At 64.6% G+C, this 111386-nt stretch carries 113 protein-coding genes, 3 tRNA genes and 1 pseudogene (1 of these 117 running past the window's edge); 66 read left to right on the top strand and 51 right to left on the bottom strand.

What is annotated here, in order from left to right; translation table 11 throughout:
* Positions 1 to 584, bottom strand: the beginning of a protein-coding gene (locus AC5FRW_RS03595; RefSeq protein WP_493567058.1) for a histidine kinase N-terminal 7TM domain-containing protein. 1111 nt of this gene lie to the left of the window's left edge; the window shows 584 of its 1695 coding nt (coding positions 1–584); its start codon is at positions 582 to 584; the stop codon falls past the left edge of the window.
* A 71-nt stretch (positions 585 to 655) separates the two neighbouring features.
* Positions 656 to 1003, bottom strand: coding sequence for a hypothetical protein (locus tag AC5FRW_RS03590; protein ID WP_493567057.1), 348 nt, complete (start codon positions 1001 to 1003; stop codon positions 656 to 658).
* 93 nt (positions 1004 to 1096) lie between these two features.
* Between AC5FRW_RS03590 and AC5FRW_RS03585 the strand changes: the two genes are divergently transcribed.
* Together AC5FRW_RS03585 and AC5FRW_RS03580 are read left to right on the top strand one after the other, a co-directional pair.
* On the top strand, positions 1097 to 1630 hold the full coding sequence (locus AC5FRW_RS03585; protein WP_493567056.1) for an NUDIX hydrolase: 534 nt from the start codon (positions 1097 to 1099) through the stop codon (positions 1628 to 1630).
* 48 nt (positions 1631 to 1678) lie between these two features.
* A complete protein-coding gene (locus AC5FRW_RS03580; protein ID WP_493567055.1) occupies positions 1679 to 2785 on the top strand; it encodes a tRNA (guanine(26)-N(2))-dimethyltransferase in 1107 nt (368 codons plus the stop codon).
* Here AC5FRW_RS03580 and AC5FRW_RS03575 read toward each other — a convergent pair.
* Positions 2733 to 3197 (bottom strand): hypothetical protein, encoded by a 465-nt coding sequence (locus AC5FRW_RS03575; RefSeq protein WP_493567054.1) that lies wholly within the window; start codon positions 3195 to 3197, stop codon positions 2733 to 2735. The genes AC5FRW_RS03580 and AC5FRW_RS03575 overlap by 53 nt on opposite strands.
* Positions 3198 to 3265: 68 nt before the next feature.
* The gene (locus tag AC5FRW_RS03570) at positions 3266 to 3661 is read right to left on the bottom strand and encodes a hypothetical protein (protein ID WP_493567053.1); all 396 of its coding nucleotides are present in this window, start codon (positions 3659 to 3661) and stop codon (positions 3266 to 3268) included.
* Positions 3662 to 3732: 71 nt separating this feature from the next.
* Between AC5FRW_RS03570 and AC5FRW_RS03565 the strand changes: the two genes are divergently transcribed.
* Positions 3733 to 5070 (top strand): YihY/virulence factor BrkB family protein, encoded by a 1338-nt coding sequence (locus AC5FRW_RS03565; protein ID WP_493567052.1) that lies wholly within the window; start codon positions 3733 to 3735, stop codon positions 5068 to 5070.
* A gap of 284 nt (positions 5071 to 5354) precedes the next feature.
* On the opposite strand, the gene glnA is transcribed toward AC5FRW_RS03565, so the two are convergent.
* A complete protein-coding gene (glnA, locus tag AC5FRW_RS03560) occupies positions 5355 to 6704 on the bottom strand; it encodes a type I glutamate--ammonia ligase (RefSeq protein ID WP_493567051.1) in 1350 nt (449 codons plus the stop codon).
* A gap of 126 nt (positions 6705 to 6830) precedes the next feature.
* On the opposite strand from glnA, the gene lrp reads away from it, so the two are divergent.
* The 3 genes from lrp (at position 6831) to AC5FRW_RS03545 (ending at position 9574) form a co-directional block, all read left to right on the top strand.
* Positions 6831 to 7289: an HTH-type transcriptional regulator Lrp gene (gene lrp, locus AC5FRW_RS03555; RefSeq protein ID WP_493567050.1), complete on the top strand. Its 459-nt coding sequence runs from the start codon at positions 6831 to 6833 to the stop codon at positions 7287 to 7289.
* A gap of 187 nt (positions 7290 to 7476) precedes the next feature.
* Entirely contained in the window at positions 7477 to 9033 is a 1557-nt protein-coding gene (locus tag AC5FRW_RS03550; RefSeq protein WP_493567049.1) for an MATE family efflux transporter, read from the top strand.
* Positions 9034 to 9253: 220 nt separating this feature from the next.
* On the top strand, positions 9254 to 9574 hold the full coding sequence (locus AC5FRW_RS03545) for a cupin domain-containing protein (protein WP_493567048.1): 321 nt from the start codon (positions 9254 to 9256) through the stop codon (positions 9572 to 9574).
* 35 nt (positions 9575 to 9609) lie between these two features.
* Here the strand turns inward: AC5FRW_RS03545 and AC5FRW_RS03540 are convergent, their stop codons facing one another.
* The 5 genes from AC5FRW_RS03540 to AC5FRW_RS03520 all read right to left on the bottom strand — a co-directional run bounded on the left by AC5FRW_RS03540 (position 9610) and on the right by AC5FRW_RS03520 (position 15136).
* Positions 9610 to 10125 (bottom strand): hypothetical protein, encoded by a 516-nt coding sequence (locus tag AC5FRW_RS03540; RefSeq protein WP_493567047.1) that lies wholly within the window; start codon positions 10123 to 10125, stop codon positions 9610 to 9612.
* Positions 10118 to 10750, bottom strand: coding sequence for a SatD family protein (locus tag AC5FRW_RS03535; RefSeq protein ID WP_493567046.1), 633 nt, complete (start codon positions 10748 to 10750; stop codon positions 10118 to 10120). The genes AC5FRW_RS03540 and AC5FRW_RS03535 overlap by 8 nt, the downstream gene beginning before the upstream one ends.
* A 552-nt stretch (positions 10751 to 11302) precedes the next feature.
* Entirely contained in the window at positions 11303 to 12982 is a 1680-nt protein-coding gene (gene thsA / locus AC5FRW_RS03530; RefSeq protein WP_493567377.1) for a thermosome subunit alpha, read from the bottom strand.
* Positions 12983 to 13159: 177 nt separating this feature from the next.
* Positions 13160 to 13708, bottom strand: coding sequence for a KH domain-containing protein (locus AC5FRW_RS03525; protein ID WP_493567045.1), 549 nt, complete (start codon positions 13706 to 13708; stop codon positions 13160 to 13162).
* Positions 13709 to 14368: 660 nt separating this feature from the next.
* On the bottom strand, positions 14369 to 15136 hold the full coding sequence (locus tag AC5FRW_RS03520) for an IclR family transcriptional regulator (protein ID WP_493567044.1): 768 nt from the start codon (positions 15134 to 15136) through the stop codon (positions 14369 to 14371).
* Positions 15137 to 15390: 254 nt separating this feature from the next.
* On the opposite strand from AC5FRW_RS03520, the gene AC5FRW_RS03515 reads away from it, so the two are divergent.
* The 6 genes from AC5FRW_RS03515 to AC5FRW_RS03490 all read left to right on the top strand — a co-directional run bounded on the left by AC5FRW_RS03515 (position 15391) and on the right by AC5FRW_RS03490 (position 23033).
* A complete protein-coding gene (locus AC5FRW_RS03515) occupies positions 15391 to 17286 on the top strand; it encodes a cache domain-containing protein (protein ID WP_493567043.1) in 1896 nt (631 codons plus the stop codon).
* A 135-nt stretch (positions 17287 to 17421) separates the two neighbouring features.
* Entirely contained in the window at positions 17422 to 18573 is a 1152-nt protein-coding gene (locus AC5FRW_RS03510) for an ABC transporter ATP-binding protein (protein WP_493567042.1), read from the top strand.
* 168 nt (positions 18574 to 18741) lie between these two features.
* A complete protein-coding gene (locus AC5FRW_RS03505; protein WP_493567376.1) occupies positions 18742 to 20112 on the top strand; it encodes an ABC transporter substrate-binding protein in 1371 nt (456 codons plus the stop codon).
* A 49-nt stretch (positions 20113 to 20161) separates the two neighbouring features.
* Positions 20162 to 21109 (top strand): carbohydrate ABC transporter permease, encoded by a 948-nt coding sequence (locus AC5FRW_RS03500; RefSeq protein WP_493567041.1) that lies wholly within the window; start codon positions 20162 to 20164, stop codon positions 21107 to 21109.
* Positions 21110 to 21111: 2 nt separating this feature from the next.
* On the top strand, positions 21112 to 22092 hold the full coding sequence (locus AC5FRW_RS03495) for a carbohydrate ABC transporter permease (RefSeq protein WP_493567040.1): 981 nt from the start codon (positions 21112 to 21114) through the stop codon (positions 22090 to 22092).
* Between the two features lie 530 nt (positions 22093 to 22622).
* Complete coding sequence (locus tag AC5FRW_RS03490; RefSeq protein ID WP_493567039.1) at positions 22623 to 23033, top strand: hypothetical protein; 411 nt, start codon at positions 22623 to 22625, stop codon at positions 23031 to 23033.
* A 22-nt stretch (positions 23034 to 23055) separates the two neighbouring features.
* Here the strand turns inward: AC5FRW_RS03490 and AC5FRW_RS03485 are convergent, their stop codons facing one another.
* From AC5FRW_RS03485 to eif1A, 3 genes are all read right to left on the bottom strand, one after another.
* Complete coding sequence (locus AC5FRW_RS03485; protein WP_493567038.1) at positions 23056 to 24600, bottom strand: carbohydrate-binding protein; 1545 nt, start codon at positions 24598 to 24600, stop codon at positions 23056 to 23058.
* Positions 24601 to 24957: 357 nt separating this feature from the next.
* The gene (gene rio1 / locus AC5FRW_RS03480) at positions 24958 to 25887 is read right to left on the bottom strand and encodes a serine/threonine-protein kinase Rio1 (RefSeq protein WP_493567037.1); all 930 of its coding nucleotides are present in this window, start codon (positions 25885 to 25887) and stop codon (positions 24958 to 24960) included.
* Between the two features lie 42 nt (positions 25888 to 25929).
* Positions 25930 to 26217, bottom strand: a complete 288-nt coding sequence (gene eif1A / locus AC5FRW_RS03475; protein ID WP_493567036.1) for a translation initiation factor eIF-1A — start codon at positions 26215 to 26217, stop codon at positions 25930 to 25932.
* A gap of 128 nt (positions 26218 to 26345) precedes the next feature.
* Between eif1A and AC5FRW_RS03470 the strand changes: the two genes are divergently transcribed.
* Together AC5FRW_RS03470 and AC5FRW_RS03465 are read left to right on the top strand one after the other, a co-directional pair.
* Positions 26346 to 26756, top strand: coding sequence for an SCP2 sterol-binding domain-containing protein (locus tag AC5FRW_RS03470; protein ID WP_493567035.1), 411 nt, complete (start codon positions 26346 to 26348; stop codon positions 26754 to 26756).
* A gap of 59 nt (positions 26757 to 26815) precedes the next feature.
* Positions 26816 to 27013: a DUF7470 family protein gene (locus AC5FRW_RS03465; RefSeq protein WP_493567034.1), complete on the top strand. Its 198-nt coding sequence runs from the start codon at positions 26816 to 26818 to the stop codon at positions 27011 to 27013.
* A gap of 2 nt (positions 27014 to 27015) precedes the next feature.
* Here AC5FRW_RS03465 and AC5FRW_RS03460 read toward each other — a convergent pair whose 3' ends face one another.
* Both AC5FRW_RS03460 and AC5FRW_RS03455 read right to left on the bottom strand, forming a co-directional pair.
* Complete coding sequence (locus AC5FRW_RS03460; RefSeq protein ID WP_493567033.1) at positions 27016 to 28992, bottom strand: DUF460 domain-containing protein; 1977 nt, start codon at positions 28990 to 28992, stop codon at positions 27016 to 27018.
* A gap of 59 nt (positions 28993 to 29051) precedes the next feature.
* Positions 29052 to 29513, bottom strand: coding sequence for a reverse transcriptase-like protein (locus AC5FRW_RS03455; protein ID WP_493567032.1), 462 nt, complete (start codon positions 29511 to 29513; stop codon positions 29052 to 29054).
* 272 nt (positions 29514 to 29785) lie between these two features.
* On the opposite strand from AC5FRW_RS03455, the gene AC5FRW_RS03450 reads away from it, so the two are divergent.
* The 4 genes from AC5FRW_RS03450 (at position 29786) to AC5FRW_RS03435 (ending at position 32291) form a co-directional block, all read left to right on the top strand.
* Positions 29786 to 29856 (top strand) — tRNA-Gly (locus tag AC5FRW_RS03450).
* A 182-nt stretch (positions 29857 to 30038) separates the two neighbouring features.
* Positions 30039 to 30263 carry a hypothetical protein gene (locus tag AC5FRW_RS03445; protein WP_493567031.1) on the top strand — a complete coding sequence of 75 codons (225 nt, stop codon included), beginning with the start codon at positions 30039 to 30041 and terminating at the stop codon, positions 30261 to 30263.
* A gap of 59 nt (positions 30264 to 30322) precedes the next feature.
* On the top strand, positions 30323 to 30871 hold the full coding sequence (locus tag AC5FRW_RS03440; RefSeq protein WP_493567030.1) for a DUF1684 domain-containing protein: 549 nt from the start codon (positions 30323 to 30325) through the stop codon (positions 30869 to 30871).
* A gap of 64 nt (positions 30872 to 30935) precedes the next feature.
* Positions 30936 to 32291, top strand: a complete 1356-nt coding sequence (locus tag AC5FRW_RS03435; RefSeq protein WP_493567029.1) for an adenylosuccinate synthase — start codon at positions 30936 to 30938, stop codon at positions 32289 to 32291.
* A gap of 23 nt (positions 32292 to 32314) precedes the next feature.
* On the opposite strand, the gene cgi121 is transcribed toward AC5FRW_RS03435, so the two are convergent.
* Positions 32315 to 32815, bottom strand: coding sequence for a KEOPS complex subunit Cgi121 (gene cgi121 / locus AC5FRW_RS03430; protein WP_493567028.1), 501 nt, complete (start codon positions 32813 to 32815; stop codon positions 32315 to 32317).
* A complete protein-coding gene (locus AC5FRW_RS03425; protein WP_493567027.1) occupies positions 32815 to 35316 on the bottom strand; it encodes an ATP-dependent DNA helicase in 2502 nt (833 codons plus the stop codon). The genes cgi121 and AC5FRW_RS03425 overlap by 1 nt, the downstream gene beginning before the upstream one ends.
* A 99-nt stretch (positions 35317 to 35415) precedes the next feature.
* On the opposite strand from AC5FRW_RS03425, the gene AC5FRW_RS03420 reads away from it, so the two are divergent.
* The 7 genes from AC5FRW_RS03420 to AC5FRW_RS03390 all read left to right on the top strand — a co-directional run bounded on the left by AC5FRW_RS03420 (position 35416) and on the right by AC5FRW_RS03390 (position 42146).
* A complete protein-coding gene (locus tag AC5FRW_RS03420) occupies positions 35416 to 36669 on the top strand; it encodes a response regulator (protein WP_493567026.1) in 1254 nt (417 codons plus the stop codon).
* A gap of 51 nt (positions 36670 to 36720) precedes the next feature.
* Positions 36721 to 36966: a ferredoxin gene (locus AC5FRW_RS03415; protein ID WP_493567025.1), complete on the top strand. Its 246-nt coding sequence runs from the start codon at positions 36721 to 36723 to the stop codon at positions 36964 to 36966.
* 204 nt (positions 36967 to 37170) lie between these two features.
* Positions 37171 to 38565: an FAD-dependent oxidoreductase gene (locus AC5FRW_RS03410; protein WP_493567024.1), complete on the top strand. Its 1395-nt coding sequence runs from the start codon at positions 37171 to 37173 to the stop codon at positions 38563 to 38565.
* A gap of 101 nt (positions 38566 to 38666) precedes the next feature.
* Positions 38667 to 40163 carry an MATE family efflux transporter gene (locus AC5FRW_RS03405; protein WP_493567023.1) on the top strand — a complete coding sequence of 499 codons (1497 nt, stop codon included), beginning with the start codon at positions 38667 to 38669 and terminating at the stop codon, positions 40161 to 40163.
* A 242-nt stretch (positions 40164 to 40405) separates the two neighbouring features.
* Entirely contained in the window at positions 40406 to 40495 is a 90-nt protein-coding gene (locus AC5FRW_RS03400; RefSeq protein WP_493567022.1) for a hypothetical protein, read from the top strand.
* Positions 40496 to 41281, top strand: coding sequence for a DUF7089 family protein (locus AC5FRW_RS03395; protein WP_493567021.1), 786 nt, complete (start codon positions 40496 to 40498; stop codon positions 41279 to 41281).
* A 70-nt stretch (positions 41282 to 41351) separates the two neighbouring features.
* The gene (locus tag AC5FRW_RS03390; RefSeq protein ID WP_493567020.1) at positions 41352 to 42146 is read left to right on the top strand and encodes an NAD-dependent epimerase/dehydratase family protein; all 795 of its coding nucleotides are present in this window, start codon (positions 41352 to 41354) and stop codon (positions 42144 to 42146) included.
* Between the two features lie 78 nt (positions 42147 to 42224).
* Here the strand turns inward: AC5FRW_RS03390 and AC5FRW_RS03385 are convergent, their stop codons facing one another.
* The 4 genes from AC5FRW_RS03385 to AC5FRW_RS03370 all read right to left on the bottom strand — a co-directional run bounded on the left by AC5FRW_RS03385 (position 42225) and on the right by AC5FRW_RS03370 (position 48877).
* A complete protein-coding gene (locus AC5FRW_RS03385; RefSeq protein ID WP_493567019.1) occupies positions 42225 to 42935 on the bottom strand; it encodes an HD domain-containing protein in 711 nt (236 codons plus the stop codon).
* 119 nt (positions 42936 to 43054) lie between these two features.
* Positions 43055 to 45241: a bacterio-opsin activator domain-containing protein gene (locus AC5FRW_RS03380; RefSeq protein ID WP_493567018.1), complete on the bottom strand. Its 2187-nt coding sequence runs from the start codon at positions 45239 to 45241 to the stop codon at positions 43055 to 43057.
* A 131-nt stretch (positions 45242 to 45372) separates the two neighbouring features.
* Positions 45373 to 48057 carry a leucine--tRNA ligase gene (gene leuS, locus AC5FRW_RS03375; RefSeq protein ID WP_493567017.1) on the bottom strand — a complete coding sequence of 895 codons (2685 nt, stop codon included), beginning with the start codon at positions 48055 to 48057 and terminating at the stop codon, positions 45373 to 45375.
* A gap of 355 nt (positions 48058 to 48412) precedes the next feature.
* Entirely contained in the window at positions 48413 to 48877 is a 465-nt protein-coding gene (locus AC5FRW_RS03370; protein ID WP_493567016.1) for a phosphopantetheine adenylyltransferase, read from the bottom strand.
* Positions 48878 to 48955: 78 nt separating this feature from the next.
* On the opposite strand from AC5FRW_RS03370, the gene AC5FRW_RS03365 reads away from it, so the two are divergent.
* The gene (locus AC5FRW_RS03365) at positions 48956 to 50311 is read left to right on the top strand and encodes an oxidoreductase (protein WP_493567015.1); all 1356 of its coding nucleotides are present in this window, start codon (positions 48956 to 48958) and stop codon (positions 50309 to 50311) included.
* Between the two features lie 54 nt (positions 50312 to 50365).
* Positions 50366 to 51205, top strand: coding sequence for an alpha/beta fold hydrolase (locus AC5FRW_RS03360; protein ID WP_493567014.1), 840 nt, complete (start codon positions 50366 to 50368; stop codon positions 51203 to 51205).
* On the opposite strand, the gene AC5FRW_RS03355 is transcribed toward AC5FRW_RS03360, so the two are convergent.
* Positions 51206 to 51766 (bottom strand): MaoC family dehydratase, encoded by a 561-nt coding sequence (locus AC5FRW_RS03355; protein ID WP_493567375.1) that lies wholly within the window; start codon positions 51764 to 51766, stop codon positions 51206 to 51208.
* A gap of 271 nt (positions 51767 to 52037) precedes the next feature.
* On the opposite strand from AC5FRW_RS03355, the gene AC5FRW_RS03350 reads away from it, so the two are divergent.
* From AC5FRW_RS03350 to AC5FRW_RS03330, 5 genes are all read left to right on the top strand, one after another.
* Positions 52038 to 52340, top strand: a complete 303-nt coding sequence (locus AC5FRW_RS03350) for an AbrB/MazE/SpoVT family DNA-binding domain-containing protein (RefSeq protein ID WP_493567013.1) — start codon at positions 52038 to 52040, stop codon at positions 52338 to 52340.
* Positions 52341 to 52344: 4 nt separating this feature from the next.
* On the top strand, positions 52345 to 52896 hold the full coding sequence (locus AC5FRW_RS03345) for a hypothetical protein (RefSeq protein ID WP_493567012.1): 552 nt from the start codon (positions 52345 to 52347) through the stop codon (positions 52894 to 52896).
* Positions 52897 to 52936: 40 nt separating this feature from the next.
* On the top strand, positions 52937 to 53482 hold the full coding sequence (locus AC5FRW_RS03340) for a poly(R)-hydroxyalkanoic acid synthase subunit PhaE (RefSeq protein ID WP_493567011.1): 546 nt from the start codon (positions 52937 to 52939) through the stop codon (positions 53480 to 53482).
* A 2-nt stretch (positions 53483 to 53484) separates the two neighbouring features.
* A complete protein-coding gene (gene phaC, locus AC5FRW_RS03335; RefSeq protein ID WP_493567010.1) occupies positions 53485 to 54915 on the top strand; it encodes a class III poly(R)-hydroxyalkanoic acid synthase subunit PhaC in 1431 nt (476 codons plus the stop codon).
* A 126-nt stretch (positions 54916 to 55041) separates the two neighbouring features.
* Entirely contained in the window at positions 55042 to 55782 is a 741-nt protein-coding gene (locus tag AC5FRW_RS03330; protein WP_493567009.1) for a beta-ketoacyl-ACP reductase, read from the top strand.
* Here AC5FRW_RS03330 and AC5FRW_RS03325 read toward each other — a convergent pair whose 3' ends face one another.
* From AC5FRW_RS03325 to AC5FRW_RS03305, 5 genes are all read right to left on the bottom strand, one after another.
* The gene (locus AC5FRW_RS03325; RefSeq protein WP_493567008.1) at positions 55783 to 55983 is read right to left on the bottom strand and encodes a hypothetical protein; all 201 of its coding nucleotides are present in this window, start codon (positions 55981 to 55983) and stop codon (positions 55783 to 55785) included.
* 153 nt (positions 55984 to 56136) lie between these two features.
* Positions 56137 to 56394 (bottom strand): hypothetical protein, encoded by a 258-nt coding sequence (locus tag AC5FRW_RS03320; RefSeq protein WP_493567007.1) that lies wholly within the window; start codon positions 56392 to 56394, stop codon positions 56137 to 56139.
* A 353-nt stretch (positions 56395 to 56747) separates the two neighbouring features.
* Entirely contained in the window at positions 56748 to 56942 is a 195-nt protein-coding gene (locus AC5FRW_RS03315) for a hypothetical protein (protein ID WP_493567006.1), read from the bottom strand.
* Between the two features lie 46 nt (positions 56943 to 56988).
* On the bottom strand, positions 56989 to 57456 hold the full coding sequence (locus AC5FRW_RS03310) for a type II toxin-antitoxin system VapC family toxin (RefSeq protein WP_493567005.1): 468 nt from the start codon (positions 57454 to 57456) through the stop codon (positions 56989 to 56991).
* The gene (locus tag AC5FRW_RS03305; RefSeq protein WP_493567004.1) at positions 57449 to 57730 is read right to left on the bottom strand and encodes an AbrB/MazE/SpoVT family DNA-binding domain-containing protein; all 282 of its coding nucleotides are present in this window, start codon (positions 57728 to 57730) and stop codon (positions 57449 to 57451) included. Before AC5FRW_RS03305 ends, AC5FRW_RS03310 begins: the two co-directional genes overlap by 8 nt.
* 80 nt (positions 57731 to 57810) lie before the next feature.
* On the opposite strand from AC5FRW_RS03305, the gene AC5FRW_RS03300 reads away from it, so the two are divergent.
* Positions 57811 to 58263, top strand: a complete 453-nt coding sequence (locus AC5FRW_RS03300) for a TIGR00725 family protein (protein WP_493567003.1) — start codon at positions 57811 to 57813, stop codon at positions 58261 to 58263.
* Between the two features lie 3 nt (positions 58264 to 58266).
* Here the strand turns inward: AC5FRW_RS03300 and AC5FRW_RS03295 are convergent, their stop codons facing one another.
* Both AC5FRW_RS03295 and AC5FRW_RS03290 read right to left on the bottom strand, forming a co-directional pair.
* A complete protein-coding gene (locus tag AC5FRW_RS03295; RefSeq protein ID WP_493567002.1) occupies positions 58267 to 59784 on the bottom strand; it encodes a glutamate-cysteine ligase family protein in 1518 nt (505 codons plus the stop codon).
* Positions 59785 to 59867: 83 nt separating this feature from the next.
* Positions 59868 to 60245 (bottom strand): universal stress protein, encoded by a 378-nt coding sequence (locus tag AC5FRW_RS03290; RefSeq protein WP_493567001.1) that lies wholly within the window; start codon positions 60243 to 60245, stop codon positions 59868 to 59870.
* 88 nt (positions 60246 to 60333) lie between these two features.
* Between AC5FRW_RS03290 and AC5FRW_RS03285 the strand changes: the two genes are divergently transcribed.
* From AC5FRW_RS03285 to AC5FRW_RS03270, 4 genes are all read left to right on the top strand, one after another.
* A complete protein-coding gene (locus tag AC5FRW_RS03285; protein ID WP_493567000.1) occupies positions 60334 to 62352 on the top strand; it encodes a helix-hairpin-helix domain-containing protein in 2019 nt (672 codons plus the stop codon).
* A gap of 45 nt (positions 62353 to 62397) precedes the next feature.
* Positions 62398 to 62820, top strand: a complete 423-nt coding sequence (locus AC5FRW_RS03280; protein WP_493566999.1) for a plastocyanin/azurin family copper-binding protein — start codon at positions 62398 to 62400, stop codon at positions 62818 to 62820.
* 69 nt (positions 62821 to 62889) lie between these two features.
* Positions 62890 to 64017: an ORC1-type DNA replication protein gene (locus AC5FRW_RS03275; RefSeq protein WP_493566998.1), complete on the top strand. Its 1128-nt coding sequence runs from the start codon at positions 62890 to 62892 to the stop codon at positions 64015 to 64017.
* Positions 64018 to 64078: 61 nt separating this feature from the next.
* On the top strand, positions 64079 to 64717 hold the full coding sequence (locus AC5FRW_RS03270; protein ID WP_493566997.1) for a rhomboid family intramembrane serine protease: 639 nt from the start codon (positions 64079 to 64081) through the stop codon (positions 64715 to 64717).
* A gap of 150 nt (positions 64718 to 64867) precedes the next feature.
* Here the strand turns inward: AC5FRW_RS03270 and AC5FRW_RS03265 are convergent, their stop codons facing one another.
* Together AC5FRW_RS03265 and AC5FRW_RS03260 are read right to left on the bottom strand one after the other, a co-directional pair.
* Complete coding sequence (locus AC5FRW_RS03265; protein WP_493566996.1) at positions 64868 to 65614, bottom strand: ribonuclease H-like domain-containing protein; 747 nt, start codon at positions 65612 to 65614, stop codon at positions 64868 to 64870.
* Positions 65615 to 65741: 127 nt separating this feature from the next.
* Complete coding sequence (locus tag AC5FRW_RS03260; RefSeq protein ID WP_493566995.1) at positions 65742 to 66464, bottom strand: MinD/ParA family ATP-binding protein; 723 nt, start codon at positions 66462 to 66464, stop codon at positions 65742 to 65744.
* 138 nt (positions 66465 to 66602) lie between these two features.
* On the opposite strand from AC5FRW_RS03260, the gene larE reads away from it, so the two are divergent.
* Positions 66603 to 67475 (top strand): ATP-dependent sacrificial sulfur transferase LarE, encoded by an 873-nt coding sequence (gene larE / locus AC5FRW_RS03255; RefSeq protein WP_493566994.1) that lies wholly within the window; start codon positions 66603 to 66605, stop codon positions 67473 to 67475.
* 104 nt (positions 67476 to 67579) lie between these two features.
* Positions 67580 to 69076 carry a sensor histidine kinase gene (locus tag AC5FRW_RS03250; RefSeq protein ID WP_493566993.1) on the top strand — a complete coding sequence of 499 codons (1497 nt, stop codon included), beginning with the start codon at positions 67580 to 67582 and terminating at the stop codon, positions 69074 to 69076.
* On the opposite strand, the gene tatC is transcribed toward AC5FRW_RS03250, so the two are convergent.
* Positions 69073 to 71010 (bottom strand): twin-arginine translocase subunit TatC, encoded by a 1938-nt coding sequence (gene tatC, locus AC5FRW_RS03245; protein ID WP_493566992.1) that lies wholly within the window; start codon positions 71008 to 71010, stop codon positions 69073 to 69075. The genes AC5FRW_RS03250 and tatC overlap by 4 nt on opposite strands.
* A 110-nt stretch (positions 71011 to 71120) precedes the next feature.
* Here tatC and AC5FRW_RS03240 point away from each other — a divergent pair, with 110 nt between their 5' ends.
* From AC5FRW_RS03240 to AC5FRW_RS03230, 3 genes are all read left to right on the top strand, one after another.
* Positions 71121 to 73295, top strand: a complete 2175-nt coding sequence (locus tag AC5FRW_RS03240; RefSeq protein ID WP_493566991.1) for a twin-arginine translocase subunit TatC — start codon at positions 71121 to 71123, stop codon at positions 73293 to 73295.
* Positions 73296 to 73361: 66 nt separating this feature from the next.
* The gene (locus AC5FRW_RS03235; protein ID WP_493566990.1) at positions 73362 to 73538 is read left to right on the top strand and encodes a ribbon-helix-helix domain-containing protein; all 177 of its coding nucleotides are present in this window, start codon (positions 73362 to 73364) and stop codon (positions 73536 to 73538) included.
* 72 nt (positions 73539 to 73610) lie between these two features.
* Positions 73611 to 73820 (top strand): DUF7472 family protein, encoded by a 210-nt coding sequence (locus tag AC5FRW_RS03230; RefSeq protein WP_493566989.1) that lies wholly within the window; start codon positions 73611 to 73613, stop codon positions 73818 to 73820.
* Here AC5FRW_RS03230 and priL read toward each other — a convergent pair.
* From priL to AC5FRW_RS03195, 7 genes are all read right to left on the bottom strand, one after another.
* Positions 73817 to 74902 carry a DNA primase regulatory subunit PriL gene (priL, locus tag AC5FRW_RS03225; protein ID WP_493566988.1) on the bottom strand — a complete coding sequence of 362 codons (1086 nt, stop codon included), beginning with the start codon at positions 74900 to 74902 and terminating at the stop codon, positions 73817 to 73819. The two genes, AC5FRW_RS03230 and priL, sit on opposite strands and share 4 nt — an antisense overlap.
* A 77-nt stretch (positions 74903 to 74979) precedes the next feature.
* The gene (locus AC5FRW_RS03220; protein WP_493566987.1) at positions 74980 to 75591 is read right to left on the bottom strand and encodes a cell division protein CdpA domain-containing protein; all 612 of its coding nucleotides are present in this window, start codon (positions 75589 to 75591) and stop codon (positions 74980 to 74982) included.
* Between the two features lie 75 nt (positions 75592 to 75666).
* Positions 75667 to 76410, bottom strand: coding sequence for a DNA polymerase sliding clamp (locus AC5FRW_RS03215; protein ID WP_493567374.1), 744 nt, complete (start codon positions 76408 to 76410; stop codon positions 75667 to 75669).
* A gap of 63 nt (positions 76411 to 76473) precedes the next feature.
* Complete coding sequence (locus AC5FRW_RS03210) at positions 76474 to 77679, bottom strand: MFS transporter (RefSeq protein ID WP_493566986.1); 1206 nt, start codon at positions 77677 to 77679, stop codon at positions 76474 to 76476.
* A gap of 99 nt (positions 77680 to 77778) precedes the next feature.
* Complete coding sequence (locus AC5FRW_RS03205) at positions 77779 to 79014, bottom strand: ABC transporter permease (protein WP_493566985.1); 1236 nt, start codon at positions 79012 to 79014, stop codon at positions 77779 to 77781.
* Positions 79011 to 79733 carry an ABC transporter ATP-binding protein gene (locus AC5FRW_RS03200; protein WP_493566984.1) on the bottom strand — a complete coding sequence of 241 codons (723 nt, stop codon included), beginning with the start codon at positions 79731 to 79733 and terminating at the stop codon, positions 79011 to 79013. The genes AC5FRW_RS03205 and AC5FRW_RS03200 overlap by 4 nt, the downstream gene beginning before the upstream one ends.
* A 170-nt stretch (positions 79734 to 79903) precedes the next feature.
* On the bottom strand, positions 79904 to 80785 hold the full coding sequence (locus tag AC5FRW_RS03195; RefSeq protein WP_493566983.1) for a DUF6920 family protein: 882 nt from the start codon (positions 80783 to 80785) through the stop codon (positions 79904 to 79906).
* Positions 80786 to 80944: 159 nt separating this feature from the next.
* Here AC5FRW_RS03195 and AC5FRW_RS03190 point away from each other — a divergent pair, with 159 nt between their 5' ends.
* The 5 genes from AC5FRW_RS03190 to AC5FRW_RS03170 all read left to right on the top strand — a co-directional run bounded on the left by AC5FRW_RS03190 (position 80945) and on the right by AC5FRW_RS03170 (position 85554).
* A complete protein-coding gene (locus AC5FRW_RS03190; protein ID WP_493566982.1) occupies positions 80945 to 81736 on the top strand; it encodes a 23S rRNA (uridine(2552)-2'-O)-methyltransferase in 792 nt (263 codons plus the stop codon).
* A 96-nt stretch (positions 81737 to 81832) separates the two neighbouring features.
* Positions 81833 to 82453: an SWIM zinc finger family protein gene (locus AC5FRW_RS03185; RefSeq protein WP_493566981.1), complete on the top strand. Its 621-nt coding sequence runs from the start codon at positions 81833 to 81835 to the stop codon at positions 82451 to 82453.
* Positions 82454 to 82532: 79 nt separating this feature from the next.
* On the top strand, positions 82533 to 82976 hold the full coding sequence (locus tag AC5FRW_RS03180) for a TRAM domain-containing protein (RefSeq protein WP_493566980.1): 444 nt from the start codon (positions 82533 to 82535) through the stop codon (positions 82974 to 82976).
* Positions 82977 to 83078: 102 nt separating this feature from the next.
* Positions 83079 to 84740, top strand: a complete 1662-nt coding sequence (locus AC5FRW_RS03175; RefSeq protein WP_493566979.1) for a lipopolysaccharide biosynthesis protein — start codon at positions 83079 to 83081, stop codon at positions 84738 to 84740.
* Between the two features lie 31 nt (positions 84741 to 84771).
* Positions 84772 to 85554 carry an SDR family oxidoreductase gene (locus tag AC5FRW_RS03170; RefSeq protein ID WP_493566978.1) on the top strand — a complete coding sequence of 261 codons (783 nt, stop codon included), beginning with the start codon at positions 84772 to 84774 and terminating at the stop codon, positions 85552 to 85554.
* 15 nt (positions 85555 to 85569) lie between these two features.
* Here the strand turns inward: AC5FRW_RS03170 and AC5FRW_RS03165 are convergent, their stop codons facing one another.
* Both AC5FRW_RS03165 and AC5FRW_RS03160 read right to left on the bottom strand, forming a co-directional pair.
* Positions 85570 to 85803, bottom strand: a complete 234-nt coding sequence (locus tag AC5FRW_RS03165; protein ID WP_493566977.1) for a hypothetical protein — start codon at positions 85801 to 85803, stop codon at positions 85570 to 85572.
* Positions 85804 to 85898: 95 nt separating this feature from the next.
* Positions 85899 to 86912: a mannose-1-phosphate guanylyltransferase gene (locus AC5FRW_RS03160; protein WP_493566976.1), complete on the bottom strand. Its 1014-nt coding sequence runs from the start codon at positions 86910 to 86912 to the stop codon at positions 85899 to 85901.
* A 134-nt stretch (positions 86913 to 87046) separates the two neighbouring features.
* Here AC5FRW_RS03160 and AC5FRW_RS03155 point away from each other — a divergent pair.
* Positions 87047 to 87116: transfer RNA gene (locus AC5FRW_RS03155), tRNA-Gly, on the top strand.
* A gap of 704 nt (positions 87117 to 87820) precedes the next feature.
* On the opposite strand, the gene AC5FRW_RS03150 is transcribed toward AC5FRW_RS03155, so the two are convergent.
* Positions 87821 to 88114 (bottom strand): DUF7091 family protein, encoded by a 294-nt coding sequence (locus tag AC5FRW_RS03150; RefSeq protein ID WP_493566975.1) that lies wholly within the window; start codon positions 88112 to 88114, stop codon positions 87821 to 87823.
* Positions 88115 to 88265: 151 nt separating this feature from the next.
* Between AC5FRW_RS03150 and AC5FRW_RS03145 the strand changes: the two genes are divergently transcribed.
* The 3 genes from AC5FRW_RS03145 to AC5FRW_RS03135 all read left to right on the top strand — a co-directional run bounded on the left by AC5FRW_RS03145 (position 88266) and on the right by AC5FRW_RS03135 (position 90430).
* Positions 88266 to 89198, top strand: coding sequence for a replication factor A (locus tag AC5FRW_RS03145; protein ID WP_493566974.1), 933 nt, complete (start codon positions 88266 to 88268; stop codon positions 89196 to 89198).
* Positions 89199 to 89807 carry an RPA family protein gene (locus AC5FRW_RS03140; RefSeq protein ID WP_493566973.1) on the top strand — a complete coding sequence of 203 codons (609 nt, stop codon included), beginning with the start codon at positions 89199 to 89201 and terminating at the stop codon, positions 89805 to 89807.
* 185 nt (positions 89808 to 89992) lie between these two features.
* Entirely contained in the window at positions 89993 to 90430 is a 438-nt protein-coding gene (locus tag AC5FRW_RS03135; protein WP_493566972.1) for a DUF8146 domain-containing protein, read from the top strand.
* Between the two features lie 29 nt (positions 90431 to 90459).
* Here the strand turns inward: AC5FRW_RS03135 and AC5FRW_RS03130 are convergent, their stop codons facing one another.
* Together AC5FRW_RS03130 and AC5FRW_RS03125 are read right to left on the bottom strand one after the other, a co-directional pair.
* A complete protein-coding gene (locus tag AC5FRW_RS03130) occupies positions 90460 to 90912 on the bottom strand; it encodes a DUF5814 domain-containing protein (protein WP_493566971.1) in 453 nt (150 codons plus the stop codon).
* 766 nt (positions 90913 to 91678) lie between these two features.
* A complete protein-coding gene (locus AC5FRW_RS03125) occupies positions 91679 to 91906 on the bottom strand; it encodes a hypothetical protein (protein WP_493567385.1) in 228 nt (75 codons plus the stop codon).
* Here AC5FRW_RS03125 and AC5FRW_RS03120 point away from each other — a divergent pair.
* A complete protein-coding gene (locus AC5FRW_RS03120) occupies positions 91796 to 92071 on the top strand; it encodes an HNH endonuclease (protein WP_493567373.1) in 276 nt (91 codons plus the stop codon). The genes AC5FRW_RS03125 and AC5FRW_RS03120 overlap by 111 nt on opposite strands.
* On the opposite strand, the gene AC5FRW_RS03115 is transcribed toward AC5FRW_RS03120, so the two are convergent.
* Positions 92020 to 93219 (bottom strand): site-2 protease family protein, encoded by a 1200-nt coding sequence (locus tag AC5FRW_RS03115; protein ID WP_493566970.1) that lies wholly within the window; start codon positions 93217 to 93219, stop codon positions 92020 to 92022. The genes AC5FRW_RS03120 and AC5FRW_RS03115 overlap by 52 nt on opposite strands.
* Before the next feature lie 96 nt (positions 93220 to 93315).
* A complete protein-coding gene (locus AC5FRW_RS03110) occupies positions 93316 to 93915 on the bottom strand; it encodes a DUF5789 family protein (protein WP_493566969.1) in 600 nt (199 codons plus the stop codon).
* A 256-nt stretch (positions 93916 to 94171) separates the two neighbouring features.
* Here AC5FRW_RS03110 and AC5FRW_RS03105 point away from each other — a divergent pair, with 256 nt between their 5' ends.
* From AC5FRW_RS03105 to AC5FRW_RS03080, 6 genes are all read left to right on the top strand, one after another.
* Complete coding sequence (locus tag AC5FRW_RS03105; RefSeq protein ID WP_493566968.1) at positions 94172 to 96214, top strand: DEAD/DEAH box helicase; 2043 nt, start codon at positions 94172 to 94174, stop codon at positions 96212 to 96214.
* A 95-nt stretch (positions 96215 to 96309) separates the two neighbouring features.
* Entirely contained in the window at positions 96310 to 98193 is a 1884-nt protein-coding gene (locus tag AC5FRW_RS03100) for an SLC13 family permease (protein WP_493567372.1), read from the top strand.
* 84 nt (positions 98194 to 98277) lie between these two features.
* A tRNA-Pro gene (locus tag AC5FRW_RS03095) sits at positions 98278 to 98350 on the top strand.
* Between the two features lie 660 nt (positions 98351 to 99010).
* Positions 99011 to 99958, top strand: a complete 948-nt coding sequence (locus AC5FRW_RS03090; protein WP_493566967.1) for a trypsin-like peptidase domain-containing protein — start codon at positions 99011 to 99013, stop codon at positions 99956 to 99958.
* A 140-nt stretch (positions 99959 to 100098) separates the two neighbouring features.
* On the top strand, positions 100099 to 100332 hold the full coding sequence (locus tag AC5FRW_RS03085; protein WP_493566966.1) for an AbrB/MazE/SpoVT family DNA-binding domain-containing protein: 234 nt from the start codon (positions 100099 to 100101) through the stop codon (positions 100330 to 100332).
* On the top strand, positions 100329 to 100754 hold the full coding sequence (locus AC5FRW_RS03080; RefSeq protein ID WP_493566965.1) for a PIN domain-containing protein: 426 nt from the start codon (positions 100329 to 100331) through the stop codon (positions 100752 to 100754). Before AC5FRW_RS03085 ends, AC5FRW_RS03080 begins: the two co-directional genes overlap by 4 nt.
* Positions 100755 to 100783: 29 nt before the next feature.
* Here AC5FRW_RS03080 and AC5FRW_RS03075 read toward each other — a convergent pair whose 3' ends face one another.
* On the bottom strand, positions 100784 to 100963 hold the full coding sequence (locus AC5FRW_RS03075; protein WP_493566964.1) for a hypothetical protein: 180 nt from the start codon (positions 100961 to 100963) through the stop codon (positions 100784 to 100786).
* Between the two features lie 137 nt (positions 100964 to 101100).
* Between AC5FRW_RS03075 and AC5FRW_RS03070 the strand changes: the two genes are divergently transcribed.
* From AC5FRW_RS03070 to AC5FRW_RS03040, 7 genes are read left to right on the top strand one after another with little or no spacing between them, the layout of a single operon-like run.
* Positions 101101 to 104631 (top strand): LAGLIDADG family homing endonuclease, encoded by a 3531-nt coding sequence (locus AC5FRW_RS03070; protein ID WP_493566963.1) that lies wholly within the window; start codon positions 101101 to 101103, stop codon positions 104629 to 104631.
* Positions 104632 to 104904: a DUF7854 family protein gene (locus tag AC5FRW_RS03065; protein ID WP_493566962.1), complete on the top strand. Its 273-nt coding sequence runs from the start codon at positions 104632 to 104634 to the stop codon at positions 104902 to 104904.
* Between the two features lie 58 nt (positions 104905 to 104962).
* Positions 104963 to 105532, top strand: coding sequence for a DUF7504 family protein (locus AC5FRW_RS03060; protein WP_493566961.1), 570 nt, complete (start codon positions 104963 to 104965; stop codon positions 105530 to 105532).
* Positions 105533 to 105563: 31 nt separating this feature from the next.
* Positions 105564 to 105899, top strand: a complete 336-nt coding sequence (locus AC5FRW_RS03055) for a DUF7855 family protein (protein ID WP_493566960.1) — start codon at positions 105564 to 105566, stop codon at positions 105897 to 105899.
* A complete protein-coding gene (locus AC5FRW_RS03050) occupies positions 105896 to 106687 on the top strand; it encodes a DUF7856 family protein (RefSeq protein WP_493566959.1) in 792 nt (263 codons plus the stop codon). Before AC5FRW_RS03055 ends, AC5FRW_RS03050 begins: the two co-directional genes overlap by 4 nt.
* Before the next feature lie 38 nt (positions 106688 to 106725).
* On the top strand, positions 106726 to 107541 hold the full coding sequence (locus AC5FRW_RS03045; RefSeq protein ID WP_493566958.1) for a DUF7857 domain-containing protein: 816 nt from the start codon (positions 106726 to 106728) through the stop codon (positions 107539 to 107541).
* On the top strand, positions 107538 to 108218 hold the full coding sequence (locus tag AC5FRW_RS03040) for a MinD/ParA family ATP-binding protein (RefSeq protein ID WP_493566957.1): 681 nt from the start codon (positions 107538 to 107540) through the stop codon (positions 108216 to 108218). Before AC5FRW_RS03045 ends, AC5FRW_RS03040 begins: the two co-directional genes overlap by 4 nt.
* 115 nt (positions 108219 to 108333) lie before the next feature.
* On the opposite strand, the gene AC5FRW_RS03035 is transcribed toward AC5FRW_RS03040, so the two are convergent.
* Complete coding sequence (locus tag AC5FRW_RS03035) at positions 108334 to 109194, bottom strand: transcription initiation factor IIB (RefSeq protein ID WP_493566956.1); 861 nt, start codon at positions 109192 to 109194, stop codon at positions 108334 to 108336.
* Between the two features lie 193 nt (positions 109195 to 109387).
* Between AC5FRW_RS03035 and AC5FRW_RS03030 the strand changes: the two genes are divergently transcribed.
* On the top strand, positions 109388 to 109897 hold the full coding sequence (locus AC5FRW_RS03030; protein WP_493566955.1) for a DUF7858 family protein: 510 nt from the start codon (positions 109388 to 109390) through the stop codon (positions 109895 to 109897).
* Between the two features lie 120 nt (positions 109898 to 110017).
* On the opposite strand, the gene AC5FRW_RS03025 is transcribed toward AC5FRW_RS03030, so the two are convergent.
* The 3 genes and pseudogenes from AC5FRW_RS03025 to AC5FRW_RS03015 form a co-directional block, all read right to left on the bottom strand.
* Complete coding sequence (locus AC5FRW_RS03025; protein ID WP_493566954.1) at positions 110018 to 110734, bottom strand: AAA family ATPase; 717 nt, start codon at positions 110732 to 110734, stop codon at positions 110018 to 110020.
* A 57-nt stretch (positions 110735 to 110791) separates the two neighbouring features.
* Positions 110792 to 111211 carry an HIT family protein gene (locus AC5FRW_RS03020; protein WP_493566953.1) on the bottom strand — a complete coding sequence of 140 codons (420 nt, stop codon included), beginning with the start codon at positions 111209 to 111211 and terminating at the stop codon, positions 110792 to 110794.
* 56 nt (positions 111212 to 111267) lie between these two features.
* Positions 111268 to 111386: pseudogene (locus AC5FRW_RS03015) on the bottom strand (IS6 family transposase); the annotation flags it as partial.

Here is a 111386-nt window from a genome sequence, read left to right as displayed (position 1 = left end):
CAGACGACGACGGCCGACAGCGGCGGCACCGTACTCACGCCGACGGCGATCGCCTCACCCCGGTACAGCCGGCCGTAGCTGAGGACCGTATCGAACAGGACGAGACTCCCCAGTAGCGCGATCAGGACCGCGCCCGTCGCGACGATGGTCGCCCACAGGCGCAGGTCGTAGGTCGCACCCGCGAGACCGGCGACCTCGACGACGGTGAAATCGGTCCAGACGAGACCGTGGAGCGGGTTCGTCCCCAGCAACACGACGGCCACCGCCGGCAGGGTCACCAGTGCGCGGTACCACGGCGTTCGGACGAGGTGGCCCCGCCCGGTGTAAGACAGTGCGAACGCGAGGAAGTAGACGGCGATCCCGGCCAGCAACGCCCAGCCGAGCACGCCCAGTGCAAGCCTGAGCGTTCGGTCGAACACGAGCAGGGAGGCCGCGTAACTCACGCTCCACAGCGCCTGACAGGCGAGCGAGAGCAGGAACCACGTCGCGCCGGGCTTCTCCCGATAGCGCCACAGTCGCGCGATCAGGTACAGCGTGCCCGCACCCGAGAGCAACGACGCGACGACGATCCAGGTGCCGGCCATAGCCTGTACAAAGCGGATACAGCTACTTACAGATGCTGGTCATTTTGCCCCCACCCGGTGGGCGCTGGTGCCTACAGGAAATCGCGCACGTCCGAGTACCACATGTCGTGGTCGTCGGTGGCATCGATCGCCTCGGCGATGCGGACGGCGATGGCGTGCCAGCACAACTCCTCGGGATCGTCGGTGTCGAGGTTGTAGGTGGCGTCGGGACAGTCACAGCCACCGTCTTCGACGACGTACTCGTCGTCGTGGCCGACGACGACCGTGAAGTCGCGGTAGGTCTTGACCCGCTGCTCGCCGACGGCCTCGATGGCCTGTTGGCCCCGGTCGCCGTGGACGGAGACGATGCGGTCGACGGCGTCTGGCGTCAGCGCCCCCGCGTCGTCGAGCATCGCCATCCACTCCTCGACCGCGCTCATACCTCTCTTTGCGAGACGACCGTCAAAACAGGTTCGGTGACCGAGCGGGCCGAACCGCGGCCGTTTTCGCCCGTGGCTGTCTCGCTGTCGGATATGGACGGAATCACGGAACAATCACGGGCGCGGGTCGCAGACGAACTCGCCCGTCTCGACGCCGAGTACGACGTGGTCCCGGTGGTCGACAAACGGTGGGACTGGTCGCGCGAGCACTACGAGTTTATCGTCGACCGCTTCGAGCGTGGGACCGTCGGCGGCGCGGGCATCTGGCCGGTCGATGACGACGGGGCGGTCCTGCTCGTGCGCAAAGACGGCGAGACGGCGTGGGCCGAGCCAAGCGGCAAGCAAGAACCCGGCGAGTCCCTCGAAGCGACCGCTCGCCGGGAGACCCGCGAAGAGACCGGCATCGCGGCGTCGATCACCGGCGTCGCGCTCGCACAGCGGGTCGCGATCGGGACCGAGGGCGCGCCGCCAGTCCACCGACTGATCGTTGTCTTCCACGGCCGCGCCGAGCACGTCACCCCCGAACCGCAACCGGGTGAGATCGCCGCCGCGCGCTGGTGGGACCACCACCCCGAACCCCTGCTGTACGACGACCTCGCAGACCTCTCGATTCCCGCTGCGGAGTGATACAGCGGCTTCGAACGACTTACCACGACCGCTCCGCTCCAGTCGGGTATGCGCGTCACCGAGGGACAGGTCACCGTCGAGGTGCCAGAGCAGGCCGACGCTGGTCGAGGCGAGAACGTCTTTTTCAACCCCGTACAGGAACTGAACCGCGATCTGACCGTCGCCACGCTGCGAGCCTACCGCGAGCGCGAGCCACGCGCCGAGTCCTATCTCGATGCCACCGCCGCCAGCGGTATCCGTGGCGTCCGGGCCGCCGCCGACGGCTGGGAGACGACGCTGTGTGACGTGGACCCCGACGCCGTCGAGCTTTGCGAGCGCAACCTCGAACGCAACGGGCTGGCCGCCGAGGTCCGCCACGAGGACGCCAACGTTACGATGCACCGCGACCCGTGGGACGTGGTCGACATCGACCCCTTCGGGACGCCGATCCCCTTCGTCGACGCCGCGTTTCAGGGCACCCGCGACCTCGTCTGTGTCACGGCGACCGACACCGCGCCGCTGTGTGGCGCACACTTCGAGAGCGGCGTCCGCTCCTACAGCGCCATCCCGCGCAACACGGAGTACCACGCCGAGATGGGGATGCGCATCCTGCTGGGTGCGATGGTGCGGACCGCCGCCCGCTACGATCTGGCCGCACGCCCGATCCTCAGTCACGCCACCAAGCATTACGCTCGCACCTACCTCGAACTCGAACAGGGCGCGACCGTCGCCAACGCCGCTCTCGACGACATCGGCCACGTCTACCACTGCCAGCAGTGTCTCTATCGCGCACACAGCGAGGGCCTTCACGCTGATTCGCCCGGAAACTGCCCCAACTGCGGCCAGCACCTCCAGACCGCCGGCCCCCTCTGGCTGGGTGCGACCTGTGAGCCGGCCTTCACCGAGACCGTCGCCGACCACCTCACCGAGGACATGGGCACCGCCGAGCAAGCCACCGACCTGCTGGAGACGCTCGCCGCGGAACTCCCGACGCCGACGCACTACGACCAGCACCGCCTGTGCAAGCGCTGGGGCGTCGGTGCGCCCGCGATGGACGACTTCCTGGACGCGCTCGATTCGGCGGGCTACGACGCCTCTCGCACCCACTACGGCGGAACGACGTTCAAGACCGACGCCGACGTGACCGAGATTCGGGCGGCGACGCAGGGCAAGTAGCGTCTTCGTCAGCCGACAAGCGCCAGCACACGTACGTTCGGTAGCCGCTCACGGCGAGCACGACGACGCCACCGAGTAGCGTCACGTACACGCCGCTTCCCGGGGCGAACGACCCGCCGTAAGACGGGAACTCGTGGAGTTCGACTAGGGAACACAGCGAAGCGATCACTCCGGTGCCGGTGGCGACCCAGCGATGCAGTCGCCGCCGTGGTTGCCAGAGCCAGACGACACCAGTTAGGACCGCCAGCGGGAGGACGAGCAGCCCCCAGAGATCGAGCCCCGAATCCATTCCCGGGAGACCGACCGTCAGCACTGCGCCGGTTGTCGCTACTCGGATCCATGGCAGGTACGACCCGAGAGCGAGCAATCCGAGACCGAACGCGAGGAGGATGTCGTCGCGGCGCGGGAGCATCGGCGAAACGTGGACCCGCTGGCAACTAAACTTTCTGACCAGCCGGGGGTTCGCTGGCCGAACGAGGCTCAGGCGACCGCCCCGGCGACCCGCTCGACAAGCGAGAGCACGAAGTGATACACCGGCCGCAGGAAGTAGTTGACCATCCCGACGAACCCGATCAGGCCGCCGACGGTCTGAATCTCGGCGGGCGTCGCACCGAGGACGACGACCGTCGCCAGCGCGGCCAGTGCCGGGCCGATCCAGAGGTCCTGGAGATACAGATCGACGTTGTGACTGAACACCACACCGGGCTGTGGGAGCCGATCTTTGCCGGCGGCAAGCAGTGCTGCGAGGACGACGAGACCCGCGACGAGTCCGAGACCACCACCGACACCGAGGAGGCTGGCGGCGATCAACAGGCCACTGGCGACCAGCGAGAGCGCGGTCGCTTCCATGGCACGCTGATCGAGCGCGCGTTGCATATCTGGCGGAACGTGTCCTCGTGTCATAGGGCTTCCGTGTTATTATTAGCCACGCGCTCGCACGCTCTGACGTGCAACTCGGTCGTGCCGTCGCGATCGGTCGACGGATCGTCGCCACCGCGAGGGACTCGCAGGTGTCCTTTCTCGCCGCCAGTATCGCCTACTACATGTTCGTCTCGCTGTTTCCGCTGGGTCTGTTTGCACTGGTCCTCGCTTCGACCGTCGGCGGAGAGGCGTTCGCGACCCGGATCGCCCAGAGCCTCGAAACGGTCCTCACGCCGGCGGCGTCGGCGGTCCTCATCGAGGCGCTGTTCGAAGCCCGCGGGCGCGCCGGTGTGACCGTTCTGGGACTCGTCATCTTGCTGTGGAGTGGTCTCCGGGTGTTTCGCGGTCTCGACATCGCCTTCTCGTGGATCTACGCCACCGACGAAGTCGAGTCGCTGCTCGCCCAGCTCCGGGACGCGCTGACGGCGCTGGCCGGGATCACGGCCGCCATCGTCGCACTGGCCGTCGTCAACACACTGGTCGTCCTCTCGGGCGTCGAAGTGGCGGGGGTCCTGGGGACGATCGCACTGACCGGGATGCTCGCACTCGCCTTCCTGCCGATCTACTACGTCTTCCCGGATCGGGACCTTCGCCTGCTTGACGTGCTTCCGGGTACGGTCGTCGCTGCCGTCGGCTGGACGCTGCTCGGGACACTCTTCTCGCTGTACACCAGCTTCGCGACGGGCTATCAGCTGTACGGTGCCGTCGGCGCGGTCCTCCTGCTCGTGACGTGGTTCTACTTCGCCAGCGTGATCCTCCTGCTGGGTGCGGTCGTCAACGCGGTCCTCACGACGGACGATCAGGACCGGCAGCTACAACAGGCCGCCGCCCACATCGAACCAACGATGACAGGCGAGGACGGTGAGACGCCGCCACCGGACGACCGCACCGGCGACGGTCCCGATGGCCCGAGCGACGAGACCGCGACGCCGACGAGCAGTTCGACGGGCGCAGGCGCGACGACTGACGGCGAGACGCCACCGCCCGACGACCCCACCGCCAGAGACAACCCGACACAGGAAGAACTCGACGCGCTGCGTGCCGAACTCGACGAGTTCCGCGAGGACGTCGAATCGCGCACCCTCCACCGCGAGGACGTCGAGGACGACCTCCGGCGGTACGTCCGCCGCCGGATGCGCCGGGGCCACGTCCGGGGCTGGGGTCCCTACCTCGTCTTACTGTATGGCACCGTGATGACTCTCGGTGCGTTCTACTACCTGCAGGACCAAGGCCTGTGGGCAGTGCTGGCGATGCTCGTCATCTGGCTGTCGACGCTCGGCCTGTACGTCGTCATGATCGCCGCCGGCCTAGGGCTTGGCGCTGCCGGACTGCCGCGTCGACTGCTGGACCGGCTCCGCAACTGAGCAGACGAACCGCCGCCGTTCTCGCCGGCTAGCGACCCCGAACGCGACCACACTAGCGTCGCCAGCGTGACGACGGGCTTTGCTTTTCTCCGTGTCGTCGGGACTCTCCGGTCGTCGAAGACGGTGTCGCGAAAAATGGGACAGTCGAAGTCAGCACACGGTCAGGACCCGATGGACGGCGTCGTCCATCGAGCACTGAAACCGGCAGGGCCGATTTCAGAACGTCTCGGGACACCCGACTTCGTCGGGCTGGGACCCGCGTGCTCTGAACGCGCGTGGCGCGTTCAGAACGTCTCGAGGTACTGGTCGAGTTCCCACTGGGAGACGTCGACGCGGTAGTCGTCGTACTCCTGGGTCTTGGCCTCGACGAAGTTCTCGTAGACGTGCTCGCCCAGTGCGTCCTGGATGACCTCGTCTGCTTCGAGTGCGTCGATGGCCTCGCCGAGGTTCGACGGCAGCGTGGTGATGCCGTACTCCTCGCGCTTTGCCTCGTCGAACTCGTAGATGTTCTCGCGGACGGGGTCGTCGCATTCGAGATCGTTCTCGATACCGTCCAGCCCGGCGTGGATGAGCGCCGCGAAGGCGAGGTACGGGTTACACGACGGATCGGGGAAGCGAGCCTCGATTCGGCTTGCTGCGGGCGTGCGGGCCGCAGGCTTGCGGATCAGTGCAGAGCGGTTGCGGTCGGACCAGGCGACGTAGACGGGTGCCTCGTAGCCCGGGACCAGACGCTTGTAGGAGTTGACGGTCGGGTTGGCGACGGCGGCGATGGCCTCGGCGTGTTCGAGGATGCCGGCGGTGAAGCTCTTTGCCGTGTCGCTGAGGTTGAACTCGTCGTCTTCGTCGTGGAACGCGTTCTCGCCGTCTGCGAACAGCGAGAAGTGCGTGTGCATCCCCGAGCCGTTGATCCGTGGGATCGGCTTGGGCATGAAGGTCGCGTGCAGGTCGTGTTCCGACGCGATGGCACGAACGACGGCGCGGAAGGTCGCGACGTTGTCCGCAGTCGAGAGGGCGTCGTCGTAGGTGAAGTTGATCTCGTGCTGGCCCTGTGCGACCTCGTGGTGGGAGGCCTCGATGTCGAAGCCCATGTCTTCGAGACCGAAGATGATGTCACGGCGCACGTCCTGTGCGAGGTCCTTCGGTGCGAGGTCGAAGTAGCCACCGGCGTCGTTGGTCTTGGTCGTCGCCCGGCCCTCGTCGTCTTCCTCGAACAGGAAGAACTCCGGTTCGGGTGCGGCGTTGACCGTATAGCCCATCTCCTCGGCGCGTGCGATGGCGCGCTTGAGGACGCCACGCGGGTCGCCCGAGAATGGCTTGCCCGTCGAGGTGTCGATAACGTCACAGATGAGGCGCCCGGCGGCGCTCTCGTCGTCGTTGCGCCACGGGAGCACGGCGAACGTCTCTGGGTCCGGGTCGAGACGCATGTCCGATTCCTGAATCCGGACGAAGCCGTTGATCGAGGAGCCGTCGAAATAGATACCCTCGGTGAAGGCCTTCTCGGCCTGGTCGGCCGGCACGGAGACGTTCTTGATCGTCCCCAGAATGTCGGTAAACTGCAGGCGCAGGAAGTCGACGTTCTTCTCTTCGATTTCCTCCAGTACGTCTTCCGCTTCCGGTGAGAGTTCGCTTGTCATCTTTGGACACCGGGAAGGAACACTGCCATTACTAAAATGCTGCCGTTTTGCGCAAAGCTTTCGGGCCTGCGCCGGGGAATTGCATATTCGTAAAATTCTAATCCCCGGGGGACCTGTACCGATGTAATGACGTATGAAAATCTCGACCGGAAGCTAGTGAATGAACTTCTGGGCGATGGTCGTGCCAGCCTCCGAAGCCTCGCCGAAGACCTCGACGTGTCGGTGACGACGGTGTCGAACCACCTCTCTGCGCTGGAGGACGACGGGATCATTCAGGGCTACACGCCGAAGGTCGACTACGACGAACTGGGCTACGACGTGACGGCGATCATCCAGCTCAAGGTCGAAGGGTCCTCGCTGCCCGAAGTGACCGACACGCTCAGCGATCACAAACAGATGATCTCGGTGTACGAGGTCACGGGCGACTACGACATCATCGCCGTCGGGAAGTTCTCCGACACCGACGGCATGAACAGCCAGATCAAGGAACTGCTGACCGATCCCGAGATCAAGGAGTCGAACACCAGCGTCGTGCTCAACGCCGCCAGCGAACACGAGCAGTTCGACCTCGACCTGCCCGAATAATCAGTTTTCGCCGTTCCGCTGGGTCACCCTATCGGTGAGCCGTGCATCGGTCTCACAGGGTCGATCCGATATCCAAAGCTTCTTGACTGATTAGTCAGTTAATGTAACTGATGATAGTCCCCCACCAGCCGCCGGTCCCTCCCTCGCGTCGACGACGTGGGGCATCTCACAGGGGCGTGTGCTCGACATGAGCCTGTTCGAAAGACTCAAACGCCGTTTCTCGATGGTCTTTCGCGGTCCGGACGAACTGGAACTGACCAGTGGCTCGATCGGGAAGCCGCTCTTTTTCCTCTCCTTGCCGATCATCGTCACGAATCTCTTGCAGGTCGCGTACAACCTCGCCGACACCTTCTGGCTGGGTCAGTACAGCACGGAGGCGCTCGCGGCCATCTCTTTTGCGTTCCCGATGGTGTTTTTCCTCATCTCGCTGGGGATGGGCATCTCCGTCGCCGGGAGTGTGCTGGTCGCCCAGCACACCGGTGCAGACGAACCGAAGAAAGCCCAGTACGCCGCCTCCCAGACGGTGACCTTCGCGATCATGGCGTCGGTCCTCTTCGGGGTGACCGGCTACTTCTTCATCGAGGACTTCCTGCGACTGGTCGGGGCCTCCGGGGACGTGTTGCCGGGTGCGACCGCGTACCTGCAGGTGATGGCACTCGGACTTGCCTTCCTGTTTGGCTTTTTCGTGTTTATCTCGCTGATGCGGGGCGCTGGCGACACTGTCACGCCGATGCTCGTGATGTTCGGGACGGTCGTCCTGAACGTGATCCTCGACCCGTTCCTCATCTTCGGGTGGACGGTCGTCGAGTCGGCCCCGCTGGTCGGGACCATCGCCTTCCCCGAACTGGGCGTGCAAGGCGCGGCCATCGCGACGATCTTCTCTCGCGGGGTGGCGATGGCCGTCGGCCTCACGATCATGCTCTCGGGAACGCGCGGGGTCAAGATCGTCCCCAGTGAGATGATCCCCGATCCGGGCTACGTCGGCAAGCTGCTGCGTATCGGCGTGCCAGCCTCTATCGAGGGGACCGGTCGCTCCATCTCGGTCAATCTCATGCTGATCGTCGTCGGTACCTTCTCGACCCCCGTGGTGGCGGCCTTCGGCGTCGGGACCCGCATCTTCTCGTTGATCTTCATGCCCGCCATCGCGGTCGACCGCGGCGTCGAGACGATGACGGGCCAGAACATCGGCGCGGGCAAGCCGGATCGGGCCAACACGGCCAACCACTTCGCTGCGAAGGCCTCCTTCGGCATCCTCGCGGCGGCGGGCGTCGTCGTGTTCTTCACCGCACCGGCCATCGTCAACGTGTTTAGCCCCGACGAGCAGGTCGTCCGCATCGGTGCGGAGTTCCTGCGCTGGGTCGCCCCGACCTTTGGATTCATCGGCGTCGTTCGCGCGTATTCCGGCGGCTTCCGTGGCTCGGGCAAGACGCTCGTCGCGGCAGCACTGGCAATCTTGATGCTCGGGTTCATCCGCCTGCCCGTGTCGTGGGTCACCTCCCGCGTGATCGACATCTCGACGGTGTCGTTCCCGGTGCCCGGATTCGGCACGATCACGACCGACATCTTCGCCGGCACACTGGTGGCCGACGCCTTCGCCTACTCGCTTGGCTCTCGCGGTATCTGGTTCGGCTTCGCCGTCTCGAACGTGCTGGCGGCGGTGCTCGCCTACGCCTGGTTCGCCAAGGGTACCTGGCGCGACGCCGACCTTACCGAAGAATCGGCTGCCGCGGTTGCGGACGATTGATCTTCCCGGCGCACCTGACGACCGCCCGTCGGTCGTCGACACCAGAGCCGGGAAGGGCGACTGATCTCTCCGTGCATCTGACGACCGCCCGTCGGTCGTCGACACCAGAGACGGGAAGGGCGATTGATTTCCCCGGCGCACCTGACGACCGCCCGTCGGTCGTCTCTCCCCGGACCGCGCCCCTCAACGTCTTTGTCACTGGCGCGAGAACTGTGTCGTGATGACATACACCAAAGCAAACTACGAAGACGTGGAGCCACGCGCAGGCGCAATGTACTTCCTCAGGGACGAACTCGACGCCGAGCAGCTCGGACTGACCGTCGTCGACTGCGAACCCGGCTGGAGCGGGATGGCCCACGACCACGCCGACGACGACCACGAAGAGGTCTACTATCTCGTCGAGGGCGCGGCGACGGTCGTCGTCGACGGTGAGGCCGTCGGGATGGAACCCGGCGATGCACTGCGCATCGCACCCGACGCGACACGCGAAATCGAGAACGGCGACGAAGCGAGTACGTTCGTGCTCGTCGGCGCACCGTAGATCTGGCTGGTTTGGCTACAAAAACTGCTGTCGTATCAGGTGAGTATCCCTGCGGTTCCGATACCTATTACGATAGAATAGGTGAAGTTTACAAGTGTTCCAGCCAGGTAGTAGGTCGTATTTCCACTTGCAGTGTCCTCTCGTCGAACCCACGATTTTGCTGCGAAGATGATACTCAATGCAGTGTATTCTCCAACCAGTACAAGTGTGAGTACCAGAATGTTTTCGATGCGTCCAATCAGCCAACCGGTGTCTTGTTCGATGTCATCATCATCTTCCAGCTTTGCGCCGGTGAAGACTTGTTTGAATTGTACCCATGTCGATTCCGTCCTCTCCTCGTGATTTTCGCCGATCGTAATCCCGGTAAAGTTCGTCAGACAATAGGTCACAACTGCAGTACTCGTACCCATCACGAAGCCATAGACACCGAGTACGAACGCCGGTTGCCACCCGTAAAACAGGCCCAGTCCGACCCCTGACAAACCGGCAACGGATGTTAGACTATCTGCTAACACCCGTTGTCGCGAGAGCGTCTGAACCGCGTCAGTCATATACCTGAGCTAGTGCATCCGAAAGCGTTTGTCGTATCTCTTTACGGCGATCGTAGTTCGCTCGACGAAGTGCATTTGACACGGCTTGCTGTTTGAGGCCTAGTTCCTCGCCAGCCTCGACCTGCGTTCCAAGTCGTTCGTACGCGAGTATCACTTCCATTTGTCGATCTGTGATATTCTCCCTCTCTATAAGTAATAAGTTGAGGGCGCTTGCGACCACCTGATCGATCTCTTGTCCTGTATCTACGCCAACATAGAACCCACTCTGTTCGATACTCTGTAGGAGTGAACTGGCACGATGAAACGCTGGTCCATCCATCAATGCAACCGTCTCGCTCCCTTCACCAACATCAATCTCGCCACTTGCAATCGCGAAGCGAGCGGTTGTCGGATGTATTCGGTCAAGGAAACCCGAGAGAACAGCGGGAACAGCGGCAAGGTTCTTGAGCACACCTCCAAATTCATCGATTCCTTTCATCTGAGTAAATGGGGTTGAAATATGTTTTCGCTCCGATTTGTTGATCGCTTTTAGCGCCCCAGTCAACTCCTTTTCAAACGATCCCCTATCTTCGATCTCTCTAGAATCGATAACATCGACGAGGACAACGTATCGTTTTTCACTCATGACTAAGCAGAGGGTTGACGAAATAGGCTCCGCTGCTCATCTGGAACAGGCCATAGGAGTTGTCTTGGCTGAGTACAACCATATTGAGTTGTTAGACCACCGCATACCATATTATCGTTTCGCCCGGAGCATGTTCGGGCCCTTTCGATGTCCCTCCCCGGGTAGTTGTTCGGCGCGTTCGGATTGCTGTAACACGATCGAACGAAAGATGGAGTTGTATCGTCTCGTAGGTGCTCTTCCGAAATCGTTGACAGCGCAACCGCTATCAGGTGCGAAACGAAAGAAGATCGGTCGGGATGCGGTGCGGGAGCGTTAGGGCTGTGAGAGTAGGTATCGAACGAATGGGGGTGACCGTATCACAGGCCTTGCGGGTCACTACATTCTCCGCTCGGCTTCACGGTCGCCCCTCACTGCGTTCGGGTCGACTCGACTCGTGTGTCGTTCACTCCCGCTCGGCAGTTCGGAGCGCCTCGCTGCGCTCGCCGCTCCTTGGCTCACGGGCCACAGGCCCGTTCGCCTTTCCGAGGTTCTTCGTGTTACTCAGAACCTCGCTTACATCATGCCGCCCATGCCGCCGCCCATGCCGCCCATGCCGCCGCCCATACCGCCGGGCGCGCCGCCGGGGCCGCCTGGGCCTTCGTCGTCGTCGCCAGCGTCACTGCCGCCACCTTTGAGGTCGCCAGCAGCGATCACGTCGTCGATGCGCAGGATCATGACGGCCGCCTCGGTGGCGGACTCGATGGCCTGGGTTTTGACTCGCAGCGGTTCGACGACGCCGTCTTCGTGCATGTCGACGACTTCGCCGGTGTAGGCGTCGAGACCGGACGTGGTCGCGCCGCCGTCGTGCTTGCTGCGCAGATCGACCAGCGAGTCGATCGGATCGAGACCGGCGTTCTCTGCGAGCGTGCGCGGGACGACGTCGATGGCGTCGGCGAAGGCCTCGACGGCCAGCTGTTCGCGGCCCCCGACGGAGTCGGCGTAGTCACGCAGACCGAGAGCGAGCTGTGTCTCGGGTGCACCGCCGCCGGGCAGGACCTGACCGTCCTCCAGCGTGGCGGCGACGACACCGAGGGAGTCCTCGATGGCGCGCTCGACCTCGTCGGCGACGTGTTCGGTGCCGCCGCGGAGGATCATCGTGACGGCCTTTGCGTCCTCGACGTCCTCGACGAAGATGCGCTCGTCACCGGCGACGTCCTTCTGAGCGACGCTGCCGGCGAAGCCGAGATCGTCCTCGGTGATGTCGGCGATGTTGGAGACGATGCGTGCGCCCGTGGATCGCGAGAGCGCCTGAATCGTGGACTTCTTCGCGCGGCGGACGGCGAGGATGCCCTCCTGTGCGAGGTAGTGCTGGGCCATGTCGTCGATACCCTTCTGGGTGATGACGACGTCGGCTCCGGCTTCCTTGAGGTCCTCGACCATTTCCTTGAGCTGCGCCTCTTCCTGATCGAGGAACTGCTGAAGCTGGTCGGGGTCGGTGACGTTGACCTCGGTGTCCAGTTCCGTCTCGGGAACCTCGATCGCGGTGTCGAGCAGCGCGATGTTGGCGTCCTCGACTGCGAAGGGCATGTTGTCGTGGACACGCTCCTTGTCGATGATGACACCCTCGACGAGTTCGGACTCGTCGGTTGCGCCACCGACGACGACTTCCAGCTGGATGTTGTCGGTGTCGACCTCGCCGTCGTCGGCGACGGACTGGACAGCGCGCACGACGAGCTGCGAGAGGACTTCCTTCGAGGACTCGGCGCCCTTACCGGTCATGGCGGTGCCGGCGACCTTTTCGAGCATCTCGGTGTCTTCGGGACCGACCTCGACAGCCTGCTCTTCGAGGATTTCCTTTGCCTTCTCGGCGGCCTGACGGTACCCCTGTGCGAGGATGGAAGCGTGGATGTCCTGGTCGATGAGGTCCTCGGCTTCCGAGAGGAGTTCGCCCGAGATGACGACCGCAGTCGTCGTCCCGTCGCCAACCTCGTCTTCCTGGGTCTGTGCGACTTCGACGATCATGTTGGCTGCGGGGTGCTCGATGTCCATCTCGTCGAGGATGGTGACACCGTCGTTCGTGACGACGACGCTGCCAGCGTCATCGACGAGCATCTTGTCCATGCCCTTGGGGCCGAGTGTCGTCCGTACGGCCTCCGCGACGGCCTGTGCGGCCGTGATGTTCATCGACTGTGCGTCCTTACCGGAGGTTCGCTGGGAGTCCTCTCCCAGCACGATCATCGGCTGACCCTGCATCTGACGCTGACTCATACGTCCGATTGATTGAATGTGATTCTATATAAAGCTATCGGTGGCGGTGGGGGAATCCGCCACACGGGTCCCCATCGAACAGCGTGTTACATGATACCAACCGAGGGTTTAAATACTGATTTTCGCCAAATAGCCGAGCGGTGTCGTGGTCGTCGCGTCGAGCTACCCGTGGAACTGGTGGTAGTTCAGTCCCTTCTGTTTCATCTCGTTGTGCTTGCGTTCGAGGAAGGAGTAGACCGACCCGTGCGGTGCGCCATCGAGCAGCATCTCCGCGGCTTCACGGACGGCGTCGACCTGTTCGGGACCGCCGATGATCCCCAGCGTCGACCCGTAGATGACGACGGAGGCACCGGTGAGTTCCTCCATGAGTTCGCGCGTGCGTCCGCCTTCGCCGATGAGTCGCCCCTTCTGGCGAGTGAAGTCGTTCTGGTTTCGAGAGGCGGCGTCGATGTCGATCATATCGAACATCATCATTTCGTCGTCGAGCAGCGCCAGTGCGTCCTCGGGGTGGAACCCGCGGCCGATGGCTTTCACGATGTCGGGTCCCTTGAGTCCGGTCAGCGGGTCGCCGACGGATTCGATCTTCACCGAGCCAGATTCGGAGTCGATATCGAGTCGCACTTCCGCTCGCTCCTCGATTTCGCGCATAGTCTCACCTCCTTCGCCGATGAGTGCGCCGATGCGGTCCTGCGGAATCTTCACGTGTTGCATAATATACGCTGTGGTACTGTATGCGGACAGTTAAGGCTTCGTCCCTCGACTTGCGGGGCTGTTCACCACCCCGACGACCACACGGTCCGGTTCGAGTCCCGCTGTTCGAAACTGCGACAGACATATAAAATTTATACTATACGTATGAGGCAGATATTTCTCAAAATCAGATAATTCTCCCGTCGTTCATCTTTCAGTCCCAACATCGCACTTTGAAACACTTTAAACGCCACTTTTGGCATAGCCTGCCGATTCTCGACCGAGATTGCTGACCAGCCGGTATCTGAAGCTATTGCTACGATAAATCCGGCTTAGACTGTCTGTAGGGCCAATACGAGGTGATGTCGGATTCAAAATTCGAGAGGTACTTGAAATCTTAGAACTACTTTTAAATCTAAAAAATCTGAAACACTTGGGGTGACGATCGGCGCGACGCCACGACCGGAACGTAGCCGCGGTCGGTCGAGGAAAATAACGAGTGTACTGGTGTTAGATTAGGTGCTGCCGACGGTATACGTGGTCGTGATAGCTTCTCGCTGCCGTTCCCGCGTTCGAGATGACCGTTCTCACCGTCACTGTTCGCTCAGTGCGAACGTTTGTCGCCTGTTCACGACGCTCAGTGCCCCGTCAGCCGGAAACCGTTCGCACTGCGCGAACGGATTACGCCGACCCCTCTCGCTGTACCGCGTTCTCGACCGAGCGGGAGGCGCTGACGACGATTCCCGGAATCTCGTTTTCGAGTCGCTGGCTGTCGAGTTCACTGTCGGTGCCCGACACCGCGATGGCACCGATCGGCGATCCACCGTCGAGGATCGGCGCTGCGACGCCCCGGGTCGACGGGCTGTACTCGCCTCGTTCGAACGCGGCCCGGCGATCACGGACCGCCGTGAGTTCTTCGGACAGTTCGTCGGCGTCGGTCAGTGTCGCCTCCGTCAACGCCGCCCGGTCCGTGCTATCGAGCACTCTCCGGCGTTCGTCGGCGGGGAGATACGCCAGCATCGCCTTGCCCGCGGCGGTCGCGTGCAGCGGGTACGGATCGCCGACGGTCAGTTCCGTTCGTTCCGTGCCCGGCGGGCGTTGCTGGTAGACGCTGACGGCCGTGCCACGCTCGTAGAGGACGAGACTCACGGTGTTGTCGATGGACGCAGCGAGACTGTCGACGGCGGTCCGCCCGGCTTCGATCGGGAACCGCTCGCGTGCGCCCGCGCCCAAGGTCAATAGTTTGAGGCCGACGTAGTATGTCGTCCCCGTCTTGACGAGGTACCCGCCGTCGGTCAACGTCTGGAGGTGCTTGTAGACGCCGCTCTTCGAGCGGTCGAGTCGGCGCGCCAGTTCGCTCACACCCGCCCCGCCGAGTTCGTCGACGGCGTCGATGATCTCGAAGCTCATCGCCGTGGTCGCGACAGCCGGACCGTCTGTGTCTGTCATGTCACTTCCGTCGTCCGCGACCGGTATATACGTTCGCACTGTGCGAACACCGATCGGTCCGTGAGCGGCGTCCGCCCTGTTTGGGTCGACGGACCGCTCAGACTGTTCGTGTGGTGCGAACAGCAGCCCGTATCGACGCGTTCACTGACCGCTCGACGCCTATCTGTTCGCACACCGCGAACGACGTGCCCTGTGGTGCCGTGACGACGTGGGAAACTGTTAGGTGACCCGGGCAGGAATGGGGGAGAAGAACCATGTCAGACTGGGAACGGGCGGACAACTGGGGGCGGTGGCGGTCGGTCGTCCGAGTGGTGGTCCCGGACTTCGTTCGCAAGCGATTCACACTGAAGTTCGCGCTGATCCTCGCGGTGATGGGTATCACCGTCGGGCTGATCGGTGCGACCGCGACCGGGACCGTCTCCTCGCAGGTCGAACAGAACGTCGAGCAGGAGTACAGTGATCTGGCGGCCCAGAAGGCAAACGTCATCGAGCAGTGGGTCCAGCGCAACTCACAGGCGGTCAAACTGGCCTCGAAGAACGAGGTGCTGGCTCGCTCTGGCGGTGCGACGGCGTTCGATATGCGCCAAGAACTGGCGACGACGGAGGGCAATCTCTACGGTGTGCAGGCGATCTATCTGATCAACCGGACCGAGGCGGGCACCACCATCGTCGCCAGCCCGCAGTTTCCCTTCGACACGAACATCTCCAAGACCTCGCGGATGTGGATGACGAACGTCTCTGTCGCCGGGATGGGTGTCTCTGACGTTCGAACCACGGACGTTCACGATGCGGGAGGCACGCCGGTCGTCGCGTTCGTCAGCCCGGTACAGGACGGCGCGGACCGGTTCCTGGTGATCGAGTACGACGTTCGACAGCTCGCGGACACGCTCGGCCAGGGCGAGCAGTCGACGCGCTTCACGCAGGTCGTCAACCACGAGGGGACGATCCAGACGGCCTCACAGGCCGACGAGATCGGCCACCCCTACGGCGACGAGCAGGCCATGGCGCCGGTCCGACTGGCACGCGACCTCGATACGCGAGTCGAGTCGGCTGGCGTCATCGCTCGGGCCGGTCCGAACCCCGGCGTCCTCGACGAACCCTACACCGTCGGGTACGCACCCGTCAGCGTCCAGAACGCCGAACTGAACTGGATCGTGCTGGTCCACGAACCGACCCGGGACGTGTTCGGCTTCGTCAACACCATCTCGACGTGGGGGTTCCTCTCGACGCTGGGCGGGATGGTGCTCATCATCTCGCTTGGCGCGGTGATCGGCTACAGCACGACTCGTGACATCAACCGACTGCGACGGCTGGCCGAGCGGATGCGCGAGGGTGATCTCGACGTGACGGTGTCCTCACCACGTATCGACAGTATCGGTCAGCTCTACGATGGGTTCGACGCGATGCGGGGTTCGCTGAAGTCACAGATCGAGGCGGCCGAGCGTGCTCGCAAGGAGGCGGAGGTCTCCCGTGCCGAGGCCATGGAGATGAACAACTACCTCCAGAACAAGGCCGAGGAGTACTCGCGGATCATGCAGCGGTGTGCCGACGGCGACCTGACCCAGCGCTTCGAGACCGACGGCCAGAACGACGCGATGGACCGGATCGCAACGGAGTTCAACGAGATGATCGCGGAACTGGAGCTGACGACCGGTCAGCTCAAGCGGTTCGCCAAGGATGTCGAGGACGCCGGTGTCGTCCTGCAGTCCAGTTCCGAGAGCGTCCGGGTCTCCAGCGAGCACGTCGCGGACTCGGTGGCGACCATCTCCGGCGACGCGCACGACCAGAAAGAGCGCCTCGAAACCGTGGCGACGGAACTCGACGAGGTCGTCGACCGACTGGTCGCCTACGACGAGCGCCACGACGACATCGACCTCGACGGGCAACTCGACCGCTTCGAGGAGATCGCAAACATGGTCTCTGAGGTGGCCTCGATCAGCCAGAAGACGCTGGCCGAGTCCGAACTGGTCGCCGGTGCTGCCGAAGAACAGGCAGCGGAGATCAACGAAGTCTCCCAGCGCGCCGAGGAACTCACCGAGTTTGCCCGCCCACTCCGTAGCGTCCTCGACGAGTTCGACATCGAGGCCGACGCCGCCCTCTCGGACGCGCAAGGGGAGCTTCGACCCCCGGACGAGACCGACCACGAATAGGGTCGTCGGCTGCCCGACAGCCGTTCTCGGTGTCTCCTCGTCCCCGTTTTGACACCAGTTCTGCACCACTACGATTCGATCTGTGGTGTCCTGGATGGCAAATTATATATGTGGAGACTAACACAGTGAACAATCATGGCAAACGTGTCCTTAGAAGCGGCTACGAAAACGTTCGACGACGACGGTGACAAGATCGTCGCGGTCGACGAACTGGACCTCGACATCGAGGACGGGGAGTTTCTCGTTCTCGTCGGTCCATCGGGGTGTGGCAAGTCGACGACCCTGCGGATGATCGCCGGGCTGGAGACTCCGAGCGGGGGCCGGATCAGACTCGGTGAGGAGGTCATCAACGACAAGACGCCACAAGAGCGAGACATCGCGATGGTGTTCCAGTCGTATGCGCTGTATCCTCACATGACCGTCGCCGAGAACATGGCCTTCGGCTTGGAGGAGTCGACGGACCTCGGTGACGACGACATTCGCCAGCGGGTCGACGAGGCCGCCGAGACACTCGGTATCAGCGAACTGCTGGACCGACAGCCTGCGGACCTCTCCGGGGGGCAACAACAGCGCGTCGCGCTCGGTCGAGCCATCGTCCGGGACCCGAAGGTGTTCCTGCTGGACGAGCCACTCGCCAACCTCGACGCGAAACTGCGCGCCGAGATGCGCACCGAACTCCAGCACCTACAGGAGCAACTCGACACGTCGACGGTGTACGTCACCCACGACCAGACCGAGGCCATGACGATGTCGGATCGCATCGCCGTCCTCGACGGCGGGGAACTCCAGCAGGTCGCGACGCCGATGGAGTGTTACCACGAGCCAGCCAACACGTTCGTCGCGGGCTTTATCGGCGAGCCATCGATGAACTTCTACGACGTGACGCTGTCGGGTGATCGGCTCGTCGGCGAGCACTTCGAGTATCCGCTGAGCGACGACACGCTGGCCGACGTTCGGGGCCACGAGGATCTGACGCTGGGGATCCGTCCCGAGAGCATCGGGATCACCGACGAGGCGACGGAGTCACACCAGTTCCCGGCCGTCGTCGACGTGGTCGAACCGCAGGGCAACGAGAACACGGTCCATCTCCTGTTCGAGGGCCAGAGCGAGGGCGACCAGACGCTGACGGCGACCGTCGACGGGATGCGCGCGCTCAACTGGGGGCAGGAGGTCGCCGTCGAGATTCCCGAGACCGCGATTCACCTCTTCGACGGCCGGACCGGCGAGGCGCTGCACAACCGCGTCATCGAGGACGTCGACCGGATCGAACAGATCGGGACTGCATGAGACCGACGATGACCGCCCATGACCTGCACCCACGCACGTGTGCAAGATCTAAAGATAAAAACGCAAATAATTGGACAATAAGGCAAAAGCTATATATGCAATCGAAAAACATGGAGAATACGTATGTCTGATACTGGCAACCCAACGGACGGCGTCTCGCGGCGAACGATGATCGGCTCGACGGCGACGGGCATGGCTGCCCTGCTGGCTGGCTGTCTCGGCGGCGACGGCGGCTCCGGTTCCGGCGACGGCGGGAGCGACGGTGGCGACGGCGGCTCCGGTTCCGGCGACGGCGGGAGCGACGGTGGCGACGGCGGCGACGGTGACAGTACCGACGATTCGACCGGGACGGCGACGCCCAACGACACTGCACTGGAGGTCCTGCACGCCTGGACCGGCGGTGACGGCGCGGCGGCCGTCGAGGAACTGACCTCGCAGTTCGTCGAGGAGTACCCCGACATGAACACCAACTTCCGCCCCATCGGCGGGACGGGGAACGTCAACCTCAACTCCGTGATCGCACGCCGCCTCTCGAACAACAACCCCCCAAGCTCGTTCCAGGCCTGGCCGGGCGAGAACATCCGACAGTACGAGGGCATCCTGGCCAACATCACGTCGGTGTGGACCGACAACGGCTACGTCGAGAAGATGAACGACACGGCCGCCTCGCTGTGTCAGCAGAACGGCGAGTACCGTTCGGTGCCGCTCGGCTCCCACCGGATGAACAACCTCTTCTACAACGTCTCGGTCCTCGAAGAAGCGGGTGTCGACCCCGAGTCGCTGACCGACATGGACTCGCTGTTCAGCGCGATGGACGCGATTCAGGAGAACACCGACGCCGTCCCCATGACCCACGCGATGAAGGCCCCGTGGACGAACCTCCAGCTCTGGGTCGAGGTCATGCTCAGTCAGGAAGGCGAGGAAGCGTACATGAACTTCATCGACGGTGAGGGTGACGAGGCCGCGGTCAAGCGCTCGCTGGAGACGACCCAGGAGATCCTCGCGAACTACATCAACGACGACGCCTCGACGATCAGCTTCACCGAGGCAAACCAGAAGCTGATCAACGGCGAAGCTGCCTTCATCCATCAGGGCAACTGGGCTTACGGGATGTACCGCGCCGAGGACAGCGGTATCGAGTACGAGGAGGACTGGGACTGGGTGGCCTTCCCCGGCACCGACGACATGTACGTCCTTCACATCGACGCGTTCACGTTCCCGGCCGACGCTCCAGCGCCGGCCAAGCGCGACACGTGGGCCGAGTTCCTCGGCACCCGCGACGCACAGGTCGGCTTCGGTAACAACAAGGGGTCGGTCCCGCTGCGCACGGACGTCGACAGCGAACGCCTGACCGACTTCCTCGCGATGAACTACGAACACCTGACCTCGAAGCCAAAGCAGCCCCCGACGCTGGCCCACGGTCTCGCGGTGTCGCCCGAGGCGCTTGGCGACTGCAAGGCTGCGATCGGTGACAACTTCATGGGGCCGTTCGACGCCGAGGCGACGGCGTCGGCCCTGATGGACGCCGTCTCCGAGTAACGACGCACAGACACTTCCCCCACTCTACCCCCTCACCCTACTCGAAACCATGGCACGCTCACAAGAGACAGTCTCCGCCGGCGGCGAGTTCGACCGGGACTGGGAGAGCCGACTGCGCGTCTTCGCCAAGAGCGACTTCGTGCGCGGCTTTCCCTACTGGTTCGTCCCCTTCACGATCATGGGGATCGCCGTCTACGGCGGTATCGGCTGGAACGTCTTGCTCTCGTTGACCGACTACGAGGGCTTTGGCGAACCGTCCTTCGACTCGCTCGACTTCGAAATGTACAGCCAGGCGCTGGCCGATCCGGCGGTCTATCTGACAGCCAAGAACACGTTCGTGTTGCTGATTGCGTTCACGACCGTGTCGCTGGTGCTTGGCCTGTTCCTGGCAGTGTTGCTCGACCGTGACATCCGGTTTCGGGGGAAGGTCCAGACGATCTATCTCCTGCCGATGGCGCTGTCGTTCGTCGTCACGGCCCAGTTCTGGCTGTGGATGTACAACGTCAACAACGGGCTGGTCAACACCGTCCTCGGGCTGGTCGGTCTCGGCCCGTACAACTGGATCGGCAACCCCGGACTGGTGCTTGGCGCGGTCGTGTTCGCGCTGATCTGGCAGTTCAGCGGCTACTGTATGGTCGTGTTCCTCGCCGGTCTGCAGTCGATCCCCGACGACCAGTTCGAGGCCGCCCGGATGGACGGCGCGAACATCTACAAGGCCTACTGGCGGGTCATCCTGCCACAGCTGAAATCCTCGTCGGTCAGTGCGGCCGTCGTGCTGATGATCTTCGCGCTGAAGACCTTCACCTTCCTGTTCGCGATGTTCGGTCAGTACCGCGTCCCGAAGGGGACGGACATTCTGGCGACGCTGATGGTGCGTGAGGCGTTCAAGTTCCAGCACTGGGCCTATGCCGCCGCCATCGCGACCATCCTGCTGGTGATGTCTCTCGTGGTGATCGCACCGTACCTCTACTACCAGTACAAGCAAGGGAGCCTCTAAGCATGAGTAACAAACAGTCCGCGTTCGACTCCGACAGTATCGCACAGCGCTTGCCCGCCATCGACTACCGGCGGCTATCGCTGTACCTCCTCGTGGTTGGCTTCTTCGCCTTCTTTATCGCGCCCATCTGGACCGGGCTGGTCACGTCGTTCAAGACCAGCGAGGCCGTGACGGCGACGACGCCGTTCGTCCCCGCACTCCCCGGGACGATCGCGGGCATCCTGAACTTCGTGATTCCCTTCGCCGACCCGTTCTCGGCGGGCTTTACGACCGCGAAGTGGGGTCAGGCACTGGGCCACCTCAGCCGTGGTTTCGTCAACAGCATGGTGATGGCGATTCCAGCGACGGTGCTGGACGTGCTGCTTGGTAGTATGGCCGCCTACGGGCTGACGATGATCGACTGGAAGCGTAAGCTGCCGATCCTCGTCCTGTTCCTCGTCGGGATCTTCATCCCGTTGCAGGCGGTGCTGGTCCCGCTGTCGAACTTCTGGACGAACATCCTCCCGCTGGAGGAAGTGCTCGCACCGGTGTGGACGCTGCCGATGTTGCGGGTCGAACACGCCCGTCTCGTGGAGTTGACGATCACCCACGTCGCCTACGGTATCCCGATCTGTATGCTGCTGTTCCGGTCGTACTACAACACGATCTCGACGGAACTCGTCGAGGCCGCGAAGATGGACGGCGCGTCGATCACGAAGATCTACACCCGGATCGTGCTGCCGCTGTCCAAGCCGATGGTCGGCGTCGTGCTGATCTATCAGTTCACCCAGATATGGAACGAGTTCCTGTTCTCCCTGACGCTGATCGGGAGTTCGTCCTCGCCCGTCGCGACGATCACACTCATCCTCTCGGGGATGGGTGCGGACATCTCCGGTGTCGACTTCGGCCTGCGGATGGCCGGGGCGTTCCTCGCCGCGATGCCGACGCTGATCATCTACGTCCTGTTCGCAGAGCAGTTCGCGAAGGGGCTATCGACGGGATAGTCTTCCACTCGTTCCGTACCGCGGCGACGGATCGGCGGACTGCCGTGGGTCGCCTGTCACCCCCGACTGTGGCACCCGCGATGCCCGCCCCATCGTCGCGCCCACCGGACACCTTCTCCTACTCGGTGATCAAATAAGCAAAATAGAACAATACAAAGAAATTTTATGACTTCTAATACACAGGAACGCCCGAAAAATCCGGTAGAAGTGCGAAAATCTGCTTTAGAGCAGTCTAAACTGCCGATGGTCCGGGAACAGCGATCGACGAACCGACCGGGACTCGCCGACCGAAGACCGTCTTCGAAGCAGATCGGCTTGGCGGACGAGACCGGCGATTTCCGGTCTCTATTCGGCCGAAATGAGGTCGTAGACGAACAATCTATACAGAGTATATTTGCCAAAGATTATGGGATAAATGACACATCCGCTGCTGGCTGTCTCGTTCCTGCCGGGGACGTTATGGGCGTCCGGCGTCAGTGTGGTCGTGTGCTCGATTCCGGTGGCGTCGCGTTCGGCTGGGAGGGGAGACAGTGAGCCGTCGGTCGGTCGGTCTCTGGGCCGTCGGACTGGGTCTCCTCACCGGCGCGATCACCGGGTCGCTGATCACGACGACGCACCCCGCCCAGACGACGCAGGTCCTCGCCGGGGCGGTCGCCCTCGCCGTCGTCGGTCTCGCGGTCGTACTCTCGCGTCGGTACGACTACTGGGCGCGATCCCACCCGTTCGTCCGCTTCGTCGTCTACCTCGTCTCGCTGCTGGTGACGACGGTCACGCTCGACACACTCGCGGGCGTTCTCGTCGATGGGACCGGCCTCGTGATGCAAGTCGTCGAGACCGCGGCCATCGTGACCGGGTTCGCCGTCACGCTGTGGGTCGCGTTCTACGGCGGTGCCGATCGTCTGTTCGTGCTGGCCCTCGACGCGCTCGATGTCGAGTGGTGAGCGTCGAAAAACGTGTGCGTGGCTACGAGTCCGAATCCACGTCGTTGTAGATCTCGGAGAACTCGTAGGGTTCCTGTGCGACGCCGCTGCAGGTCGGTGATACGTCACCCTGACAGCCGCCGTTGTCCCGGTCGACCGACCAGAACGAGACGAAGCCCACGTCCTTTTTCTCGACGAAGTCACGTACCTCGCGGGCATCGTCGAGGTTGTGCGGGCCGCCGCTGTTCTGGATGCCGATCATCGACGTGATCCCGACCATGTGCCACAGTTCGGCGTCGGATTTCTCGGGGTAGATCTCTGCCAGATCGCCGTGCAGGCTATTGGCCGAGGAGATGACCGTCTCGCCACTGGAGTCGACCCACCCGTAGTTCATCGTCATGATGTTCACGTGTTCCACGTCGACACCTTTCTCTGCGGCGTCCTCGACGACGAACTGGCCGTGGCCGAGCAGTCCCTTCGTGGACGTTCTGAGGGTGTACGACACCTTCAGGTCCGGATACTCCGACTGGAGGTCGGTCAGCACGCGGTTCCGGCGTTCGACGGCCGCCTCGTCGGTCGACTCGATGTCGAAGTCGAGGTGTTTGACGCCGTAGGTCTCGATGATCTCGACGTACTCGGCTTTCAGTTTCTCCTCGTCGCTGATCCGCTGAGCCAGCGGCGTTCCGACGGCACCACCGAGCGAGATGATAACCTCGCCGTCGCGGTCCTGCAGGGACTGGATTCGCGACTCCATGCCTGCTTCGCCGATGTTCTGATTCGAGTCACCGTCCCACGCTGCTTCACCGTTGGTGTCCGCGAGGATGAACGCGAGCACCATGTCGTCGGTGCCGGCGTTGGCCGCCTGCGTGCTGAAGGAGGCGTTCGGGTTCGTCCCGACGTGGTTGTACGGCGCGAACATCGACTCGCCGTCGACTGGCTCGTCCGGTGTGTCAGTCGGTGTGTCCGTCGGCGTGTCGGTCGGTGTGTCCGTCGGCGTGTCGGTCGGTGTATCAGTCGGCGTATCCGTCGGTGTGTCCGTTGGCGTGTCGGTTGGCGTATCCGTTGGCGTGTCAGTCGGTGTGTCATCGCCGTCGACGACACTCCACGGACCCCATTCACCACTGGCGTCCGGTTCGTCACCTTTGGTCCACCAGTTTGCCTCGTAGACTGTCCCGTCGTAGGTCACACGGTCCCCGCCGGTGTAGGTCGCGTCCGCGTCCCACGCCGGTGGCTGCGTCCCGTCCGGTGTGTCAGTCGGCGTGTCGGTTGGTGTATCTGTGGGCGTGTCCGTGGGCGTATCCGTCGGTGTGTCGGTTGGTGTATCCGTCGGCGTATCGGTCGGTGCATCCCCGTCCGAACAGGCATCGACGGCGCTCCAGTAGGCGCTGGCCGACGACGGTTCGACCGCCCGCGTCGAGAGTTGTGCCTCCCAGAGTGTCCCCTCGTAGGTCACCTGATCGCCCGATTCGTACAGTTGAGACGAATCGTAAGCGTCCGTCGTCGTGCAGTCGGCTGCCGATGCTGTCCCCGCAAACGAAACTGTCGCCACGAGTAAGATGGCGACGAGTGTGAGTGCTGTGCGTTTCATGTATCGTTTTGATCGTTGTTCGGCCGCTCGTTCCCCACCGTCCCCCCTTCGGACGACGTCGACTGTCGTCCGTGGGACGTGTATACACTACCCATTCGAAACGGGATTAATAATCTATCGGTATACGTTAGTTCAGCACAATGGGGTGATAAACTATACCTCCTGTCACATCTCCGCACCGTCGATCGAAGCCGCACGCAGGGCGTGACGAACGCTTTCGGGTACGGTCGCTGTCCGTCGTCGAGCGATCGGAGAGAAGCGGTCGGCGGACGACGCTCATACTACCGGCTGTACATCTGTGAACGATTTCGCCACCCCGGGGTGGCGAAGGGCTTCACGAAGTGACAGCCGGCAGTATCACTCGGTCGCGTCGGCGTCGTCCTCGTCCGCGCGCGTGACGAACGCCAGCAGGTCGTCGGCCGTCACGTCGACGCCCTGTCCCGAGAAAAAGTTCGCAATATTCTCACAGTCCCGTTCGAGGTAGTCCCGTGCGTTGCCGTGATGGACCGTCACCGCCTGTCCGAGGTCGATGACGACCAGTTGGCCCTCGTGGAAGACGATGTTGTACTCCGAGAGATCACCGTGGACGAGACCGGCGTCGTACAGCCGGCGCATGTACTCGCGGACGACCTCGAAGGCGGTCTGGGGGTTCTCGATGTGGACCTCGTTGAGGCGCTTTGCCCGTCCGTCGTCGGTGGCGATATACTCCATGACGAGGACGTTGCGCTGGACAGCGATCGGATTCGGAACGCGGACGCCCGCCTGTTTCGCCCGCTGGAGGTTCGCGAACTCCTTTCGGACCCACGCCGTCACCACCTTCTTCTTGTCCGAACCGATCCCCTCGAAGCGCGGGTCGCCGTCGAGATACCCCCGCATGTCCCTGAAATCGGAGGCGTTGATGCGGTAGACCTTCACTGCGACCTCGGTGTCTTGCGGCTCTCCGTCGCCGCTCGATCGTCCCGAGGCGCTCCGTGCCTCGCTGCCCCCGCCCAGCGCGGTGTAGACGTTGGCTTCTTTACCCGTCGAGATCGGTCCGCCGAAGGCGTCGATGTAGCCGTCCTGAACGAGCTTGTACAGCGCACCGTAGGTAGCGTCGTCGAACACCGACGCCTCCACTTTGAACTGCTCGGTGTTTTTGATGCGCTTGCGAAACTCGCTGAACTCCCGATCTCTGGTCCGCGCAATCTGGTCTGCTTCGGTATCAGAAACGTCGATCGATTCCCACTCGTCGCCGACGCCGTCGGCCTCCTCCGTGTCGACGAGACCGAACTCGCCGTCGCCGCTCATGGCCGTCCTCCCGTCGGTCGGGTCATGTCTGGCTGTCCATCGTTACTCCTGAATGTGACCCTCCTCCTTGAGCTGGTCGGCCTCTTGCTTGTCGTATCGCCAGGTGATGTCTGCCTTCTCGTCTTGCCAGTCCCACGGTTCGACGAGGACGACGTCGTCCTCGCGAATCCAGATCCGTTTCTGCATCTTGCCGGGAATCCGTGCCGTGCGCTCAACCCCGTCCATACAGCGGACCGTGACACGGTTGGCACCGAGCATGTTTGTGACGATTGCGAACACCTCGTCGTCGTCGGGCATACGGAGGTTCTTTCGACCCTCGTTGTCGCTCATACGCGACTCTTTGACGGCGAGCGGTTTAAGGTTTGTATGGTTTCGGCCGTCCGTGACGACCGCACACGGTCGTGTGCCCAGTCGTCGGATAACAACGTACAAGGTTCCGTTGGGCCTACGACCGGGCGATGAGTACGACGCTGCCCGACGGTGCCGACGAGTGGGTCGACCAGTGGCACGCCCACCTGACCGACCGGCCGGCCTTTACAGAGGCGGCCGCCGACTTCACCGCGACGTTTCGCTTCGAGATCACGCCCGACGACGCCTACGACGGCGATCCTATCGCGATCCGTCTCGTGATCGACGACGGTGCCTGTCCGAGCGCGACCCTCGACGACGAGTTCGACTACGACTTCGCGCTCCGTGGTCCCTACGGGGCCTGGAAGGCGATGCTACAGGACGAACTCGACGTTTCCGAGGCCGTCATGGACGGCCCCTTCACCGTCGAGGGGCCGACGTTGACGCTCCTGCAACGGCAGGAAGCCATCGCCGAACTCGTCGAGGCGGCCCGCGACGTGGATACCACCTTCTCACGGTAGTCGCTGGCGGGCGGCGGAGACCGAGAGACTTTACCGCCCTCGCTGGCTCCTGTCGGGATATGCTCGACAAACTCGGCGTTCCGGGTCTCGTCGGCCTGGTCGTCATGCTGGGCGGCATCGCGCTGGTCGCCTGGGTCAACGTCTTGCTCGCCGCGGGTATCGCCTTCGTCATCGCCGGTCTCGGACTGGTCGTCTACGGCATGGTCAAAAATCTCATGTCCGCCTTCGGTCTCGGCGGCATGGGCGGGATGCCCTAACGTCAGCTTTCGGGGCGGTCGGCCCGGTGCTCGCTGATGATCTGGTCGACCATCTCCGCCTTCTGCTCGCGTTTTCGTTCCTCGGCACGGGTCTCCCAGTCGGCGATGGCGTCTTCGACTTCGTGTTCGCGAGCGACGGCCAGTTCGTCGACTTCCTGGACAGTCACCATGTCCGCGGGTGCGACGGGAATCTCGTGGTCGAAGAGGATTTCGTCGGCGACATCCGAGAGGCCGCCGTTGCGCAGCACGATCCGTGGGTTCACGTCGGCGAGTCGCTGGGCCGTCGACCGGCCCGCGCCCGAGGCGTCCCGGAGCAAGATCACGTCGTCCTCGACCAGCCCGAACTGCTCGTCGGCGTTTTCGAGCGCGTCGGTGGTGAACTGCTCGACGACCTTCACCGACACGAGGCCCTGCTGCTTCTCCGAGATGTCGGCGAAGTTCGAGTGATCCAGCTTCCACAGCCCCTTGAGCCGTTCGAGCTTCCCTTCCAGTTCTTCGCGGTCCTCGCGCTCTGCTTCGAGTTCCCGCTCCAGTCGCTCGTTCTCACGCTCTAGGCGGGTCACTTCGCGGTCTTTGCGCACCTCGCGTCGCTCCTCGCTCCGGGCCTGTGACAGCTCTTTTTCCTTTTCCTGTAGCTGCTGGTCTTTCTGCTGGATGGTCTCCTTGAGGTCGTCGACGTGGCCCTCAAGTCGCTCGACGCGGGCACGCAGTCGTTTGATCTCCTTTTCCTCGGCGGTGAGTTCGCGCGGTCTGTGCTGGCCGCCGGTCTCCTCGTCGCCGCCGTCGTCGGTCCGGTCGGCCAGTACGCTCTCGACGGACTCCTCGTCGGCGACGACGCGGGCGGTCACCTCGCCAACGTCCTCCCGGGGCGGGACCTTCGCGGCGATGCGCTCGAACTGGTCCTCGTGGTCGTCGAACGCCGAGAGTGCCGCCGCCATCGCGTCGCGTTCGTGGTCGTTGTCGTAGGCTTCCTCGCGAGTGCGGTGCTGTTTCACGTCGACGGCCAGATCGCGGTCGGGCGTCCAGCCGGCGGCCGAGAACGACCGGCGCAGTTTCTCGACGGTCTCGGGCATCGGCGTCACGTCGGCCGCCACGACGATGGGGCGGCCGTGCTCGACGATCCACTCGGTGACGCCGGCGGCGTCGATGGTCCGCGAGGAGTACACGTCGAGTACCTCACCGTCCAGTCCCACGAGGGCGATTGCGGTCGTCGTCCCGGGGTCGACGCCGACCAGCACGAAGTCCCGGCGTTTCGCCAGTGGTCGGAACTCGATGCCGTCCCGGCGCTCGCGTTCGATCTCGACGCGCACGTCGCCCGCTCGCATCCGCGAGACGGGGATGTCCTGTGGCCGGGCGTCGACGGTGAAAATCGCCTGCGAGAAGCCGCCGTACTTCTCGGTCACGTCTCGCTCGTACTTGAGGCCGGCGTCGTCGAGTGTCGACTCGACCTCGCGGGCCCGTTGCTTGACCGAACCGTGGATGCGCCGCGTGTAGCGATCTTCCGACCAGCCACCGCCACCGCCCGTCGAGCGTCCGCGGGCGACCTTCACTTCGGTGGTGTCGGTGAAGGCAGACACTTCCTGTCCGACGTTGGCCGCGGCGAGGCGCGCCGCCGCTTCCGCTTCCTTCATCGGCTGTTTCCCGTAGGGGACGCCGTGGCGCGCGGCGACCCGCGAGAGCGGTTCGGGCTGTTCGGCTCCCGTCACCTGCACCAGTTTCGTCTCGTCGGGGAGGCTCCCGAGGAAGTGGATCAGCGACCCCTTGTCCTCGGCCAGTTCGTACATGTTGTCCGTCGCGACGATCGACGGCTCTTCGTCGTCGATCCGCCGCCGGAGCTTTCGCAGGCTCACCACGTCACGCTCCACGTCTTCGCCGTCGAACACGACGAGCGCGTACGAAGGTGCGTCGCCACGTACGTCACCGCTCTGGATGTCGACCCCGAAAACCACCGCGTCGAGCGCTCCGGTACGCGTGTTCACGGCTCCGGCTAGGGGGGCTGTGACTATAATCCCCACGGCGGGTGCGACTGGGCTAGGCGTTACCCTTCGTGACCGCTCGCGTGCCCGCGCTGTGCGAGTTCGTGTGCCCGTCGGTTCTCCCCGCGACCGACGACGCGATAGGTCACCCGCGGCACGTCCTCGATAGCGGCCCGGATCGCTCGGACTCGCTTTTCCATGATCCGGTCGCCCGGCGTCGCCGCGACGCTGGGGTCGACCGCGTCGATGACGGCGTCGGCGTCCCCGTGGACGTGCAGCGACGCGACCCGCCCGTCCAGCGCCGCGACGGCCTGCACCGCCTCCAGCAGCGCCCGGTATTCGAGGTGCGCGCTGGAGACGAACGTCCGGACCGGCAGTGACTGCTCGGTCACCGTCCGGGCACCGTCCCCGACGACGAACCCCACCGCCGCCGAGGTCGGCGTCGCGTTGTCCGCGCCGTAGCGCACGCTCGCGTCGAAGTACAACAGCAACGACGGGGGCAGCCGGTCGGTCCAGGGTGTCACAGCCGTTCGTCGGGCCGCAACGACCAAGTCGATGTCGCCCGCCGAAGCGCTACGTTCAAGTGCAATCGCCGAGGAAGATGTGATACACGAAGCGCCGTTGGTGAGCAATTCCGCAGGAATTGCGATCCTCGGGGCGCGAGTGTAACGAGCGCGCCGTTGTTGAGCAGTTCCGACGGAACTGCGATGCGCGGCATGAGCGAACGAAGTGAGTGCGCGCCGTTGGTGAGCAATTCCGCAGGAATTGCGATCCACGGGGCGCGAGTGTAACGAGCGCGCCGTTGGTCCAGTGGTAGGACATAGCCTTCCCAAGGCTAGAGCCCGGGTTCAATTCCCGGACGGCGCATGCGAGGTTCGAACGAAGTGAGAACCTCGGAACAGCGAGCGGCGACGGCGGAAGCCGCGAGCCATTCTGCGACGAACGGGGTGATTGCTCGTGACGAGCGACTGCAGCGGGATTGTGCCCGCCACGTCGCAGTTATGCCGGTCGACGCCCACAGTTATCCACCAGGACCGCTTACCCGAAGTATGAACACACAACAGCTACTTCGGTACGGTGCGTTCACGCTGATCTTCGTCGGACTTCTGGGACTTGCCGCGTCGTTCGAGTCGGGTGCGGCGATGTTTCCACTCGCTGGCGACACTGCGTTTGTCGTCGGTCTCGCATTCTGTGTGGTCGGTGTCGCCGTGCTGGCCGATCTCGGACGCCGTGCGCGCGAGGCGGCGGCACACTCGGACAGCGAGTCGTCGTAGCTGCGGCCTGTGACAACCGACCCGCCGGACTCAAACCGCTCCGTGGCGTACCCTCGTCCATGACCGACACAGCCGAGGACTACGTCGCCGAACTCGAAGCCAATCGTGCCGAGAAAGACCAGTTCTTCGACGAGCACCCACAGTCGCCGATCCCCCCCGAAGACCGCGACGACTTCGACGGCCTGAACTACTTCGATCCCGCGCCCGACTATCGCGTCACAGCGACCGTCTCGACCGTCGATCCGCCGGAGTCAGTCGATCTAGAGACCAGCGACGGGCGGACCGTGCGCTACCTCCGGGTGGCGACCTTCGCCTTCGAGATCGAGGGCGAGTCCTACGAACTGGCTGGCTATCGTCAGCCAGAGGACGACTCGGGTGGCTTCTTCGTCCCGTTCCGGGACAAGACGACGGGCCAGCAGTCCTACAAGGGTGGACGGTACATGGAACTGGAACCCGACGGCGAGGTCGGCGACGGCGACGAGATCGTGCTGGACTTCAATCTCGCGTACAATCCGTTCTGTGCCTTCAGCGAGACGTTTTCTTGCCCGCTCCCGCCCGAGGAGAACTGGCTGGAGACGACGGTCGAGGCGGGCGAGCGCGATTACTGACCGGGCGGCCGACGACTGGTAAACCGGCACCGATTTGTAGCCGCCCGGAAAAGACGTGGCCGGTATGACCGTCACGATTATCGGATCGCAGTTGGGCGACGAAGGGAAGGGCGGCACCGTCGATCTCTACGGCGAAGGTGCCGACGTCGTCGTCCGCTATCAGGGCGGCGACAACGCCGGCCACACCGTCGTCGTTGGCGACGAGACGTACGAACTCTCTTTGCTGCCCTCCGGCGTCGTCCGCGGCAAGACCTGTGTTATCGGCAACGGCTGTGTCGTCAACCCCGAAACGCTGTTCGACGAACTCGACGCGCTGCGCGAACGCGGGCTGGACCCCGACGTGCGCGTCGCCGAGCGCGCTCACGTCATCTTCCCGTATCACCGCCGCCTCGACGGTATCGAGGAGGAAGACAAGGACGAGGAAGTCGGCACGACGGGCCGGGGGATCGGCCCGACCTACGAGGACAAGGCCGGCCGCCGCGGGGTCCGCATCGGTGACCTGCTCGATCCCGACGTGTTGCGCACGCGCCTCGAATACGTCGTCCCCCAGAAGCGCGCCGTCGTCGAGGAGGTCTTCGACAAGGAGTGTGGCGAGGAACTCGACATCGACGAACTCTACGAGACCTACCGGGCCTACGGCGAGCGACTGGCCGACGAGGGGATGACCGTCAACTGCGGGAACTATCTCCAGTCTCGCATCGACGACGGCGACGAGGTCCTCTGTGAGGGGGCACAGGGCACGCTCATCGACATCGACCACGGCAATTACCCCTTCGTCACGTCCTCGAACCCGACCGCGGGCGGGGCCTGTACCGGAACCGGTCTCGGCCCGACCGAGATCGGTGGTGGCGAGGTCGTCGGCATCGTCAAGGGATACAGCACGCGCGTCGGCAGCGGCCCGCTCCCGGCCGAACTGGCCGGCGTCGAGGGCGACACGCCCGGCTACGAGGGCGATGCGGGGGAGCACGAGGAGGAACTGGCGACCTACATCCGCGACGAGGGCGGCGAGTACGGCACCGTCACCGGCCGCCCGCGCCGCGTCGGCTGGCTCGACCTGCCCGTGTTGCGCCACGCCACGCGGGCCAACGGCTTCACCGGCATCGTCGTCGGTCACATCGACGTACTCGCCGGACTGGACGAGGTCAAGATCGGCGTCAGCTACGACCTCGACGGCGAGGAAATCGAGAGCGTCCCGCCGACGACCGAGCAGTGGGGCCGCTGTACGGTGAACTACAAGTCCTTCGATGGCTGGCCCGAGGTCGACTGGGATGCCGTCGCCGACGAGGGGTACGACGCGATTCCCGAGAACGCTCGGAACTACCTCGAATTCGTCGAGGACGAACTCGATACGCCGCTGTACGCCGTCGGTGTCGGCCCCGGCCGCGAGCAGACCATCGTGCTCGAACACCCGCTGGAATAACCTCGCTGTTTCAGTTTTTGACCCTACTTCTCGACGGTCAGCAGCGCCACGCGCTCACGAACGAGATCCGCCAGATCCCCACTCGTCGCTCCCAGTTCCGCCTCGCCGATCTCGAAAAAGTCCCGGACGAGCGCCTCGTCGTACGCACCGAGCGTCTCGGCTGGGTCGAGGAGTGTGTCGACGGCCTCGGCAGCCGCCCTCTCGTCGCCCTCGCCGGTCGAATCGTGGACCACGACCACGACCGGTGATTCGCCCTCACCGACCCCCATCTGGAGTGCGCGGTTGATCTGACGCCGACCGGCCGCGTACAGCAACACCTCGACGGCCCGTTCGCGGGCGATCGCTTCTCCCTGCTCGAAGGCCCGGTCGGCCAGTTCGACGGCCCGCTGTAGGTGAGCGCGGTCGACGACGTAGCGGGCGTCGAACGCCTGCACGACGACGCCGTACTCGTCGCCGATCGCTCCAAGTCGCTCGACGAAATCGTCGATATCACGGACCGTCGCCGTCCCTTCGACGACCTGCATCAGAAGTCCCCCAGACTGGCCTGATCATCGTCTTCTTCGGGGTCACTCCGTCCGCGGTCGTCCTCGTCGCGTTCGTACTCCACCTCGTCGGACGGCTCTACGTCCTCCATCGAGGGGTCGCGGTGACCGGCGTTTTCGAGGACATTTTCGGCGGTCTTCTCCCGGCCGCGCAGCGCCGCCAGGACGACCGACTTGTCCGCGTCACGCAGATCGGCGCGGCTCTCGATGCCGGCGTCGAACAGTCGACGGGCACGCTTTCGCCCGACCCCGCGGACGCCTGCGAGGTCCACGAGCTCCTCGCGGACGCCGTGCTCGACGCGGGTGCGCGCCCTTCGGATGGCGGGTGCGGCGTCGAGACCCAGTTCGCTCGCCAGTGACTCGGCCGCGCCCAGCAGCCACTGCGCGCCCTCGACTTTCCCGCGGATGTCGCCCGGGCCGACGCCGTAGCGCTCGGTGATCGTGTCCTCCTCGACCTCGCTGGCCCAGTCTTCGAGCAGGCGCGCGGTCTTCAGCGCCGCGAGCCAGTCCTCGAAGCGGTCGTCCTCGAACTCGGAGGGCATCCGGCCGAGGAACTCGTCTTCACGCTCGAAGGCGATCTCGCTGTACTCCTCGCTGTCGTCCGAGCGCAGGTACAGTTCGTACATGTCCGGCGTGCGGGAAACGAGGTGGTACAGGCCCATCGCAGTCGGCTCTTTGACTTCGCCGCTCGCGGACTCCTCGCTGGCGAGGTCGCTCGCGGTCGTAAAGCCCGCCGGCTCACCGCTCGCGTCGTCGCCACTCGCCCCGTGTGCGCTCGCTTGCGCGCCGCTGCGAAGCCCGTCGATGATCTCGGCGGCACTCATCGGATCGAGGTAGAGTCGTGAAACGGTGTGGCCAAGCGAAGTCGCCGACAGCTCGTCGTCCTCCCGGGTGAGGAAGTCGTTGCGTTGCAGATAGCTCAGCACGTCGTCGACGACCCCTTCGAGACGCCCGCTCTCGTCGGTCTGGCTCGCGTACAGCGTCCGTTCGAGAAACTCCAGCAGCCCCGACCGCGAGCGGGCAAAGCCACTCGCGACGGTCGCCAGCAGGTGCGTCCGCAGTGCTGGCTCGGCGGCCAGTTTCGACCGGACCGGTTCGGGGTCGGCCCAGACGTAGCGCTCGAACAGTTCGTCGAGTTCGTCGTGGCTGCTCGCGGGGATGATCGCCTCGCCGTAGGGGTCGAGACCGGGGCGGCCAGCACGTCCCATCATCTGGTGGACTTCGAGCACCGACAGGGGTGCCATCCCACCGGCGGTCCCGTCGTAGCGCCGCCAGTCCCGGACGACGACCCGTCGGCTGGGCGTGTTGACCCCGGCAGCCAGCGTCGGCGTCGCGCTGACCACTTTGAGCAGACGGTCGCGGAAGGCTTGCTCGACGAGTTCTCGATGTCCGCTCGCTAATCCGGCATGGTGAAAGGCGGCCCCCTTCGCGACGGCGTCGGCCAGATCGTCGCTGGTCTCGGTGTCGCTCACGTCCCGAATCTCCGCCGCCACGTCGGCCAGTTGCTCGCGTTCCTCGGGCGTGAGCGCGTCGCGCGTGACGTTTGCCAGCCGGCCCGCCGCGGCTTCGGCGTTGCGCCGGGAGTTGACGAACACGAGCGTCGACCCGTCGTCAGAGAGCGTGTCCCGGACGATCGCGGCGGTCTGTTTCTCGTTGTTGCGCACCCGTAGTTCCCGCTGGTCGCCGTCTTCGAGGTGGAGTGCTTGCCCGAAGTGGACGCCCTTCTTCAGTGAGATGGGCCGCCAGTCCGAGTCGACGAGTTCGGCGTCGAGCCATTCTGCCAGCGCCTCGGCGTTCCCGATGGTCGCCGACAGCGCGACGGTCTGCATGTCGGGATTGATCCGCCGAAGCTTCGCGAGGGTGACCTCCAGCGTCGGCCCCCGTTCGGCGTCGTCGACGAGGTGGACCTCGTCGGAGACGACACAGGCGAGATCGTCGAGCCACGGTGCGTCGTTGCGCACGAGCGAGTCGACCTTCTCGCTGGTGGCGACGACGATGTCTTTGTCGGCCAGCCACCCGCCGTCGGACTCGTAGTTGCCCGTCGAGACGCCCACGTCGAGTCCGTACTGCTCGAACTGCTCGAACTCGGCTTGTTTCTCGCTTGCGAGTGCCCGCAGCGGGACGATGTAGAGGGCGGTGCCGCCGAGGCTGCCGTCCGTGTCGCCTGCTCGCGGCTCGTTTCTCGCCGCTCGCTCGTCCTGGGGACTCTCTTCGTTCGTCCCCACGGCTCGCGTATCGCTTCGCTCCTGCTCGCCCGCCTCGGGACCTGCCCGCTGGTCGGGTCCCGCGATCGCAGACAGCATCGCCAACTGTGCGATCAGCGTCTTCCCGCTCGCGGTCGGAATGCTCGCGACGAGGTTCTCGCCGCGCGTGACGCCGGCCTCGACGGCCTCGGCCTGTGGCGGGTACAGTTCCTCGATCCCGTTCGACTGCAGATGCTCGGCCAGCCACGCGGGCACGCCGGGCAGGTCCGCAACGTCCATTACACCCAGATTGGCTCCTACCGGGGTTTAAATTGTCGCCTGCGGTCTCCGTACCACTGTACTGCCAAGAATTAACACGTTCGACGCTCTGCATAGCGTATGGACCGAGGTGGTGGGGCACCGATTGCCGTCCTGCTGGTCGACGACGAACCGGACGTGGCCGAGGTGACGAGTCTGCATCTTCAGCGCCAGAACGACGCCTTCGACGTGACGGTCGAACACGGTGTTCGGGAGGCGCTCGCTGCGCTCGACGACGACATCGACTGTATCGTCAGCGACTACGAGATGCCACGGAGAGACGGTCTGGACTTCTTACGGGACGTGCGTGAATACGACCCTGATCTCCCCTTTATCCTCTTTACTGGCCGGGGGAGCGAGGAAATCGCGAGCGAGGCCATTTCGGCGGGCGTCACCGATTACCTCCAGAAAGGGACCGGCGTCGACCAGTACACGGTGCTCGCGAATCGACTGGAGAACGCCGTCGCGCGCCGCCGGTCGGAAGCGGCGGCCGCCGAGACGCTGGAGCGCTACCAGACGCTCGTCGACAGTTCGCCCAATCCGATCCTCGTCCACTCGGGAACGGACGTACTCTTCGTCAACGATCGGCTGGTCGACCTCGTCGGTGCGACAGAACGGGCGGACATCGCCGACCGGCACCCGCTGTCGTTCGTCCACCCCGAGGACCGCGAGCGCCTCACCGAACGGATCGAGTCCATCCTCGATGGCAACGCCCCGACCGGCTGGACTGAGTGGCGACTCGAACGCCTCGACGGCGAGATCCGCTGGGTGGAGAGCCGCGGTGCGCCGATCGTCTACGACGGCAATCCGGCCTCACAGGTCGTCTTGCGCGACGTGACCGAACGCAACCGCCGTGAGCGCCGCCTCGAACGACTCCACGACGCGACCCGAAAACTCCTGACGGTACAAGACACCAAGGCAATCGCCGACTGCACCGTCGAGATGCTACAGGACGTGCTGGGCGAGGACGCCGTCGGGTTCTGGTACCACGACGGAACGGACCTGCGCATCCTCTCTGCGACCGACGCAGTACGCGAACACGTCCGCTCGCGCGACACCGATCCCAAGCAGATCGCGAGACTGCCGGAGTGGTCGGTCGAGTACACGACCTTCGAGGGGGACCGTCCGCGCGTCGTCACGAACTACGACCAGCGCGACGACGCGATCACGGACGCCTTCGAGACGGCGTATCTCGTCCCGCTGGACGATCACGGCTTGCTCGTGGTCGCGTCGCCGGACGCATACACCGTCGCACCGGCCGAACAGGAGATCGTCGGCATCCTCGCACGGACGGTCGTCGCCGCGCTCGGCCGCATCGACCACGGCACGACGTGATCGACCGTCCAACAGCGACACCACTTTGCCCCGGACCGTCCAACAGCGCGTATGCGAATCGAGTACGACCGGGAGACCTGTATCGGGATGTTCCAGTGCGTCGCCGAGTGGGACGCGTTCGAACGCGACGAGGACGCCGGCAAGGCGGTACTGGCCGACAGCGAGGAGACCGACGACGGCGTCTTCGTCCGCGAGGTCCCCGACGGAGCCGAACTGGACGCGAAGTTCGCCGCTCGTTCCTGTCCCGTCGACGCCATCGTGGTGTACGACGACGACGGCGAACAGCTCGTGCCCTGACACGATGGGTCACCAGCCCGTCGCCGAGTGTGGTCCGTGACCGACTCGTCTCCGACGGGGGTCGGAGAGTTGTCTGGTGATGGAGAGACACTGTCTCTTCCCTACTTAATTCCGGCCGGTCGATCGCGTATAGAGACGTTTAAATAGCACAAAAGTAACGAGTAGGGTGTGAGCGGCTAGCACTGCGGTGGTCAGGTAATACTCATGACAGAACAATACGACCTCGTTATCGTTGGCGGTGGGATCAGTGGCGCGTCGCTTCTCTATACGGTCGCGAACTTCACCGATATCGAGAAGATCGCGCTCATCGAGAAGGAAGAAGAGATCGCGGCGATCAACTCACATCACACGAACAACTCCCAGACCCTGCACTTCGGGGACATCGAGACCAATTACACCCTCGAAAAGGCAGAGCAGGTCAAGGAGGGCGCAGAGATGCTCGCGGGCTATCTCGAAAACGTCGACCCCGACCGCGAGATGCACAGCAAGCGCTCGAAGATGGTCCTCGCCGTCGGGGACGAGGAAGTCCAGAGTCTCGAAGACCGCTACTACGAGGAGGGCTTTGGCGATCTGTTCCCGAAACTCGACGCCATCGACCGCAACGAGATCGCCGAGATCGAACCGAAGGTCGTCGAGGGGCGCGATCCGAGCAAAGACATGCTCGCGCTGCAGACGCCCGACGGCTACGTCGTCGACTACGGCGATGTCTCGAAGTCCTTCGTCGACGACGCCGAGGACATCGACGGCGTCGACGTACTGACCGGCGAAGAGGTCAAACGCCTCGACGACACCGAGGACGGTTACATCATCGAGACGGAGAACCACTGGATCGAGTCCGACGCGGCCGTCGTCGCCGCTGGCTCGCACAGCCTCCAGATCGCAAAGGAGATGGGCTACGGTGAGGGTATGTCGCTGCTGCCCGTCGCTGGCAGCTTCTTCCTCGCCGACGACTTCCTCAACGGCAAGGTGTACACCCTTCAGATGAAGAAACTGCCCTTCGCGGCGGTCCACGGCGATGCCGACGTGCACGACGACTCGATCACGCGCTTCGGACCGACGGCGAAGCTCGTGCCGGCGCTGGAACGGGGCGAGATCTCGACGATCTCCGACTTCTTCGACGTGTTCGGCCTGAACGTCGATTCGTTCCTCAGCTACGCCAACATCCTCGCCGACCGCATCCTCCTGCCGTACGTCCTCAAGAACCTCGTCTACGACATTCCCGCGGTCGGCAAGCGCGCGTTCCTCCCCCACGTCCAGAAGGTCGTCCCGACCGCAGAACTGGACGACATCGACCGCGCCAAGGGGTACGGTGGCGTCCGACCCCAGATCGTCGACACCGACAACAAGACCCTCGATATGGGCGAGGCCAAGATCACCGACGAGGACATCATCTTCAACATCACGCCCTCGCCGGGTGCCTCGACCAGCCTCAAGAACGCCATGCGCGACACCGAGCACATCGTCGAGGCCATCGACGACGCTGAGTTCGACAAGGACGGCTTCCGCTCGGCGACCATCGAGAACTTCCCGCGCCTCGACGAGACCGACGCGGCCGAGAGCGACGAAGCGGTCAAAGCGCCCGCACAGGACGACGACTGACGACGCCATTTTCGAGACTAGTGCGACACCGGTATCTCGTGGCGCTGCTTGTCCATCACCAACGAAAGCCTGAGGGCGATCCGAGACACAGAGCCGAGTAGATGGTCCGTCGCCTCCTCGAACAGCTTCGTGCCGTGCTCGCGGGCCTGTTCGGTCACGTGATCGATGGCTTTCCCGCGCTACTGGCTCGCTTCGGACTGGTCGACCGCGAGAAGTCGACGGCGGCGCTGGATCTGGCCGCGCCGGTGATGGTCACGGGTGGTCTCCGTATCCTGTTGCGGATCGCCGACTTCGCGATGGTCGGGCTTGCACTCGGTGACGCCGCCATCGCCGGGCTGGAACTTGGCTTTCAGTACTTTTTCGTCGGCTTTGGACTCTCGCTTGCGGTCACGTCGGGGACGATCAGCGTCGTCTCCCGCCTGCAAGGGGCCGACAAGCCCGACCGGGCGAATCTGGCGGTCAAGCAGTCGCTGTGGCTCGCCCTCCTGATTTCACTGCCCCTGTCTCTCATCTCGTGGTTCTACGCCGAACCGATGGTCGGCCTGCTCACGAACGACGCCGACGCGATCCGCTTCGGTGGGACCTACCTCGCGATCGTGATGCTGTCGCTGGCCCCGCGGTTCTGGAGCATGGTCGCCGCGCGGGCGCTCGCGGGCAGTGCGGACACGCGGACGCCGATGTACGTCCGTCTGCTGACCCTCCCCACGAACATCGTCTTGAACGCCGTGTTGATCTTCGGACTCGGTCCCGCACCGCGGTTGGGCATCGCCGGGGCCGCAATCGGCACCGCCGTCGCCAACACGCTCGCGGCCGCGGTCTTCTTCGCCCTGCTCGTCTCGGGGCGCTACGTCGTTACCCTCGATCTGCGTGGGAGACAGTTCGACCTCTCGCTGATGGCCGAGATCGTCCGCGTCGCCCTCCCGCTGTCGGGAATGCGTCTGCTCCAGACGTTCGCGCGCTTCCCGTTCCTGTTCGTGCTGGGCGTGATCGGGACGCCGACGGTCGCCGCCTTCGCCATCGGTCGACGCGTCATGCTGCTCGCGCTGATGCCCGCGTGGGGCTACTCGACGGCGGCGAGCACGCTCGTCGGCCAGCACGTCGGCGCGGGCGACGACGATGACGCGAGTGCTTACGGCTGGCAGACCCTGCGGATCGCGCTGGCGACACAGCTTCTCATCGCCGCCGTGCTCGTGGCCGTCGCCCGCCCGATCGCCTCGCTGTTCGGAACGGCCTACCCCGAACTCACCGTCACCTTCATCCGTGTGTTCGCGCTGGCGGTCGCCGGCTTCAGCGTCTCGCGGACGATGCGGGGCAGTCTCCGGGGTGCGGGCGATACTCGCTGGCCCCTCTATGGCACCTTCCTGGGCTCGTATCTCTATCGCATCCCGGTCGCGCTCCTTGCGCTCCCGGTCGGTTTCGCCGTGACGATCCCCCTCGTCGGCGTCACCGTCGCCCCCGGCATGGGGTGGGGCCTGCCCGCCATCTTCGCCGCCATCGTCGGCGACTACTACGTCAAAGCGGCTGTCAACACCGGCCGCTTCTGGACAGGCAAGTGGCGGGCCGTCGCCCGAGCGTCTGGGGTCGGTGCCGGCGACTGACAGCGCCACTGCCCGTCGAACCACGCCCTGGCGGACTGAAAGGGCGAGGTCCGGTGGCGCTCTGTGTAGTCGCTCCGTGGCAGGGCTCCCGCGACGTAGGAGCGGGATGCCGCGGAGCGACCGCCAGCGGGCCGAGGGCTTTCGAGGCGTTGACTCCCACACTCACAGTCGCCGAACCATTCGCTTCGGAGTCTCCAGGTGCAAACTCAAAACTTAATGGCCGACGGCACAGAGCCACGCCCATGAGTACACCAACGAAGATCGTCCTGGGGACCATCACCGTCTCGGCACTGCTGTCGCTCGCACTGATCGCACAGCTCGCACTGGCGTAGATGTTCAGCGAGCGTCCGCTGTCGGGGGAACTGGACGACGTTCGCGACGAGCATGCACCCGGCGCGCTCGTCCTCGATTGCGAGCGGGACTTCGAGACGCTCGATCCGGCCGTCGCCGAGGACCTGCTCTTGCTGACCGACGGGGTCGACCCGGCCACGTATCCCAGCGAGTGGGTGCCTGCCGACGCGCCCGAGGCACTCCACGCACTCGCGTCGAGTGACTTCACCGTCGGAATGCCCGGCGACGGCGGCGTCGCGTGGACGCGCCAGACCGACCCGGCCGTGGTCTTCGTCAAGCCCCGGCTGGCTGGCTCGCCCGACGCCTTCGTCGACTTCCTCGTCGCCGAGGCGCTCGTCGAGGTCGGACTCGACGTGCCCGAACAGTTCCTCGACTTCTTCGGCGAGCAGTACCCCGAGTTCGCCGCGACGGTGGGCGACCACCTCGATTCCGCCGGGATCTATCAGCTTGCCGCGGCACTCTGTACCGCCTTCGTCGGCCTGCAGACCCGCGACGTGTTTGCAGCATGGGAGAGTGAGTCGCCTGCCCTCTTCGACGCGTGGGTCGACGCGGGCGAGCGACTCGAACCCCGCCTGAGCGACCTGTCCGAGGAGGTCGCGATGGGACGGACCGACTTCCCCGCCGCGGCGGAACTGGCCTGTGCGGCGATCAAACACGGTGTCGAGGTGCCCGCCCCCTTCGGCGCACTGGACACGAGCGCCTACCGCGACACCGGCCCGGCGTACGCGATCACGTGGGCCGAGAAGACACTCGGCGCGCTCTCGTGAGCGAGGCGCGCGACACTCGCCGAGCGGCGTTTTCCGCGGATTCAAATAACGGCCCACGCAATCACGGGCTATGAACGCACTCGTCACCGGCCACGCCGGCTACATCGGCGGCGTGCTGGCCGACCAGCTCGTCGCCGCCGGCCACGAGGTCGTGGGTTTCGACAACGCTGCCGACGACGCCGACGACATCCGCGACGTGGACCGCCTCCAGACCGTCTTCGCCGACCACGACTTCGACGTGGTCTATCACCTCGCGGCCGACGCGGACGTGTGGAGCGACGACTGGCAGCCCCTCGTCGAGAACAACGTTCAGGGGACCGTCAACGTCGCCAGCGTTGCCCGCGAGCACGACGTGCCCGTCGTCTTTTCCTCCAGCATCGCCGCCGCCGATCAGGTCAACCGCTACGGCCACTCGAAGCACCTCGCCGAGGGCGCGGTCAGCGAGTTCGACGGCGTCACCACGGTGCGCTTCCCGAACGTGATCGGCGGCCCGGCCCCCCGCGGACAGGCCCAGTCGATGATCGAACAGGGCCTCGACGGCGAGATCGAGGTGTGGGGCGACGGCAATATCGTCCGCCCCTACGTCGACGTGGGCGATCTCGCGGCCTTCCTCCGCGATCTCGGCGGGGGATCGTTCGACGTGGCGACCCCGGCGGCGGTGTCGTCCTACAGCTACACCAACGAGACCGTCGGCGAGCACATCCAGACCATCGTCGCCGAGGAGACCGGCGACGAACCGGCACTCTCGGTGATCGACCGCACGCCGCCGTCGCCGATGAAACTGGTCGCCGAGGACCTCGCCGTGCGCGACCCGACCCCGCTGCGTGAGTCGCTGCGCTCCCAGATTCGCGCCGCGATGGCGTAGACCCGGCTGACCCGTTCCCAGTGGCCTCCCTCGGTCTATGCCTCGGCGAATCGACTGTCCGGTCGTCGAGTCCGGTTCCTACATCTCCCCGTGCCATTCTGCGATAAAGCGCTCGAAGAACGTCTCGAGAAACGCGTGTCGTTCCGCAGCTAATCGCTGTGCTGGCTCCGTATGGAGTTCGTTCTGCAATCGGAGGAGCTTCTCCTCGAAATGATATATCTGCGAGTATTCCTCCCCGTCGGGGTCCCAGAGCGGTGTTCCGTGGACACCGCCGAACGCGAACGTCCGAGCGACGCCGACGGCACCCATCGCATCGAGATTGTCGGCATCACGCAGTATCTTTGCCTCGATGGTCTCTGGTTCGGGGTCCTCTCCCCGAAACGCGAGATCATCGTGCACTGCAACGCAGTGTTGCACTGCAGCAATTTGCTCGTCGCTCAGACCCGTCTCCGCGAGCAGCGACGCGACGACTGACAGCGTTTCGTCCGGGTCACAGCCGGTCCCGTCACCAACGACCCGATGCAGATCGTGGACGAGTGCCCCACAGCCAACGACCTCGTCGTCGGCGTCTAGCTCGTCGGCAAACCGCTGTGTGAGCCGAAACACTCGCCACACGTGATGCATGTCGTGCCCCGACGAGTCCGTCGCGTAGCGTTCACGCACGTTTGCTGCGACGGTCTCGAACAGCTCCGCTCGGTGTCGAGGACCACCGGGATGGTCCCCTCTCGTCGGACAGGGGTCGGACAACAGTTGCTGCTCGCTGTCGACGGTCGAGTCCTCCTCGGTCATGGCTGTCCCGTCGGTCGTGTGGCGTGATTATGTTTGTCCCTCGATGCCAGTCGCTCGATCAGTTCGGCCTCTGTGGATGCGGACGCCAGCGTCACTGTGAGAGCGCTGGTGTTCGTCTCTCAGTACCCGCTGTCGAACAGCTCTTGGAACACCTTGTGCTGGGCGGCCCGCAGGTGCTGGTGGTAGGTCGGGCGCGAGATGTCCATGCCGTCGGCGAGTTCGTCGCCGTCGACCTCGCGGGGCCACTCGAAGAAGCCGCCCAGATACGCCGTCCGCAGGGCGGTCTCCTGGCGATCGGTGAAGCGCTCGGCCAGCGCCGCGCGGAACTCCTGCTGGGTCTGGACGGGGCGCTCGTGTTCGTGGTAGCCGACCAGATCCGTCGACTCGTAGTTGTCTTCGACGAGACTGAACACCTCGCGGGCTTCCGCTTCGTAGGGGAGTTCGATGGCGTAGCGGGCGATGCCGTTCTCGCTGACGATCGATTTCGGGACGGCACCGTGGTCGACCAGCGTCGCGATCAGTGACTCCGTGACGGTCACGTCGAACAGCGCCTCGCCGTCGTGTTCGGCGACACAGCTCGCGGCGGTGACGGCGTCCTCACCGTCGAGTACCGCAAGCACGTCCTCGGTGTCTGCGTCCTCGGTCGTCAGGTACAGACGCAGGGAGCCGTCTTCTTGCGTGACGGTGCCGGCCGACGCGATCGTGCCGCCGGCCCGGCCCGACAGTTTCGACAGCAGGAGGTCCCGGTCGTCGATGGTAAATTCGAGTTCGATGACCTTGTTCGCGCTGAGGATGCGCCCGCTCTCGATGGCGTTGATGGCGTTGGCGACCGCTCGGCCGAGCGCCTGCAAGACGATCTTTTCGCGCTGGTCGAAGGCGTCGGTCCGGTCGGCACAGACGTACAGCACGCCGTAGTTCGAGTCCGTGTACGAGAGCGGAATCGCCATCACCGAGCGCACCCCGCTCTCGTGGGCGTCGGCGAGCCAGCCGCCAGCCGCGGCCAGCCCATCGCCTTCGAGTACCTGTGGGTCGCCCGCGGCGAGGGCTTTCGCACCGGGCGTGTCGCCGTCGATCGGTTCGGCCACGTCGGTCACGTCGACGGGGGCGTCGCCGAACCACTCGCGGGCGCTGATGGTCTCGGCGCGCACGTCCGGCCGGCCCAGCCACGCGAAGGTGTAGGGGTCGGCCCCGACGAGCTGTTCGCAGACGCCGGCCTCGACTTGCTCGCGCGTCGTGGCCTCGACCAGCACCTCGACGGTGTTCTGGATCAGCCCGTTGATCCGTTCGAGGATCGTCTCGATGCGCTCGCGGGCCTCACGCACCTCCTGTTCGCGCTTGGCGCGGTTGCAGGCCGCCGCGGCGTTGATCGCCAGCAGCGCCGCGACCTGCCGGTCGTTGTCGTCGAACGCGCCGACCGTCGTCGACGCGACGCTCAGGGTTCCGTGGACGCCGATGGGGAAGTACATCGCCGAGCGGACTGGCCCGAAGTCGGTGTCGGGGTCCTCGATGGTCCGTACGTCGTCGTACACCGCCGGCTCGCCGGAGGCGAAGACGGTCCCGGGCTGGCCCTCGTCGAGGTCGTACACCGGCCGCTCCGGCATCCGCTCTTGGACCGCGTCGGTACTTGCGGTCGGGCGCAACACGCGCTCCTCGGCGTCGTACAGCCGTACCGTACTCAACTCGAAGCCAAGCACCTGTGTGGCCGCACCGGTGACGATGTCGGCCACGGACTCGCGACTCGGGGCCTGCATCAGCGCCCGCGAGGTCTCCTGCAGCCGCGAGATGAGTTCGCGCCGGCGTCGCCGGTCGGACACGTCGCGGACGACGCCGACGACGCCCTCGAACCGCTCGCCGTCCCAGAGCGCGGTCATGTGATCTTCACAGTGGATCGGTTCGCCACGCTTTGGCTGCAAGCGCAGGTCGAACGTCTGGTCGAGGTCGTCGCGCTCACCGGCTTCGAGGGCGGCAAGCGCCTGTTCGGTCACCTCGACCGTGTCGGGGTCTTTGATCGTCGCTGCTGGCTCGCCGCGCAGTTCCGCGGCGCTGTAGCCCGTCAGCGATGCCAACGCCTCGTTGACGAAGGTGAACTGGCCGTCCTCGTCGAGGACGTACACCCCGTCTTCGAGTGCACCGATGATCCCGGCGTACTGCTCGACGGTCGCCGCCTCGACGGCGGTCTCGGTACCGCCGTCCGTCAACAGTCTGCCTGCCGCAGTTTCCTCGTCCCGCTGACCGTCTTCGGTCGCGTCGACACACCCACCACCCGAGGACGCTACCGCCTCCTCGACTGCCTCGTTCGCTGCCATACCTAACAGGTTAGTACGTCCGAGTACTTAAGCGATGGCCCGACTATCGAAATCGACTGCCACAGACGGTCTTCGGCCGCTTCGGTGACCGTCGCTTACAACGTTCGCTCGCGATGCTGGCTTCGAATCACTCACTCGATCTGGATCGCCGGCCGTCCCGGCTCTGCTTTCCGAGCGAGATCGGCGTCGGCGTCCTCGCCGGCCCGGACGGTCACTTCGGCACCGAACTCCTCGGCGATCAGCCAGCGGGCGCGAGCGAGCACTTCGACCTCGGTTGCGGCATCGAGCGTCCCGGTCAGGGACTGCAACTCTGCTTGCAGGTCCTTGGCGTAGTCCGGTGCGCCGTCTTTCCCGCGGAAGCGTTCGTCGCTCATAATCTCGCCGACGAGATTGTCGCCATCGAAGTCGCGGGCGATCTCGTGGGCGTCGAACTTCCACTCGGGGGCGACGGCGATCTCGACGTGGCTCGGGTCTTCGATATCGGCCACGTCGACGATCTGGCGCACGTCCTCGCGGGTGTCTTCGACGAGCTTGCGCTCCAGTTCAATCCGTTCTCGGTCCCCCTCGAACGTGGGCCACGTCGCCTCGGTGACGAAGCCGTCCCGATCCATTGCTGCCCACAGTTCCTCCGTGACGTGTGGCGCGACGGGTGCGAGCAGTCGAACGATGGTCGACAGGGCTTCCTCGACGGTCTCTGCGTGGGGTTCGGTCGCCTCGGCGTACCGGTCCAGCAGCGCCAGCAGTTCGCGGGTCTCGCGCAGCGCCTCGGTGAAGGTCAGGCGGTCGTAGCTCCGGCCCGCGATGGCAGTGACGCGGTCGATCTCACGTTCGACGTAGGCGGTCACGTCGCCGGCCTCGCCTTCGGGCGGGTCCGCGACGTGGTCCTCGACGGCGTCGTACAGTCGCTGGAGGAAGCGGTGGCTGGATGCGACGCCTTCCTCTTTCCAGTCGAAGTCCCGCTCCGGTCGGGCGGCCTGCATCATGAACAGGCGGGCGGTGTCGGCGCCGTACTCGTCGACGATGGCCTGTGGGGAGACGACGTTGCCCTTCGACTTGGACATCTTCTCACCCTCTAGCTGGACCATCCCCTGCGTGACGAGGTTCGCGAACGGTTCGCGGTGGTCGAGCATGTCCAGATCGGCGATGGCCTTCGTGACGAACCGGGCATAGAGCAGGTGCATCACTGCGTGCTCGATGCCGCCGACGTACTGGTCGACGGGCAGCCAGTCGTTGGCGCGCTCCGTGTCGAACGGCGCGGAATCGAGGTCGGGCGACGTGTAGCGCAGGAAGTACCACGAGGAGTCGACGAAGGTGTCCATCGTGTCGGTCTCGCGGCGGGCCTCGCCGCCACACTCGGGACACTCCGTGTGGACGAACTCGTCGACCTCGTCCAGCGGATTGCCGGTGGTCTGGACGAACTCGGGGAGTTCGACCGGCAGGTCCTCGTCGGGGACGGGCACCGCACCGCACTCGTCGCAGTGGATCATCGGGATCGGCGTGCCCCAGTAGCGCTGCCGGGAGATGCCCCAGTCGCGCAGGCGGTACTGCACGTCGTGGCTCGCGCCGGGGATGTCGCCTTCGAGGGCACTTCTGGCGTCGGCGCTCGTGAGACCGTCGTAGTCGGTCGGGTCGGTGCCGCCCGTGCCTTCCGCGTCGGCGGGCACCTCGCTGTGGTCGACGACACCATCCTCGGTGTAGGCCGACTCGCTCACGTCAGGCAGGTCGCCCCCCGAACTGTCCTCGGGTCGGATCACCGGCCGAATGGGCACCTCCTTCTTCGTGGCGAAGGCGTGGTCGCGCTCGTCGTGGGCCGGTACGGCCATCAGTGCGCCCGTCCCCACGTCCGAGAGGACGAAGTCCGCGACGAAGACCGGAATCGCCTCGCCCGTCGCGGGATTGGTCGCCGTCAGGTCGGTGGCGACGCCGTTGGGTTCGTCGCCGTCGGGGTCGGCGACCTCCTCGATGAAGTGGGCCACGTCCTCGTCCGCTTCTGCGAGATCCTGTGCGATCTCGGTGTCGGGCGCGACGGCGAAGAAGGTCGCGCCGTGGATGGTGTCGAGGCGGGTGGTGAAGATTTCGACTTCGCCGTACCCCTCCACCTCGAAGGGCACCGTCGCGCCGTGCTGGCGGCCGATCCAGTCTCGCTGCATCGCGCGCACACTCTCGGGCCACCCCGCCAGATCGTCGATGTCGTCGACCAGTTCGTCGGCGTAGTCGGTGATCGTCAGGAACCACTGATCGAGGTCCCGCTGGGTGACGGGGGTGTCACAGCGCCAGCACAGCTCTGCCTCGCCCTCGACCTGCTCGTCGGCCAGCACGGTCTCACAGGAGGGACACCAGTTGACTTCCGACCCTTTGCGCTCGACCAGTCCTTCCTCGCGGAAGCGCTTGAACAGCCACTGATTCCAGCGGTAGTACTCGGGATCGCAGGTGGTGACTTCTCGGTCCCAGTCGTAGCCAAAGCCCATGTCCTGCATCTCCCGCTTCATCTTCGAGATACACTGGCGGGTCCACTCCTCGGGACTCGTATCGCGGTCCTCGGCGGCGTTCTCGGCGGGCAGCCCAAAGGAGTCCCACCCCATCGGGTGGAGTACGTTCTCACCTTGCATGCGCTGATAGCGCGAGTAGGCGTCCGTGATCGTGTAGTTGCGGACGTGGCCCATGTGGAGGTTCCCGGATGTGTAGGGGAACATCGCCAGCACGTACTCGGGGTCGGTCGCGTCGTCGGGCGTGCGGAACACGTCGGCGTCGTCCCACTCGCCCTGCCACTTGGGTTCGATCTCGCTCGGATCGTACCCGTTGTCTGCGTCTGACATCGTTCTTACTGGGTCCCAAGAAGCCCGGGATTAAAAGGAGTAGATGTTTCGCTCGGCAGGAGATGACGCTCACGGACTGGATTCGGCAACAGTCGTACTATCAGACGCACGGCTCACAGTGACCGAGGCACCGAAAGCCCTCGACGCGCTCGATGGCGTCTGTGCCGGATATCCTCGCATTCGCTCGGATAGAGCCGCCCCAGACACCACGAGACGCGTCTCGCCCTATCGTCGTCTTCGTACTCATACTGTCGGCTGTAAGTCTGTGAAGAATTTCGTGACCTCGGGGTCGCGAATATCTTGAAACAGTTACAGCCGACAGTATCACGACATCCGAAGTTCCGAACGTCACGGTCTATTCGTCCACGAGTCGTCCATGCTCGTCGATCTCGCCGGCGACGATCCGGGTCGAGGAGATTCGCTCCCCGTCGTCGGCCAGCACGTAGGGAGCGACGAGACCCTCGATCGGCGCGAACCCTCGCTCACGCCGCTGTGCGTTGATGTCGGCCAGTTCGTGTGCCGTCTCGGGTGAGACTACCAGCGCGTCCACGTCCGGCTCCGTCACGGCAAAGCCCTCCTCGTCGTCGAGCGCACGGTACTCGACCGGCCGGTCCCACTCGTCGAGTCGCTCGATCTCCTCGCGGACTCGCTCGATGCGCTCGTCGTGAGGTGGGACTGCTCGTGTGCGCGAGGCGTTCGCGAGTCTGTCGGTCGTCACCCCCACGAGGACTCCTTCGTCACCGTAGCGTAGTGCGGTCTCGAACAGACGACGATGCCCGTCGTGGATCGGTCCGAACGTGCCGGCGACGACGACGTTCATACGGGAGCCGTCGCCGGCCGGTCGGAAAATCGTTGGCCCCGCCACACTTACGCTCGCGCCGCGCCACGGTTCGAGTAGATGCCGAGCCTCGACGATCCGGTCGACATCGGCGGCGTTTCGATCCCAAACCGGCTCTATCGCGCGCCGTTACTGGAGTGTGCCGGCAACGGTCCCGACGCCGTCGATACCCTGATCGACGAACTCGAACCCACCGCCGAATCCGGCGTCGGCCTGCTCTTTCAGGGAGCGAGTATCGTCACCGACGAAGGGGGCTGTGCCGCGCCGAACATGACGCGGGTCCACGACCCCGACTTCGTCGCTCGACTCGAACGACTGACCGGGACGATCCACGACCACGGCGGGACGATATTCCTCCAGCTCGCCCAGGGCGGCCTGCGCAGCATGGAGGTGTGGCACGCCGAGTACCGCGAGCGCAACCCCACCCTCGAACAGCTCGCCGTCTCGCGCCCGCCGTGGCAGCTTCGCCTGCTCGACCGCGCGGGACTGATCGACCTCTCGCCGCGCGTGCTGGACACCGACGAGCTGTACGGCCTCGCCGACCAGTTCGGGCGCGTTGCGGGGTATGCCGTCGATGCCGGCTACGACGGGATCCACCTCTCCGGGGCGAACATGAGCCTGCTCCAGCAGTGCTGTTCGCCCTTCTTCAATCGTCGCGACGACGAGTTCGGACCGGACCCGGGCGAGCCAGCGGCGGGCGGCCGGCGCTTCCTCGAAGCGATCCACGACGCCGTGCGCGAGCACGCCGGCGACGTACCGCTCGTGACGAAGGTCCCGGCGGAGACCGCTGCGCCGAAATTCGTTCGAAGGCATCTTTCCTTTGCCGACGCCGTCGGACTGGCGACCGACCTCGTCGACGCTGGCTACGATGCCGTCGTCCCGGTCGAGGTGTCGACGTTCTGGGACATGAGCATCGTCAGGGGCGCCTACCCCGACCGGGCGTGGGAGGCCGAGGACCTGCAGGCCGACTACGCGGCGGTGTTCGGTGGCCCGCTCCGGGCACGCGTCGTATCACTTCTCAACAGAGCACAATCACGGCGGTTCGACCGAGCGCCGGGGTGGAACGAACGACTCTGTCGGGCCGTCCGCGAGCGCGTCGACGTGCCGGTGTTGTGTGAGGGTGGCATCCGGGAACGAGCGACCTGTGATCGACTGCTTGGTGACGGCGAGCGTCGCCACCACTCGACGGCCCCGGCCGCCGACCTCGTGGGGCTGGGCCGGCCGTTCTACGCCGAGCCACGGCTGGGAGTGCGCCTGCTCGGCGGCCACGACGCGCTGTGTGCGAGCTGTAACAACTGCACGATCCCGCAGGTCACCGGGGAACCGGGGCGCTGTCGGACGCCGTCGGTCGTCCGCGACCGGGCACGCCTCGACGAGTGCGGAGCCTACGAACGCGGTGGCACCGGAGAAAAGTAGTGTCGCTGTCACGATTCCGAAGGCTCATTTCGCTGGCCCCCTGAACCCGGAGCGATGGACGAGGCGATCGAGTCGAGACGGGTCACCGTGCCGGTCGACGGGACGGCGACGGAACTGCGGTATCTCACTGGCGGCGACGGGCCACCGTTGCTGTTCTTACACGGGATCGGGCTGGACGCGGCGACAGTGTCGTGGCGCTACGCGTTGCCGGCGCTGGCCGAGGACTACACCGTCTACGCACCGGACCTCCCCGGCCACGGGGCCAGCGCCAAGCCACGGCGGACGTACACGACCGACTACTACGTCGATGTCCTGTCGGCGTTCGTCGACGAACTCGGGATCGCCGGTGCGGGCGTCGTCGGCATCTCGATGGGTGGCGCGGTGGCGCTGGGCCACGCCCTCGACGGTGGCGACCCCGAGCGGATGGTGCTGGTCGACAGCTACGGGCTGGGTGGGGACGCCTACTGGCGACAGAGTGCGAGTCTCGCGCTCCGGGTTCCCTTCGCCGACAGCATGCTCTGGGGAACGATGGGGTCGCGAACGGCCGTGCGGACGAGCCTCAATACCATGTCGGGGAGCCGTCTCCCCGACGACCTCGTCGACGACGTACACGAGGCAGTCACCCCGGCAACGATGCGAACGCTGCGTAGCTGGCAGCGCCACGAATTTCAGGCCGACGGCCTGCGGACCGACTTCAGTGACCGGCTTGGAGAACTGGACGTGCCGACGCTGCTGGTCCACGGGATCGACGATCCGCTCTTGCCGGTGTCGTGGTCAGAACGGGCGAGCGAGCGGCTGCCCGACGGACGGTTGCACTCGGTAGAAGGCTGCGGACATTGGCCGCCCAGAGAGCGGCCAGAACGCTTCAATCGGGCAGTGACGAGCTTTTTCTGACTACTCGTCGTCTTCGGGCAGGTCGTCGATGAGGACGACAGCCTCGCCGTCGATGACGACGGTGCCGTCGTTGAGGACGCGCGTCGTCAGCCGATACTGATCGTCACCGAGGTCCTCGACGATCTCGATTTCGGCGGTCAGACGGTCGGCGGGTCGAACCGGATTGTGGAACTCCAGATCCTGCGAGAGATAGATCGTGAGTCCGGGCAGGCGCGCGAGTGCGGCACTGATCAGCCCGCCGACGAGCGTGCCGTGTGCGATCCGGCCACGGAAGCGTGTCTGGGAGGCGAAGTCGTCGTCGAGGTGCAGTGGGTTCGTGTCGCCGCTTGCGGCCGCGAACTGTTTGATGTCGTTGTTCGAGATACGTTTGGTGAACTCGACGCGGTCGCCGACGCCCAGTCGATCAGGGTGGTCTGCGCTCAGTTCGACGTGCCACTCGGGGAGGTCCTCGTCGGCCTCGATCCGTTCGGCAGGGAGCGTCTCCCCATCTGTTTCGTCGTCCGGTCGTACACCGAACGCGGCGAACGCTGCCCGATTAGCCGCGACGACGCTGTTGAACATGTGCGAGGACGTCTCTGTCCACGTGTCCAGCAGCGGATTCCTGTGAGATTCAGAACTCATCGCTGGACGTTGATTGGTACTACCGATATTAAAACATGGTGGTGACCGCTGTTTCGCCGTCAGATCGTTCCTACCGCCGGACAACGGCGGATTAAACAGTGATAAGTAACACTGCGGTGATAGAAATTCCACCACCCAATGGCAACAGATGGTATCTGATGGTATTGAGCGCAAGCTTTATCCTATTGAAAGGTGTAGGTAGGAGTACCCGATGACCGACGAGAACGACGTCACGATGTGGCCCCCGATGTTCAAGGGGATGCAAGAAGCCAGCGAGCAGGCGATCGAATCCCAGCAAGAGATGATGAAACAGCTGTTCTCGGCCGGCGGCGGTATGCCCGGTCTCGATATGAATCAGCTGGGTGCGATGAGCCAGATGGCGACGTTCAAGACGCGCGTCCAGAGCGGCGGACGCATCAGCATTCCCGACGCAGAGCGCGAGGCGCTCGACATCGAGGAAGGCGACATCGTTCAGGCAGTCGTTCTCCCGGTCAAGCGGAACCGCACGGAGTAATCCCATGAGCCAGTACACAACCCCAGTCACCACGGCGTTCGAGATGCAGCGCGCGACGATCGAGCAGAGCCAGAAGGCCTTCAAGCAGGGCATCGAGTTCCAGAAGAACATGAACGAGGCCATGCTTGGCAGTCTCGACAGCCAAGAGTCGGCCCAGCGCCGTAGCGTCGAACTCGCCCAGACGGCCGTTCACAGCTACCTCGACACCATCGAGTCGACGATTCCCGGCGTCGCACCCACCGTCGAGGAGATGCGCACGGCCATCGACGAGCAGTACGACTTCCTGCTGGAAAACCACGCCGAAGCCTTCGAGAACGTCGAGGCCGAGTGGGCCGAGGGCGTCGAGAGCTACGACGAGATGACCGGCGACGTCGTCGCCGCGCTCGACGAGCAGATCGACCTGCTCGTCGAAGCCCACGAGGACCTCGAAGACCAGTCCGTCGAGGCCGTCGACCAGTGGGCAGACCAGCTCGAAGACCTGCAGGATCAGGTCGAGGAAGTCCAAGAGCAGGTCCGCGAAGTGCAGGAACAGGCCGCGACCGCCGTCGAGGCGTAAACCGTCGCACCTTTTTGCTGTCTACACTAACACTACTATTATGAGTGACACGAACCAGATTCAAGAGGAGTGGACGGAGATGGTCGAGCAGATGAACGAAGCCGTCTCCGAGTCGGTCGAACAGAACATGAAGGCACAGGCAGCCTTCGTCGAATCGTGGGCCGACGCCGTCGAGGATTCGATCCCCGAGGAGGACAACGTCATGGAGGGGATTCAGGGGTACAATCAGGCCTACGAGGAGTGGATGAACGCCGCAGAGCAGATGCTCGAACGCACGGGCGACGCCGCACAGGGCGAGGATGTCGACCCCACGGAGTTCCGTGACATCTGGCTCCAGTCGGCAAACGAGGCGTTCAAGCACGTGATGGGAACCTCGGCCTTCGCCGCCGCGAACGGCCAGCTCGTCGAGACGATGATGGAGATGCGCCAGCAGGCCGACGACATCCAGCAGGACTCGATCGCCCAGATGGGCTTCTCGACGCGCGAGGACGTCGACGAAGTCGCCGAGCGACTGGTCGAACTCGAACGCCGCCAGCACGACGTCGAGCAGAAACTCGACCGGATCCTCGACCACCTCGAGGAATAATCATGCCACCAGCCAATCCCTTCACGGCCGCACTCGACTGGCAGCGCAAGTCCCTCGAAGCGATGACCGAGGCGACCGATCAGGCGTCGGTCGCGCCCGAGCGCCTCGAAACGATGCAATCGGTCGAGGTCGGCGAGACGCCCAGCGACGTGGTCTACACCGAGAACAAGCTGGAACTGCTGCACTACGACGCCGAGGCCGCTGGGATCGACGTGCCCGAGGAGGACACGGAAGACGTTCCGATCCTCATCATCTACGCACTGATCAACCGCCCGTACATCCTCGACCTGCAGAAAGAACGGTCGGTCGTCCGCCGCCTGCTCGAAGCGGGCCACGACGTGTATCTCATCGACTGGAACGAGCCGTCGCGACTCGACCAGCACCTCACCCTCGACGACTACGTCAATCGCTACATCGAGAACTGCGTCAACGAGGTCAGCGAGCGCTCGGGTCAGGACGCGATCAACATTCTGGGCTACTGCATGGGCGGCACGATGTCGGCCATCTACACTGCGTTGAACCCCGAGAAGGTCAACGCGCTTGGCCTGATGGCCGCGGGTCTCTGTTTCGACCACACCGGGGGCGTCCTCGAAGAGTGGGGGTCGGACGAGTACTACGACCCCGAGGACGTGACCGAGACGTTCGGCAACGTCCCATCCGAAATGCTGGACGTGGGCTTCGCGCTGATGGACCCCGTCGACAACTACGTCTCGAAGTACATCCGGCTGGCAGAGAACATCGAGAACGAGGGGTTCGTTCGGAACTTCGGCCGGATGGAACAGTGGCTCTCCGACGGCGTCGACGTGGCCGGCGAGGCCTACGTCGAGTTCCTGGAGAAGATCTACCAGAACAACGATCTGTACAACAATCGCTTGGAGATCGGCGGCGAACACGTCGACCTCGACGCCATCGACATGCCCGTGCTCCAGTTGATGGGCGAGTACGACCACCTCATTCCGCCGGAGGCCTCGAAGCCGTTCAACGATGTCATCGGTTCCGACGACGTGACGACCATGGAGTACTCGACGGGTCATATCGGTCTCTCGGTGTCTTCGAGCACCCACGCGAACCTCTGGCCCGACGTGTGTGACTGGTACAAGGAACGCAATCCGCAGGCCGAGGCGGCGGCCGCTGACGCGACCGACGAGGCGGCCGACGACGACGGCGTCGAAATCGATGTCGAGTCACCCGCCGAGGCAGCGAGCGCGGCCGAGGAAGCCGTCGACGAGGCTGCGGACGACGCAGCAACCGACGGCGACGACGAAGCGGCCGGTATCGAGACTGTCGACGGTATCGGCCCGACCTACGCCGACCGCCTCCGGGCGGCCGGCATCGAGACGGTCGACGATCTGGCCGACTACGACGCGGCCGAACTGGCCGAAATCGCGGAGACCACCGAGTCACGAGCCGTCGATTGGCTCGAACAGCGATAGGTCTCGACTGCCGCTGTCGTTTTCCAGACGCCGACTTTCGCTCGACGAGCTACCGCTGCGAACAATTCCCTCGTGTGTACCTTTTCCGCCGCGTCGCTTTTCACCACTGGGTGTGAACGCAGTGGTATGCTCGATGCACAGACCTGTCTCGTCACCGGCTCTTCGCGTGGCATCGGTCGCGGGATCGCGAAAGATCTGGCCGCCCACGGTGCCGACGTGGTCGTCAACTACCGTTCTTCGGAGCGGGAAGCCTCGGCGGTCGTCGACGCCATCGAAGCCGACGGCGGCGACGCCATCGCCGTGCAGGGTGACGTGTCGGTGTACGACGACGTCGAACGGATGTGTGAGGCGGTCCACGACGCCTATGGGCCGATCGATGTCCTCGTGAACAACGCCGGCATCACGGTCGACAAGAAGTTCGAGCAGATGACTCGCGAGGACTGGGACGCCGTCGTCGACGTGAATCTGGGAGGCGTGTTCAACGCCAGCCACTGCTTTTTCGAGGACATCAAGAACGCCGACGACGGGCGACTCATCAACATCTCATCGGTCGTCGGCCAGCAGGGCAACTACGGCCAGGCCAACTACGCCACCACGAAGTCGGGTCTCTTTGGCTTTACTCGCACGCTCGCGCTGGAGATGGCCGCCAGCGGGTCGACCGCCAACTGCGTCGCACCGGGGTTCGTCGCCACCGACATGCTGGAGGAAGTTCCCAAACGCGTCCAGGAGAAGATTCTGCGACGGATTCCACTCGATCGGTTCGCCACCATCGACGACATCGCCCCGGTCGTGCGCTTCATCGCCAGCGAGGAGTCCAGTTACATGACTGGGCAAGTGATCGGCGTCAACGGCGGCATGGAGTGGTAATCATTCTTCGTCGCGGTCGGATTCGACCTGTGCTTCGAGTTCGTCGACCCGTTGGCGGAGCGATTCGAGTTCGTCGGCGTGGTCGTCACCAGTCCGTCTGTTCACGACGACGAGCACGCCGACTGTGAGGGGAACCGTCACGACGAAGAACGGCAACACGACGAGGAAGTGCTCGGCGACGAAGCCACTCTGGAGGAGCATTGCAGTCGCAGGCATTCTGTGGAAGCAACTGAACGCATCGGTCCGGTTCGTGAGCGGTCGGTACCTGCCTCGGCGCGCACAGCGACGGACTTCTCGTCCGAGTTGCGTCGGAGTGGGAGTCGAGAGACCTCAGTGACCGCGTCCGTGATCGGTCTACGCCGAACTTCTGAGATACGTGATGTTTCCGCCACTGTCAGCCGTCACTATGATCTCGACGGACGGTGGCAATCGCTCGACGGTCCACACGTATTGGTAGGTTTCACCGTCGGCGTCCGTCGTCGTGATCGTGTAGTTGCCTGTCGCAGGGAAGTCGACATCGAATTTCTGGAACTCACTGCGATCGAGCGACACTGTTTGATTGAATATCACTGTTCCAGAGTCGTTTGCAGTGACGATCGTCTGCAGTGTCACGTCACGCCCTCGGGAGTTCCGAATTCTGAGATCGTGTGGCAAGTCGCCGGTACCGACCGGTTCGGGTGTCGACGTTTCACTCGACACCGTCGTCTGCGTGTCCGTTGCCGTCGTCGAATCGGTAGTCGTCGCAGTGGTGGTCGTCGTGGTTTCTGACCCCTGCGGTGCGACTGTCGACGGTGGCTCTGCTGGAGCAATACATCCCGCAGTCGCAATAATCGTGCAGACGACGATGAGTGAGAGGATTTGAGACTTCGTATTATTCAGACCCATCTGTTGTATAGACCCCAATGCATTACCTTTTGATCATACACAGGACTGCAATTAAGATCAACGGCGGCATGGAATGGTAGTCACTCCTGCTGGCGGTCTGACTCTACCTTCGCTTCGAGGTCGTCGACCCGCTGGCGGAGTGCTTCGAGGTTGTCGTGGTCCTCACCAGTTCGTCTGTTCACGAACGCGAGCACGACGAGTATTAGCGGGACGGTTACGACGAGGAACAGCAACACGACGAGGAAGTGCTCGGCGAACGCACTCTGGAGGAGCATGTCACTGGTATATGTTATTGAGGCCCGGAAACCGTTTCGATCGCTGTCATCCCTCAAGGAACCGATTCAGTTCGCGAAATTCCTCCGTCGAGAGGACGACCTCGGTCTCGAAGGCGTCGAACCGCTCGAAGTCGTCGTCGACCGTCAGCACCGTGTTCACGCCTTCCTCGACCGCGACCTGTGCGTAGTAGCCGTCCCAGCCGTCGACGTTTGTCGTGCCTGCACGATCGAATCCGCCGCGAACGACCGACTCGGGCAGTCTGTCGTACCAGTGAATTCGCTTCGCGTCCATGAAGTTCCGGAGCAGTCGGGCGGCCTCGGCGTTCGACCGGCCGTAGTACGTCGTGAGGACAGTGTGTGCACCAAGAAGGGCGGGGTACGGGACGATCGCGTCGATCTCCCCCCTAACTGCGTCCCGCACGTACGACAGTGCCTTGTCGCGGACTGGAGCCTCCGTGTGGGCGAGCGCGATCACGCCGACATCGAACAGGTACGGACCGCCCGCGTCACTCATCGTCGTCCCGCTTCGCCCCCCGACGGACTGCGTCGCGATGCTTCTTCGCGGTCGGCTCGACATCGTCGAGGGGTGTGGTGTCCTCGCGCTCGGGAGCCGTTTCCTCGACGAGCCGTTCCATCCGTTCGAGGATCTCGTCTGGATCGTCTTCGGGTTCGACGACCGCTTTCCCGTCTTCTTCGCGGACCTCGACTTCGCTGCCGGCCGTGAGACCGAGACGCTCGCGCACTGCCTGGGGCAGGACGATCCGTCCTTTCGAGTCCACGTTCACCATATTCCCACTACCAGTGGGATCGATGTTAGGTGTTTCGACGAGCGCCCACGCTCAAGTACCGCGCCGACCCACCATCCCCCATGCGCGTCTCGGTGATCGGCGGTTCGACGGTGACAGACGAGGTGTACGAACAGGCCCGCGAGGTCGGGCGACTGCTCGGCGAGCGCGGACACACGGTCGTCTGTGGGGGGCTTGGTGGTGTGATGGAAGCGGTCTGTGCCGGTGCCAAAGAGGCCGACGGTCACACCATCGGTATCTTGCCGGGCGAAGACCGTGGGGCGGCAAACGACGACGTCGACACGGCCGTCGCGACGGGGCTGGGCCACGCGCGTAACGCGCTCGTCGTCATGAACGGCGACGCCGTCATCGCCATCGACGGCGGCGGTGGCACGCTCTCGGAGATCGGCTTCGGCCACGTCTTCGACCGTCCGATCGCCGGTCTCGGCACCCACGAGATCGCGACGCTGGACGGGATCGAGCACGTCGAGACCCCGACGGCGGCAGTCGAGTACGTCGCGACGGCCCAACGGTGACAGCTACAGCCAATCGGTGAAGCTGCCCGAAAGCAACGTCGCTTCCTGTCGGTCGACGTATCGCGACTGCATCCCCCAGATCGCTTCGGCCAGCGGCACGCCCTCGTCGACGGCCGTCTGGACCTGATTGTGTTTCCAGCGGGCCGGCGTGAGCCGCCGGTCGACGCGTTCCTGCAGGGGCTGGACGTACTCTAGGGCCTGTGCCGTCGAGAACCCACGGTTCTCCAGTCCCTCGCGGGCGAGTTCGAACAGTTCGCCGTAGATCTCGTCGGTCGCTGTCGTCTCGGTCCCGTCGGCGGTGATCCACTCGAAGTCGGCCCGCAGACCGTCCTCGACGGCGGTGTAGAAGTTCGCCTCGGCGGTCGCCCACGGGAGCGATCGAACAGGGTGCTCCAGTCGCGTGAGTGCTTCGAGCAGGCCCGCAAAGACGGCCTGAAACGCGATGGCGTCGCTGACGGTCGGCTGGGCCGGGAGCGGCCGAAACTCGATGCGAGCGTTGGCGGCCGACCGCGTCGCCCCGTCGAAGACCGGTCGGACCCACCGCCAGTACGAGCCGTGTTTGTGTCGCAGGTGCGCGAAGGCGTCGTCGAAGCGTTGGCCTTTCGAAACGGCCATCGGGACGATGGTCGTGTCGGCGACCACGTCGTCGATGGCGTCCTCGACGGTCTCGAAGTCCGCCGGGAAGGTGACTTTCGGGGCGGCGTCGCCGTCGTCTCTGGGGTTCAGCACCGACTCGAACACCCCGATTCGGTGTTCCATGTGTGCGTCGTCGAGAATCTTGCCGTCGGGTACGTCGTCGTACAGATCCGGCGGGAAAAAGGGTGCGTTGACCCCCAGCGCGACCAGCGGACCGGCGATCCGCAGCGCGTAGCGGAAGTACTCGGGGAGGTCGGGTGCGTGGGGGATCTGGTAGTGCGGTTGGATCGAGGTGATCAGGCTCTCTGGCATCACCGTATCGGCTTCCAGCGAGACGTTCGGGGCGTCCAGACACATCCCCGAGGGGTAGTCGGTGTTAGCCATCGCGTGATAGCGCACCGCCGCGGACATGTTGGTCGCGATACGCACGTCCTGTGCCTCGACGGAGTCGGTGAGATAGTCGCTTGCGGTCTCGCCGTTCGGCGGGACCGTCCACATGCCGTCGGAGACCAGCCTGATGTTCTGGGTCTGGGTCTGTTCGAGTGCGGGCGCGAGGTTGGCCTTGAGTTCGGCGAACTGGGCTTCGAGGCCGTGCTCGTTGAGTGGCTGGGGGCTGGTCTGCATCTCGGCGTTGTGCAGTCCCAGTTCCTTCTCGAAGCCGATGAGTTCGAGTAAGCTGCGGGGCACGCGCTGGAGGGCGTCGGTGCGGTCGTCGACGGCGTACAGTTCCAGTTCCAATCCGACGATGGCTTCCGTGTTGTCGAAGGTGCCGTCCCGGACCTCCGATTTGAGCCACTCGGCCTCCTCGGCGGCCCGGGCTTCGAACTCGTCGCTGTCGACCGACAGTGCCGCTCGCACCTGTTCGGCCAGTTCCGAGGCGGACATACCGCGGCCTTCTCCGGCCGGCCTGTTAAGCGTAGGCGTCTGGACACGTCCGTGGGGGGCGTTCCCGTTCGGCGACCACGATCTCAGAGGTCGGGCAGCGGGACGACGACGACCGGGCGGTCGACACGTTCGAGCAGCGCCTGCGCAGTCGATCCCAGTCCGGTTGCCCCTTCGACGCCCCGATGGGGACCGACGATCACCTCGTCCGGGTCGTGGTCGTCGATGGCGTCACGGAGTGTCTCGGTCGGCTCTCCCTCGACCGTCTCGGTCGTTGGCATTACCGCGGCGAGCCGCGAGCGGGCGACGTTCGCAGCGTCACCTGCGTCTCGCTCGGGCGCGTTCGGCTCACGAACCGAGATCACGACCACCTCGTCGGTCGCGGGATCGAGGCGTGGCTGGAGGTAGTCCGCGGCCGCGGCTGTCACGTGGACCGACGACGTGGCGACGAGATAGTTTGTCATGGCCGGGCTGTCGACTGGGGAGAGCAAACCAATTGCGGGTCCTGACGAGCGAGGGACTTTTTTGATCCGCCACCGAGGGGACCGGTAGATGGATCTCGAATCGGTCTCCGGCGTGGGCGAGAAGACGGCGGCGGCGCTGGCCGAACTCGACGAGCCAGCACGGGCCCTGCGCGAAGGTGACGTGGCGACGCTGGCACAGGCCCCGGGGATCAGCGAGGGGCGGGCCGCCCGGATCGCGCGGGCGGCGATCCGCGACGAGCACGACGACCCCGGCGGGTGGGCGGCGACGAGTCGCGCCCGCGAAATCTACCGCGACGCGCTCGGACTCCTCCAAGAGCGGACCGTCACCGACTACGCCGAGAAGCGACTGGAGACGATCTACCCCAGTGCCGTTCCCGAGCGGATCGAGGCCGTCCGCGAACGGGCGCGTGCGGCGATGGATCGCGACCCGGACGACGCCGTCGTCGACGCGCTCGCTGGCGTCGAACCGCTGGCCGACCCCTCGGACGTGCGCGTGCGTGATCGATGTCTCGCCACCACCGACGCCGAGCGCTACGCCGCGGCCAAGGCTGCGATCCCCGAGGTGACCGTCGAGGTCGTCGACGACGCCCGGCAACTGGCCGAACTGGGCCGGAGCTACGCCACCGTCGTTGCACTCGATGAGTCTTTCGCCGGCCTCGATATCGAGGGCGACGTGCGCGTCCAGCCAGACGCGCTGGACAACCCCGCGGATGTGGTGCCAGAGCGCCCGCTGGCCTTCTTCGCGCGCAATCGTGATCGCCTGCGAGCGAGTGCCCAGGTCCACCGGGCAGCGGGGCTGGACGCACCCTGTGATCTCGACACGCTCGACGACGCCCTCTCTCGGCTCGACGACGACGGCAGTGTGCGGGGCGACGACGAACTCGACCGGCTGACCGTCGCCGTCGACGATCTGGACGCGGCGGTGTCGACCGCCGAATCGGTCGCCAACGACCACCTCCGGGACGCCATCGAGGAGCGAGACGTGACTATCGAGGGGACGGACCTGCTGTCGCTGGTCGAACGCGGTGCGGGCGTCGACTCGCTGCTCTCGCGGGAACTGGCCGACGAGTACGACGCCGCGGTGGCCAAGGCTCGCGACCACCTCGTCGACGCCCTCAACGTACAGGACACCGAGGCGGTCGCCCGACGGGTGATCCCGGACGACCCGAGCTACCCCGTCGAGCGCAACGAGGACGCGGTGTCGCGACTGCGAGAGGAACTGACCGCCGCCAGAGATCAGCGCGCGACGAAACTGAAACGCGACCTCGCCAGCGAACTGGCGGGCTTGCGCGAGGACGCCGAGTCGCTCGTCGACGACGCGCTCGAACTGGACGTGGAACTGGCGATCGCTCGCTTCGCCCGTGATTTCGACTGTACGATGCCCGCCGTCGGTGGAGTCGAAGGGACGGAGGACAATTCCGGATTCAGCATCGAGAGCGGACGCTCGCCCCTGCTTGACGTGGCCTTCGATGCGGTCGAACCGGTCGACTACGGCGTCGACGGCGTCGCCCTCCTGTCGGGTGTCAACAGCGGCGGGAAGACCTCGACGCTGGATCTGGTCGCGCTCGTGACGACGCTCGCCCATATGGGCTTGCCCGTCCCCGCCGAATCCGCCCGGATCGGTCGCGTGCGGGAACTGCACTACCACGCCAAGACACAGGGGACCCTCGATGCGGGCGCTTTCGAGGCGACCCTCCGGGACTTTGGCGCGCTGGTCGAGGGCGTTGACGGCGGTACCGGGGACGGTGCCGGCGGGCGCGTCATGGTGCTGGTCGACGAACTGGAGTCGATCACCGAACCCGGCGCGGCCGCGACGATCATCGCCGGTATCCTCGAAGCACTCACAGACCGTGAGGCCACAGGCGTGTTCGTCTCCCATCTCGCGGGCGACATCATAGAGGCCGCCGACGCCGCGTTGACGGTCGACGGCATCCAGGCCGAGGGGCTGGTCGACGGCGAACTCCGGGTGAACCGCTCGCCTGTGAAGGGGACACTGGCCCGCTCGACCCCGGAACTGATCGTCGAGAAACTGGCCGACGACGCCGACGGCGACTTCTACGGCGACCTGCTCGGGAAGTTCGAGTAGGGCGGAACGAACGCTATTTGAGGCCACGCACCCACTTCGTCGGTAATGCGACGACGGACCTTCCTCCGGGCGGTCGGTGCGGCGAGCGTCGGTGGGATCGCGGGGCTTGCTGGCTGTGCCGGCGGGAACACCGACACCCCCGAACCCGACGAGAACGAGGTCCTGGTCGGCCCGAACAACAGCTACCGCTTCGCCCCCGATCCACTGACGGTCTCAGTGGGCACGACGGTGACGTGGACCTTCGAGAGTCCGGGCCACAACGTCAGTTGCAAGCCCGATACGTGGGACAGCGCCTCGCTGCCCGAGGGCGCGGAGCCGTTCGCCAGCTACGAGGGGACGAACAGCTTCCAGACCCTGCCACAGGGAGCGACCTACGAACACACCTTCGAGGTGGCAGGCACCTACGAGTACGTCTGCACGCCCCACGTCGCCAACGGAATGGTCGCGACGGTCGTCGTGGAGGCCTAGCCCGCCATCGATTCCACTTTCACCGTCCCTGGGGAATCGTTAAGTGCCGCGCGGACCCCGGTGAAAGTGATGAGCGACGACCCGGAGGAGGGGATGCTCTCGTGGGACGAGTCCGTCTTTCGGGACGAGCACGTCTTCGAGATCGATTACGTCCCCCAGACGTTCAAACACCGGGAGAGCCAGATGGAGAACCTGAAGTACGCACTCAGGCCCGCAGTTCGTGGCTCCCGGCCACTGAACGTCATCGCGCGCGGGCCGCCGGGCACCGGTAAGACCACCTCCTCCCAGATCCTCTTCGACGAACTCACCGCCCAGACCGACGTGCAGGCGGTGCGGGTCAACTGCCAGGTCGACTCGACCAGATACGCCGTCTTCTCGCGCCTGTTCGCCGAGATCTTCGACTACGAACCGCCCTCCTCGGGCATCTCGTTCAAAAAGCTGTTTTCCCAGATCACCGACCGCCTCGTCGAGCGCGAGGAGGTGCTCGTGGTGGCGCTTGACGACGTGAACTACCTGTTCTATGAGTCGGAGGCTTCCGATACGCTCTACTCGTTGCTGCGCGCCCACGAGGCCCACTCGGGGGCGAAGATCGGCGTCATCTGCATCTCCTCGGACCTCGATCTGGACGTGATCGAGGCACTGGATACGCGCGTCCAGAGCGTCTTCCGCCCCGAGGAGATCTATTTCAACCGCTACGACGAGAGCGAGATCGCCGGCATCTTGCAGGAACGGGCCGACCGGGGCTTTCACGACGGCGTCGCCGACACGACGATCCTCGACCGCGTGGCCGAACTCACCGCCGAGCAGGGCGGGGACCTCCGCGTGGGTATCGATCTGCTCCGGCGTGCGGGGATGAACGCCGAGATGCGCGCTTCCCGGTCCATCGACGTACAGGACGTCGAGGACGCCTACGACAAGTCGAAGTACGTCCACCTCTCTCGGCGGCTCCGGGAACTGTCCGATTCTGAGGCCGCCCTCGTCGAGGTGATCGCCGGCCACGACGGCGAACGGGCCGGCGACATCTACGAGGCGTTCCACGACCAGACCGATCTGGGCTACACCCGCTACTCCGAGATCATCAACAAACTCGATCAACTGGGCGTCATCGAGGCCACGTACACCAACGTCGATGGCCGCGGGCGCTCACGTGAACTCACCTTGCAGTACGATCCCGAGGCTGTCCTCGAACGGCTGTAGTTCGCGGTCGTTCACGCTCACCGACGGCGAATTTTTGTACTCACAGCCCCAACAGCGAGCAATGCGACGACGCTTACTGGGCAGTCCGACGGTGGCGACGCTCGCGGTCTTTCTGTGTGTCTTCGTCGTTCAGGAACTGCTCCGGCTTGTCGCCGGTCCTGTGACGATGCAGTCGCTCTTTGCACTGACGACGCCCGTCACGGCGAATCCCTGGACGATCCTCACGAGCGTCTACGCCCACGGTAGCCTCTCGCATCTGCTGGCGAACGCGGTCGCGCTGGCCTTCGTCGGTTTCCTCCTCGAACGCGAGACGACGGCCGCCCGCTTTCACGCGTTCTTCCTGACGACCGGTGCGCTCGCTGGCCTCGCGGAGGTGTGGCTCGCTGCGACCGTCGGTTCTGTCGTCGGTGGTATCGCCACACAGGTCGCGGTACTGGGTGGCAGCGGTGCGATCTTCGCGCTCGCGGGCTATCTACTGGCGAGCAATCGACTGACCGAGCGGGTCGTCGGCTCGGTACAGCTAAGCCCGCGCGTCCAGTTGGCCCTCTTTGCCGTGTTCGCCGTCGTCGTCACGCTGGCGACGGCTCGCCCGGGGGTCGCGCTCGTCGCCCACTTCACCGGACTCCTGCTGGGTCTGCTGGCGGGTCGTGCACACCTGCTGCGCCCGCGTAGCGGCGAGCGACACGCCGAACCGGTGTGAGGTGTCTCGGCCGCCGACAGGGACACGCTCTCGTCGCGGTGATCTCCACTCGAAACGAGGTCGACGCGGTCGCTGGCTGGTGGTTTCGGTTTCCTGTGCTCGTGCTCGGATGCGCCGTCGTGGGGATCTGCAGCCGAAAACAGGGGGTCGTTACTGCGTGGGATCGACGAACCGGCGTTCGTCGAGCCTCGTCGTCACCGTGTCGGCCAGCGTTCGAAGATTGACGGCATCCTCGCGGTTGTAGGAGATGAGCGTCTCCAGCGAGCCGTCCTGTCCGCGTTCGTGTTCCTTCCAGAGGCGGACGGCGTCCCGACCGGAGATGTCCGGCCGGTCCCGGTCGATGCCGATGTCCTGTTCGATCTGTTTGAGACCGCCACTCAGTCCCAGTTGCTTGCAGGTGTACATGAGATCGAGGTGGGGCAGGTCCAGATCCACGTCGAAGTTGGCTTCGAGGAACGGTACGTCGAAGCGCTTGCCGTTGAACGTCACCAGCAGGTCGGCGTCGCCGACGGTCGCCGCGAGCGCGTCGGCGGTCAAGTCGTCGCCGGCGACGAGTGTCTCGGTGTCGCCGTCCTGATGGAAACTGACCGTCGTCACCTGATTGCGGTGTTCGTCGAGTCCCGTCGTCTCGATGTCGAAGAAACAGGCCCGGTCGGCGAAGGTCTCGTAGACCCGCCAGCGCTCGCCGGAGGGGAACGCCTCGTCGAAGTAGGCCACGTCGTCGTCGGCCAGCCGACCGCGGCCCTCGTCGATGAACGTCTCGATGCGCTCGCCGGTCTTCTGTCCGACCGCGCCGGGATCGAAGTCGTCCCAGTGGGTGATCCCGGACTCCCAGAGTCCCCGCTCGGTCTGCTCGCCGACGCCGCGTACTCCGATGAAACTGTTCTCGACGCGCACGCTCGGCTAGGTGGGGTCGGTCCAAATAAATGAGTCGGTCCGAGCAGTCCAGTCCGTTTCGCGAATCGCAAGCGAGTACAGCACGGCTGACGATACCTCGAAAGCCCTCGTCCGCTCGGATCTGCGGTTAGTCCCCGACGCCGACAGTCGTCTCGGCCGTCGCTTCCTCCGCCGGTTCGGGTGCGAGTTTGTCAGCGATCGATCGGAACGCCGCGGCCACGTCGCTGTCTGGCGCTTCCGTGACGACAGGTTCGTCGCCGACGACGCTGCTCTCGGGGACGGTTCCCAGCACTGGCAGATCCGTTCGGTCGGCCACGTCGCGGCCCTCGGCTGGGGTTGCTCGTGTCGCGACGATCCCCGCCAGATTGCCGTCGACCTTCTCGGCCAGTTCGCCGGTCTTTGTCGCGTCGGCGACGGCCGTCTCGTCCGGTGTCGTCACCAGTACGACACCGTCGGTCACCGCGAAGGGGATCATCGACTCGTGTGTCAGTCCCGCGCCGGTGTCGACGAGGACGACCTCGAAACGCCGTTCGAGTCGCTCGACGACCGGTCTGAGCTTGCCCGGCTGTGCGGCTTCGTAGCGATCGATCCCCGGATCGCCAGGGAGTACCGAAAGCCCATCGACCGTCGTGATCGCGTCGTCGAGCGTCGCCTCGGCTGCCAGTACGTCGTGCAGCGTCGGTTCGTGATCGACCCCGAGCATCGCCCCGAGATTCGTCATCGCCAGATCTGCGTCGACCACGACCACGTCGTGACCCCCATCGCGAACTGTCGTGGCGACGTTGACCGTCGTCGTCGTCTTTCCGACGCCCCCTTTCCCGCCCGCAAACGTGAAACTCTGACCCCGCATAACGACCGTTCAATCGCTCTCTGAGCGCAAAAAGCCACGTGTCGGCGTCTGACGCCCGTCTGACCACTCCTATTGTCGTGTTGATATGCGAACGAGTAACGCAACGGGCTTTTGCCCGTCCATACCGAACCGGATGTCATGACTGCCGTCGAGACCAAACTCGACGCCGCGCGCGCCGACCTCGCCGAACGAGAGGGCGTCCTGATCGCCTTCTCCGGTGGGGTCGACTCGAGCGTCGTCGCCGCCATCGCACACGACGCACTCGGGGACGACGCCGTCGCCTGTACGGCCAAGAGCGAGACTCTACCCGAGGCCGAACTGGTCGACGCCAACCGCGTCGCAGAGGAGATCGGCATCCGCCACGAGATCGTCGAGTTCAGCGAACTCGACAGCGAGGCGTTCATCCAGAACGACGACGAGCGGTGCTATCACTGCCGGTCGATGCGTCTCTCGGCGATGTACGACGAGGCCCGCCGACTGGATATCGACGTTGTCTGTGACGGCACCAACGCCTCCGATCCCGGCGAGGGACATCGTCCGGGCCTCCGTGCCGTCGAGGAACTCAACGCCTACTCGCCGCTGCTCGAACACGATATCTCCAAAGAGGAAGTCCGCGAGATCGCCCGCGAGTACGACCTCTCCGTGGCCGACAAGCCCTCGATGGCGTGTCTCTCCTCGCGCATCCCGACCGGGCTGGAAGTGACCGAGGATCGCCTCTCTCGCGTCGAGAAGGCCGAACGACTCCTGCGGACGTGGGGCTTCGAACAGTTCCGCGTGCGCGACCACGACGGGCTCGCTCGCATCGAGGTCGGCGAGGAAGAACTCGACGTGGCGCTCGACACCGACTTCATTCGCGCTGCCCGGGACCACATCGCAGACCTCGGTTTCGACCACGTCACACTCGATCTGCACGGCTACCAGACCGGCAGCGTGAGTCCTGCCGACGAGGAAGACGACGAGGAGGCCGTCGTCGCGGACGTGTTCGGCGCGGAGTACCCGACTGGCGAGTGAGGCAGATGGTGACTTTCGACGACACTCGTCGCCATTTATTTTTGCCGTGGAACTGTTGGTTCGAAAGGACAGGCATTTAATACGATCCCCGCGTCGCTCATGATATGCCACCGGCTGTCGTGTACGTCGGCCCGCAGACGCGGGCGCTCGCGTTCCTCGACAGCCACGCGACCGATGGGCTGTCGGTACTCGCCACCGAGACAGTGGCTGCGGACACGCTCGACACCGACAGCGTGCAGGCCGTCGTCGTCGATCCGGCCGCCGAGGTCGACGCGGCGGCACTGGCCGCCGTCGACGCGCCCGTGCTGACGACCGACGAGAGCACACTCCCGGACGACGTGGTCGATCACCGCGTCACTGCCACCGGAGACAGTCAGGCGGCGCTGGCCGACGGACTGGCCCGACTCTTCGGTCGCCCGTCACTGCGCTCCCAACTGGCTGCACTACAGGAGACGACGCGGGCGCTGATCGTCGCCCCGTCGAGCGAGTCGGTCGCACAGATCACTGTCTCGGCGGCCAAGTCGGTACTGGACATGCCCGGCACGTCACTGTGGACCTACGACGAGACCGACGGCACCCTCACGCCGACCGCGATGACCAACGAAGTTCGTGCGATATACGACGGTTCGCCCGCCCCGATCGGGCCGGACGACGACCGGCTGTGGCCGCTGTACGAGCACGGGGAGTTCCGCGTCCTCGAAGACATCGAGTACCGGATCGATCCGACCGACACGGTCGTCACCGCCGCCATCGTCGCACCGCTTGGCGAACAGGGGTTGCTCGTCACCGGTACGCCATCCGGCCGTTTCGACGACACCGACACGGAACTGTTTCGTATCCTCGCCAGCGCCGCGGGATCGGCACTCTCCCGGACCGAGCGCGAACGACAACTCCAGCGACAAAACGATCGGCTCGACCAGTTCACCAGCATCGTCTCGCACGACCTCAAGACGCCGATCCAGCTGGCGGTGACACAACTGGAACTGTACCGCGAGACCGGGGACGAACGACATCTCGAAAAACTCTCGACGGCACACGACCGGATGATCGCGCTGATCAGCGATCTGCTGACGCTGGCTCGTCAGGGCGATACCGTCGACGAGACCCGCCGCGTGCCACTGTCGACGATCGCGACGGACGCCTGGAACGGTCTCGACGGTGCGGACGCGACGCTCCAGATCGACGCCGACGCGACGGTCGAGGCCGATCCGGGCCGTCTCGACCAACTCCTCTCGAACCTCTTCGCGAACGCCGTCGAACACGGATCCACGAGCCCTGACTCGCCGGCCCATCAGGGGCTGGTCGAACACGACGCGGGCCGCTCGTCGTCGGCATCCGACGACACGCTGACGCTCACGGTCGGCGTGCGGGCCGACGGTGACGGGTTCTACGTCACCGACGACGGTCCCGGCGTTCCAGCGACGGAGCACGAACAGATCTTCGAGCGGGGCTACACGACCAGTGACACGGGGACGGGATTCGGGCTGGCGATCGTCCGCGAGATCGTCGACGCCCACGGCTGGACCATCTCGGTCACCGAGAGCGACGACGGCGGTGCGCGTTTCGACGTGACAGGCGTCGGCTCGCTGGAACGGGACTAGACTTCTTCGGTCGCGCCCTCTTGGGCATCGTCACCCTTGCTCGCTCGCCAGCGCAGGCCGGCGACGAACAGTTCGTACAGGACGACCAGTCCGACGGCGACCGCGCCCGCCTGCACCGGTGGGAGCGCGAGGTTTTCGGCCGCGATCACGAGTGTCGGATTGGGACTGCCGAAGTAGCCGACGACGGCGGCTCCCAGCCAGATCGGGATGCGCGCGCTGTCGACGGCCAGCCGTGCCTTGAGTGCCCGTCGCGAGCGGCCAAAGCGACGCAGCAGGAACGCACCGACTTCGAACAGTGCGATCAGGACACCGGCGAGGATCGCGGGCGTCGCGATCGGCCCGCCGGCGTTGGCGAGTGCGTCGGTCACCTGTGGCGGCAGTGCGCCGTAGTAGCCCGGCGGGAGCGGCCCGGTGCTTGCGATGTAGCCACCCAGTGCAGCCGTCAGATAGGCGAGCGGCCGCGCGTCGGCGGCCTCTTCAGCCGTCGGGATCGGTGACCCGGTCCCGGTCCAGCGCAGCAGGGTCAGCGTCCCCTCGAAGAGGAGGATCATCGTCACGGCGACGATCAGCGGCGCCATCCCGGTCGGGTCGGGGCTGAAGACGAAGGCGACGGCGGCGAAGCCACCCCAGAAGTACAGCCGGCGATCCTCCATCCACTGGCGGCTCGTGACACCCATCATGATCGCCAGCATCACGAGCAGCGGGATCTGGAAGATCAGCGCGAAGAAGCCAAGCATCAGGACGATGAGGTTGAACGTCTCGGTCAGGCCGAAGGCCGTCGTCGCCGCCTGCTCGCTGTACTGCGTGAAGTAGGCAAAGAGCGAGGGCAACACGGCGAAGTACGCGAAGCCGACGCCGACGGCCGCGAGCACGACGCTTGTCGGCACTGCAGCGAGGTAGTAGCGACGCTCACGCGGGTAGAGTCCGGGACGCATGAATCGGTAGGTCTGGTAGACGCCGACCGGGAGCGCGATGATCAGGCCCACTAGCGTCGATACTTTCAGCCGCGCCAGCACCAGCGACAGCGGGTGGTAGACACGCGGTTTGACGCCACAGACCGGGCCGGGACAGGCCGCCTGATCGCCCAGGAACGAGTACCACAGGAAGTTGATCAGATTGTCGGCGTAGAACACGACGATGCCGGCGACGCCGAACATCACTAGCCCGACCGCCAGCAAGCGAAGCGCCATCTCCTCGACGTGCTCGGTGAGGGGCAACTCCTCGTCGTCGGGTGCCGTCTCGGGCGCTGGTCCGGGATCGGGCTCTCGGCCGCGCTGTTCGGTGGGGCTCGGACGTGCTGTTGCACTCCCGCGTGCCATCCCTGCTCTGGCACCACCCGCCGACCTCGCACCGGCGCCGTCGGTCTCCTGTTCGTTCCCGTCTTGCTCGTCGTCGGCCGCTTGGTCGTCGGTCTCCTGTTCGTTCCCGTCTTGCTCGCCGTCCGTCGTTTGGCCGTCGCCGTCTTGCTCGTCGTCGGCCGCTTGGTCGTCCTCGTCTTGTTCTTCGTCCGTCGGGGGACCGACCTCGTCGCGGGTCTTACTCACTTTCTCGACCTGATTGCGGCGTGTGGCCGGGGTGAGTACGTCTTCGTGCGTCGACTCGCCAGCAGACGACGAATCCCCGTCCGTATCGTCTCCCGTCTCGTCGTCCGACGACGCATCGTCGGGAGCGCTCTCGCTTCCGGTCGGCGCTTCGTCGACGACATCCTCTGGCTGGTGGTCCTCCCACCAGTCCGCTGGCTCGTCGTCACTCGGGTGTTGCTCTCGGTCGACGCTTGGCTCCGATGTCTCGTCGTCGGCCTCGTCGCCGGCGTCCGCTTTCGCGTCGGCGGCGGTCGACGACGGGACCTGCTGGTCGTCGGCCGCCGAGTCGTTCGGTTTCGACTCGGGTGGCTCCTCCTCTGCCCGCTCGTCGTCGCCGTCGCGGTCGGCCATCTGTGCCCCGTTTGGCTACTCGTTGTTGTAAACTTTCTTTTCGCGGTCCCCGGTCGAGCGGGTGCGCGATGAATAAATTGATAACGGAGAGTCGGCAAGGGTCCGAAAAGATGTCCACGGGCCTCGACCAGGATACGATGCGGTCGCTCCAGAGCGGTCGGGAGACGATGGGCTCGATGCTCCGAACCGCACAGAAGCACCTCCAGAAGGTGTTTATCCTCTGGGTCGTCGGGCTCGTGGCGACGATCTACGCCCTGCAGGAGTTCCTGTGGGACCGGCTCAAGGCCGACATGATCGAACAGACGGCCGAAGAAGCCGACATCGTCGCCGTCACGCCCTTTGACGTGATCCTCTTGCAGGTGAAGATCGGTGCCGTCATCGGGATCATGATCGCGCTCCCGCTGTTGATCTACTACAGTCGCGACTCGCTGCGAGAACGGGGACTGTGGCCCGCCGACAAGGTCCCGATCTGGAAGCTCTGGTCGATCCTGCTGATCAGCGCGGCGCTGTTCGTCGGTGGCATCGTCTACGCCTATCAGCTGTTCTTCCCGCTGATGTTCGACTTCCTGGCTGAGAACGCCGCCAACGCTGGATTCCGGCCGGATTACTCCATCGTCAAGTGGGTCGGGTTCGTCGCACTACTAGGCTTTTCGTTCGGGCTTGCCGCCCAGTTGCCGCTGTTGATGAGTACGCTCAGCTACACCGGCATCGTCCCCTACGAGACGTTCCGCGACCGCTGGCGGGTCGCCGTCATGTTCATTTTCGGCTTCGGCGCGCTGTTCTCGCCGCCGGACCCGTTCACGCAGGTGATGTGGGCGATGCCGCTGGTCGGACTCTACGTCGTCAGTCTCGGCATCTCGAAGGCGCTCGTGTTGACAAAGCGGGCCGGTGAGGAGGTCAGTTCTGCGGCGGTCGCCCGTGCCCGCTGGAACAAACTCGCGGCGGCGGCGGTCGTCGCCGGTGGCCTGATCTACTCGCTGCTCGCGACGAGTGCGTTCCAGTACGTCCAGACTGCCGCCGAACTGTTCCCGTCGGATCGGCTCACCGGTGATCTCACTCGCCCCGACCTGTTTGGACTCGGCACCGAACCGACCGCCATCGCCATCGCCGCGATCGTCGGCCTGCTTGCCGCCGTCGTCGTCCTCTACTACTACATGATCCGGGCGCTGGACGTGGCCGCCGCCGAGGCCGGTAACTTCGGCGATCCGACGGCCATCGACATCGAACCGCTGAGCGCTGGCGCGGTCCGCAGTGCTCCAGTCGAGCGGTTTCAGGAGATGGAAGAGAGCGAGGCGCTGGAACTCGCCCAGTCGGCGATGGACGACGACGACCACGAGAAGGCACAGGCCATTCTCGACCGCTGGGACTTCGCACAGGACACGATGGAGGGCGGCGAGGCAGACGGTGCCACTGGCGAGGGCGGTACTGCCGACGAGGAGGGTAACGTCGTCACCTCGACGACGGCGGGGATGTTCAACGCCTTCACCGAGGAAGAGACCACCGAGGACGACATCGGCGGCTACTACCACGACATCGCCTTCATCCTCGACTCGCTGACCTCGAAGGCAATCTGGTTCGTCGGGATGTTTATGGTCGTCTCCAGTGCGGCGTTCCTGTTCCTGTACTCTGGCGGGATCGGTGACATCCGCAACATCTTCGTCGGGAATCTCCCGCCGTCGATGCAGGCCGACGTGACCTTCGTCAATCTCCACCCCGTCGAGCACCTCATCTTCATCGTGAAGTTCTCGGCGATTCTGGGGCTGGTCTCGGTACTACCCTTGCTCATCTACTTCGCCTGGCCGGCGCTGAAAGAACGGGGCATCGTCGGCGGCAAACGCGGTGTCGTCGGCTTCTGGAGCGGGACCGTGATCGTCGCCGTGATCGGTGGCAGCCTCGCTGGCTTCCTCTATGTCGCGCCGACAGTGATCTCGTGGCTCGCCTACGACGTGTTGCAGGCGGGGATGATCATCTCCTACCGGGTCGCCAAGTTCGGCTGGCTGGTGCTCGCTCTCACCGTCGGGATCGGCTTACTGTTCGAGATTCCCGTGACGATGCTGTTGTTCCACCGGGGCAACATCGTCTCCTTCCAGGCGATTCAGGACCGCTGGCGTACCGTCACGCTCGGCGTGTTCGTCGCCAGCGCCATGTTCTCCCCGAAGGGCATCTTCACCATGTTCCTCGTCGCGGTGCCGGTGACGATCGCCTTCCTCGTCGGACTCGGCCTGCTGTGGCTGTACACGCTCGGGGGCAGACGCTCGCCGAAGGGTGTCGAACCGGCCGACTGAGCGAACGGGCCGTCCGCGCGGCCGCGATCCCGATGGCTTATCTTCGCCGGCCGACACTGTGAGCATATGCCGAAGATCAGCGTCGAAGTCCCGGCCGAACTGCTCGAAGACCTCGACAAGCACGTCGGCGACGAAGGGAAGTTCGTCAACCGTAGCGAGGCGATTCGGGCCTCGGTCCGCAAGACCCTCGACATCCTCGACGAGATCGACGAACGCGAGGGGCGGCTCGACGACGAGTACTGAGACTGACTGGGTCAAGATCGACGACAGCCGGGCTTCGAAGCGCTTTTGCCGACCCCGGGGATACGAACGGGCATGTCTCTCGATCGGGAGACGGTCATGCAGATCAGCCTGTCGACCGTCGCCGTCCTGCTGTTTATCGCCGGCTCGGTCTTCGTGAGTCTGAACTACGGAACGAACGGCGACCTCACCGAACAGGGTGGCGTCGTCCTCGTCGCGACCATCGGTGCCTTCGTCGTCCTCATGTTGGCTGCCGGTCTCTACCTCGAACGTCAGGAGTTCTAGGCCTCGCTCTCTTCGTCGTCGCTTTCGTTCTCGCGCCAGTCCTCGATCTCGTCGTCGTCACTCTCGTCGAGGCGATGCTCGTAGTAGTTTAGCGGATGTGACTCGTTGATCTCGTCCTCGCAGATGTCGTCTTTGCCGATGCAGTCGCCGTAGGACTGCATCGTCGCACACGCGGGCGTCGAGTACTCGGTCGGACTGGTGTCCCCGCGGATGTGGTCAACCTGATATCTGGTGGCCTCCTCGCCGAAGCCGGGGTTGACCTGGAACAGCTCGACGATCTCGTCGGTCGTCATCCCGATCGAGGTGAGGAAGGCCGCCAGCGCGAACCGCGAGTGGTGTTCGAGGTGTTCGCCCTTCTGGACGGCGTCGAGGAGGTGTTGCATACAGGGCGGGAACAGTTCGGGGACGACGGTGTCGATCTCGCGGGTCAGATCGAGATCCGACAGCGTCGCGTGGAGCGCCTCGACCTCCTCGTCGAGTTCGTCGGCGATGGCGTCGGGCACGTCGAAGGGCAGGCCGTCGTCGATCCGATGCCGGATCGCCTGTTTGAGCAGGACGTGGAGTTCCTCGGTCGTCACCGGCACTTCGCCGTCGGTCAGCGTCCGATTGACGAGTCGCCACTCGTCGCCCCACTGGTCGGCCGCCAGATCGAGGTACGTGCCCACGTCGATCCGGTAGCCGTCGGCCGTCTCGTGGACCGCCGTCTTCAGGTCGAACTCCGCGAGCAGCGCGTCCATCGACAGTGACTCGCTCTCGCCGTAGCTGAAGTCGTCGTCCGTGGTGAACTCGGCGACGAAGCGTTCGCGAGCGCTCTCGGCCTCGGCCTGTGCGTACTTGCGGGTACAGACCGGTGTGTCTACGAGCGACACCAGCACCCGCGCGACCGGGTACGACAGCAACTCCACGCGTGTGCGCCGTGGTTCGCCGACACTACCGTCAGTAATTGCCCATTGCACGCGCTCGACGGCGCGCTCGACGACGACCTCGTCGGTGGCGACGATCTGTCCCAGATCGACGGCCGCCGCCTCGACGGCGTCACGAGCGGACTGCAAGAACGGATAGCGCGCGTGCAGGGGCTTCATCGGGCCACCCTTTCGTGCGGTGGTGAATAAATTCGGTGGTCGGAACCGCGACAGTCAGTCGCGCTGGTACGTTCGACTTACTGGTCGAATCGGTCTTCGAGTTCTCGAATGACCTGCTCGGTCTCGCCGCCGTCGCCCCGTACCGCGCGCTTGTACTCGGCGTACTCGTCGCGGGACAGTTCGACGGTCTTCGTCTCGCCCCGGTGTCGCAGTTCGACCTGCACTGTCCCGTGGGGGTTGTTGCGCACCCGGAAGCTTGCGATGGCGGTAAAGACGAACCAGAAGGCGACGGCACCGCCCAGAAAGTAGACGACCGTCGTCGGGAACGCCAGCGACTCTGCGGTGCCGGTCCACTGGCCGGGGTAGGCCCGGTCGAACAGGGCGACGCCGACGACACAGCAGACCGTGCCAGCCAGCACGCCCAGTCGTTCCCGACGAGTGGCCGGGAGGACGACGACGACGGCCGCGAGCGACGCCGGGACGCCCAGCCCTGCGAGGACGCCGGCGATCGACTGGGCGGTGGTCGTCGTCTCCGCGCCGACGAGCGTCGACAGCGGCGTCGTCACGACGAGGATCCCCGCGACGATCGCGAGCACGCCGACGGCCAGCAGGCAGCCCCCGGCGTAGACGCGTCTCGGATCGCGCCCGTCCCACCGCGAGCCAGTGTAGGCGTCGCCGAGACTCTCCATGCGCGCACTATCGATTGCGTGCTACAAAAGGGTCCGTCAGACGGTCGCAAGACGACCACCGGTAACCGTGACCGTTTATTCGCTCTGGATGCGCGGCGCGAGCATGTACGTGACCGAGCCGTGGCCTTCGGCGAAGTCGAAGTGCATCTTGACGGGGAACTCGTCGCCCAGTTCCATCCGCACTTCGGCGTCTTTCGGGATCGCCTTGTTCATGTTCTTCAGGTAGTCCAGCGAGAACAGCGAGTGGGCGTCACCCGGCGTCAGATCGATCAGGTCCTCGGTGTCGAGTTCGAGGTGCACGTCGTCGGTGTCGCCCTCGGCGTCGACGTAGAACAGTTCGTCGGTGGCGTCGACACCCAGTGCGATGTGATCCGAGACCATGTCCGCGGCCGTGACGGCGCGGTCGATATCCTTCCCCTCGATGATGACGTGGGCCGCCAGATCGAGGTCGGGCAGGTCCGGTTCCTGCCGGATCGAGTCGGGATCGATCAGCGCGAGGGTGTACTCCAGCCCGTCGATGGCGATGTGGAGTTTGCGCGTCTCTTCGTCGAGTTCGAGATGAACGAGCTGGCCTGAGTCGGCCATGCCGGCGATGTCTTCGAGTCGAGAGAGATTGACGCCGATGAGGCCGCCGTCGGTCTCGTAGGACTCGAACGCCGCGGCGTCGAGGGTCAGATCGACCATCCCGACGTTGGCGGGGTCGACGGCGCGAATTTCGAGGCCCTCGTCGTTCAGGTGGATCTTGCACTCGTCCACCAGCACGCTCACGGAGTCGAGTGTCGCCTGGAGCGTGTCTGCGCTCACGATGGCGTTGAACATCTTGGCGACGGCTACGCCCCCATCCATTAAAAAGGCCTTCATTCATCGCGTGCGCGCTAACGGTTAGTCTGCCCGCGCAGGTGTGCCCGACCGCCGGCCGAGACCGAGCACCAGCGCACCGACGGCGGCCAATCCGAAGGCCGGCCCGACCGCCAGCGTCGGGAACGCCAGCCCGTACCCCCAGCGGTCGAGGACGACGCCGAACAGGACCGGCGAGACGACGCCGGGAATCGTTCCCAGCAGGGACTGAATCGAGAGGGCCGTCCCCACACGGTCGTCGCGAGTCACGACGGTGACCGCCGTCGATGCGGGCGCGCTGTCGAGACTCAGCACGACGCCGTAGAGCAGCACCAGCGCGACCAGCACAGGGAGCGGGAGCCACCCCAGCGATCCCAGCGCGACGCTGCACAGCCCACTGGCCGTCAGTCCGATACTGATTACCGTTCGACGGCCGACGCGGTCGCTGAGGACGCCGCCGAGCAGATTGCCGACGCCGCTCATCGCCGTCACGACGCCCGCCAGCAATCCGGCCGTCGCTGCCGGGGCGTCGAGTCCGGCGATAGCGACCGTCCCGACGAGGAAGGCGGGCAGCCAGTTTCGCAGGCCGAACAGCTCCCAGTTGTGGCCGGCATAGACACCGACGGTCGCCAGATACGCACGATTGCGGAGGACGCCGAGAGAGAGTCCCGCCCCTGTCTGGACGCGCGTTTCGGCGTCTCGGCCCCCGAGCGCGACGATGGGTCCCGTCACGAGTGCGGGTAGACTCGTCGCGAGGATGGCGAGCCTCCAGCCGAACCGTCCCGCGAGAACGGCCGCGAGCCAGAACGAGAGCCCGCTCGCGAGCGAGAACGTGGCGACGTAGGTCCCCATCGCCCGCCCTCGGGCATCCGCTGGGTACCACTCCGAGACGAAGCGCATCCCGGGGACGTAGACAGCGGCCATGCCCGCGCCAGCGAGGGTTCGCAGTGCCGCCGCGACGAGCGGGCCATCAGCGAGCGAGAACGCGGCGCTCGCGAGTCCGGCCACGGTCGCCCCGAGGGCGACGACCCATCGCGACGAGTAGCGGTCGGTCACCATTCCGGCGGGGACGACGGCCACGAGATAGCCTGCCTGAAACGCACCGAACAGCAGACCGGCCCACAGGCCCGAGAGACCCCAGTCGTCGACGACCGCTGTGAGGACCGCCGAGTAATTGAACCACACCGGCGTCGCCAGTCCGAGACCGACGCAGGCGACCGCGAGCATCTGCGTCCGTTCTCGCTGGCTCACGGTGACGGTCTCGGTCGGCAGCCACGGTCGTTCGTCCAGACGAGCACACGCGAGCGAGGGTCTGCCCGAACAATAAGGATCGGCTCCGAAGAGTCCGGACTAGTCCTGCAAGGCGTCGAGGACGACCCCGAACCGACCTGCATCGCCGGTGACGAGCCGGTCGGAGCCAAACAGCCGGACCGTCAGCGCGATCACGACCGCGGCGAACCCGATCTCGTAGGCGATCCCCAGCAGGACGACGCTCGTGTCGCCGAAGGCCAGTTCCGCGGGGGCGACGACGGGATGGGTCGAGGGAATCGCGTACAGTGCGATCTTGAGCGGGAGCGAGAGGCTGGCAACGTCGACGAAGCCGGTGACGAACGCCGGCACCATCGTGACGAAGGTTACGGGAAGCAACAGCGTCTGTGCACCCCGGCTGTCGTCGGCGAACACGCCCAGTGCGAGGGCCACCGCCAGCACGTCGATGATCGCAAGCGACAGCGAGACGCCGACGAGCGCGTAGTCACCGGCGGTCAGCGCCACCAGCGAGCCACCGCCGCTGTCGGGCCGGGCGACATAGAGCACACCGATGTAGACGGCTGCGAGCGCCACGCCGAGGATGGCGCTGGCACCGAGCTTCGCGCCGACGATGGTCCGGCGCTGGACGGGCATCGTCAACAGTGTCTCCAGTGTGCCGTTCTCTTTCTCGCTGCCCATGCTGTTGATGACGAGACTGCCGGCCCCGAAGATGGCGAGCACCATCACCATTCCGAGGAAGAAAAAGCGCAGCGACACCGACCCCGAGAGCTGTCCGGGCGAGGCGTCGACGTGGGTCCCCTTGACGTAGGTCGTGTGGGTGGTCGCCGTCGGGTGCAGCGCAGTCCCAGCGGCGCCCGTGACGTTGGCTGTGATGTTCGCGTCGACGGCGCTCACCAGCCGCTCAGCTTTTGCCGATTGGGCACCGCTGGTCGTCGAGAGGTGCGACAGCGAGGAGTACACCCGGACGTTCGCCCGCTCGTTCCCCTCGATACGCTCGGTGAAGTTCGACGGGAAGACGAAGAGCACGTTCGCGGGACCGGACTGGAGGGCGTCGATGGCCTGCTGGCGGGGGACCGACGACGCGTGATAGGTCACGTTCGCACGCTGATTGAGCGTCTCGTTCGCGACCGTGGCGTACGCCCCGCCGTCGTTGTCGAGAACCCCGACGACTGGGCGCTGGCTCGCGGCCTCCTCGGCCGCTCCGGCCCCCTGTAGCGACAGCACGACGAACAGCGGCATCACCAGCAGCGGGATCAGATACTGTGGTCGGGCTAGCTCGCGCACTTCTTTCCTGAGCAGTCGCCAGAAGGCGCTCATCGCGTCGCCTCCAGAAACGCGTCTTCGAGATTCTCGGCGTCGTACATCTCACACAGGTCGTCGGGTGATCCCACGTCGACGATCTCACCCTCGTTGAGCAGCGCCACCCGGTCACAGAGATAGGACACTTCGAGCATGTCGTGACTGGAGAGGAGGACGCCCCGGTCGTCGTCGGGGAACGCCTTGATGATGTCACGGACGCGGCGGGCGTTGCGAACGTCCAGTCCGGTCGTCACCTCGTCGAGAATCGCCAGTCGCGGCTCGGTCATCAGCGCACTGGCGACGAGTAGCTTCCGGGTCATCCCCGTCGAGTACTCGTTCGTGTCGTCGTCGAGACGCGCTCCCAGATCGGCGATCTCGATCCCGCGCTCGACGTACTCGCTGGTGTCGTCGGCGAAAAAGCCCGCAATAAATTCGAGGTACTGTCGGCCGGTCATGTTCTCGTAGGCCCCCGCTTCGGCCGGGAGATAGCGGATCGACGAGCGGACGCCGTTGGGGTCGTCGGCCACGTCGTGGTCGTAGACGGAGACTGTGCCGTCGTCGTGTTCGAGCAGCGTCGCGAGAATCCGCAGCGTCGTGGTCTTGCCCGCGCCGTTCGGCCCGACCAGCCCGAATATCTCGTCGGTCTCGACGGTAAAGGAGATGCCGTCGAGTGCCTGTACGTCACCGTACGAGCGGGTCAGGCCGTCGATATCGACGGGCGGTGCCGTCGAACTCACGACCGCTCCCCCCACGGGGTCGTGGCACTGATCGCTGCTGACTCCGCTCGCCGTCGGTCGTCCTCGGTCATCGATTCTGCCTACAGCCGCCGTATATAAATCACGGGAGTCACGATTTCAGAGTCAGAAACCGCGACCGTACCGGGGTCACGCCGCCCCATCGAGTCGGCTCACGGTCGTGGATCGGGCGGTTCCGTTGCCACGTCGTACTCGATCGATTCGAGACTGGCGCGCCAGTAGGTCCGGGTCTCGCCGGGGAGATTCCACGCCACCTCGCCGGCCGTCGGGACGAGCACACCGTCGTGCTCGGCGTAGTCGCGCCAGTGACCCGTCCAGCGCGTCGTCTCGTAGCCCCCGTCGTCCAGCCGTCGTGGTCGGTCGCCGACGACGCGAGAGACGAGTCCGTCCTCGCCGAAGTAGAAGGTGAGCGTGGCAGTCGTCCCGCGGTGGGACAGCGTCGCGCGGGCTGCCCGGTCGTGGATCGGGTCCCACTCGACGCCGTTGCGGGGCAGCAGCGCCGTCGGGTACCAGACCGCCTCGGCGAGATAGCGCAGCAGTTCCCCTTCGTCGAGAGCCGGGCTTTCCTCGGCGTCGGCGACGGTGATCGTCTCGTACAGTGTCGCTTCGAGTGAGCCGCTGCCGTCCTCGTAGGCGTCGATGACCCGTGCCGGGACCAGCGGTGCCACCGCGACCGTCGCGTCCCAGAGGAACCCCGGCGGATCGATCCGGACGTGCTGGGTCGCTTCCATCGGTCGCCACGGCGACGTGCTGTCGCCGAGACGTAGCGCTCCCTCCTGCTGGATGCGGACGGTCTGGATGTCGCTTCGGTCGTCCGGGAGGACGCGCTCGAAGTACCGCCCCACAGGTGGCGGGAGGTCGGCGTCGTCGGTCGTGGCGGGCTGGGCGGACGCGTCCGTCCGGGCGAGCAGTTCGTCGACGCGCTGGCCGACCGCGCGGTCGAACTGGCCGCTGTTGCGACGCACGATGGAGACGACGGCTACGAAGAGGGCGACGACGGCGGTGGCGACCGCGACGACGGTCCGGCGACGCATTACGGCTCGGCCCCCCGGCACAGCAGGGTCTCGTGTGCGGCTGTCATGGTTCGACCGACGCGGCGCTCCCCGAAAAAGGTGCGTCCGGCGGGTCCTGCCACTGTCGGTCCTCTTCGAGTCAGTTAACCGTCTTCGCGGGCTATACCGGTCCAACTGACCATGTCTGGGAAAGACGACTACTACAACAGGGCCAAACAAGAGGGGTATCGCGCCCGCTCGGCCTACAAGCTGAAGCAACTCGACGAGACAGCCGGCCTGCTGGGTCGGAACCGGACGGTACTCGACCTCGGGGCCGCCCCCGGCGGGTGGCTGCAGGTCGCCGCCGAACGGGTCGGTAGCGGCGGCGTCGTGATCGGCGTCGACCGCCAGCGCATCGACGACCTCGACGACCCCGACGCGAAGGTCGAGACGATCCGTGGGGACATGACCGACGACGCGACCAAAGCGGCGGTCCGCGAGGCCGTCGGGGCCGACGGCGACGAGCGTCCGGTCGACGCGGTTATCTCGGACATGGCCCCGAACATGACCGGCGAGTACGATCTCGACCACGCCCGCTCGATCCACCTCGCCCGACAGGCCTTCGAGGTCGCCCGTGACGTGCTGGCGACCGGCGGCGACTTCGCCGTGAAGGTGTTCGACGGACAGGACCTCGACGATCTGGAAGACGACATCGCCGAACAGTTCGAGTACGTCCGACAGGTCCGCCCCGAGGCCTCCCGGGACAGCTCTTCGGAGCTGTACCTCGTCGCCAAGGGCTTCCTCACTGCGCCGGTCCGCGAGGGCGACCGAGTCGAAGTCACCATCGAGGACGTGGGCAGCGAGGGCGACGGCATCGCGAAGGTCGAGGGGTACACGCTGTTCGTCTCGGGGACCGAGACCGGCGACAGCCTCACTGTTCGGGTCGACGACGTGAAACCGAACTTCGGGTTCGCCCAGCCTATCGACGAGTAGCGACTACCTACCGTCGACACCGCCGAGCGATTTACCCTCCTGTAGCACCAACGTTTCGTATGGACACAGTCGAGAAATCAGCCGTGTCCACCAGCTATGACGCTCATCAGACCCACTGACCGGTCACGGAAGACTGCACTCGCACCGGACCTCCGACGGCTCGACGAGCGGGCCGCTCGCGCCTGGACCGAGCAGATGGCGGTCCGTCCTCTCCCGGGAACCAGATACGCCGTCGATTCCGCGAGTGGGGCGACCTACGTCGTCGACGTGGCGGCGGGGACTTGCACGTGCCCGGACCACCAGATCCGTGGCGAGCGCTGCAAGCACGTTCGGCGGGTCGCCATCGAGATCACGGCCCGCCGGGTCCCACCGCCGGGGCGAACGTGGGCGGTCTGTGACGCCTGCGGGACCGAGACGTTCGTCCCCGAAGGCGCGCCCGAACCGCACCTCTGTGGGACCTGCCGGCTCGAACCGGGCGACGTGGTCCTCGACCGAGAGACCGGCGACCGCCTCGTCGTTTCTCGCGTGACCGACCGCCGGGCCAGCGACGTGCGGATCGACGCCGCTGACACCACGGTCGCGGACTATCCGACCAACGACGGGTACCCCGTCGACGACCTCGTCGTCGAGGCGACGTATCTGGGTGACGGCGACCGGCGCTACTCGTTCCCCCACTCGCGACTGCAACGGACCGACGACGCTGCACTGGTCGCGTAGGGACCCGCCCTGTGGGAACCGCCGACGAGGGACGCCGTCGCTCGTAAGCGTTTTGCCCACGGCCACAGTAGCCGTCAGCATGGCCGACTGTCCACTCGCGGACGACTGCCCCCAGTTCAGCGAACGCATCGAGGGAATGGGGTGTCAACACTACGGCGACCGCGGTGGTGCCGAGTGGTGTAACCACTACAATCAGCCGATCTCGGACCTGAAGAGCCAGCCAGTCAAACTCGGCGAAGAAGTCGTCGTCGAGGTCGACGACATCCACGAGAGCGGTGCCGGCGTCGGCCGCACGGAAGACGGCTTCATCGTGATGGTCGACGGTCTCCTCCCGCCGGCGAAGGCACGCGTCAAGATCACGAAGGTCCGCTCGAACCACGCCCGCGCCGACGAGGTCGAACGGCTGGAGGTCGAAGAGGACGACGCGGCCGAGGACGACGCGGACGACGAGGGTGGCTACCAGGGCGACGACGAAGACGAAGGTCAGCGTCTCGGCAGCCGAGACAACTTCTGGGGCGGATAGCCCGCTCGCACGGTTTCGAGTGAGTGGACAGCGACGCGTTTTTTCAGCCCTCTCTGCGGTGCATCGGCGGATTTATTCGACCCGATCGGTTCAGGGTCGCTCGTGTCCTCGGAATCACCCGCGAGTGGGTCGTCACCCTCCGACAGCGACGTTCCGTCCGACGGCGACGGCGCTGACGGGACTGGCACTGCGCTCGACGAGCAGCAGGCCGACGACGGACACGCCGATCCAGCCGCCGACGCGGTCGAAGCACGACTCGACGATGCCCTCGAACGGGTCGCTCACGGTGCGACCGTGTCGATCCCCGCCATTCTCTTCCAGCGGGCGGCGACGCTCGCGTTCACGGCGGTGCTGACCAACGGCTTCGGAGCCAGTGCCTACGGCGTGTTCGCGGTCGCGCGACGCCTCCAGCAGTTTCTGTTACGTCTCTCGCTTGGCTTCCAGACGGGGCTCAGTCGCTTTCTCCCGAACGCCGATGCAGACGACGAGCGCGACGTGTTACTCACGGTCGCGAGCGGACTCGTTCTGGGGATCGCGACGCTGTTCGGCGCGGCGCTGTTCGTCGCGACGCCCGAGATCGTCGCCGTCACCGGCAACGGCGAGCGCTTCGGCGCGTTCCTGCGGATCTTCGCGGTCGGCCTCCCGGCGAGCGTCTGGCTCCTCACCGTCTCGGAGATGTTGCGCGGATTCGAGGCGGTCACACCGCGGACGCTCGTCCTGCAGATCGGCTTCCCGACCGCGCAGTTGCTCGTCGGCGTCCTCGGGACCGTGGTCTTCGCCGACCTGACGACGGTTGCAGTCGGCGTCGTCGCCGTGATGGGGCTGGTCGGGACCGCGACTGCGGTGTGGTTGGTCCACGACCGGGGGATCCGACCGCGACTGCACGCCGACACCGAAGACGTGGTGTGGCGGCGCTACGTCGGCTACACAGCGCCGCTGTTCGCCGTCGGCTTCGCGACCGTGGTCCAGCGCCTCGGGTTTTATCCGCTGATCGCACTGTTCCTTTCGGGCGTGGCCGGCGGCGTGTTCGCCGTCGGCGTTCTGCTGGGCTTTCTCGTCCGGCTGCCGCTGATGGGGATCAATCAGTTCATCCCACCGGTCGCCGCCGCACTGTACGAGGACGGCTCGCAGTCGGCGCTCTCGCGGCTGTATCACGTCACCAGCCAGATCGTCCTCGTCGGCGTGACGGCGCTGTCGGTCCCGGTCGTCGTGTATCGCGAGACCGTGATGGGGCTGTTCGGCCCGACGTTCGTCGAGTACGCGCCCCTGCTTCCGGGGTTCGTCCTCGCGCAGTACGGAGCGTGTGCGGCCGGCAGCGTCGGCATCCTGCTGATGATGACTGACAATCAGCGTCCGATGCTCGTGGTCAACACCGTCATCACGCTGCTGTTGATCGCCGTCGCCGTGCCGCTGACGATCACCTACGGGCTGCCCGGACTGGTCGTCAGCTACCTCCTGATGTTGACGCTGAACAACGGGCTGGAGGTGGCGGTGCTGTACCGCTTCGAGGGACTCCAGCCGTTCACGCGCCTGCACCTGAAGCCCCTGGGGGCGGGTGCGGTGCTGGCCGCGGTCGTTCTGCTCGCGAAGGCGACGCTCCCGGCGGGCATCGCGCCGGTCCTCGGCACTGCAGTCGGACTGGTGGCCTACGCGCTGGTCCTCCGGTGGTTCGGCTTCACACCCGTCGAGAAACGGCTGGCGGCGACGCTCGTCGATCGGTACCGCGAAGTCCTGTCCGATCGCTTCTCGTCGTGGTCTCGGTGACGTTTTGACGCCCGCGGTCACAGGCCACGGTATGGATCTCGAACTCGACGGCAACGTCGCACTGTGTACCGCAGCGACCAGCGGTCTCGGTCTCGCCAGCGCGACCGCACTCGCCCGTGAAGGCGCGCACGTCGCCGTGTGTGGCCGCACGCAGGAACGCCTCGACGCGGCCCGCGAGCAACTCGAAGCGACCGGCGACGGTGAGGTCCTCGCGGTCGAAGCCGACATCACCGACCGGGACCACGTCGAAGCGTTCGTCGCCGAGACCGTCGACGAACTCGGTGGGCTGGACCACGTCGTCACCAGCGCCGGGGGTCCCGCAAGCGGGGACTTCCTCTCGACGACGGAGCGAGACTGGTATCAGGCCTACGACGTGCTCGTGATGAGCGCGGTCTGGACGACGCGGTTTGCCTACCCCCACCTCAAGGAGTCCGACGCCGGCACCGTCGTCAACATCACGTCCCGCTCGGTCCGGGAGGTCATCGACGACCTCGTGCTCTCGAACGCCGTCCGCCGGGCCGTCATCGGCCTGATGAAGACCCAGTCCCGCGAGTTCGCACCCGAGGTCCGGGTCAACGCCGTCCTCCCCGGCGCACACGAGACGCCGCGGATCCGGGAACTGATCGAAGACGCGGTCGAGCGGGGCGAATACGAAGATTACGAGGAGGGCCGCGAGCAGTGGTCCGACGCGCCGCTTGGCCGCATTGCAGACCCCCGGGAGTGTGGCGACGTGGTCGCGTTCCTCTCCAGTGCTCGCGCTTCCTATGTCACCGGGACAGCTCTCCCCATCGACGGCGGGTCGATGCGGAGCTAGCCCGCTCACCACGGGTCAGCGACGCTCGACCTCGTCGATCCCGCCGACGGTCACCTCGCTGGCGACGCTCTGCCAGAGGACGATCCCGAGTGCCGTGACCGCGACGATCGCCGTCACGAGATACCCCGTGGAGCCGACCGCATAGAGGTCGCCGGGGAAGAAAAACGACAATGCGAGCAGCCCGACGGCCGAAAACCCCACGAGTAGCGGGACGACGATCAGCCAGAACTGCCGAGCCATGCCTGCCATAGCTTCCCATACAGAGGGGCTTTTGAAGATACTTTCGCCGACTTCCACTGGAGAACCATTCCGTTACTAACCATTCTGGGCGGTGAGGCGGCCGTTCAGAAGTGGCCGTCCTCGCGCAACCGGGCCACGACCTCGCGCACGCGCTGGGCTTGTTCGACCGGTGCGACCAGCGTCCGGTCGCCGAAACTGGCGACGACGAGGTCGGCGACGCCGACGAGGCTGACGTGGCCGTCCGTCGCGACGACGTTGTCGTCGGCGTCGACCGTGATGGCCTCCCCCAGCACAGCGTTGCCGTCCGCGTCGGTCGGCAGGTGGCGAGCGAGTGCGTCCCACGCGCCCAGATCGTCCCACTCGAAGTCGGCCGGGACGACCGCCACGTCGTCGGCCCGTTCGAGGACCGCGTAGTCGACGCTGACGCCATCGACGGCGCCAAAGCCCGCTTCGGGGTCGCCCTCGTCGAGTGCATCGACGAGCGGCCCCAAGGGGGAGTCCCGTGCCGCCGACAGCAACGCCGTCGGCGTCCACGCGAACATCCCCGCGTTCCAGTAGTAGCCCCGGTCGACGTACTCGCTGGCGGTCGCTGCGTCGGGCTTCTCGTGAAAGCTGGCGACCGTCTCGTAGTCCGCTCCGCTGGCCGTCTCGCGTGTCTCGCCGGGCTCGATGTACCCATAGCCCGTCTCCGCTCGGGTCGGCTCGACGCCCATCGTCACTAGCCCCCCCGTTTCCACTGCGACGCGGGCCGCCTGCTCGGCGACGGTGTGAAAGCCCGCGCCGACGACGTGGTCGCTGGGCAGGACCAACAGGACACAGTCGCCGACCTGCTCGCGGATTCGGTGCGCGCCGTAGACCAGCGCCGGCCCGGTGTCTTTCGCTGCCGGCTCGGTCAGGACGGCCGCCTCTGGCGCGTGCTCGTGCATCTCGTCGGCGAAGGACTCGCGCGTGAGGACGTACGTCTCGTCGGCGAACGCCGCGCGGTCGACTGTCTCGGCCAGCAGGGATCGATCGCTCCCGAACGACTGGAACTGCTTGGGCCGGTCCGAGCGGCTGGCCGGATAGAGCCGCGTCCCGGTTCCCCCGGCGAGGATCAGGGCGACGATGGGGCGATCCATGCACGGGGTTGGACGGGCTTCCTTCTCAAGGTTTCGCGTCTCGCCAGTCGTGGGTCCCGCGTAGGCGGTCGCTTCGACCCCGAAGTCGCCGTGTACCTTTGTCCGATGCCCTCCTCCCGTCGAGTGCGGACAGCGCGGTGGTAGTGTAGCGGAACACGTGGCCCTTCCACGGCTAAGCCGGAGGTTCGAGTCCTCCCCGCCGCATTCTTCTCGACTTGGGTTCTGCCGGATCGAGCACAGTACGAGGTCGCAGACACGCTTCTCTCTTGACCGCCGAAACGACTGGTGTGTCTTGGGCGCTTATTGAGTGGGTAACTCTCTCAGTTGTGTGTCGGAACGAATGCCAGATAGTGACTGCGAGCGTGACCGCCAACTGAACGCCCTCGGCTCGCTGGACGATTCTGTGCGGGATATCCTCACTGCGTTCGGATAGTGCCCACACAGAATCGCCCAGACGCGCCTCGCCCGTTCATTCCGCCAGGAGAGCAAGCTCTCCTGAGCCTGCGTTCACTTCGTTCACGCAGACGCCAGGACCGCACTGCATAGCACCGCAGCCACACACCTCCCCAACCGATTCACTCACTCGCTATCGCTCGGTCACTCATCCACTGGAAGACTCGCTTCGCTCGACTTCCGAGCCTTCCTTCGCTCCGCTCAGGAAGACCTCGCACAGTTTCGTCGCGTCACAAGGACGCAACAGCGCGCGCCACTGCCGTCTGGTCAGTGGTTCGGTTGTACTGACCGACAAGCATTCGCGCGAACGAGCGGTCCGAAGGACCCGGCAGTTCGTGCGATTCCCCGAACGCGAGCCGCGGCTCGCGTTCGGCCTTTTTCACCCATGTTTTTGCGCGAGGGTTCCCGCAGCGAGCCACAGGCTCGCGAGGAAACCCGAAGCGGAAAAAGATGGTTTACCAGGTCTCGACACTGCCTTCCTGCACGTCCTCGGCACAGCCCTGGCAGTCGGGGTGGTCGGGGTCGAAGCAGGCAGGACGAGCGTGGTCGTCGAGGCGGACGGCCCGCCGTTCGGCGTAGCGCCGGCAGACGATGCGGGCCTTCCCGTCGTCTGTCTGGGGGAGGTCGGCGAGCGCCGAGCGCTTGGCGTCGGTGTAGGCTCGCTTGGCATCCTCGATCTGGCGACCGGCAGAGCGGAGCGTCGACCGCATCAACTGCTGAAAGAGGCTCGTCCGGTCGTCGTCGGCCATACGGGCTGTACTGGCTCGCCCGTCAAGAATCTTCTCGGGCGTGGCCGCTCGTGAGGCAGTCCACTTTCACTTTGGTTGACGAGGGTTTATATACCGAGACGACCAACCGTCGATTGTCTCCCATCGAAAACACGCGGAGACAGAGAACGCAATGACAGATTTGCATACCCCTGCGACAGAGATTCACGAGCAGTTCGAGGACCAGCTAGACCTCAGTGTCGACGAAATCGAGGAGCGTCTGGAGACGCTCGTCGAGGAGTACAAGGTGCCACTGAGCGAGGCCCGCCGCAGCGTCGTCAACACGTACTTAGACGAGGCCGGCATGGAGCGCGATCAGCTATCGGGCGGTGGCGGTAACGAGGAAGTCGACATCGCCGACATCGACGCGCCCGAGGAGTGGGTCGACGTGACCGGCAAGGTCGTCGAACTGTGGGACGCCACGGCCGACGCCGTTGCCCAGGTCGGCCTGCTGGGCGACGAGACCGGGACGATCAAGTTCACCAAGTGGTCGAAATCCGACCTCCCGGAACTCGAAGAAGGCACGGTGTACAGCCTGCGCAACGTCGTCACCGACGAGTATCAGGGTCGATTTTCGATCAAACTCAATCGGACGACCACGATCGAAGAACTCGACGCGGACCTCGAAGTCGGCGACGACGCCGTCGAGGTCGAGGGTGCGCTGGTCGACATCCAGTCGGGCAGCGGCCTGATCAAGCGCTGCCCCGAGGAGGACTGTACCCGCGTCCTCCAGAACGGCCGGTGTAACGAACACGGCGAGGTCGAAGGCGAGTTCGACCTCCGGATCAAGGGCGTGCTGGACGACGGTGAGGAGGTCACCGAGGTCATCTTCAACGAGGAGGCGACCGAGGAACTGACCGGTATCTCCCTTGCCGAGGGCAAGGAGATGGCGATGGACGCACTCGACACGACCGTCGTGGCCGACGAGATGCGCCAGAAGGTGCTCGGGCGGTACTACCGCGTCACCGGGCCGACGCTTGGCCGCTACGTGCTGGCGAACGAACAGGAGCGACTAGACGGACCAGTCGATGCCGAAGCGATGCTGATCAAAGCGAGGTCGATCTAGATGGCTGCAACACCTACCCGCGAAGTCGCCCGCCGCGTCTTCGCCCGCGAGTTCAACGATGCGAGTTACACGTTCAAGGAGTCCGACGACGAGCGCGCCCCCGTCTACGTCCTGCTACCGACGGGCGAGCGGGCCAACCGCGTGTTCCTCGTTGGGACACTGACCGAGACCGAGGACGTTGGCGAAGACAGCGAGTACTGGCAGGGACGGGTCGTCGACCCCAACGGCGACACGTTCTTCATGTACGCCGGGCAGTACCAGCCAGACGCCGCGTCGATGCTGCGCGAACTCGAACCGCCGGCCTACGTCGCCGTCGTCGGCAAGCCCCGGACCTACGAGACCGACGACGGTGAGGTCAACGTCTCCGTCCGCCCCGAGTCGATCTCACGGGTCGACGAGGCGACGCGTGACCGCTGGGTCGTCGAGACGGCCGAGCGAACCCTCGATCGGATTCAGGCGTTCGAGGACGCCGAGGATGGTGCCGAGATGGACGAGTACGTCCAGATGGCGAACGAGCAGTACGAGCTACCGGTCGAGAACTACCGCCGGGCCGCCGTCGGTGCGCTCGAAAGTCTCGAAGACGAGCAGCGAGACGCGCCAGAAGCCTAGCGAGTGGCGCGTCTCGGAAACGGCAGACAGCAGAGCGACACGCGAGCAGCGAGAGATAGCCCGAGCTGAGCAGTCGCGCAGCCACGGGACCACTGACGGCCAGTCCGCTTTCTTTCGGCGCTTCGCCAGCCGTGCGAGCGTCTGACAAACGATTAAGTACGATGAACTGATACAGTAACACAACGATGAGTAACAAGAACAAGACCATCTCGTTCCGGGTTAGCCAGGAGAAGTTCGAGACGCTCCGTGGCATCGCAGAGGAACGAGACATCTCACTCTCTGCGGTCTTCCGGGACTACGTCGACCTGCTCGTGGCCCACGACGGCCAGGTCGAGGTCGTGCCCGAACACGAACTCAACGAGGCCACCAGCAGCGAGTCGACGACAGAAAGCTTCCCGCCGAAAGTCGAGGTGCCAAAGAGCTTCGTCCGGGAACACGAGCGACTGGAACTGGAAGCCGACCACCTGCGCGAACAACTGGAAGAACACAAACGCTACGTCACCCAGCTTCGCCAGCAACTGGACGAACACGATCAGGAAGACATCGTCCAGCTAGAGGATCTGGACGGCGAAGACGACGAGGACGCCTCCTACCGCATCGGCAGTTTCGACGACCTCGATTGAGCCGTCGGTCGCCGACCGCCCGCGCTGTCTCAGACTAATTCGTCTCTGCTCTCTCTGGCCTGTTGTGCCACGTCCGGCTGTCCATCCACGTCCGCCAGTGCCTCGACTGCCTCCAGCGTGCGGACCGAGTCGTCGAGAAAGGAAAGTACGTCTCCGGGGTAGGCATACAGCATGTACTCGTCGCCCATCACGTCGACGATGGCGTCGGGACCCAGCCCTTCGGCGCGCAGTTCCAGCAGGTACTGGACGAACTTCTCTTCGGGGCAGCCACAGTGGGGGTTGGCCTGACAGTCGCAATCCAAGAAGTCCTCGGCGAAATCGAGCACCCGGTCCTGAGTGGCGTCGTTGAGCTTTGCCAGCCCCTCGCCCTGAAAGAGGATGTCCAGCGTCGCGCCCTTGAACGCCCCCTTCGGGAACGAGGTCTCGATCTGTGAGACCAACTGCCGGTGGTTCTTGATGTAGATTTTGTCCGTGATGGCCACGATTGCTGTCGTATAGGGGTGTGGCGTGTAAAAGCGTCTCGAAGAGCGTCCGGAGTCGTAACGTATATGAGTTCCAGCGGGATATCTAAGAATGCCTCATCCGTGTCCGGGTTGGGGTAGTGGCATCCTACAGCCTTGTGGTGGCTGTGAGGCGGGTTCAATTCTCGCACCCGGACTTACATCAAATTTCATATAGTACTGTGTATGCGATCGTCCGCTGTGTGATTTTACTTCCACTGAGCGTGGCTCAGCTATAAATACTGTCCCGGACACACTCGTATTTATGTCTGAACACGAGTGTCCGACCTGCGGGAGAGTGTTCGATAGCCGGCGCGGATTGGGCGTCCATCACAGTCACGCTCACGACAAACAGCTACCAAACCGGACCTGTGCAGGCTGTGGCGAAGACTTCTATTCCGAATACGACAAGAAGTACTGTTCCGACGACTGCCACGACGAGTGCGTTTCGTACACTGGCTCTGACAACCCGAATTATCGAGACGCCAAAGAAGAGAGTTCCTGTGAAATCTGTGGCACAGTGTTCGAGTACTATCCCAGCGCGAAACCCGGAAAGTTCTGCTCGGCGTGTGTCGAATCGGAGTCGTGGCGCACACCGCTGGACATCGATGGCGAAAACAACCCTCGCTGGAACGGTGGGAAAGTCTCACTCTCGTGTGACGAATGCGGCACACAGATCGAGCGACATCCTACCCGGATCACAGGCGAAGTGACCCTGTGCAGTCGTGAGTGTCATGCATCGTGGCTCTCAGACGCCTTCACTGGTGACGGTCACCCAAACTGGGAGGGTGGCACCGTTGGCCCGTACGGAAAGGGCTGGAACAGGGTCCGGGAGGCCGCACTCGAACGCGACGGCCACGAGTGCGTGCTGTGCGGGACGACGGCCGACGAACTCGGTCGGAACCCGGACGTACATCACATCGTTCCCGTTCGCGCGTTCGTCGAGACGCCGGTCCTCACAGAGCAAGACGCCCATACGCTCGATAACGTCGTGTCACTGTGTCCGGCGTGTCATCGGCGGGCGGAATTCGGGCAGGTCTCACGCGAAGAACTGCGGTGGCGGACGGGAACCGGTCGCCGCGCTGGCGCTCACGTCTGTGGTTCGAAGACGGTCGCTTCGCCCTCGTCGTCGGCCTTGTAGTTCGGGTTCGATTTGATGATCGTCAGGGCGGTCATGATGTCCGTCCTCGTCAGCAGGCCGACGAATTCGTCGTCGTCGTCGAGGACGATCAGGCGACCGACGTTGTTGCCCTCTAGTTCGGTGAGTGCGGTCATCACGTCCTCGTCGGGTGCGACGGCGATGAGTTCTGTCGTCATCACGTCGGCGACGGTGTAGGCCTCGCGTTCGACCTCCCGGACGGCGCGGGCGTCTTCTAGCGTGACGAGACCGACGATTTCGTCGTTCCGTTCGACCGGGTAGCCCGTGTGGCGCTCGCGGAACATCGTCTGGATCAGTTCGCGCACGCTCGTGTCGGGGTCGACCGTCGTCACGCGGTCGGCGTCGGTCATCACGTCGGCGACGGTGATCCCCTCGAAGGCGGCGCGCATGACGGTCTGGCGGGACTCGCCGGCCGCGCCGATGTAGATGAAGAATGCCAGTCCGATCAGGAGTGGGTTGAACGGTGGAAAGAGTCCGAACAGCGCCAGCAGGATCGCGAACGCTTTCCCGACCTCGGCGGCGATCTCGGTGGCTCGTGCGTATGGATTGTTTCTGGCGAGCAGGGCACGGAGAATGCGTCCACCGTCCATCGGGAAGCCCGGCAGCATGTTGAACACGGCCAGCGCGACGTTCATGAGCGCGAGATAGCCCAGCACGAACTGGACGGCGGCCGCCGCCGTCGAACCCGTGGGGACGAGCGCGGGGACTGTCAGGAAGCCCGCCAGCGAGACGGTGCCGACGAGGACGCTCACGATGGGGCCGGCGATGGCGATGAAAAACTCCTGTTGCCAGTCTTCGGGCATCTCGTCTAGCTGTGCGATCCCCCCGAACAGCCACAGCGTGATCGACTCGATCGGGTAGCCATAGCGCATCGCCACGAGCGAGTGGCCCAGTTCGTGGAGGACGACGCCGACGAACAGGCCGACGGCGGCCGCGATCCCCAGCACCCAGGGGAGAGCGTCGGTCGTCAGCACGGCCGCGTCGAGGTCCCCACCGAACTGATTGAGCAACTCGACCGTCGGTTCGACCTGTGAGCCGATGATCCACGCGAACAGCGGCAACACCAGCAGGAAGGTGAGATCCAACTGGATCGGGATGCCAAAGGCACTGCCGATGCGGAATCGTCGCATACGAGTGGGTAATCGGGGGAGGGGCTTCAAGCCCTCGGCGCGAGGTGAGTCGTTTCCGTACCGACGTGGACGCACCTGCGCGTTCCAGTGGACTGTCTAGATCCCGAGCCACTCGTCGTTACGGACTTCGTACCCGTTGGATCGACAGAATTTGGCTGCCTCCCGGCGTACTGCTCGCGACCCCGGGAGTGTCTCGTCGTCGTGGAGCTGGTCGATGATCCAGTCACGGACGACGGGAATCCCTTCGTCGTCGTCGACCGCGTCGATCGCTTTGAGTTCCCGGAACGTCTTCTCGTAGGCCTCGCGCTGGGACTCGGTGAGCGATTCGCGTGGATACGACTCGGTGGCTTCGACGATCCGTTTCATCGCCGCGGCGATGGTCGGTCGCTGAATGCGCACCCGGACGGCGGCGGGAGAGTCGAACTGTTCTTCGTCCGTGTCGGGGACGAGTTCCGCGATGGCGTAGCGCCCGACCTCGGACTCGATCGTCTCGTCGCCGACGGTCGCGACGACCTCGGCACCTGTCGCGGGGAACGCGAGCGAGTCGAGTTCTGTCTCGAAGAGTTCGAGCGTCGTCTCGTCGACCGGTGGCTCTGTTTCGTCCATGCGTTCGAGCGATGCGACGATGTCACGTTCTCGCTGGCGTCTGTCGGCATCACGTGCTTGCTTGTCTCGGCCGTTTTTGTCGTCTGCCATCACTAAATGTTGGATTGCCAACCTGATAACGCTGTGGTCGACGCCGCTGGCCCCGGCCGGACAGACGGCACCGGCGTCGTTGATCACGGACGATTCGCGCTCCGTGAGGTGGGAACTCCGCCTCCCGCCCGGTCGACTGACCGATACAGGACGGGGACCCGTCGATGCGATCCTCATCGCTACCAGTCCGCACTGCTTGCGATACCGCCACGAAGAGTCCGAACCGCTGAAATACTTCAGTCACGTTTCCTTCGATGTGTCTCAGCAGGTCGGCCGTGTCGATACACTGTTCGTCCACGAACACGGCGACGACTACCGCGTCGTCGTCGAGCGAGACGGTGGGCGCGTGTTCCACGGCATTCTCGAACTCAAGCAGACCGACGCCGGCCCGCGCCCGCGCCGGCTACGGATCAAGCAGGGCGCGAGCGAGGACCTCCGTAGCCCCGACCAGTTCGTCGAACTGGCCCGTCGAGCGTCGCGCATCCGCATCTCTGAGCAGACCTCCAAGCGGGGGCGCGACGAGATCCGCGAGATGCTCGATGGCTATCAGCTCTCGGCGAAGGTCGTGCGGACCTGCCGGTACTGTGCGTCCAGTGGCTACTACTCGCCGATCACGAGCGAGACGGCCATCGCCGCCGACGACGAGTTCATCTGCCCGGACTGTGCTCGACAGGAACTGGACCGCGAACTCGCCTTGAACGGCGGTCTCACCAGCGACGCACAGGCCCGCCTCGAAGACCTCCTGCTGGAGGTACAGGACCTCGACCGCATCGAGAACCTCCTCGCGGGCGAACTCGATCCCGACCTAACGAAGTTCGACGAGATTTCGGCGACGGTCGACGACATCGACCTCGTGCCGGTGGACTCACTGTCGCTCCACCCCGGCATCCAGCAACACCTCGAAGGTCGCTTCGACACCTTGCTCCCGGTCCAGAGTCTCGCCGTCGAGAACGGCGCGACCGACGGCGAGGACCAGCTGGTCGTCAGTGCAACGGCGACCGGGAAGACGCTCATCGGCGAGATGGCCGGGTTAGACCGGGTGCTCAACGGCAAGGGGAAGATGCTGTTTCTCGTCCCGCTGGTCGCGCTGGCGAACCAGAAGTACGAGTCGTTCAAAGAGCGCTACGGCGACATGGTCGACGTGTCACTTCGGGTCGGATCGAGCCGGATCGACGGCGACGGCAACCGCTTCGATCCCGGCGCGGACGTGATCGTCGGGACCTACGAGGGGATCGACCACGCGCTACGGACCGGCAAGGATCTGGGCGACATCGGCACCGTCGTCATCGACGAGGTCCACACGCTGGGTGAAGGCGAGCGCGGCCACCGTCTCGACGGCCTGATCTCGCGGTTGAAGTACTACTGCGAGGAAAACGTCGGTCTCGACGGCACCCAGTGGATCTACCTCTCGGCGACGGTCGGCAACGCCAGCGACCTCGCGAAGAAGCTTCGGGCCAACCTCGTCGAGTTCGAGGAACGGCCAGTGCCCATCGAACGCCACGTCACCTTCGCGGACAATCAAGAGAAGACCCGGATCGAGAACAAACTCGTCCGGCGCGCGTTCGACACCAAATCGAGCAAGGGCTACCGGGGTCAGACGATCATCTTCACCAACTCCCGGCGGCGCTGTCACGAGATTTCCCGCAAACTGGAGTACGATTCGGCACCGTATCACGCCGGACTGGACACCAAGCGTCGCAAGCGCGTCGAACAGCAGTTCGCCGATCAGGACCTCGCCGCGGTCGTCACCACGGCGGCACTCGCCGCGGGGGTCGACTTCCCGGCCTCGCAGGTGATCTTCGACACGCTCGCGATGGGGATCGAGTGGCTGTCGGTCCAGGAGTTCAGCCAGATGCTCGGGCGCGCCGGCCGCCCGGACTACCACGACAAAGGGACAGTGTACCTGCTCGTCGAACCGGACACCTCCTATCACAACAGCATGGAGATGACCGAGGACGAGGTGGCGTTCAAGCTCCTCAAGGGCGAGATGGAGCCGGTCATCACCCAGTACGACGAGGCCGCCGCCGTCGAGGAGACGCTGGCTAACGTCACCGTCGCCGGGGATCAGGCCAAACGACTCAACGACCGCATGATCGGCGAAGTCCCGACCAAGCACGCGCTGGGCAAACTCCTCCAGTACGACTTTATCGACGGACTCGAACCGACACCGCTCGGTCGTGCGGTCACGCGCTTCTTCCTCGATCCCGACCAGTCGTTCGCCATTCTGGACGGGGTACGGAAAGGACTGCATCCGTACGAAATCGTCGCGGAGATGGAGCTGCGAGAAAACAGAGCGTAACGAGACGCCTTCTCGTCCGGAACCCGGAATCCCTATCCTTTTCATTCCGCGAGTCCCCCCACCCTGACGTGACACTGCCACCCATCACGCCCGGCATGGCGTTCGTGTTCGCACTCGTGGCTGGCGCGCTCGTGCTGTTCGCGACAGAGCGCGTCCCCGTCGACGTGACGGCCATCGGTGTGATGGTAGCACTCTTGCTCGTCGAGCCAGCCACGACCGTCCTCGTCGATTTCGGCGTGCTGGCCGAACCGATCGCCGTCCTCCACCGACTCGGTGACGGTGTCAATCCGACCGGTGTCGGACTCTCGGGCTTTGCCTCCGCGGCGACGATCACCGTCCTCGCGATGTTCATCCTCTCTGCCGGCGTCCAGCGGACCGGTGTCATCCAGATCCTCGGTGCGAAAGTCGGTGCCCTGACCGGCGATAGCGAAACCAAACAGCTCGGTGCGACCGTCGGGATCGTCGGCCCGATCTCCGGATTCATCAACAACACCGCGGCGGTCGCAATCTTGCTCCCGATGGTGACCGATCTCGCACACAAGGGCAAGACGTCCCCGTCGAAGCTCCTGATGCCGTTGTCGTTTGCCTCGATGTTCGGTGGCACGCTCACGCTGATCGGCACTTCGACGAACATCCTCGCCAGCGAACTCGCCGGTCGGCTGGCGGTCGACAACCCCGCCCGCTACGGCGCGCTCCACGAGTTCTCGATGTTCGAGTTCACCCAGTTAGGCCTGATCTTACTCGTCGTCGGTTCGCTGTACCTGCTGACGATCGGGCGCTGGCTCGTCCCCGCCCGGATCAAGCCAGAGGGCGACCTCACCCAGGAGTTCGAGATGGCCGACTACCTCACCGAGGTCGTCGTCCGCGAGGACTCGCCCATCGTCGGCCAGACCATCCACGAGGCCCTCGAAGAGACCGAGTTCGACATCGACCTCGTCCAGCTGATCCGGGACCGGCGCACCTTCCTCGAACCGCTGGGTCCGAAGGTGATTCAGGCCGGCGACGTGTTCGCGCTCCGAACGGACCGTGACACGCTCGTCGAGTTACTCGACGCCGAGGGGCTGGACGTGGTGCCGGATGTGACCGTCGACGAGACCGAACTCGAACTGCCAGAGGAACGCCAGAACCTCGTCGAAGTGGTGATCGCACCCGGATCCTCGCTCGTCGGCGAGTCGCTGGCCTCGACGAACTTCCGCCAGCGCTACGACGCGACCGTCCTCGCCCTGCGGCGCGGCGGCGAACTCATCCGCCAGCGCATGGACCGCACCAACCTCCGGGTGGGGGACACCCTGCTCGTCCAGGGGACCGCCGACAACGTCGACCGCCTGAACAACAACCCCAGCTTCATCGTGGCACAGGAGGTCGAACGGCCGGACTTCCGCAAATCGAAGATTCCCGTCGCCGTCGGCATCGTCGCCGCCGTCGTCGGCGTGGCCGCTCTGACCCCCGTCCCCATCGTCGTCTCGGCGCTCGCGGGCGCGCTGGCGATGATCCTCACCGGCTGCCTGCGCCCACCTGAGGTGTACGACGCCGTCCAGTGGGACGTGATCTTCCTCCTGGCTGGGGTCATCCCGCTCGGCCTCGCGCTCGAAGCGACCGGCGGCGCGGAGCTGATCGCCGACCTGCTCGTGATGGCCGCACCCGCGCTGCCCGCCATCGTCGTCCTCGGCCTGATGTACGTCGTCACGGCGCTCCTGACCAACATCATCTCGAACAACGCCAGCGTCGTCCTCATGATCCCCGTCGCCGCCGAAGCAGCGGTCCAGCTCGGGGCCAACCCCTTCGCCTTCGTGCTCGCGGTCACCTTCGCCGCCTCGACGGCCTTCATGACGCCCGTGGGCTACCAGACCAATCTCTTCGTCTACGGTCCCGGCGGCTACCGATTCACGGACTACGTGAAGGTCGGCGCGCCGCTACAGGCGATCTTCGCCGTCGTGACGACGCTCGGCATCGCCGCCCTCTGGGGCCTGACGCCCTGACACTATCCCGACTGCGTGACACTCTCTGTCGATCCGTCCCCGCAACGAAACCCTTTACTCTCTGACCGATCCATCTCTGTGTACGGGATCGTGGGTTAGCCTGGTATACTTCGGGCCTTGGGTGCCCGTGACCCCGGTTCAAATCCGGGCGATCCCATTTACTTTGCGACGAGCGACACCGCGAGTCGCAAATAAAAGACGACGCGCGGATTTGAGCCTTGGAAGTCACGCGCAACGAGCGAAGCGAGTGAGCATGTCTTCCTCTGGTTCACAATCTCGGGCGATCCCATCCACCTTTTTCATCGTCGCCCTTCCTCGCGAGCCTGCAGCTCGGTGCGGTGAGGGCTCCTCGAAAAACGTGGTCTCACTGAGCGAAGCGAAGTGAGGCTCGGAAGTCGAGCACAGCGAGTCTTCCGGTGGCGAAAAAGACCCTCCGAGTCGCGCTTCGCGCGCTCGGAGTGAAACGCCTCGCTTCGCTCGGCGTATGCTTGCCGCTACGGTCTCTTTCGAGACAGAGGCGTGAAGTCGGAGGCGGATACTTCTGGGAGTAGACGCGCGAGAGCTTCGACTTCGAGGCGTGGATGGACGCCGGCTGTCCGTCCGACTGGTCCGGGGGGTAGCGCGCTCCCTGCATAGAGGTATCACTGTCTCTCTCTGCGACAATATAGTAACATTTTGCACCCCCGGCGCGTCGCGCCGTTAAGCGACTATCCAAAATACGCCGTACAGTATCCAGCTAGTAGAACATCATATCTCGTGAGAATCTCGCCCAGCTATCACATCAAGAGTTATCAGATGTACATACTACAAATAAAATATGAGAAGGGGCCTAGGCCACCGTGATATTGAGCCGCTATTTCGGAAATTAACGCCTATTGGATACCACTACAACAACCGCGAGGATATGAGATTCACAGCCACTGGTTTTTTCTATCGACACAGATGGGGTTTCCCGGAAAGACAAAATAACGACTTGCCGAAAGTTGGTCCTTATCTCATAACAAACAAACACGTAGTAGAACCTCCTGATGCCCCTCATCCAGATGCCCTTTCTATCCATCTACGAAATTCCGAGGACCTTCGTGAAAGTACGAGGAAATATGTTAATCTATACGATCCATCAGGAGACCCCATTTGGAGGACACACCCAAAGAATTCAAAAATCGATGTAGTAGCAATTCCAATCGATTTTGATCTTCAAGGAACCAAACCGTTCCATAGAGAATCGGTCCAAGAGGATGATAGGTCGGTTTCTGGAGGTGATATTTCGAAAGTCGTTGGATATCCAGATTTGCTATCTGGATTCCACAAATTCCCAATTATCCGTAATGCTCTAATTTCGAGTCCATATAGTGTCGCCCACCGCGATTCAGCCTTCTTTTTTATAGATTCGAAGCTACATAAGGGAATGAGTGGAAGTCCAGTTGTTCACATCCCCAAATATCAGGAGTTAGATGTTGTCTCTGAGGGGAAGATTACAGGCGACGAGAAGGGTTTGGTTGAATCTCTCCGTGCTGTTGGTCCCTCAAGTAAGTCGACCAGTGCCCGACTGTTGGGGATCTATTCAGATGAACAGATTACGATAGATGAGGACATATCTCTGGATGATATTCGAGATAAAATCGCTGGAAGCGAATCTGAACCAGATCTTGAAGACTACTTAGAGGACATTCAGGATCGACTCACTAACATTGAGAGAGAGTCTGGACTAAACCGGGTTTGGCATGCTCACTATCTTGATGATATCATTCGGAACCAAGATTGATATCCGCCGTCGAAACACTCTCTACCGGTGGATAGATGCGTCCTCGCCGTTGACGACGAGAGCGATCATAGACCGGGCGGACACAGACTCACCTGAACCACCGCATGAGGTTTAACTGACGCGACGGCGTAGTCACGAGCATGGGCACTTCGGACGAGACGACAGTGAGCGAGCGTGGCGGTATTACGATCCCGGCGGCGGTCAGGGAATCACTGGGGATCGAAGCGGGCGACAAGATCCGCTGGACCGTCGAAGACGGAGACGTGAGTATCCAGGTCGTCCACCAACGAGAGGGTGTCTTCGACGACTTCGAACCGATGTCGATGGGTGGCGACGGTGGGACTGCGCACAACACCACTGGGTCAGAGCGGTGACGCAGGCCCTGCTGGATGCGACTGTGCTCATCGCCGCGGCAGATACCGACGACGCGGACCACGAGGCGGGTCTCGACATCCTCCGTGGCATCGACAACGGAGACTTACCTGCGGGAGTCATTACGAACGAGGCTCTGCTGGAGACGCTCAACTTCGTCGAGGAACGAAAGGGCCACGGACGTGCTGTCGACCTCCTTGACCGCTTCGTTCAGGGTGCGCACTTCGAACTGCCGTACAATCCAACGAAGAACTACGGGCCCGGTCGGTCGCTGTTCCGAGGTCATCCCGGACTGAACTTCGGCGATAGTATGCAGGTTGCATTCATGAACGCCGAAGCGATCGAGTACATCTATAGTTTCGACGACGACTTCGATTCGCTGGACACTGTCACGCGTCTCAACACTGCAGTAAATCCTCACTGACGGTCTGTTCATGCTGGGGCCAAGGCCCCTCACTCCTCCCGCACGGCCCGCAACTCCACAGCCCCGTCGTCGGTCACCTGCCACTTTACGCGATGATCCTCCAGTTCCAGCAACTCCACCACGGATTCGGGCACGGTCGTTCGATAGTGCGTTCGGTCGGTGCCGTCGCGGTCCGACGCAGAGATCTCGGTGAGGGCGGTGATCGTCATACTCTCCCCTATCCACCCCGAGGACATGAACCGGCCACACACCGGTAAGCATTGACGCCACCGGCCAGCGCGACGATCACTTTCACCCCGGAGTACGAACCTTCTTGAGCGAGGGCGCAGTACCTTGTTTCGACCCAATGGCCACCGGCGTCGACAACACCGAACTCACCGACGCGTTCGAAGAGTTCTACCGCAACTACTACCGCAACGAGATCGGTGCACTCGCTCAGAAATATCCGAACGACCAGAAGTCGCTGTGGGTCGACTGGCAGGATCTCTATCGCTTCGACCCGGATCTGGCCGACGACGTGCAGAACCGACCGGACCAGATGCAGGACTACGCCGAGGAGGCGCTGCGCCTGTACGACCTCCCGGTCGACGTGAAACTCGGGCAGGCCCACGTTCGTTTTCACAATCTCCCCGAGTCGACGGACATCCGCGAACTGCGCCACGAACACCACTCCACGCTGGTCGCGGTCCAGGGCATCGTCCGCAAGGCCACGGACGTGCGCCCGAAAGTTACGAACGCCGCCTTCGAGTGCCAGCGCTGTGGGACCCTGACGCGTATCCCACAGGCCGCCGGCGACTTTCAGGAACCCCACGAGTGTCAGGGGTGTGAGCGCCAAGGCCCGTTCCGCCTGAACATGGACCAATCGGAGTTCGTCGACGCTCAGAAGATCCGCGTTCAGGAGTCCCCGGAGGGCCTGCGCGGGGGCGAGACGCCACAGGCTATCGACGTGAACATCGAGGACGACATCACCGGCAACGTGACCGCCGGGGACCATGTCCGCGTGACCGGCATCCTCAAACTCGACCAGCAGGGCGACGACCGCAACAAGTCGCCGATGTTCGACCTCTACATGGAGGGGATGGACATCGCCATCGAGGACGAGCAGTTCGAGGACATGGACATCACCGACGAGGACAAGAAAGAGATCATCGAACTCTCCAACGAGGATGGTCTCTACGACAAGATGGTCGGCGCGATCGCGCCGTCGATCTACGGCTACGAGCGCGAGAAACTCGCGATGATGCTCCAGCTCTTCTCGGGGGTCACCAAACACCTTCCTGACGGATCACGGATACGTGGAGATCTCCATATGCTGCTGATCGGTGACCCTGGTACAGGGAAATGCGTCGCAGGAGACACGCGGTTGACGCTCGCAGACGGCTCTGAGATCCCGATCCGAGAGTTGGTCGAGCGAAATCTCGACGATCCGAAGCCCGTCGACGACGGCGTCTGGGACGAGGTGGACTTCGACGTACCCTCGCTCCAAGATGATGGGACCATCGCGCAGCAGCGAGCAACGAAAGTCTGGAAACGCGAAGCGCCGGACCAGCTGTACCGAATTCGAACCGCCACTGGTCGAGAGGTCGACGTGACGCCGTCGCATCCGCTGTTCGTTCAATCCGAAGGGCGGTTTCAGGCGGTCAAAGCAGAGAATCTTTCGGAAGAAGACTTTGTGGCTGTTCCGCGGACGATCCCGTCGGACGGCGATCCAGAGTTGAACGTCGATTTCCGGCAGGCGCGTTCGTACAATCGTATCGACCTCGACTTGCCCGACAAATGGACACCGGAGCTTGGGCGGGTACTCGGCTACATCGTTGCCGAGGGATACGTAGAACAGCGTGACGATAACACTGGCTTCGTCTCGATTACGAACAACGACCGCGAAGTACTGGACGATGCGACGGAGATCTTGAGATCGCTCAACCTGAACGTTACGGAGCGCCAGGCCCACGATGGGAAAGACGCCCGTGAACTGATGTGCTCTGCTGGCGAGTTCGTCAGTTTCCTCGCGAAACTCGAGCCGAACCTGCTCTCGTCGTCGGGCGACCAACGTGTACCACGACCACTGATGCAGGCAACGGAAGAGATCAAATGCGCCTTCCTCACGGGATATATCGAAGGAGAGGGACACGTCTCAGCATCCCAGCGTGAGATCTCTGTCGCTTCGATGAGCGAACAGTTGCTTGAGGACGTTCGAGCGCTATTGCTCTCGGTGGGGATCACGTCACAGTTACAATCCCGGGACAACGGGAGCTACCGCCTCCGAATTTCGGGTGATGCTTTCGCCACGTACACTGAACGAATTGGATTCGTTACCGAGAGAAAGATCGAAGCGTGTGCGGCGCACGCCAACCAGTCGAGCAATACGAATCTCGATGTCGTTCCCGACGTCGGGACCGAACTTCGCCGTATCCGAGAGGCGCTCGATCTTACCCAGCACGACTGTGGTATCCCACGGACGACGTATCAGCACTACGAGCAAGGACGGCGGAACCCGAGTCGCCAGAGTCTTTCGTCGGTGCTGAGGGCCTTTGGTAATCGAATAGACGAGATCGACGTGACAGAGACACAGGCAACCGAAGTGACGACTGACGGGGGTGACCTCGAAAGTATCCGCCGCGATCTCGACGCACTCTGGGGACTCGTCGAGGGAGACACTGCGTGGGACAAGATCGAATCTATCGAGTCAATCGAACCAGAAAACGAGTGGGTCTACGACCTCGAAATCGAGGGGACGCACAACTATCTCACAAACGGCGTTGTCTCCCACAACTCCCAGATGATATCATATATCAAAAACATCGCACCGCGCTCGGTCTACACCTCCGGGAAGGGATCGTCCAGCGCAGGCCTGACGGCGGCGGCGGTTCGCGACGACTTCGGCGACGGTCAGCAGTGGACGCTGGAGGCGGGCGCGCTCGTCCTGGCGGATCTGGGGATCGCAGCGGTGGACGAACTCGACAAGATGGACGCCGACGACCGGTCGGCGATGCACCAGGCCTTAGAACAGCAGGAGATCAGTATCAACAAGGCCGGGATCAACGCGACGCTGAAATCGCGGTGTTCGCTGCTGGGGGCGGCAAACCCCAAGTACGGCCGGTTCGACCAGTTCGAGCCGATCGGCGAGCAGATCGACCTCGAACCCGCGCTGATCTCTCGCTTCGACCTCATCTTCACCGTCACCGACAAGCCCGACGAGGAGGAGGACCGCAATCTGGCGAGTCACATCATCCAGACCAACTACGCCGGGGAGTTACACACCCACCGCACGGAGAACCCCGCCTCGGATTACAGTCAGGAGGAGGTCGAAGCCGTCACCGACGAAGTAGCACCGACGATCGAGCCGGAACTCCTGCGCAAGTACGTCGCGTACGCCAAGACGAACTGCTTCCCGACGATGACCGAGGAAGCGAAAGCGGAGATCGAAAACTTCTACGTCGACCTGCGGGTGAAGGGGACCGACGAGGACGCGGCCGTCCCGGTCACGGCCCGAAAGCTCGAAGCGCTGGTCCGTCTCTCCGAGGCCTCTGCGCGGATTCGGCTCTCGGATACGGTCGAGCAGGAAGACGCCGAGCGTGCGACCTCGATCGCGCGCTACTGCATGGAGCAGATCGGCGTCGACCCCGAGACCGGCGAGTTCGACGCCGACGTGGTCGAGACGGGGACTTCAAAGAGCCAGCGCGACCGCATCCAGAACCTCAAGGGGATCATCAGCGACATCGAGGACGAGTACGACGAGGGTGCACCGGTCGACGTGGTCGTCGAGCGCGCCGAGGAGGTCGGCATCGACGAGTCGAAGGCCGAACACGAGATCGAGAAGCTCAAACAGAAAGGCGAGGTGTACGAACCTCGCACCGACCATTTGAGGACGACGTAGATGGACCGTATCTCTGCTCTCCGCAATGTCGAGGACGCGCTGGCCCGGTTCGAGGACGGCGAGTGCTCGCTGGCCGCCCTCGAAGACGAAGTTCGTGGGATTTTGCGGACCTACGCGACCGACTTCGACGGCTCCCTGCAGGCCTACCGTGCCGAAGGCGGTAGTGTCGACGGGGTGGTCGTCCTCGCGTCCTCGCGGCCGGACGCTCGTGACCGGGTCGCCGCGCTCGTCGACTCACCGGGACGGTTCGACGTGACGCCAATCGACGGCTGAGCTGCCGACTCGCACGAGGGAAAAGGGATTTGACCCAGTGGCGTGTGGTGTGTCGATAATGTCGGCAGTCTCCGACCAGCTCGACGATGCAGCGACGATACTGCTGTGTGCGTCGACTGGTCGTGATGGTGGACTGTGTCATCGACTCCTCGCCGACGACGCGGGAGACGGACGCACGGTGCTGTGGGTGTCGTTCGACCGCTCGGCCAAGGAGTGCCTCGCCGACCTCCCCGACTCGTCGGTCGAGCGTGCCGTCCTCACGGTCGGTGAGTCACGGACGCCCGACGAGACGGACGACGACGTGACCGTCGATGCGGTCTCGACCCGGAGCGATCTGACCGCGCTCGGGATCAAACTGAGTCGCTTTCTCTCCACGACCGACGGTGCGATCACAGTGTGTTTCGACTCGGTGACGGCGATGCTCCAGCACGTCGAACTCGATACGGCTTACGAGTTCCTCCACACGGTGACTCGCCAGTGTTTCGCCGAGGGGGCGCGGGTCCACTTCCACCTCGACCCCGACGCACACGACGCGCGGACGGTCGCTGTCATCACCTCGCTGTGTGATGCCCGTGTCACCGTCGACGGGACACCGGCGGTACGTGTTCGCCCGTCTTCGAGTGGATAAATTTAAGAGATTATGGTGTGAAATCGAGGGTGTGTTCCTCGTGATCACCTACTCACGGTCGGCCCGAACGTCGTTGCGAAACGTCACTCGTGCTCACGAGGAGACGACGGTTCGCCATCTCGGCCGTGCGGCACTACTGGAAGGGACGGCCTTCGGCGCGTTTCAGGCGCTTCGATTGCAAGAGAAACACGGTCGCGACGTGCAGATCGAGCGCGTCGAGCCGTTCGTCCCGGAAGACGTACCCGCCGAGGTTCGGGAGGCTGCAGCGACGTACGAAGCCCGTGAGACGGCGACGATACCCTACCGTCAGTTCGCGAACGGTCGACCGTTGCCGGAGCCGGACACGCTGCGGGAGCAGGACGTGTGATCGTCGGGGACGACGACCGCACGTGGTGTGGCGCGGTCGCCGACCTCCGCGGGCACGATCTCGCGAGCCACGCCGTCGCGGCGGCGATCCGCGGCGACGACACAGCCTGCCGAGTCCACTGTGCCGTGCCCGGGCCGCTGTTCGAACACGTCGGGCACGTCCACCCCGAGATGGGACTGCGTCGTAAAACGGCCCTCGCCGTCGCGGCCCGGTCCCGGGGGCTGACGGCACCCCAGCTGTCAGAGATCGAACGGCTGCGGGCCGAACGCGATCGAATCACGCTCGACGACGAGCCACAGCGCAGGTCTGACGCCCCGGAGACCGATCCGGCCCAACTGCGTGAGCGAGTCGCCACGCTGCGCGGGCGGGTGCAAGCTCTCGAAGCCAGCGGCGAGGATGCGAGCGACGTGCGGGCCGAACTGCGCGAGGCCGCAGCGACGCTTTCCGAGGGAGAGACGGCCCGGATCGCCGCCGAAGAGTATCGTACACAGACCCGAACTGACCGTGACCGCCGCGAGCGACGGATGCGTCTCGACGACCGGATCGCGAATCTCGAACGCGACGCGCGGTCGGCGCTGGTCGAACAGGTCAGTGACGCGTACGTACGCGCCGTCTTCGCGCTCGATTCGACGGTCGACCCGTTCGATGCGCCGCCGGTCGTCGCGGCCCTCGCGATCGGACGGATCTCCCGGCCTCGCGCGCCGGTCGTCCTCGCCGTCGATCGATTTCCGTCGCCGGCCGCCGCGGCCGACTGGATCGGTGGGCCAGTGATCTACTGTGACGAGTGACACTGTCGTTTAAGTCCGATGGCGGGACCAGCGTCGCCATGGTCTCCATCGAGACGACGACCGAAACACACGGCGGGGTCACGCTCGTGACGGTTCGACTGACCGGCGACGGCGTCGCCCGTCGCGTGCAGGTCCGCCATCGGCTGGACGGACCGGTGTGGCCCCCACGCTCGCGCGGGCTGCCCGCGCCGGGCTGGGACGAGCGGGGCTACGAGGGTGTCGTGCCTGCGGACGGTCGACTGGTCCTTGGCTACGCGACGCCAGCCTCGCCCGACGACCCGCCCGTGTCGCTAGAGGAGGGGGCCGTCGTCCGGGACGACGACGAGACGACCGACGTGACCGATGTGGTTCGCCAACTCGGTGATCCGACACCGCCGCGTGGGGCCGTCCCCCTGCCGACAGCTAGCGGGCAATCGCCGGCAGAACACACCGGCGAGAACGACGCTCCCGACCCGAACCGACCGCTCGACGATCCAGACGACACGGCACGACCCTCAGCTACCGGCTCCGGCGGTCCCGACCTGAAAACGAGTGCGGATCGCCCTGCTGTCCCATCCGACGACCGACCGGACGATCACGACGACAGCGCCGGTACGACCGATCCGGTGACGATGTGGCTCGACCGGGTCGAGGAGCGCGTTTCGACGGTCGAACGGCTGGACGCCGCCGACTCGGTGCCCGAACTCACGGCCGCGCTCTCGGCGACCGACGGTCTCGAAGCGAGCAATCGGACAGTTCGCGCGACTGCGGCCGACCGCCGTCGGCTGCTCGCCGTCGCCGACCGGGCACGCGACCTCGCCGACCGCATCGAGGCGAGCGATCCAGACCTGCGAGTCGCGGAGTGTATGCGATGATTCTCGCCGTCACCGGCGGCAAGGGTGGTGTGGGCAAGTCGACGGTCGCGTACAACCTCGCGGCACATCTCGATGGCGTCGTCGTCGACGGCGACCTCGGGATGGCAGACCTCCCCGCGTCGCAGGGACCGGACCTCCACGACGTACTGGCCGGCCGTGCGGACCCGGTCGAAGCCGTCCGCGAAGGCGGGCCGGTCGCGATCCTTCCCTGTGGGCGGACGCTCGCTGGCGCTCGGGCGAGTGACCTGACGGACTTCGTAACGGCAGTCGAGGCGGTCGAACGAGCCTACGGCACCGTCATCGTCGATTCGCCCGCGGGGCTGCGTGCCGACGTGGGACTGCCCCTGTACGTCGCCGACGGCTGCGTGCTGGTGACGACGCCAGACGCGTCGGCGCTGGCCGATGCACTCCGTGTCCGTGCCCTCGCCCGCGAACTCGACGCCGGACTGGTCCGGGTGGTTCTGAATCGTGCCACGGACGCGGCGGCCGTCGAGTCGGTCGCGGATCGACTCGGCGCACCGGTCGTCACGATTCCCGACGACGATGCCATCGCACGGGCACAGGCCGCCGGACAGCCAGTCCGTCGCACACGCCCAGACAGCGCCGCTGGCTCCGCCTTCGAGACGCTGGCGACGGCTGTCGAGCGCGATCTGAGACGACAACGACACGAGGTGTAGCGTCTCGCTGATCTCGACGAGGCGACCACCAGCGGCCACATCCGCGGCTGTCGATCCGTGCACGAACTCGACGCGACGGAGCGGTGTGTTGCTCTCGCAGTGATCGCCGACGGTCTCACTCGGAGAGTGCCTGATACGTCGAGCGCAGCGTCACCGGACTCACGCCGGCAACGTCGGCCGCAGTGGCCTGTGTCAGGTCGTACGCCTGCTCGCGGGCGGCGGTGTACAGGCAGGCCGCCGCGACGCCACAGGGGTTCTTGCCGGCGATGAGGTTCCGCTCCTCGGCGACGCCGGCCAGTTCGGTCGCTCGCCGTTCGATCTCGTGGGGCACGTCGAGTTCGCTCGCGAAGCGCGGCAGGTACTCGCGCGGGTCGATCGGTCCCGTCGGCAGGCCGAGTTCGCGGTTGATCGCGTCGTAGGCCACCCGAAGCTCGTCGGCCGACGCCTGTGCCTTCGCTGCGACCTCCTCGACGCTCCGTGCGATCTCACCGGTCCGGCAGGTGGCATACACCGCGGCGGCGGCGAACCCTTCGATCGAACGGCCGACGAGCAGGTCGGCCTCCTGTGCGGACTCGAAGAGGACGCAGGCGCGGTCGCGGATCGTCGTCGAGAGCGCGAGCTGACTGACCAGTCGTCGGATCTCGATGAAGCCGATCCGCTGATTGCGCTCTCGCTTCGAACTGGTCTGGGCGCGGCTGTGTTCGCGACGCAGGCGCGCCATCTGTCTGCGTTTGCGCCCCTTCAGCCGGGTCGAACGACCGATCTCAGTCGAGAGACCACGGTCGTGACGCGACCGGGTCAGTGGCGCACCGGTTCGGGCCTTCTCCTCGCTGTCGTCCTCGAAGGATCGCCACTCCGGGCCGCGGTCCAGTCGGTCCTCGCCGACGACGAGTCCGCACTCGGTACAGACTGCTTCGCGTGCCGATGCGTCGATCACACTGTCACATTCGGGACAGTGTTGCGTCATTGTGCTCATTCTATTTCGAACTTCGATCCGATGGAATATTTAAAACCAGGTCGTTCGACGGCCAACTCCCGATCTGCGGCGAAATCTACCTACCGGTAACCGGTAGGCAAACATCGAAGCACGGTACCTCGACCCGCTCGAACGCACCGATCCGTTCGCGACTCCAACAGCCTTAAATTACTCACTTGAAAATAGAGAACTAATGGGGCTTTCGGAGATCGCAGCCGGCATCGAAGTCACGACCGAGCAGTGTGACCGCGGTGTCGCGTCCGTCGACCGGACCGCCGGGTCGCTCGCAGATCGACTGGCCGACACCGATGTGCCACTGCCCTGCGAGCCGGACGCGGCAGCGACGCTGCTGGAGGCGTACGCTGCCGGCAAGAGCGTCGGTGATGCTGCACGAGCGGCAGGGATCGCACCGATGACGGGGGCCAAAACCCTGCATCGCTGTGGCGAACACGTCTGTCCGCTCACCCCTCGTCAGCGCGAGGTGCTCGAAGACTGGCTCGACGGCCAGCTCTCACGCAGTGACGCACTCGGACTCACGGGCGTGGGCGAGCGGGAGTTCGCGCTCGCGACCTACGTCGCGACCCACGAGCCAGTGGCCGACGCCCGTGCCGCGCTGGAAGGGGTGCTGACCGACGCCGACGCGACGGCCGACAGACAGGCGTCGCTGGGCGACGCCGTCGAGCAACCGAGCGATCTGGTGTAGGCCCGTTCGGGCGACCGAGAGAGTGCTTTCCTCGTCTGTCTCGTCCAGTTCACCGTCGATCGGTCGTGGATCGACCACACGCAGTCTCTCTCGACCGGGTGCAAAGCTCCACGACCCTCCTCAGTCGAACAACCCTTCCTCGGGGAATTCGAGGTCGAGCGAGCAGCCGCACAGTCCCTCGGCCATCGCTGCGACAGCGGGGGCGAAGGTCGTGTCCGGGTCGATCACCGTCGGTGTCACCACGTCGCGCTCACCCGTCGGGAGTTCGTAGTCGGGGTCGGTCAGTGCCGTGCCCTCGTCGGCGAAGGTCGCGACCACGGCGTCGGCGTCGAAGCCCAGATCGACCAGCCGACCGCGCATCCGCGGCAGGTGGTCGTTCCCGCGGCGGGTCGACGGTGCGACGAGTACCCGTCGATCGGCTCCGCGCACCGCGGCGACCGCCTGATTCGCTGCGACGGGTGGCACGTCGACGAGGACGTGCTCGTACTGGCTCGCGGCGTGGTCGAGACACGTTTCGAGGCGTTGTGCGGCTTCTGGCGTCTTGGCGCGTGCAAGTCGCTCGAAGGGTGCGTAGGCCGGACACAGCGCCACTTCCCCGGCCAGTTCCGGCCACACGTCGACGAGTGCCTCGGAGAAGCCAGCCTCGTCGACGGTGACGGCGGTACAGTCCGGATCGAGGCTGCCCTCGACGTACGTCGACAGCCCCTGTGTCTCGAACGCGGCGTCGACGACGGCGACGGACTCGCCCCCGCGTGCGAGTGTCGCCGCCGTCTCGACGACCGTACGCGTCGTGCCGACGCCGCCGGCGACGCCGACGAACGCGAGCGTCTCTGTCATGGTATCGTTCGATCGCTCGCCACCGAATAAAAAGGGTCGGACTCGATCGGGATCGCACTACACGTCGATGGCGGCTTCGATCTCGTCGAGGTCGGCGTCCGAAAGGTTCGGCCGAGAGCCGAACATGCTGTGGATCGGCCCGCCGCCGTCGCCCTCGAACCGCGGGACGACGTGGGCGTGGACATGGGGAACTTCCTGTCCCGCTGCCTCGCCGTTGTTGAACGCGACCGTCGTGGCCGGAGCGTCCACGGCGTCTTCGACGGCCGGGACGACCTCGTGGAGTGCCTCGTACAGCGCCGTCGCCTCTTCTGGGGGCACGTCGTCGAGGCGCTCGTGGTGTGCTTTGGGGATCACGAGCGTGTGGCCCCGTGCCAGTGGATTCGCGTCGAGGAAGGCGACCGCGTCGTCGGTCTCGTGAACGATTCGGCCGGGGATTTCACCCGCGATGATCGAACAGAAAATGCAGTCGTCGCTCATGGTTCGTCGTGTGTCCGGCGACCAAATCAAGGTTCGCCCTCTCTCTGGGGTAGTGTTCAGATTAGCTGATTCCATGCGAAGCTGAATGATCTGAGCCAGTCGTCAGCTGTGTCTGGATCGACGTGGCTGAAACAGTTTGAGAACGAAGAGGTTCGTCTTTTCACTTCTCGAAAGA

The sequence above is a fragment of the Halomicrobium sp. HArcht3-1 genome, from assembly GCF_058933345.1.
The sequence above is the reverse complement of the archived record's forward strand: the minus strand, read 5'-3'. Positions and strand labels throughout refer to the sequence as shown.

Bases quoted from the DNA above. Each gene is read 5' to 3' on its own strand.
- AC5FRW_RS03220 (WP_493566987.1), bottom strand. From the start codon at position 75,591: ATGGAGAGTCTCGGCGACGCCTACACTGGCTCGCGGTGGGACGGGCGC.
- AC5FRW_RS03585 (WP_493567056.1), top strand. From the start codon at position 1,097: ATGGACGGAATCACGGAACAATCACGGGCGCGGGTCGCAGACGAACTC.
- AC5FRW_RS03270 (WP_493566997.1), top strand. From the start codon at position 64,079: ATGCGACGACGCTTACTGGGCAGTCCGACGGTGGCGACGCTCGCGGTC.
- AC5FRW_RS03235 (WP_493566990.1), top strand. From the start codon at position 73,362: ATGCCGAAGATCAGCGTCGAAGTCCCGGCCGAACTGCTCGAAGACCTC.
- AC5FRW_RS03570 (WP_493567053.1), bottom strand. From the start codon at position 3,661: ATGCAACGCGCGCTCGATCAGCGTGCCATGGAAGCGACCGCGCTCTCG.
- AC5FRW_RS03540 (WP_493567047.1), bottom strand. From the start codon at position 10,125: ATGACTGACGCGGTTCAGACGCTCTCGCGACAACGGGTGTTAGCAGAT.
- AC5FRW_RS03290 (WP_493567001.1), bottom strand. From the start codon at position 60,245: ATGACAAACTATCTCGTCGCCACGTCGTCGGTCCACGTGACAGCCGCG.
- AC5FRW_RS03275 (WP_493566998.1), top strand. From the start codon at position 62,890: ATGAGCGACGACCCGGAGGAGGGGATGCTCTCGTGGGACGAGTCCGTC.
- AC5FRW_RS03325 (WP_493567008.1), bottom strand. From the start codon at position 55,983: ATGCTCCTCCAGAGTGGCTTCGTCGCCGAGCACTTCCTCGTCGTGTTG.
- AC5FRW_RS03160 (WP_493566976.1), bottom strand. From the start codon at position 86,912: ATGGATCGCCCCATCGTCGCCCTGATCCTCGCCGGGGGAACCGGGACG.
- AC5FRW_RS03110 (WP_493566969.1), bottom strand. From the start codon at position 93,915: ATGGCAGACGACAAAAACGGCCGAGACAAGCAAGCACGTGATGCCGAC.
- AC5FRW_RS03330 (WP_493567009.1), top strand. From the start codon at position 55,042: ATGCTCGATGCACAGACCTGTCTCGTCACCGGCTCTTCGCGTGGCATC.
- AC5FRW_RS03070 (WP_493566963.1), top strand. From the start codon at position 101,101: ATGGCCACCGGCGTCGACAACACCGAACTCACCGACGCGTTCGAAGAG.
- AC5FRW_RS03520 (WP_493567044.1), bottom strand. From the start codon at position 15,136: ATGACAGACACAGACGGTCCGGCTGTCGCGACCACGGCGATGAGCTTC.
- AC5FRW_RS03045 (WP_493566958.1), top strand. From the start codon at position 106,726: ATGGTCTCCATCGAGACGACGACCGAAACACACGGCGGGGTCACGCTC.
- AC5FRW_RS03100 (WP_493567372.1), top strand. From the start codon at position 96,310: ATGGCGTTCGTGTTCGCACTCGTGGCTGGCGCGCTCGTGCTGTTCGCG.
- AC5FRW_RS03510 (WP_493567042.1), top strand. From the start codon at position 17,422: ATGGCAAACGTGTCCTTAGAAGCGGCTACGAAAACGTTCGACGACGAC.
- larE (WP_493566994.1), top strand. From the start codon at position 66,603: ATGACTGCCGTCGAGACCAAACTCGACGCCGCGCGCGCCGACCTCGCC.
- AC5FRW_RS03545 (WP_493567048.1), top strand. From the start codon at position 9,254: ATGACATACACCAAAGCAAACTACGAAGACGTGGAGCCACGCGCAGGC.
- AC5FRW_RS03020 (WP_493566953.1), bottom strand. From the start codon at position 111,211: ATGAGCGACGACTGCATTTTCTGTTCGATCATCGCGGGTGAAATCCCC.
- AC5FRW_RS03040 (WP_493566957.1), top strand. From the start codon at position 107,538: ATGATTCTCGCCGTCACCGGCGGCAAGGGTGGTGTGGGCAAGTCGACG.
- AC5FRW_RS03550 (WP_493567049.1), top strand. From the start codon at position 7,477: ATGAGCCTGTTCGAAAGACTCAAACGCCGTTTCTCGATGGTCTTTCGC.
- AC5FRW_RS03185 (WP_493566981.1), top strand. From the start codon at position 81,833: ATGACGCTCATCAGACCCACTGACCGGTCACGGAAGACTGCACTCGCA.
- AC5FRW_RS03115 (WP_493566970.1), bottom strand. From the start codon at position 93,219: ATGCGACGATTCCGCATCGGCAGTGCCTTTGGCATCCCGATCCAGTTG.
- AC5FRW_RS03060 (WP_493566961.1), top strand. From the start codon at position 104,963: ATGTCGGCAGTCTCCGACCAGCTCGACGATGCAGCGACGATACTGCTG.
- AC5FRW_RS03370 (WP_493567016.1), bottom strand. From the start codon at position 48,877: ATGAACGTCGTCGTCGCCGGCACGTTCGGACCGATCCACGACGGGCAT.
- AC5FRW_RS03505 (WP_493567376.1), top strand. From the start codon at position 18,742: ATGATCGGCTCGACGGCGACGGGCATGGCTGCCCTGCTGGCTGGCTGT.
- AC5FRW_RS03090 (WP_493566967.1), top strand. From the start codon at position 99,011: ATGAGAAGGGGCCTAGGCCACCGTGATATTGAGCCGCTATTTCGGAAA.
- rio1 (WP_493567037.1), bottom strand. From the start codon at position 25,887: ATGAGCGGCGACGGCGAGTTCGGTCTCGTCGACACGGAGGAGGCCGAC.
- AC5FRW_RS03535 (WP_493567046.1), bottom strand. From the start codon at position 10,750: ATGAGTGAAAAACGATACGTTGTCCTCGTCGATGTTATCGATTCTAGA.
- AC5FRW_RS03310 (WP_493567005.1), bottom strand. From the start codon at position 57,456: ATGAGTGACGCGGGCGGTCCGTACCTGTTCGATGTCGGCGTGATCGCG.
- AC5FRW_RS03420 (WP_493567026.1), top strand. From the start codon at position 35,416: ATGGACCGAGGTGGTGGGGCACCGATTGCCGTCCTGCTGGTCGACGAC.
- AC5FRW_RS03085 (WP_493566966.1), top strand. From the start codon at position 100,099: ATGGGCACTTCGGACGAGACGACAGTGAGCGAGCGTGGCGGTATTACG.
- AC5FRW_RS03065 (WP_493566962.1), top strand. From the start codon at position 104,632: ATGGACCGTATCTCTGCTCTCCGCAATGTCGAGGACGCGCTGGCCCGG.
- cgi121 (WP_493567028.1), bottom strand. From the start codon at position 32,815: ATGCAGGTCGTCGAAGGGACGGCGACGGTCCGTGATATCGACGATTTC.
- AC5FRW_RS03285 (WP_493567000.1), top strand. From the start codon at position 60,334: ATGGATCTCGAATCGGTCTCCGGCGTGGGCGAGAAGACGGCGGCGGCG.
- AC5FRW_RS03135 (WP_493566972.1), top strand. From the start codon at position 89,993: ATGAGTAACAAGAACAAGACCATCTCGTTCCGGGTTAGCCAGGAGAAG.
- AC5FRW_RS03580 (WP_493567055.1), top strand. From the start codon at position 1,679: ATGCGCGTCACCGAGGGACAGGTCACCGTCGAGGTGCCAGAGCAGGCC.
- AC5FRW_RS03075 (WP_493566964.1), bottom strand. From the start codon at position 100,963: ATGACGATCACCGCCCTCACCGAGATCTCTGCGTCGGACCGCGACGGC.
- AC5FRW_RS03380 (WP_493567018.1), bottom strand. From the start codon at position 45,241: ATGGCAGCGAACGAGGCAGTCGAGGAGGCGGTAGCGTCCTCGGGTGGT.
- AC5FRW_RS03360 (WP_493567014.1), top strand. From the start codon at position 50,366: ATGGACGAGGCGATCGAGTCGAGACGGGTCACCGTGCCGGTCGACGGG.
- AC5FRW_RS03305 (WP_493567004.1), bottom strand. From the start codon at position 57,730: ATGGTGAACGTGGACTCGAAAGGACGGATCGTCCTGCCCCAGGCAGTG.
- AC5FRW_RS03205 (WP_493566985.1), bottom strand. From the start codon at position 79,014: ATGAGCGCCTTCTGGCGACTGCTCAGGAAAGAAGTGCGCGAGCTAGCC.
- AC5FRW_RS03165 (WP_493566977.1), bottom strand. From the start codon at position 85,803: ATGGCAGGCATGGCTCGGCAGTTCTGGCTGATCGTCGTCCCGCTACTC.
- AC5FRW_RS03145 (WP_493566974.1), top strand. From the start codon at position 88,266: ATGACAGATTTGCATACCCCTGCGACAGAGATTCACGAGCAGTTCGAG.
- AC5FRW_RS03390 (WP_493567020.1), top strand. From the start codon at position 41,352: ATGAACGCACTCGTCACCGGCCACGCCGGCTACATCGGCGGCGTGCTG.
- phaC (WP_493567010.1), top strand. From the start codon at position 53,485: ATGCCACCAGCCAATCCCTTCACGGCCGCACTCGACTGGCAGCGCAAG.
- AC5FRW_RS03250 (WP_493566993.1), top strand. From the start codon at position 67,580: ATGCCACCGGCTGTCGTGTACGTCGGCCCGCAGACGCGGGCGCTCGCG.
- AC5FRW_RS03035 (WP_493566956.1), bottom strand. From the start codon at position 109,194: ATGAGCACAATGACGCAACACTGTCCCGAATGTGACAGTGTGATCGAC.
- AC5FRW_RS03575 (WP_493567054.1), bottom strand. From the start codon at position 3,197: ATGCTCCCGCGCCGCGACGACATCCTCCTCGCGTTCGGTCTCGGATTG.
- AC5FRW_RS03525 (WP_493567045.1), bottom strand. From the start codon at position 13,708: ATGCAACACGTGAAGATTCCGCAGGACCGCATCGGCGCACTCATCGGC.
- AC5FRW_RS03415 (WP_493567025.1), top strand. From the start codon at position 36,721: ATGCGAATCGAGTACGACCGGGAGACCTGTATCGGGATGTTCCAGTGC.
- eif1A (WP_493567036.1), bottom strand. From the start codon at position 26,217: ATGAGCGACAACGAGGGTCGAAAGAACCTCCGTATGCCCGACGACGAC.
- AC5FRW_RS03190 (WP_493566982.1), top strand. From the start codon at position 80,945: ATGTCTGGGAAAGACGACTACTACAACAGGGCCAAACAAGAGGGGTAT.
- AC5FRW_RS03445 (WP_493567031.1), top strand. From the start codon at position 30,039: ATGAACACACAACAGCTACTTCGGTACGGTGCGTTCACGCTGATCTTC.
- AC5FRW_RS03485 (WP_493567038.1), bottom strand. From the start codon at position 24,600: ATGAAACGCACAGCACTCACACTCGTCGCCATCTTACTCGTGGCGACA.
- AC5FRW_RS03515 (WP_493567043.1), top strand. From the start codon at position 15,391: ATGTCAGACTGGGAACGGGCGGACAACTGGGGGCGGTGGCGGTCGGTC.
- AC5FRW_RS03395 (WP_493567021.1), top strand. From the start codon at position 40,496: ATGTTCAGCGAGCGTCCGCTGTCGGGGGAACTGGACGACGTTCGCGAC.
- AC5FRW_RS03230 (WP_493566989.1), top strand. From the start codon at position 73,611: ATGTCTCTCGATCGGGAGACGGTCATGCAGATCAGCCTGTCGACCGTC.
- AC5FRW_RS03345 (WP_493567012.1), top strand. From the start codon at position 52,345: ATGAGCCAGTACACAACCCCAGTCACCACGGCGTTCGAGATGCAGCGC.
- AC5FRW_RS03350 (WP_493567013.1), top strand. From the start codon at position 52,038: ATGACCGACGAGAACGACGTCACGATGTGGCCCCCGATGTTCAAGGGG.
- AC5FRW_RS03150 (WP_493566975.1), bottom strand. From the start codon at position 88,114: ATGGCCGACGACGACCGGACGAGCCTCTTTCAGCAGTTGATGCGGTCG.
- AC5FRW_RS03280 (WP_493566999.1), top strand. From the start codon at position 62,398: ATGCGACGACGGACCTTCCTCCGGGCGGTCGGTGCGGCGAGCGTCGGT.
- lrp (WP_493567050.1), top strand. From the start codon at position 6,831: ATGACGTATGAAAATCTCGACCGGAAGCTAGTGAATGAACTTCTGGGC.
- priL (WP_493566988.1), bottom strand. From the start codon at position 74,902: ATGAAGCCCCTGCACGCGCGCTATCCGTTCTTGCAGTCCGCTCGTGAC.
- AC5FRW_RS03125 (WP_493567385.1), bottom strand. From the start codon at position 91,906: ATGGGCGTCTTGCTCTGTGAGGACCGGCGTCTCGACGAACGCGCGAAC.
- AC5FRW_RS03140 (WP_493566973.1), top strand. From the start codon at position 89,199: ATGGCTGCAACACCTACCCGCGAAGTCGCCCGCCGCGTCTTCGCCCGC.
- glnA (WP_493567051.1), bottom strand. From the start codon at position 6,704: ATGACAAGCGAACTCTCACCGGAAGCGGAAGACGTACTGGAGGAAATC.
- AC5FRW_RS03365 (WP_493567015.1), top strand. From the start codon at position 48,956: ATGCCGAGCCTCGACGATCCGGTCGACATCGGCGGCGTTTCGATCCCA.
- AC5FRW_RS03355 (WP_493567375.1), bottom strand. From the start codon at position 51,766: ATGTTCAACAGCGTCGTCGCGGCTAATCGGGCAGCGTTCGCCGCGTTC.
- AC5FRW_RS03030 (WP_493566955.1), top strand. From the start codon at position 109,388: ATGGGGCTTTCGGAGATCGCAGCCGGCATCGAAGTCACGACCGAGCAG.
- AC5FRW_RS03410 (WP_493567024.1), top strand. From the start codon at position 37,171: ATGACAGAACAATACGACCTCGTTATCGTTGGCGGTGGGATCAGTGGC.
- AC5FRW_RS03470 (WP_493567035.1), top strand. From the start codon at position 26,346: ATGAGTACGACGCTGCCCGACGGTGCCGACGAGTGGGTCGACCAGTGG.
- AC5FRW_RS03170 (WP_493566978.1), top strand. From the start codon at position 84,772: ATGGATCTCGAACTCGACGGCAACGTCGCACTGTGTACCGCAGCGACC.
- AC5FRW_RS03300 (WP_493567003.1), top strand. From the start codon at position 57,811: ATGCGCGTCTCGGTGATCGGCGGTTCGACGGTGACAGACGAGGTGTAC.
- AC5FRW_RS03180 (WP_493566980.1), top strand. From the start codon at position 82,533: ATGGCCGACTGTCCACTCGCGGACGACTGCCCCCAGTTCAGCGAACGC.
- AC5FRW_RS03195 (WP_493566983.1), bottom strand. From the start codon at position 80,785: ATGCGTCGCCGGACCGTCGTCGCGGTCGCCACCGCCGTCGTCGCCCTC.
- AC5FRW_RS03295 (WP_493567002.1), bottom strand. From the start codon at position 59,784: ATGTCCGCCTCGGAACTGGCCGAACAGGTGCGAGCGGCACTGTCGGTC.
- AC5FRW_RS03400 (WP_493567022.1), top strand. From the start codon at position 40,406: ATGAGTACACCAACGAAGATCGTCCTGGGGACCATCACCGTCTCGGCA.
- AC5FRW_RS03590 (WP_493567057.1), bottom strand. From the start codon at position 1,003: ATGAGCGCGGTCGAGGAGTGGATGGCGATGCTCGACGACGCGGGGGCG.
- AC5FRW_RS03440 (WP_493567030.1), top strand. From the start codon at position 30,323: ATGACCGACACAGCCGAGGACTACGTCGCCGAACTCGAAGCCAATCGT.
- AC5FRW_RS03315 (WP_493567006.1), bottom strand. From the start codon at position 56,942: ATGCTCCTCCAGAGTGCGTTCGCCGAGCACTTCCTCGTCGTGTTGCTG.
- AC5FRW_RS03425 (WP_493567027.1), bottom strand. From the start codon at position 35,316: ATGGACGTTGCGGACCTGCCCGGCGTGCCCGCGTGGCTGGCCGAGCAT.
- AC5FRW_RS03465 (WP_493567034.1), top strand. From the start codon at position 26,816: ATGCTCGACAAACTCGGCGTTCCGGGTCTCGTCGGCCTGGTCGTCATG.
- AC5FRW_RS03215 (WP_493567374.1), bottom strand. From the start codon at position 76,410: ATGTTCAACGCCATCGTGAGCGCAGACACGCTCCAGGCGACACTCGAC.
- AC5FRW_RS03340 (WP_493567011.1), top strand. From the start codon at position 52,937: ATGAGTGACACGAACCAGATTCAAGAGGAGTGGACGGAGATGGTCGAG.
- leuS (WP_493567017.1), bottom strand. From the start codon at position 48,057: ATGTCAGACGCAGACAACGGGTACGATCCGAGCGAGATCGAACCCAAG.
- AC5FRW_RS03435 (WP_493567029.1), top strand. From the start codon at position 30,936: ATGACCGTCACGATTATCGGATCGCAGTTGGGCGACGAAGGGAAGGGC.
- tatC (WP_493566992.1), bottom strand. From the start codon at position 71,010: ATGGCCGACCGCGACGGCGACGACGAGCGGGCAGAGGAGGAGCCACCC.
- AC5FRW_RS03240 (WP_493566991.1), top strand. From the start codon at position 71,121: ATGTCCACGGGCCTCGACCAGGATACGATGCGGTCGCTCCAGAGCGGT.
- AC5FRW_RS03025 (WP_493566954.1), bottom strand. From the start codon at position 110,734: ATGACAGAGACGCTCGCGTTCGTCGGCGTCGCCGGCGGCGTCGGCACG.
- AC5FRW_RS03495 (WP_493567040.1), top strand. From the start codon at position 21,112: ATGAGTAACAAACAGTCCGCGTTCGACTCCGACAGTATCGCACAGCGC.
- AC5FRW_RS03500 (WP_493567041.1), top strand. From the start codon at position 20,162: ATGGCACGCTCACAAGAGACAGTCTCCGCCGGCGGCGAGTTCGACCGG.
- AC5FRW_RS03260 (WP_493566995.1), bottom strand. From the start codon at position 66,464: ATGCGGGGTCAGAGTTTCACGTTTGCGGGCGGGAAAGGGGGCGTCGGA.
- AC5FRW_RS03385 (WP_493567019.1), bottom strand. From the start codon at position 42,935: ATGACCGAGGAGGACTCGACCGTCGACAGCGAGCAGCAACTGTTGTCC.
- thsA (WP_493567377.1), bottom strand. From the start codon at position 12,982: ATGCAGGGTCAGCCGATGATCGTGCTGGGAGAGGACTCCCAGCGAACC.
- AC5FRW_RS03405 (WP_493567023.1), top strand. From the start codon at position 38,667: ATGGTCCGTCGCCTCCTCGAACAGCTTCGTGCCGTGCTCGCGGGCCTG.